87 protein-coding genes, 5 tRNA genes, 2 rRNA genes and 2 pseudogenes (2 of these 96 running past the window's edge) are annotated in these 115,343 nt (G+C 31.0%); 44 read left to right on the top strand and 52 right to left on the bottom strand.

Annotated features, from left to right (window positions below; translation table 11 throughout):
• Both pta and AC2GW8_RS07545 read left to right on the top strand, forming a co-directional pair.
• Positions 1-1,687 carry the 3' portion of a phosphate acetyltransferase gene (gene pta, locus AC2GW8_RS07550; RefSeq protein WP_440882145.1) on the top strand. The gene continues 407 nt to the left of window position 1, outside the view, so only the last 1,687 of its 2,094 coding nucleotides appear in the window; its start codon lies beyond the left edge, outside the window; its stop codon occupies positions 1,685-1,687.
• Positions 1,688-1,699: 12 nt separating this feature from the next.
• On the top strand, positions 1,700-2,884 hold the full coding sequence (locus AC2GW8_RS07545) for an acetate/propionate family kinase (protein WP_440882144.1): 1,185 nt from the start codon (positions 1,700-1,702) through the stop codon (positions 2,882-2,884).
• A 56-nt stretch (positions 2,885-2,940) separates the two neighbouring features.
• Here the strand turns inward: AC2GW8_RS07545 and galE are convergent, their stop codons facing one another.
• The 7 genes from galE to pelF form a co-directional block, all read right to left on the bottom strand.
• A complete protein-coding gene (gene galE, locus AC2GW8_RS07540) occupies positions 2,941-3,951 on the bottom strand; it encodes a UDP-glucose 4-epimerase GalE (RefSeq protein ID WP_440882143.1) in 1,011 nt (336 codons plus the stop codon).
• A gap of 79 nt (positions 3,952-4,030) precedes the next feature.
• Positions 4,031-5,161, bottom strand: coding sequence for a DegT/DnrJ/EryC1/StrS family aminotransferase (locus AC2GW8_RS07535; RefSeq protein WP_440882142.1), 1,131 nt, complete (start codon positions 5,159-5,161; stop codon positions 4,031-4,033).
• A gap of 66 nt (positions 5,162-5,227) precedes the next feature.
• Positions 5,228-8,962, bottom strand: coding sequence for a DUF2194 domain-containing protein (locus AC2GW8_RS07530; protein WP_440882141.1), 3,735 nt, complete (start codon positions 8,960-8,962; stop codon positions 5,228-5,230).
• A 110-nt stretch (positions 8,963-9,072) separates the two neighbouring features.
• A complete protein-coding gene (locus AC2GW8_RS07525; RefSeq protein ID WP_440882140.1) occupies positions 9,073-10,785 on the bottom strand; it encodes a hypothetical protein in 1,713 nt (570 codons plus the stop codon).
• 268 nt (positions 10,786-11,053) lie between these two features.
• Positions 11,054-11,743, bottom strand: a complete 690-nt coding sequence (locus AC2GW8_RS07520; RefSeq protein ID WP_440882139.1) for an endo alpha-1,4 polygalactosaminidase — start codon at positions 11,741-11,743, stop codon at positions 11,054-11,056.
• A 100-nt stretch (positions 11,744-11,843) separates the two neighbouring features.
• Positions 11,844-13,439, bottom strand: a complete 1,596-nt coding sequence (locus AC2GW8_RS07515; protein ID WP_440882138.1) for an MATE family efflux transporter — start codon at positions 13,437-13,439, stop codon at positions 11,844-11,846.
• Entirely contained in the window at positions 13,436-14,974 is a 1,539-nt protein-coding gene (gene pelF / locus AC2GW8_RS07510) for a GT4 family glycosyltransferase PelF (RefSeq protein ID WP_440882137.1), read from the bottom strand. The genes AC2GW8_RS07515 and pelF overlap by 4 nt, the downstream gene beginning before the upstream one ends.
• Before the next feature lie 210 nt (positions 14,975-15,184).
• Between pelF and AC2GW8_RS07505 the strand changes: the two genes are divergently transcribed.
• Positions 15,185-17,566, top strand: a complete 2,382-nt coding sequence (locus AC2GW8_RS07505; RefSeq protein ID WP_440882136.1) for a penicillin acylase family protein — start codon at positions 15,185-15,187, stop codon at positions 17,564-17,566.
• Positions 17,567-17,623: 57 nt separating this feature from the next.
• On the opposite strand, the gene AC2GW8_RS07500 is transcribed toward AC2GW8_RS07505, so the two are convergent.
• The 5 genes from AC2GW8_RS07500 to AC2GW8_RS07480 all read right to left on the bottom strand — a co-directional run bounded on the left by AC2GW8_RS07500 (position 17,624) and on the right by AC2GW8_RS07480 (position 22,224).
• Positions 17,624-18,994 carry an aldehyde dehydrogenase gene (locus tag AC2GW8_RS07500; RefSeq protein WP_440882135.1) on the bottom strand — a complete coding sequence of 457 codons (1,371 nt, stop codon included), beginning with the start codon at positions 18,992-18,994 and terminating at the stop codon, positions 17,624-17,626.
• On the bottom strand, positions 18,984-20,033 hold the full coding sequence (locus tag AC2GW8_RS07495) for an alkane 1-monooxygenase (protein WP_440882134.1): 1,050 nt from the start codon (positions 20,031-20,033) through the stop codon (positions 18,984-18,986). The genes AC2GW8_RS07500 and AC2GW8_RS07495 overlap by 11 nt, the downstream gene beginning before the upstream one ends.
• A gap of 27 nt (positions 20,034-20,060) precedes the next feature.
• Positions 20,061-20,747 carry an RluA family pseudouridine synthase gene (locus tag AC2GW8_RS07490; RefSeq protein ID WP_440882133.1) on the bottom strand — a complete coding sequence of 229 codons (687 nt, stop codon included), beginning with the start codon at positions 20,745-20,747 and terminating at the stop codon, positions 20,061-20,063.
• A gap of 5 nt (positions 20,748-20,752) precedes the next feature.
• A complete protein-coding gene (gene yihA / locus AC2GW8_RS07485) occupies positions 20,753-21,364 on the bottom strand; it encodes a ribosome biogenesis GTP-binding protein YihA/YsxC (protein ID WP_440882132.1) in 612 nt (203 codons plus the stop codon).
• Positions 21,365-21,459: 95 nt separating this feature from the next.
• Positions 21,460-22,224, bottom strand: coding sequence for an alpha/beta fold hydrolase (locus tag AC2GW8_RS07480; protein ID WP_440882131.1), 765 nt, complete (start codon positions 22,222-22,224; stop codon positions 21,460-21,462).
• 458 nt (positions 22,225-22,682) lie between these two features.
• On the opposite strand from AC2GW8_RS07480, the gene mraZ reads away from it, so the two are divergent.
• The 15 genes from mraZ (at position 22,683) to AC2GW8_RS07405 (ending at position 38,673) form a co-directional block, all read left to right on the top strand.
• Positions 22,683-23,150, top strand: a complete 468-nt coding sequence (gene mraZ, locus AC2GW8_RS07475; protein WP_440882130.1) for a division/cell wall cluster transcriptional repressor MraZ — start codon at positions 22,683-22,685, stop codon at positions 23,148-23,150.
• Positions 23,137-24,033 (top strand): 16S rRNA (cytosine(1402)-N(4))-methyltransferase RsmH, encoded by an 897-nt coding sequence (gene rsmH / locus AC2GW8_RS07470; RefSeq protein WP_440882129.1) that lies wholly within the window; start codon positions 23,137-23,139, stop codon positions 24,031-24,033. Before mraZ ends, rsmH begins: the two co-directional genes overlap by 14 nt.
• Position 24,034: 1 nt before the next feature.
• Positions 24,035-24,367: an FtsL-like putative cell division protein gene (locus tag AC2GW8_RS07465; RefSeq protein WP_440882128.1), complete on the top strand. Its 333-nt coding sequence runs from the start codon at positions 24,035-24,037 to the stop codon at positions 24,365-24,367.
• Positions 24,368-24,369: 2 nt separating this feature from the next.
• On the top strand, positions 24,370-26,379 hold the full coding sequence (locus AC2GW8_RS07460; protein WP_440882127.1) for a PASTA domain-containing penicillin-binding protein: 2,010 nt from the start codon (positions 24,370-24,372) through the stop codon (positions 26,377-26,379).
• Positions 26,379-27,842 carry a UDP-N-acetylmuramoyl-L-alanyl-D-glutamate--2,6-diaminopimelate ligase gene (locus AC2GW8_RS07455; RefSeq protein ID WP_440882126.1) on the top strand — a complete coding sequence of 488 codons (1,464 nt, stop codon included), beginning with the start codon at positions 26,379-26,381 and terminating at the stop codon, positions 27,840-27,842. Before AC2GW8_RS07460 ends, AC2GW8_RS07455 begins: the two co-directional genes overlap by 1 nt.
• A gap of 5 nt (positions 27,843-27,847) precedes the next feature.
• Positions 27,848-29,074, top strand: coding sequence for a phospho-N-acetylmuramoyl-pentapeptide-transferase (mraY, locus tag AC2GW8_RS07450; RefSeq protein ID WP_440882125.1), 1,227 nt, complete (start codon positions 27,848-27,850; stop codon positions 29,072-29,074).
• Between the two features lie 3 nt (positions 29,075-29,077).
• A complete protein-coding gene (murD, locus tag AC2GW8_RS07445; protein ID WP_440882124.1) occupies positions 29,078-30,415 on the top strand; it encodes a UDP-N-acetylmuramoyl-L-alanine--D-glutamate ligase in 1,338 nt (445 codons plus the stop codon).
• Between the two features lie 11 nt (positions 30,416-30,426).
• A complete protein-coding gene (locus AC2GW8_RS07440; RefSeq protein WP_440882123.1) occupies positions 30,427-31,614 on the top strand; it encodes an FtsW/RodA/SpoVE family cell cycle protein in 1,188 nt (395 codons plus the stop codon).
• A gap of 28 nt (positions 31,615-31,642) precedes the next feature.
• Positions 31,643-32,737, top strand: coding sequence for an undecaprenyldiphospho-muramoylpentapeptide beta-N-acetylglucosaminyltransferase (gene murG / locus AC2GW8_RS07435; protein WP_440882193.1), 1,095 nt, complete (start codon positions 31,643-31,645; stop codon positions 32,735-32,737).
• A gap of 7 nt (positions 32,738-32,744) precedes the next feature.
• The gene (gene murC / locus AC2GW8_RS07430) at positions 32,745-34,097 is read left to right on the top strand and encodes a UDP-N-acetylmuramate--L-alanine ligase (protein ID WP_440882122.1); all 1,353 of its coding nucleotides are present in this window, start codon (positions 32,745-32,747) and stop codon (positions 34,095-34,097) included.
• 89 nt (positions 34,098-34,186) lie between these two features.
• Positions 34,187-34,834 (top strand): cell division protein FtsQ/DivIB, encoded by a 648-nt coding sequence (locus AC2GW8_RS07425; protein ID WP_440882121.1) that lies wholly within the window; start codon positions 34,187-34,189, stop codon positions 34,832-34,834.
• A complete protein-coding gene (ftsA, locus tag AC2GW8_RS07420; protein ID WP_440882120.1) occupies positions 34,821-36,167 on the top strand; it encodes a cell division protein FtsA in 1,347 nt (448 codons plus the stop codon). Before AC2GW8_RS07425 ends, ftsA begins: the two co-directional genes overlap by 14 nt.
• A gap of 70 nt (positions 36,168-36,237) precedes the next feature.
• Positions 36,238-38,103, top strand: coding sequence for a cell division protein FtsZ (ftsZ, locus tag AC2GW8_RS07415; RefSeq protein ID WP_440882119.1), 1,866 nt, complete (start codon positions 36,238-36,240; stop codon positions 38,101-38,103).
• A 29-nt stretch (positions 38,104-38,132) separates the two neighbouring features.
• Positions 38,133-38,582 (top strand): GatB/YqeY domain-containing protein, encoded by a 450-nt coding sequence (locus AC2GW8_RS07410; protein ID WP_440882118.1) that lies wholly within the window; start codon positions 38,133-38,135, stop codon positions 38,580-38,582.
• A 19-nt stretch (positions 38,583-38,601) separates the two neighbouring features.
• Positions 38,602-38,673, top strand: a tRNA-Arg gene (locus AC2GW8_RS07405).
• Positions 38,674-38,896: 223 nt separating this feature from the next.
• Here AC2GW8_RS07405 and AC2GW8_RS07400 read toward each other — a convergent pair.
• The 12 genes from AC2GW8_RS07400 to AC2GW8_RS07345 all read right to left on the bottom strand — a co-directional run bounded on the left by AC2GW8_RS07400 (position 38,897) and on the right by AC2GW8_RS07345 (position 55,679).
• Positions 38,897-41,911 carry a non-ribosomal peptide synthetase gene (locus AC2GW8_RS07400; protein WP_440882117.1) on the bottom strand — a complete coding sequence of 1,005 codons (3,015 nt, stop codon included), beginning with the start codon at positions 41,909-41,911 and terminating at the stop codon, positions 38,897-38,899.
• A 12-nt stretch (positions 41,912-41,923) separates the two neighbouring features.
• Complete coding sequence (locus AC2GW8_RS07395) at positions 41,924-42,955, bottom strand: NAD-dependent epimerase/dehydratase family protein (protein ID WP_440882116.1); 1,032 nt, start codon at positions 42,953-42,955, stop codon at positions 41,924-41,926.
• Positions 42,956-42,991: 36 nt separating this feature from the next.
• Complete coding sequence (locus AC2GW8_RS07390; protein WP_440882115.1) at positions 42,992-44,938, bottom strand: fatty acid CoA ligase family protein; 1,947 nt, start codon at positions 44,936-44,938, stop codon at positions 42,992-42,994.
• A gap of 29 nt (positions 44,939-44,967) precedes the next feature.
• Complete coding sequence (locus AC2GW8_RS07385; protein WP_440882114.1) at positions 44,968-45,849, bottom strand: 3-oxoacyl-[acyl-carrier-protein] synthase III C-terminal domain-containing protein; 882 nt, start codon at positions 45,847-45,849, stop codon at positions 44,968-44,970.
• A 13-nt stretch (positions 45,850-45,862) separates the two neighbouring features.
• The gene (locus tag AC2GW8_RS07380) at positions 45,863-46,915 is read right to left on the bottom strand and encodes a 3-oxoacyl-ACP synthase III family protein (protein WP_440882113.1); all 1,053 of its coding nucleotides are present in this window, start codon (positions 46,913-46,915) and stop codon (positions 45,863-45,865) included.
• A gap of 77 nt (positions 46,916-46,992) precedes the next feature.
• The gene (locus tag AC2GW8_RS07375) at positions 46,993-47,619 is read right to left on the bottom strand and encodes a GNAT family N-acetyltransferase (protein ID WP_440882112.1); all 627 of its coding nucleotides are present in this window, start codon (positions 47,617-47,619) and stop codon (positions 46,993-46,995) included.
• Between the two features lie 1,395 nt (positions 47,620-49,014).
• The gene (locus AC2GW8_RS07370; protein ID WP_440882111.1) at positions 49,015-50,046 is read right to left on the bottom strand and encodes a methyltransferase; all 1,032 of its coding nucleotides are present in this window, start codon (positions 50,044-50,046) and stop codon (positions 49,015-49,017) included.
• Between the two features lie 244 nt (positions 50,047-50,290).
• Entirely contained in the window at positions 50,291-50,923 is a 633-nt protein-coding gene (locus tag AC2GW8_RS07365; protein ID WP_440882110.1) for a Crp/Fnr family transcriptional regulator, read from the bottom strand.
• A gap of 206 nt (positions 50,924-51,129) precedes the next feature.
• The gene (locus tag AC2GW8_RS07360) at positions 51,130-52,980 is read right to left on the bottom strand and encodes a GMC oxidoreductase (RefSeq protein ID WP_440882109.1); all 1,851 of its coding nucleotides are present in this window, start codon (positions 52,978-52,980) and stop codon (positions 51,130-51,132) included.
• A 314-nt stretch (positions 52,981-53,294) separates the two neighbouring features.
• A complete protein-coding gene (locus AC2GW8_RS07355) occupies positions 53,295-53,558 on the bottom strand; it encodes a beta/alpha barrel domain-containing protein (RefSeq protein WP_440882192.1) in 264 nt (87 codons plus the stop codon).
• A 389-nt stretch (positions 53,559-53,947) separates the two neighbouring features.
• Complete coding sequence (gene rpe, locus AC2GW8_RS07350) at positions 53,948-54,613, bottom strand: ribulose-phosphate 3-epimerase (protein WP_440882108.1); 666 nt, start codon at positions 54,611-54,613, stop codon at positions 53,948-53,950.
• 202 nt (positions 54,614-54,815) lie between these two features.
• On the bottom strand, positions 54,816-55,679 hold the full coding sequence (locus AC2GW8_RS07345) for a sigma-70 family RNA polymerase sigma factor (RefSeq protein WP_028891227.1): 864 nt from the start codon (positions 55,677-55,679) through the stop codon (positions 54,816-54,818).
• A 224-nt stretch (positions 55,680-55,903) separates the two neighbouring features.
• On the opposite strand from AC2GW8_RS07345, the gene AC2GW8_RS07340 reads away from it, so the two are divergent.
• From AC2GW8_RS07340 to AC2GW8_RS07330, 3 genes are read left to right on the top strand one after another with little or no spacing between them, the layout of a single operon-like run.
• Positions 55,904-56,476 carry an RNA polymerase sigma factor gene (locus AC2GW8_RS07340; protein ID WP_440882107.1) on the top strand — a complete coding sequence of 191 codons (573 nt, stop codon included), beginning with the start codon at positions 55,904-55,906 and terminating at the stop codon, positions 56,474-56,476.
• A 5-nt stretch (positions 56,477-56,481) separates the two neighbouring features.
• Entirely contained in the window at positions 56,482-56,694 is a 213-nt protein-coding gene (locus tag AC2GW8_RS07335; protein ID WP_440882106.1) for a hypothetical protein, read from the top strand.
• Between the two features lie 28 nt (positions 56,695-56,722).
• On the top strand, positions 56,723-57,541 hold the full coding sequence (locus tag AC2GW8_RS07330; protein ID WP_440882105.1) for a mechanosensitive ion channel family protein: 819 nt from the start codon (positions 56,723-56,725) through the stop codon (positions 57,539-57,541).
• A 366-nt stretch (positions 57,542-57,907) separates the two neighbouring features.
• Here the strand turns inward: AC2GW8_RS07330 and porT are convergent, their stop codons facing one another.
• From porT to AC2GW8_RS07305, 5 genes are all read right to left on the bottom strand, one after another.
• Complete coding sequence (porT, locus tag AC2GW8_RS07325) at positions 57,908-58,612, bottom strand: type IX secretion/gliding motility protein PorT/SprT (RefSeq protein WP_440882104.1); 705 nt, start codon at positions 58,610-58,612, stop codon at positions 57,908-57,910.
• Between the two features lie 2 nt (positions 58,613-58,614).
• On the bottom strand, positions 58,615-59,343 hold the full coding sequence (gene ubiE / locus AC2GW8_RS07320) for a bifunctional demethylmenaquinone methyltransferase/2-methoxy-6-polyprenyl-1,4-benzoquinol methylase UbiE (RefSeq protein ID WP_440882103.1): 729 nt from the start codon (positions 59,341-59,343) through the stop codon (positions 58,615-58,617).
• Between the two features lie 13 nt (positions 59,344-59,356).
• Positions 59,357-60,253: a NifU family protein gene (locus AC2GW8_RS07315; protein WP_440882102.1), complete on the bottom strand. Its 897-nt coding sequence runs from the start codon at positions 60,251-60,253 to the stop codon at positions 59,357-59,359.
• A gap of 101 nt (positions 60,254-60,354) precedes the next feature.
• Entirely contained in the window at positions 60,355-61,731 is a 1,377-nt protein-coding gene (locus tag AC2GW8_RS07310; protein WP_440882101.1) for an OmpP1/FadL family transporter, read from the bottom strand.
• A gap of 65 nt (positions 61,732-61,796) precedes the next feature.
• Positions 61,797-62,891: a hypothetical protein gene (locus tag AC2GW8_RS07305; RefSeq protein ID WP_440882100.1), complete on the bottom strand. Its 1,095-nt coding sequence runs from the start codon at positions 62,889-62,891 to the stop codon at positions 61,797-61,799.
• Positions 62,892-63,042: 151 nt separating this feature from the next.
• Between AC2GW8_RS07305 and proS the strand changes: the two genes are divergently transcribed.
• The 4 genes from proS to rpsT all read left to right on the top strand — a co-directional run bounded on the left by proS (position 63,043) and on the right by rpsT (position 65,088).
• On the top strand, positions 63,043-64,521 hold the full coding sequence (gene proS / locus AC2GW8_RS07300; RefSeq protein ID WP_440882099.1) for a proline--tRNA ligase: 1,479 nt from the start codon (positions 63,043-63,045) through the stop codon (positions 64,519-64,521).
• A gap of 77 nt (positions 64,522-64,598) precedes the next feature.
• Positions 64,599-64,670, top strand: a tRNA-Glu gene (locus tag AC2GW8_RS07295).
• 60 nt (positions 64,671-64,730) lie between these two features.
• Positions 64,731-64,802: transfer RNA gene (locus tag AC2GW8_RS07290), tRNA-Glu, on the top strand.
• 34 nt (positions 64,803-64,836) lie between these two features.
• Positions 64,837-65,088: a 30S ribosomal protein S20 gene (gene rpsT, locus AC2GW8_RS07285; protein WP_440882098.1), complete on the top strand. Its 252-nt coding sequence runs from the start codon at positions 64,837-64,839 to the stop codon at positions 65,086-65,088.
• 464 nt (positions 65,089-65,552) lie between these two features.
• Here rpsT and rodA read toward each other — a convergent pair whose 3' ends face one another.
• The 8 genes from rodA to AC2GW8_RS07245 all read right to left on the bottom strand — a co-directional run bounded on the left by rodA (position 65,553) and on the right by AC2GW8_RS07245 (position 73,487).
• Positions 65,553-66,830: a rod shape-determining protein RodA gene (gene rodA, locus AC2GW8_RS07280; RefSeq protein WP_440882097.1), complete on the bottom strand. Its 1,278-nt coding sequence runs from the start codon at positions 66,828-66,830 to the stop codon at positions 65,553-65,555.
• Positions 66,811-68,691: a penicillin-binding protein 2 gene (gene mrdA / locus AC2GW8_RS07275; RefSeq protein ID WP_440882096.1), complete on the bottom strand. Its 1,881-nt coding sequence runs from the start codon at positions 68,689-68,691 to the stop codon at positions 66,811-66,813. Before mrdA ends, rodA begins: the two co-directional genes overlap by 20 nt.
• On the bottom strand, positions 68,688-69,194 hold the full coding sequence (gene mreD / locus AC2GW8_RS07270) for a rod shape-determining protein MreD (protein WP_440882095.1): 507 nt from the start codon (positions 69,192-69,194) through the stop codon (positions 68,688-68,690). The genes mrdA and mreD overlap by 4 nt, the downstream gene beginning before the upstream one ends.
• Positions 69,187-70,014 carry a rod shape-determining protein MreC gene (gene mreC / locus AC2GW8_RS07265; RefSeq protein ID WP_440882094.1) on the bottom strand — a complete coding sequence of 276 codons (828 nt, stop codon included), beginning with the start codon at positions 70,012-70,014 and terminating at the stop codon, positions 69,187-69,189. The genes mreD and mreC overlap by 8 nt, the downstream gene beginning before the upstream one ends.
• A gap of 13 nt (positions 70,015-70,027) precedes the next feature.
• Positions 70,028-71,056 (bottom strand): rod shape-determining protein, encoded by a 1,029-nt coding sequence (locus tag AC2GW8_RS07260; RefSeq protein ID WP_440882093.1) that lies wholly within the window; start codon positions 71,054-71,056, stop codon positions 70,028-70,030.
• Positions 71,057-71,138: 82 nt separating this feature from the next.
• The gene (gene purH / locus AC2GW8_RS07255; RefSeq protein ID WP_440882092.1) at positions 71,139-72,665 is read right to left on the bottom strand and encodes a bifunctional phosphoribosylaminoimidazolecarboxamide formyltransferase/IMP cyclohydrolase; all 1,527 of its coding nucleotides are present in this window, start codon (positions 72,663-72,665) and stop codon (positions 71,139-71,141) included.
• A gap of 148 nt (positions 72,666-72,813) precedes the next feature.
• Positions 72,814-72,939: a hypothetical protein gene (locus AC2GW8_RS07250; RefSeq protein ID WP_440882091.1), complete on the bottom strand. Its 126-nt coding sequence runs from the start codon at positions 72,937-72,939 to the stop codon at positions 72,814-72,816.
• A gap of 92 nt (positions 72,940-73,031) precedes the next feature.
• Positions 73,032-73,487, bottom strand: coding sequence for an XrtF-associated fRMsr-like GAF protein (locus tag AC2GW8_RS07245; RefSeq protein WP_440882090.1), 456 nt, complete (start codon positions 73,485-73,487; stop codon positions 73,032-73,034).
• An 88-nt stretch (positions 73,488-73,575) separates the two neighbouring features.
• Here AC2GW8_RS07245 and AC2GW8_RS07240 point away from each other — a divergent pair, with 88 nt between their 5' ends.
• From AC2GW8_RS07240 to AC2GW8_RS07230, 3 genes are read left to right on the top strand one after another with little or no spacing between them, the layout of a single operon-like run.
• Positions 73,576-73,989 carry an HYC_CC_PP family protein gene (locus tag AC2GW8_RS07240; RefSeq protein ID WP_440882089.1) on the top strand — a complete coding sequence of 138 codons (414 nt, stop codon included), beginning with the start codon at positions 73,576-73,578 and terminating at the stop codon, positions 73,987-73,989.
• Positions 73,990-74,040: 51 nt separating this feature from the next.
• On the top strand, positions 74,041-76,281 hold the full coding sequence (locus AC2GW8_RS07235; protein WP_440882088.1) for a TonB-dependent receptor: 2,241 nt from the start codon (positions 74,041-74,043) through the stop codon (positions 76,279-76,281).
• A 2-nt stretch (positions 76,282-76,283) separates the two neighbouring features.
• The gene (locus AC2GW8_RS07230) at positions 76,284-76,655 is read left to right on the top strand and encodes a heavy-metal-associated domain-containing protein (RefSeq protein ID WP_440882087.1); all 372 of its coding nucleotides are present in this window, start codon (positions 76,284-76,286) and stop codon (positions 76,653-76,655) included.
• A 26-nt stretch (positions 76,656-76,681) separates the two neighbouring features.
• On the opposite strand, the gene AC2GW8_RS07225 is transcribed toward AC2GW8_RS07230, so the two are convergent.
• From AC2GW8_RS07225 to AC2GW8_RS07205, 5 genes are read right to left on the bottom strand one after another with little or no spacing between them, the layout of a single operon-like run.
• Positions 76,682-77,518 (bottom strand): pseudouridine synthase, encoded by an 837-nt coding sequence (locus AC2GW8_RS07225; RefSeq protein ID WP_440882086.1) that lies wholly within the window; start codon positions 77,516-77,518, stop codon positions 76,682-76,684.
• Between the two features lie 42 nt (positions 77,519-77,560).
• Positions 77,561-78,481, bottom strand: coding sequence for a geranylgeranylglycerol-phosphate geranylgeranyltransferase (locus AC2GW8_RS07220; RefSeq protein ID WP_440882085.1), 921 nt, complete (start codon positions 78,479-78,481; stop codon positions 77,561-77,563).
• Between the two features lie 15 nt (positions 78,482-78,496).
• Positions 78,497-79,423, bottom strand: coding sequence for a mevalonate kinase family protein (locus AC2GW8_RS07215; protein WP_440882084.1), 927 nt, complete (start codon positions 79,421-79,423; stop codon positions 78,497-78,499).
• A gap of 57 nt (positions 79,424-79,480) precedes the next feature.
• Positions 79,481-79,981: a toxin-antitoxin system YwqK family antitoxin gene (locus tag AC2GW8_RS07210; RefSeq protein ID WP_440882083.1), complete on the bottom strand. Its 501-nt coding sequence runs from the start codon at positions 79,979-79,981 to the stop codon at positions 79,481-79,483.
• A 14-nt stretch (positions 79,982-79,995) separates the two neighbouring features.
• A complete protein-coding gene (locus AC2GW8_RS07205) occupies positions 79,996-81,075 on the bottom strand; it encodes a diphosphomevalonate decarboxylase (RefSeq protein WP_440882082.1) in 1,080 nt (359 codons plus the stop codon).
• A gap of 756 nt (positions 81,076-81,831) precedes the next feature.
• On the opposite strand from AC2GW8_RS07205, the gene AC2GW8_RS07200 reads away from it, so the two are divergent.
• Positions 81,832-82,065, top strand: a complete 234-nt coding sequence (locus AC2GW8_RS07200; RefSeq protein WP_440882081.1) for a hypothetical protein — start codon at positions 81,832-81,834, stop codon at positions 82,063-82,065.
• Positions 82,066-82,160: 95 nt separating this feature from the next.
• On the opposite strand, the gene AC2GW8_RS07195 is transcribed toward AC2GW8_RS07200, so the two are convergent.
• Genes AC2GW8_RS07195 through AC2GW8_RS07185 form a run of 3 tightly spaced genes read right to left on the bottom strand, consistent with a single transcriptional unit; the run spans position 82,161 to position 85,599 of the window.
• A complete protein-coding gene (locus AC2GW8_RS07195; protein ID WP_440882080.1) occupies positions 82,161-83,381 on the bottom strand; it encodes a BaiN/RdsA family NAD(P)/FAD-dependent oxidoreductase in 1,221 nt (406 codons plus the stop codon).
• A 4-nt stretch (positions 83,382-83,385) separates the two neighbouring features.
• Complete coding sequence (locus AC2GW8_RS07190) at positions 83,386-84,321, bottom strand: GYDIA family GHMP kinase (protein ID WP_440882079.1); 936 nt, start codon at positions 84,319-84,321, stop codon at positions 83,386-83,388.
• Positions 84,322-85,599 carry a hydroxymethylglutaryl-CoA reductase gene (locus AC2GW8_RS07185; RefSeq protein ID WP_440882078.1) on the bottom strand — a complete coding sequence of 426 codons (1,278 nt, stop codon included), beginning with the start codon at positions 85,597-85,599 and terminating at the stop codon, positions 84,322-84,324.
• A gap of 141 nt (positions 85,600-85,740) precedes the next feature.
• Between AC2GW8_RS07185 and AC2GW8_RS07180 the strand changes: the two genes are divergently transcribed.
• The 4 genes from AC2GW8_RS07180 to AC2GW8_RS07165 all read left to right on the top strand — a co-directional run bounded on the left by AC2GW8_RS07180 (position 85,741) and on the right by AC2GW8_RS07165 (position 91,721).
• The gene (locus AC2GW8_RS07180; RefSeq protein WP_440882077.1) at positions 85,741-87,888 is read left to right on the top strand and encodes a S9 family peptidase; all 2,148 of its coding nucleotides are present in this window, start codon (positions 85,741-85,743) and stop codon (positions 87,886-87,888) included.
• 15 nt (positions 87,889-87,903) lie between these two features.
• The gene (locus AC2GW8_RS07175) at positions 87,904-89,286 is read left to right on the top strand and encodes a peptide MFS transporter (RefSeq protein ID WP_440882076.1); all 1,383 of its coding nucleotides are present in this window, start codon (positions 87,904-87,906) and stop codon (positions 89,284-89,286) included.
• Between the two features lie 74 nt (positions 89,287-89,360).
• Positions 89,361-91,109 (top strand): peptide MFS transporter, encoded by a 1,749-nt coding sequence (locus AC2GW8_RS07170; protein ID WP_440882075.1) that lies wholly within the window; start codon positions 89,361-89,363, stop codon positions 91,107-91,109.
• Between the two features lie 96 nt (positions 91,110-91,205).
• A complete protein-coding gene (locus AC2GW8_RS07165) occupies positions 91,206-91,721 on the top strand; it encodes a thioredoxin family protein (RefSeq protein WP_440882074.1) in 516 nt (171 codons plus the stop codon).
• Between the two features lie 8 nt (positions 91,722-91,729).
• Here AC2GW8_RS07165 and AC2GW8_RS07160 read toward each other — a convergent pair whose 3' ends face one another.
• Entirely contained in the window at positions 91,730-93,748 is a 2,019-nt protein-coding gene (locus AC2GW8_RS07160) for a ComEC/Rec2 family competence protein (protein WP_440882073.1), read from the bottom strand.
• A 204-nt stretch (positions 93,749-93,952) separates the two neighbouring features.
• Here AC2GW8_RS07160 and AC2GW8_RS07155 point away from each other — a divergent pair, with 204 nt between their 5' ends.
• The 6 genes and pseudogenes from AC2GW8_RS07155 (at position 93,953) to AC2GW8_RS07130 (ending at position 106,118) form a co-directional block, all read left to right on the top strand.
• Complete coding sequence (locus tag AC2GW8_RS07155; RefSeq protein WP_440882072.1) at positions 93,953-95,521, top strand: hypothetical protein; 1,569 nt, start codon at positions 93,953-93,955, stop codon at positions 95,519-95,521.
• Positions 95,522-96,056: 535 nt separating this feature from the next.
• Positions 96,057-97,649: a hypothetical protein gene (locus tag AC2GW8_RS07150; RefSeq protein ID WP_440882071.1), complete on the top strand. Its 1,593-nt coding sequence runs from the start codon at positions 96,057-96,059 to the stop codon at positions 97,647-97,649.
• Positions 97,650-98,964: 1,315 nt separating this feature from the next.
• Positions 98,965-100,554, top strand: coding sequence for a hypothetical protein (locus AC2GW8_RS07145; protein WP_440882070.1), 1,590 nt, complete (start codon positions 98,965-98,967; stop codon positions 100,552-100,554).
• A 145-nt stretch (positions 100,555-100,699) separates the two neighbouring features.
• A pseudogene (locus AC2GW8_RS07140) lies at positions 100,700-100,993 on the top strand (OsmC family protein); the annotation flags it as partial.
• Between the two features lie 495 nt (positions 100,994-101,488).
• Positions 101,489-103,072 carry a hypothetical protein gene (locus tag AC2GW8_RS07135; RefSeq protein WP_440882069.1) on the top strand — a complete coding sequence of 528 codons (1,584 nt, stop codon included), beginning with the start codon at positions 101,489-101,491 and terminating at the stop codon, positions 103,070-103,072.
• Between the two features lie 1,462 nt (positions 103,073-104,534).
• Positions 104,535-106,118 (top strand): hypothetical protein, encoded by a 1,584-nt coding sequence (locus AC2GW8_RS07130; protein ID WP_440882068.1) that lies wholly within the window; start codon positions 104,535-104,537, stop codon positions 106,116-106,118.
• 97 nt (positions 106,119-106,215) lie between these two features.
• Here the strand turns inward: AC2GW8_RS07130 and AC2GW8_RS07125 are convergent, their stop codons facing one another.
• A complete protein-coding gene (locus tag AC2GW8_RS07125; protein ID WP_440882067.1) occupies positions 106,216-106,695 on the bottom strand; it encodes an Lrp/AsnC family transcriptional regulator in 480 nt (159 codons plus the stop codon).
• A gap of 129 nt (positions 106,696-106,824) precedes the next feature.
• Here AC2GW8_RS07125 and AC2GW8_RS07120 point away from each other — a divergent pair.
• Positions 106,825-107,934: pseudogene (locus tag AC2GW8_RS07120) on the top strand (histidine decarboxylase); the annotation flags it as partial.
• 365 nt (positions 107,935-108,299) lie between these two features.
• Here the strand turns inward: AC2GW8_RS07120 and AC2GW8_RS07115 are convergent.
• The 5 genes from AC2GW8_RS07115 to thrS form a co-directional block, all read right to left on the bottom strand.
• Positions 108,300-108,884: a hypothetical protein gene (locus AC2GW8_RS07115; RefSeq protein WP_440882066.1), complete on the bottom strand. Its 585-nt coding sequence runs from the start codon at positions 108,882-108,884 to the stop codon at positions 108,300-108,302.
• Between the two features lie 87 nt (positions 108,885-108,971).
• Positions 108,972-109,316 (bottom strand): 50S ribosomal protein L20, encoded by a 345-nt coding sequence (gene rplT / locus AC2GW8_RS07110; protein ID WP_440882065.1) that lies wholly within the window; start codon positions 109,314-109,316, stop codon positions 108,972-108,974.
• Between the two features lie 104 nt (positions 109,317-109,420).
• A complete protein-coding gene (rpmI, locus tag AC2GW8_RS07105; protein WP_093668551.1) occupies positions 109,421-109,618 on the bottom strand; it encodes a 50S ribosomal protein L35 in 198 nt (65 codons plus the stop codon).
• Between the two features lie 39 nt (positions 109,619-109,657).
• Positions 109,658-110,176, bottom strand: a complete 519-nt coding sequence (gene infC, locus AC2GW8_RS07100) for a translation initiation factor IF-3 (RefSeq protein WP_440882191.1) — start codon at positions 110,174-110,176, stop codon at positions 109,658-109,660.
• Between the two features lie 72 nt (positions 110,177-110,248).
• On the bottom strand, positions 110,249-112,192 hold the full coding sequence (gene thrS / locus AC2GW8_RS07095) for a threonine--tRNA ligase (RefSeq protein ID WP_440882064.1): 1,944 nt from the start codon (positions 112,190-112,192) through the stop codon (positions 110,249-110,251).
• A gap of 835 nt (positions 112,193-113,027) precedes the next feature.
• Between thrS and AC2GW8_RS07090 the strand changes: the two genes are divergently transcribed.
• From AC2GW8_RS07090 to AC2GW8_RS07075, 4 genes are all read left to right on the top strand, one after another.
• A 16S ribosomal RNA gene (locus tag AC2GW8_RS07090) occupies positions 113,028-114,549 on the top strand.
• A 91-nt stretch (positions 114,550-114,640) separates the two neighbouring features.
• Positions 114,641-114,714, top strand: a tRNA-Ile gene (locus AC2GW8_RS07085).
• Positions 114,715-114,820: 106 nt separating this feature from the next.
• Positions 114,821-114,894: transfer RNA gene (locus AC2GW8_RS07080), tRNA-Ala, on the top strand.
• Between the two features lie 228 nt (positions 114,895-115,122).
• A 23S ribosomal RNA gene (locus AC2GW8_RS07075) occupies positions 115,123-115,343 on the top strand (it continues 2,648 nt past the right edge of the window).
• Together the 16S and 23S rRNA genes with 2 tRNA genes alongside form the textbook arrangement of a ribosomal RNA operon.

Below are 115,343 nucleotides of genomic sequence, written 5' to 3'. Positions count from 1 at the left end.
CGTAATTATTGTCTCAGGAGGGAATGGAAAAAGCTTATTAGATTTTATTCAGGGATTACGTTTAACGTACGATTCTTTTACGAATAAAGACGTAGAAGTTATAGCTGTTGTAGCTAATAAAGTACAAGAAAAAAATATACCTATTATTTTACAAAAAGTTGGAGCTAGTTTACCCAAGTCTGTATCAATAAATGCAATACCAGTAGACAACAAATTAAATAATCCATCAATAAAAGAGATTTTAAAGGGTATTGATGGTAACGTGTTATTTGGAGATAAATATCTTAATAATACTACTGGAGATATTAAAGTTGGAGCAATGCATTTATCTAAATTTTTAAATCATTTAACTGATGATTGCGTTGTTGTGACTCCTGCAGATAGATCAGATATTTTACTTGGAACATTACAAGCAAATATATCAAGTAACTACCCTTCTGTTTCTGCTATTATTTTAACAGGTGGTATTGATTTAAGTTCGTCGGTAATAAAGCTTATTAAAGGGCTAGAAAAAATTGTTCCTATATTGTGGGTACAAGAAGGTACATTTAGTGTTACAGCGAAGTTAGGTACTATTCGATCACATATTTACGCGGATAATCAAAGTAAAATAAAGATGTCGATAAACATGTTTGAAACATATGTAAATACGACAACATTAAAAGAGAAATTAGTTAGTTATAAAAAGTCAAATGTTGTAACACCTAGTATGTTTCAGTATAACCTTTTACAAATGGCTAAAAAGGAAAGAAAACATATTGTATTACCTGAGGGAGCCGATGACCGTATATTAATAGCAACATCTCAGCTTCAAAAAAATGATTTAATAGATCTCACAATTTTAGGTAATAAAATCAACATAGAAGCTTCTATTAAAAGGTTAAATATTTCATTTGACTTTAAAAAAACACGAATCATAAATCCAATAAATTCAGACTATTTTAAAGATTTTGCGCTTACACTTTATGAGCTAAGAAAACATAAAGGAATAAATTTAGCTATGGCAGAGGATTTGATGGCAGATGTTTCGTATTTTGGTACAATGATGGTATATAAAGGGTATGTAGATGGTATGGTGTCAGGGGCAGCCCATACAACCCAGCATACAATAAAACCTGCATTACAATTTGTGAAAACTAAACCAGGCTTTTCTGTAGTTTCTTCTATATTTTTTATGTGTTTGGAAGATAGAGTATCAATTTTTGGTGATTGCGCTATTAACCCTAATCCAACTGCAGATGAGTTAGCTGAAATTGCTATTTCAGCAGCAGATACGAGTATTGCATTTGGAATAGATCCTAAAATAGCTTTATTGTCATATTCATCAGGAGCTTCTGGAAAGGGAGAAGATGTTGATAAGGTAAGAGAAGCAATGCAGATTGTTTTAAAAAGAAGATCCGACCTAAAAGTTGAAGGCCCTATTCAGTATGATGCTGCTGTAGATCCATCAGTAGGGAAGAAAAAAATGCCTAACTCGGAGGTAGCTGGGCAGGCAAATGTGTTGATATTTCCAGATCTAAATACAGGAAACAATACCTATAAAGCCGTTCAGAGAGAAACTGGTGCATTAGCAATAGGTCCGATGTTACAAGGTTTGAATAAACCAGTTAATGATTTAAGTAGAGGGTGTACAGTTGATGATATTTTTAATACAGTTATACTAACGGCTATACAGGCACAAGGATAAAACGTTTAAAAAATGAAAATTTTAGTAATAAATTCAGGAAGCTCTTCAATTAAATATCAATTGTTTATGATGCCCGACCAGCAGGTCATATGTTCAGGGATAGTTGAAAGAATAGGGTTAGAGAACAGTAAGGTCCAATATGAAGTAGCAGATGAATATATAGAAGAAGTTACAAATATAGAGAATCATAAAAAAGGTCTTGAAAAGGTAGTAAAGATGTTGCTTGATAAGAAAAACGGAGTCATTAATTCTACTAGTGAAATTAAAGTTGTAGGTCACAGAGTGGTTCATGGAGGGGTTTCTTTCACAGAAACTAAAGAAGTAAATCAAGAAGTAAAAAATAAAATTAGAGAGTTATTCTATTTAGCACCACTACATAATCCAGCAAATTTAGAAGGCATTAATGTGGCTGAAGATCTTTTCAGAGAGGCACGTCAAATTGCCGTTTTTGACACCTCATTTCATCAAACAATTCCAGAAAAAGCCTATAAATATGCAATACCTAATCATTTTTTTGAGGATAATAATGTTCGTTTGTATGGGTTTCATGGAACTAGCCACAAATTTGTTTCCGAGCAAGCTATTGAATATTTGAATAAAAAAAAGTCAAAAATTATAACTATACATTTAGGAAATGGTTGTAGTGTGACAGCAATTAATGATGGAAGGAGTATTGATCATAGTCTTGGTTTTGGTCCTGCTACAGGTTTAATTATGGGAACTAGAAGTGGTGATATTGATCACAGCCTAATTTTTTATCTTATTGATTCGCTTGGCTATACTGCAGAAGAAGTTAATAATATACTTCAAAAAGAAAGTGGAATGCTAGGGTTAACAGGTTTCAGTGATTTAAGAGATATTGAGACAGAAGCTAATAATGGAGATAAGCGTTGTCTTTTAGCATTGGAAATGAACGCTTACAGAGTGAAGAAATATATTGGTTCTTATTTTGCTGCTTTAAATGGATTAGATGCTATTATTTTCACTGCAGGAGTAGGAGAAAATTCAGAGAAAATGAGAGCGTTAATATGTAAAGAGATGGAAGGCTTAGGAATCTTATTAGACGAGAAAATAAACGCCCAACGATTTAAAAAGCTTACAGAAATTAACACAGAAGAATCTCCAGTAAAAGTACTCGTTATTCCAACAAATGAGGAGTTGGAGATCGCTAATCAAGCATTTGAGTTACTTAAGTAGCAAAGTTAAAGAAATTATAAAAAAAGCTTCAAGTTATTTAAACTTGAAGCTTTTTTTTATGATTGATTTTGTTGCCATTTCCAAGCAGACTCTAAAGCATCGTCTAGAGTTTTTTCAGATTGCCAGTTAAGCTCTTTTTTTGCAAGTGTTGTATCTGCATAAGCAGCGGTAATATCACCATTTCTTCTGCCAACAATTTTATAGTTCAATTTTTTAGAAGATACTTTTTCAAAAGATTTAACAACATCTAAAACAGAACTACCTTTACCTGTACCCACATTGAAAAATTCAAAGTTAGTTTTGTTCTTTTTATTTAACAATCGTTTAAGTGCAGCAATATGGGCTTTTGCTAAATCAACGACATGAATATAGTCTCTTATGGCTGTTCCATCTTCAGTAGGATAATCATCACCAAAAATAGAAAGTTCCTTTCTTATTCCTACAGCAGTTTGGGTAACAAAAGGAATCAGGTTTTGAGGAACCCCTAATGGTAACTCCCCAATTTTTATGCTTTCATGTGCGCCAATTGGATTGAAATAACGTAATGCAATTGCATTAAAATTATAAGCAGCGCAAGATTCACGTATAATTTCTTCTCCAATTTGTTTAGTATTTCCATAAGGTGACTCTGCAACTTTTATTGGTGCTTTTTCTGTGATAGGTAATTCATCAGCCTGACCATAAACAGTACATGATGAGCTAAATATAAAATTATCTATATTTCGATCTCTAATTTCTTGCAAGATATAAACTAAACTGGATATATTATTTTCATAATAATCTAATGGCTTTTCAACACTTTCACCAACCGCTTTAAATGCAGCAAAGTGGATAATTCCGTCAATTTTAGTGGTTTCAAATAATTTCTTTACGTCAGATTTATTTTTTAGATCTAATTGATGAAAGTCTGGTTTTTTACCTGTAATTTGAGTGATATTATCTAGGACTTCTATTCTTGAGTTGGATAAATCATCTACAATGATAACATTAAAGCCAACGTTATGGAGCTCTACAACAGTATGTGAGCCGATAAAGCCTAATCCACCTGTTACTAGAATATTGTTCATATTTTTTAATTTTTAGAGGTTGAAGGAAAAAAAATAGGGTTTTAATTTTAATTAGGCATGTATGTTTTTAATTTATGTTTTATTTATTTAAAAAAGTTAAAACAGCTTGACTTATAAAATTTAACTGTTCAGCATCAAGCTCTGTATGCATAGGCAATGAAATAACTTCATTAACTAATTGATTTGTACCAGTGAAGTCCTTTTCATTATAACGACTATTCTTATAAGCTTTTTGGGCATGAAGTGGAACGGGATAATAAATAGCATTTGGAATATTTTTATCAATCAGGTACTTATGAAGTTCATCTCTTCTCTGGTTAGTAATTCTTAGTGTGTATTGATGAAAGACATGAGTTGAAAATTTACTGATTTTCGGAGTAATAATATTCGGATGATCTTTGAATGCGTTTGAATAAAATTCAGCAGCTTTTTTTCTAGTATTACAATAGCTATCTAGGTAAGGTAATTTTGCCTTTAAAACAGCAGCTTGCAAACTATCTAATCGAGAGTTTACGCCAACTACATCATGGTAATATCTTTTATACATTCCATGGTTTACGATTCCTCTTAGCTTATGTGCAAGATTATCATTATCAGTGAAAATAGCTCCTCCATCTCCATAACAACCTAAATTTTTTGAAGGAAAAAATGAAGTTGTTCCAACATGACCAATTGTTCCGGCTTTCTTTACCGTCCCATCACTAAAAGTATAGTTAGCACCTATTGCTTGAGCATTATCTTCGATAACAAATAAATCATGTTCTTTAGCAATTTCAAGTATTGCTTCCATATTTGCACATTGCCCGAACAAATGAACAGGTACTATAGCTTTAGTTTTAGGAGTAATTGATCTTTTTAAAGCTTCAATATTCATATTGAAAGTATCCACTTCTACATCCACCAAAACAGGAGTTAATCTTAATAGTCCAATGACTTCAACAGAAGCTGCAAAAGTAAAATCAACAGTAATAACTTCATCACCTGGCTTTAAACCAAGAGCCATCATTGCAATTTGTAATGCATCTGTGCCATTTGCGCAAGGAATAGCATGTTTAACATTTAAATATTTTTCCAAGTCAGATTGAAATTCTTTGACATATGGACCATTTATATATGCTGAAGAGTTTAATATCTCCTCAAATGATGTATTAACAACGTCTTTGATCTTTTGATATTGACCTTGTAAGTCAACCATTTGTATTTTTTTCATTATATGCGTTTTATCATATCAAAAATACAACTATAATCTGTCTTTATATGAATTCAATTAAGTTGTTTAGTGTATATAATATGATAATCCAATATTAAGTGTATTTGAGTAGTATAAATCGTGATTATATAGTTCCCCATTAAAGTTTACAGTAAAATATTTTTGTAAATGAAAATTAATCTTTGCTCGATATCTAGAAAAGTAAGATGAGTAACTATCATAGAAATACATACCATCAATAAGTATGAATGTTTTGTCAATATCAGAATTTAACTGGTATTGTAGCCCTCCTCCTGAAAAATGTCTATTAATTGTCATCCAATAAGGAATTCCTTCCGAATTGGTTGATCCGAATGAATGTGAGCTTTCAAGAACTGTTCTGAAAGTATTACCTCCATAATTGATGATGGGGTAGTTTACAGATAAAGATATGGTTGTGTCAAAATTGTCGTCGGTGTAATAATTCCCTTCAAGAAATGATGATGCATTGATTTTATTTTCAAAGTTTTTTTCATAATATATATTCAGGGTGTTAGCATACATATAATTTTCAAGACCAATATTATTTCTGAGAGGAGTAGCTGTATATTCAGCTGATAAAAAACTATTAGCTACATTATAATTAATTTGAGTATTAAAATTATAAAAATACTTGTTTCTATCGGTTTCAAAACCAAATGAACCTGAATATTGAAATTGTTGATTAAATAATCTTGAACTTTCAAACTTATAATTAAACCCATATAGTGAAATATTTTCCTCTTTATTATTCATAATATCATTCACAGATGATTGTGTAAAAGAAAAGTTATGTGCATTTTGTTTCCTGTTAACAAAACTATAAGTGATTTTTTTATCAAAGTTGTTTATATCGTTTCTATTGGTAGTCAAAGAAGATTCAAAATTATAGAGGTTATTTTCTTCTAACATAACTATTCGATGAATGCTATCTCTTATTTTTTTATATAAAAATGAGTCATCGTTTACTAGTTTTTTGTGAATATTTCTATCTTGGTAAAGATAAAATACATTCATTTTTTTTTGGATAGATTTGTATTCATGATGAGAATTGGGAATTTTAGTGGCAATTTCCCAAGCTTTCATAAACATATCCCTAGCAAGATAAAGGTCAATCATTGTTTTGTCTGCGATTAACTTTTCATCTTCAGACTTATATTTGTATGTTAAATAAAAAGAGTTTAATTGCTTGTATTTTTTTGCTTCAAATAACCAGTGCATTTGCGTGTCAATTGTTATTTTATTTGAAATCGATGCCCATTCTAAAGCTTTTAATAAATAACCTTGCTCATAAAAGTACCAAGCTAGTTCACTAGCAAAATATTTGTATTTAGTGCTTAATGGTATTTTCAGAAGGACTGCTAATTTATCACTACTGTTATTCCATAAATAGGAAGAAATAAAGGCAATTCTATTTTCAATACTTGGATTTAACTCTGCAATCAATTTTAATTTTTTTTGAATTGATTCTATATTATTTTTAGTATTATTATTTTTAATATAATCTTTCAATAGCTTAATTTTTAATTGAAGACTGTCAGCTGTTATTATTTTTCGTTGTAACCAGTTTGTTCTAATTTTTTCCGAAGGATACCAAATAATTTTAGCCATAGCTTCAGATAAGGAAGAGGCTTCATAATTTTGGTGCTTGTAATAGTAGCTTTCTAAATCATTCCAAAAAATAAGCTCTTCTTTTGTCCATGAAGAATATTTTGCGTATTCCTTCCAAGTATCGATTGATAATTTAGTCTGTTGAAATATTTTTTTTCTTAATGATTCTATTTTCTTTTTTAATAAGTCTCTTGAAGTTTCTTTATGATTGAGGTAATTACGATATTCAGATAAATAATATTCTTTGTCAAAATTATTATACCTTCTATTCAGTATAGGAATGCTAATTTTTCCATTCGATGTTTTTATATTTACAATAAAACCCTCGAATAAAGTGGTTTTAGAAAATATATAATTATTGTTTTTTAAGTATTGAAATAGTTGGTTTGATTTGCTTTTCGAAGTATAAACAAACCAATTGTGCTCTTTTTCTGAGGAAGTTAAATTTTGAACAGAATAGAATTCATCAATTATTTTATGTTTGAAATCATCAGCTCTTAAATCAGCGACTAACTTTCCTCCATTTTTCACATCGGGAAATTTAGTTAATGGATAATTTTCACAATGTTTTTTTATCAACTCCTCAAAGGCAGTTAGCATTCCAGGTTGATTTTGGTTATTTATTTTTCTCCAATTTAGCCCTAATTCATTTCTAAAACTAAATTTCCCTTTTGTTTTTAAATTTCCCATTGCAGGAATTTGATAAATATCATCAGAATGCACGAAGTGAGACCAAATTCCAGTATATAGAAACATAGATTCTTTTAAATATTTTTTAAAATTATTCATATAAAATCCAGAGGTATTTCTTGGGAAATCAAACATTTCATGTGTGTAAGGCTCAGGATTGAATTCTCTATCACCTCCTTTCTTTAAATGCCCAGTATATAGGCTACACATATATTTTAGCGAAGGTAAACCCTCATGTAAAGCAATAACACCTTTTTTATCAATATAGTTGGATGGGGGGATGTAAGATATTGGATGATGACCATATCCACTAATATCCCACATTTTTTTTACAGTATTCATTGCAATTATAATGTTTTCATAGTTCCAACTTTTTTCTAATAGCGATACATGATTGTATCCGTGAATTCCGAGTTCATGGTTTTCCTTCAATACACTTTGAGTAATTTTGTGAGGTATGGGAATAAAATTTTCTCTGGCTAAATTCCATTGTTTGTATGAAAAAGGAGGTTCTACATTTTCATCGTAGTCAAAAATAATGGTTGTAGTATATTTGATATTATATTTTTTTGCTAGAGCTAGCATATCTGGCCACCAAATATCCCTAACAAATTTTTGATTAGAAATATTATATTCACTTAGAATAGGTTCTTTTATAAAAGGATATACAGGACTTGGAAAATCATCCAAAAAAATAGCATTAACATTTGCAATGGGGTATGGAATACCCTCAAGAGATGATAGAATACAAGGGAAAATCAAACCTCTTTCGTATTTTGAAATTTCGAAAGTAGTATTAAAAAGAATTACTTTCCCTAGTCCAATTTTATTTTCAAGAATAACGGGATAATTCTTATCGTTTACAGAGGTTAATACCGTTTTTACATTCTCATTAAAACTACTTTTGTTTAGGCCATAGTGAATTATATCTTCGAAAATAGCAACATTATTTAGGTTTGGAGTGAAGTTATTATTGAATAATATTCCTTTAGCTGAAGTATTATAATTATGTAATGATTTTTTTTCAGATAAACCAATTAAATAGTTTAAACGTTGATCCTCTGGTGTATTAGTAACTATTATAGTTCCCCCTTTTGCGGTGAAACAGACTAATTTTTCTATTATTTTTTGTGGGAAATTATCTGTTTTATTTAGAAAAATAATTTTTAAGCTATTGGGAATGTAAAAATCTTTTGATATCGTAGCTTTTTTAATGGGGATGTAGGAAAAGGGAATTTTTGTATAATCGCATAATTGTTTGATATGAGAAAGAACGTTGTCATTACTCTCTAAATCACCTATGAAGCTAATTATTGGAGCTTCTTTATTGATAAAAAAGTTACTTTTTGAAAATTTTTTTTCTATTGAAATAGTATTTGCTTTAGAGAAGATTTTTTCTTTAAAATAGACTCCATAGACAGAGAAAATAAAAAGAAACGTAGCGAGAATTAATTTTATGGATTGACCAGCTATTTTTTTCACATTTAATATTTTTAGTGCTTGTTTTTAGTTATGGAATTTCTAATCTCTCTTAAAATAATTTTTGCGAAGTCTTAGAATTCTTGGTGTTATTTTTTCTATTTAATATATAATTATCCTTCAAATCGATTATCGTAAAATAACATCTTATCTATATCACTACTGTTTTTTTTATTTGTTATTTTATATACTCTTACCCGATTAGTATTCATAAAGAGTAAAATATCCCTTCCTCGTGATTTTAAAACATTAATTATACGGTCGTTTTCTTTAAACTGATTTTCGGGAGTTAAAAAGCCAGTGCGGCTGATATTTTTATCTAAATCAAGAATTTCAAATATGAAAACACTGTTAGGGATAGTTGCTTCAGGATGTTTTTTAAGAAAGTCATTCTTTTTTCTATTTGTATGAAAAATAGAATCTTTATCAATATAAGTTTTATTCAGTTCATGATAATTTATAAAGAAATGATTGGATTCACTAAAAGGCATTGCTTTTTGTAGATTTGAGACCGCATAGCTATAGGGAAGATGGCTAGTTATTATTTTATCATAAACAGATAATAGTTGTCGATTTGTCTCATTTGACTCTTTAAGGTGCTTTAAACTAGTTTTTTGGTAATGATTTCCAATAAAAAATAGAATAAGTAAGATCAATAAGGCAGAACTTTCAGTATACTTTGAAGTGTTCCACTTGAAGTTGTTTAATAATATTTCAAAAACAGCTATTATAGCACAAACCGGTGTGAGAATACTTATGATTGGTAGAAGTAAATTTTTATCAATTAAAAAGTGATTAGTACGGTATAGGTTTACATACAGTAAGTATAAAATACATAATATTAAAGGAAAAAAATTTACACGATTATTAAAAATGTTGATTAATATTGTTATTATCGAAGAAAAAGATACTAAAAGAGTAATAGTATTAAAGTCAAACCTTGGATTTCCCATTTTTGTATAGTTTGAAACTTCGATAAAACTATTTTTTAGGAAAAAAAAGGTGTTGAATTCTCCAAATTCAAAAAGAAAAATAAAGCTACCAAGAATCAAAGTACCAATGATAATAGGTGAGAATAATAAGGTTATTTTTTGTTTTATTGGTTTATTGTTATCAAAAATAAAGAGTATTGAAACAAATGGTATTATTATTATTACAATTGAAGCAAAGTGAGTTAGTGCTATCGAAATAAATGAAAGACAAAGTAAAATAAAGTTTGTTCGAAATTTATAAAAATGTTGTTTTTTAGATATCTTAATAAAGATTGGTAATAAAATAATTAATACTGTAAATATTTTCCTATGTTGAAATATTAGGGTAATATCATTAGGTAAAATGTCAAAGTGCCCAGAGAGGAATAGCGATGTAAGAAATGGGAAAAAAACACTATTTGTTTTACTAATATTTTTTATTATGAAGTAAATAAGAATTGAAAGAATTATAATTTGTAATAAACCGAACATTTGTAAGCTCATACCTAGGCTAAGCTTAAAGAATTTACTTATTAAGCTAATAAGAGCATATTCTCCCATTTCTTGGTATTCGGTATTGAACCATTGTTGCTGTTCTATTAATGAGAGTTTATCAAAATCAGAGAACCAGTTTTCAGAGAATAGGAATAAGTCATTCTTGTAGAAATACATTCTCGAGACGTAGGTAATAATAATAATTAATAGGACAGAAACGAGATCATAAATTTCGTTGTTATCTAATTTTTTAGGACTGATATATCTTTTAAAATGTTTTTTCTTATTTGAAGATTCAATTAAACTAATGAATTCAGAGGTAGCTTTTTCAAACCCATCTTTCAATGTAGTAAGAATCATTTTGGGGGAATTAAAGTTATTTAAGTCAAAAACAAGAAAAATTAGAATACATATTAAATAATTGAATAAGTTAAAGGCTTGAACTGAAGTTAATATAAATACTAAAATAACACTAATCGACGTATATTTACTAATATTGAAAATTATGAAATAAGAAAATAAATCACTTCTTTTCTTTTTTACAGACTTTCTAATGAAATAGAAAATTAAGAAGGCAAAAATAAGTCTTATAAGCGCATAAAGAAAACTGTTTACATACATACCCATATTATTTAAACACTGGTTTAGTTTGTAAATCAATTTGTCCAATAAAGATGTCCCATTTAAATTTTTTCATTTTTCTGAGTATTTTATTTTTACCTTTTTTACTGTCCATATATTCAATTATGATAAAAGGTATATTGTATTCTTTTTCTATTTTTTTTATTAATGAAATTTTTGTTTTTAATTCGTTTTTAGCTCTAAATAGATATTTCTTTTGCTCAAAATCATATGCTGTTATAATAGATTCTATACCAATTGAGTTAATTAAACCATGTGTTTCATTTACTAGGTCAAGACCTGCATTTTGCATCAAAAAAATATTCGGATACACTTGCCTCAAGTTTTTTAAAAAAGAAATTAAGTAAGTTCGTAAATGTTTTTGTTTCCCATAATTTCCATAATTATCCACATTATCTAAAAATAGCCCATCAAACCCTTTGGTATTGATTTTATTGTTAATGTCTTCTAAAATTATTTTTTGAAGAGGTTTCTGCTTTATGTCAAGATAATAGCTATTCCAAATATTATTTTTTCCTGGAATAGTATAGGCTTTTCCTTTTTTGTAGAAAGAAGTGTATTTATTTATTTCGCCAATTGATATATAGGATAATACATATTGATTATGTTGCTTTAAAATAGCTACTTCTGCACTATTGTAATAGCTTGCTTCTATAATAACATACGTGTAGTTCATTATTTCATGAACAGGAACTTTTCCATAACATAAAAATACGTTATTACGATTTGCATAGGATTTTAGGAAGAAAAAATAACTAAAAAATAAAATCAAGTATTTATTGTGTAGCATAGTAGTCAATGTTTTTATAAACTTTTATATTTTCTTTAAAACTTACAATAGTTAAAAATACAGAGGCAATAAGCATTCCAAATACACTATCTTCATAAGATAATAATCGACTAAATAAGAGTCCAAAGGCTAAATTTATTGCACAAGACAATGAAAGAATTTGTAAAACTTCTTTCTGTCTTTTCATTGATAATAAGTATGAACAATTGAGCATACCACAACATAAGAATAAATAACCTAGAACTCCAATATTAGCAACTTTTATGTTTATTGTTTTTAAAGATTCGGTGAAAAAATAATTATACCCCCAGTTACCATAAAAAATATATAAAATAATTAGGTAGACAGGAACGGATGAGATAAATATAGTTGAAAGATTCTTAAGATATAATAAGCGAACTTTTTTCTTATATTTTTTTAGGTTATTGAAATTAGTTTTATTTTTTTGATTATTAAGAAGATTAAATATAGAGGTGTTTCCATATTCGAGTATTCCTGCAAGGAAAAGGAAGAAAATAATTGAAATATCCATACCAATTTCATAATCTTTTTCGTAATAAATTGGCATAAAAAAATTCCCAACTTTAGTGCTAGACCAAGCCACAATCCTATCTATGAAAAAAAATAAATTAATTAAAATACCATATTGAAAAGAATGAATATTATTATAAAATATAGCTCCTTTTTGGAATTTAATTTTGCTAGGTTGGCTATGCTTTATTTTTATTTTAAAGTATATTACAAGAAATAACATTACCGTTGATATAGCGATGATAAGACCAATAAAATGTAGTTGATATAAGTTTAGAAATGGGTTATTGATTAAAGGTAAACATATCCCAGTAGCAAGTATTGTTGCTAGCAATATTATTTTACGGTTTTTTACCACATGTAGGGGAGCAAAAACTAAGAAGAGCAAACCAACCCAAAAAGCATAAGCTCCAATAAGAAGTGCTGTTTTAATTGGATAGAAAGGTATAATTAGATTAATACAAAATAATATAAAAATACTTGAAATTATGAAAACACTCCCTTTTTTAAGCAATGAGAATGTCATTTTTTGAACTAATTGATAATCTTTGAGGTAAAAATGCCCGGACACTTGATTACCAATAACTTGTATAAATCCACCACTGATTATCATACCTATTATAATCCCTAAAACAACAACAGTTGATTGAACATGATTGAAGCCAGTGTATATATAAATAGAGAATCCGTAAGTAATAATTGATGTTAGTTGTATGGCAAAAGCAAGGAGGTATGACGTACTCAGAAAATATTGTTTAAAAAACAAATAGGCGCTAAGCGATATTCTTCTGTTTTTTTTTGTAGCTTCATTTTCATCTTCTAATTGTTTCTCATTTTTAATGTCAGTTTCAACATTCAATGTTAGTTCCTGATAAATATATTTTGAGAGTTCCCAAGAGTCATCATACCCAAAATCATTTTGAATATTCTTACTTTTTATTCCTAATGATTCTAGCGTAGCTACAACTACGTCAATAGATACTGGAGATCCGATTTTATTTTTAATTTTTTGCAGTAGTAGACGTTTACTTTCTTCAATATCTTCTATCATTTTTTAATATAAGAGGTTAGCTTTTTTGTAAGTGTTTTTGGTTGGGTTAAACTTTCGTAAGTATCTTCATAAGTTTGAATGATTTTATGAAGTGTAAAGTTTTCTAAAACTCTTTTTCGGGATTCAATCCCCATTTTTTTTCGTATTTCAGGATTGGAGAGCAAATAAAAAACTCGTTCACCTATGTTTTTATAATCTTTAGGATTACAAACAAACCCCGTTTTTTCCGTAATAGCTTCAGCAACTCCCCCAACGTCTGTCCCTACTACAGGAACCCCACAACTCATGGATTCTATTACAGTATATGGAAAGCCTTCTGAAATAGATGTCAAAATAGAAATGTCGCCTTCTAAAAAAGCTTTATTTGGTTGATTATGATGTCCAGCGAGTATGAAGTTTTCTTTTAATTTTAGCTCTTGTATTAAATCCTCACATTCTTGCACATACTCTAAGTCAGCTTTTTTGTCGCCGTATACAATGAATTGTACGTTGGGAATTTTATTTCTTACATAGTCACAGGTTTTAATCATTGTAATTATATCTTTCAATGCAAATATTCTTGCGATAGCAACAACTGTTGGAATATTTTTTAAATGATCAGGTTTTTCTCCTATTGTAAATCTATTTTCATCAACCCCGTTATAAATTACTTTGGATCGATCCTCACTTAAACCGTATCTAAACTCCCATTTTGTGTTGAATTTGTTCACGGAAGTAACAAGATCTGATCTTGTATAGGCGAGCTTACAAATAGATTCGGAGCATTTTATAATTAAGTTTTTCACGAAAAAAGAGAATGATGAACTGCTAATGTTAATCATATTTTCTCTAATAAACACGCCGTGTTCAGTAGACAAAATTTGAGCTTTGTATAGCTTTTTTGCAATTAATGCAGGTAAAATTGGGAGTCCAGCTAATGTAATGTGAACAATATCTACTTTTGGAATAGGAATCGTGAGGGGAAGTAATAGTTTGTTAATATATTGAAATGAAAACGATATATCACTTAAGATTAAGTTAGAAGATTTAAAATTAGATTTTATTATGACTTTTTTAAATTCTTCCCAAACTAATATATTTTTTACAGTAAGTTCATAATCGAATTTTTCAAAATATTCCCATAGTTCATAGATACTTTCTTCAAGTTTTTTTATGTCTCCGTTTTTATCAATTAAATTCGAAATAAAAGTTCTATAAGACTTGAGAAAGTTATATTTTATAATAGACCTATTCGTATTTCTTTTTTTTGAAACTATTTTTTTATACGAAATACCATAGTCTACTATATCATATAAATCGTAGGTAGCCCAAAGTGGTACTTGTATTATTTTTTTTACATTATCATGTATTTCATATTTTGGTTTTTCTTCATAGTGAGCATTCAAAGAATAGATAAGATAATCAACATTTTTTGTTAGATTACATAATGTGTGCGACCAGCTTGAGACCCCGCCATAGTTATATGGATACGTTCCTTCAGTGACAAGAAGGACCCTTTTTTTTTCAATCGGCTCTCTTACTTTTTTTAAATTCATTTTTTTATAATTTAAAATTCAAGAATAAGAGTCGGGGGGTGGCCAAATTTATATAAAAGCTTTTAGTTAGGGATTAAGGGTTTTTACTATATTTTCTTAAGTGTTTTTACTATTTTGTTGTTGTTGTGATTTTTTAGAATTTCGAGAATAAAATGAGTTTAAAAAAAGTGAAAAAGATATTTATATTTAGGAAAAGAAATTTTTTTATAAATGATTTTTAGTCGAAAAGTTCTTGGTCTTGTAGCATCCTTTCTAATAATAATGATGATTGGAAGCTTTTTTTTCTATAAAAAATTAAAGCCAATCTATAATGGTAAATTGAATTTAACGGGGATTTCAGATCTTGTGAAGGTTTATTTTGATGATATAGGTGTGCCTCATATCAATGCGAGTAATAGTATTGATGCCTACATTGCTTTAGGTTATGTTCATGCTCAGGATAGGTTATGGCAAATGGAGTTAACTAGAAGGGTTGCTGCAGGTAGATTAGCTGAAATTTTTGGAAAAGATTTTGTTTCAGTTGATAAATTTTTTTTAGGAATTGGAATTGAAGAAAGAATTGCACAAAATATTGAAAGGGTTAATCAAAATAGTTTATCTTTTAAAATGGCGATGGCTTATTTGAACGGGGTGAATCAATTTATAGAAAAAGGTCCTAAGCCTATAGAGTTTTATATGTTGGGCATTGATAAGGAAAAATATACACTTAAGGATATTTACAATGTTTTCGCATACATGGCATTTAGCTTTGCCTTGGCTCATAAAACAGATCCTATGCTAACGGCAATTAAAGAGAAGCTTGGGAAAAACTATTTGAAAGAATTGGTAGAAGCAGATTATTCTAACTTAACCTCCATAGAAAATTACAGTTGTGCCGAATCAAGTATTAAAATATCAAAAGCAATAAATACAATAATAGACAGATTACCAGTAGCTTCATTTATAGGGAGTAATTCATGGGTTATAGGTAAAGAAAAAACTAAATCAGGAAAAGTTCTTTTTGCGAACGATCCACATATCGCATATTCTCAACCTTCAGTTTGGTACCAATCCCATATAAAAACTCCAGATTATGAAATGTATGGGTATAATCTCGCGCTAACTCCTTTTCCGCTTCTCGGACATAATAGAAATTACGCTTATGGTGTAACTATGTTTCAAAATGATGACATTGACTTTTATGTTGAGGAAAATATAGAAAATGATGATATGTGTTATAAAACAAAGAACGGGATAGAAAAATATAAATTAATTAATAAGAGTATAAAAGTTAAAGGAGGTCAAACCATAAATTATCAAGTAAAATTTAGTCAACATGGTCCAATTATAAATAATCTTATAGATCATATTAAAGGTCCTCGTCCTATTTCTATGCAATGGATATACACAAAATTAGATAATGATTTACTTGAAGCAGCTTATCAGTTATCACATTCTAATTCAATTTCCCAATTTAAAAAAGGGGCAGCATTGTTACATTCGCCAGGATTGAATCTTATGTATGGTGATGTAAAGGATAATATAGCTTGGTTTGGAGCAGGAAAGCTTTATAAATATAGAGAGGGGCTTTATAGAAAAGTATTTTTAAACGGATTATCTGGGAAAGATGAAATTATAGAATTTTTAGAGTTCGATAAGAATCCACAAGCAATTAACCCTGAATGGGGATATGTTTATTCTGCAAATAATCAGCCAGATTCTATAGCAGGTATTTTATATCCAGGGTATTACTTGCCAGAAGATAGAGCCAAAAGAATAGTAGATTTATTGAAAGATAAAAGTGGTTTTACCAAAGAAGATATGATCAAGATGATCTGTGATATTAGATCCGTTACGGCGCCTGATATTATTGATAAAATGTTTAGTTGTATTAGTAGCCAAGATTTATCGGAGAAAGAGCTAAAAGTGTTACATTTACTAAAAGCATGGAATGGGGATTTTGGAAAAAATAATATTGAGCCTGTTATTTACAATAGAGTTAGGTATGAGTTTATGAAAAATACATTTAAAGATGAGATGAAGGATGTTTTTTATCAATTTATGAATACACCATTTGAGGAGAAGGTTTTAGCTAATCAAGTTAAAAAAGAGGAGTCTATTTGGTGGGATGATCTAAATACTAAAAATAAAAAAGAGACTAAAAAAGATATTGTCTTGATATCTTTTAAAAAAGGGGTTGAGTTTCTTGAAAATCAATTGGGAAAGAATATTGAAGAATGGAAATGGAAAAGAGTAGCTTCGGTTGAACATGAACATGTAATAGGAAAACTAGGAGGTATTTTTAGGAAGATATTTAATGTAGGGCCCTACCAGCCAAATGGAGGTGATCAAGTCATAAATAATAAAATATACAATATAGATAGTACAGGATATTATAAGGTTTATGCAGGTCCATCAACAAGAAGGATAATTGATTTTTCGAATATAGAAAATAGTATATCAATAATCCCTACCGGGCAATCAGGGAATATATTTAGTCCTTATTATAGAGATCAAAAAGAAAAATACCACAATGGATTATTTGTAAAAATGAAATTGAATCAAACAGAAATTGAAAATTCGAAAAATATTCTTGTTTTTCTGCCTGACTAAGCCTAAAATATAAAATTGATTGTGTCTACAATATTTTCGTTTTTGTATCAGAGATATTTATCCAAATTTCATTAAGGTTTTTAGTTGCTTTAATTTACCTTTGTATGGAGCATATCTAGTTTGTATATCTAGCCAGTTAGCTCTAAATACTATGCCTTTTTGGTGTGTAAATGTATTGAAAGATCTTTTTCCGTGGTAGCTTCCCATTCCACTTTTACCAACTCCACCAAAAGGAAGTCTGTGATTTACAAAATGAACTGTAGTGTCGTTAATTGTTCCTCCGCCAAAAGAGTATTTAGATATCATTTGATTTACAAAACTTTTCTTTTTGGAAAATACATAAAAAGCAAGTGGTTTATCATTTTGCGATACGATTTTGTCAATTTTACTGATGCTAGAATAGGAGATTATTGGAAGGATTGGTCCGAAAATTTCTTCTTGCATAACCTTACTATTTAATTCAGGTTCATCAATAAGGGTTGGTGATATATAAAGATCTTTCTCATTAATTTGACCTCCTAAGATAATTTTATGCTCCATCATCTTGCGTAACCTGTTAAAATTAAAAGAGTTAATAATTCTAGGAAAATCTTGAGAAAGTTCTGGATTTTCTCCGTAGGCTTCCCGTAACTCTTGTTGAAAATAAGTAATAAATTTTTCTTTAACAGAAGTATGGATTAATATATAATCCGGAGATATACAGGTTTGACCACAATTTATAAACTTACCCCACAAAATTCTTTTAGCTGCGAGTTTTAAATTTGCTGACTCATCAATTATACAAGGGCTCTTACCACCAAGTTCTAAAGTTATGGGAGTAAGGTGTTCTGCTGCAGCTTTTGCTACTATCTTACCGATTGAAGTGCTTCCTGTAAAAAAAATATAGTCCCAGCGAATTTTTAATAATTTTTCTGATACAGAGGCATCTCCTTCAATAACACTAACATGTTCTGGAGAGAATACATTTTCAATAATTTTTCGAATAATACTACTCGTATTAGAAGTATGTTCTGAAGGTTTAAGAAGTACTGTGTTTCCGGCAGCAATAGCTCCAATAAGAGGTGCGAAGGCCAATTGAAAAGGATAGTTCCAAGGAGATATTATAAGTGTGTTTCCATAGGGTTCTTTATAAATTTTAGCAATGGATGGAAAGTTTAAAAGAGAGGGAAGTGTTTTTTGAGGCTTACTCCATTTTTTTATATTTCGAAGTGTTAGATTTAGTTCTGCAATGATGACTGATGTTTCTGTCATAACAGTTTCGTATTCTGACTTCCCAAAGTCACTATTGATGGCATTAATTATTTCTTTTTCTTTTTCTTTAATTTCATGAAGGAGCTTTTTTAGTGAATTTTTTCTGAAAGAGACATCTTTCGTTTTGTGTGATAGAAAAAAGCTTTTTTGTTTTTGTACTATTTTATTAATATTCATTATTTTTTTGTAGTGCTTGAAGTTTTTTATTCATTAGTTTAAACCATAGAGGAGGAAATAGAGCTAGAATCATCATTCCAGGATAACCTGTTGGCATTTGTGGACTCTCAACTAATGATTTAAGTAGTTGATAATGTTTGCTTCCATTGTAGTGATGATCTGAATGTCTAGACAGGTTAAATAAAATGTATTTACTTATTACATGATCAGAGTTCCATGAATGGATTCTTTTTACTCGTTCATATCGCCCACTTTTGTTTTGTTTTCTTAATAACCCGTAATGTTCTATATAATTAACAGTTTCTAATAGTAAAATGCCAATGATTGCAGCTAAGATAAAAGCAAATAATGATTTAATACTCAAAAAGTAAAAAATTTGAAAAATTAGTGCTAGTGAAGCAATGGTGTATATCACCATTCTGTTCTGATAGTGATACCAAGGTTTGTTATTTAGGAGAAGTTTCTTGTTTTCTAATATCCACGCTTGATAATAACTTTGGAAATGGGAACGTATCCAGAATATGTAAACATTCTCATTTCGTCTGGCGGTTGCTGCATCTTTCTTAGTAGCAACATTAAAATGATGTCCTGCGTTGTGATAAGGTAGAAAATGCATGTTGAGGGAGCTAAGTAATAGAACTTCTCCAATCAATATATCCATTCTATTATTTCTGTGCCCCAGTTCGTGCCCGACATTAATACCAATAACGCCACACATCATTCCCATGGAGGTTATTTTACCAATAAAATCTATTAGCGGTATGTTTTGATGATGTACAAAAATTAAAAACCATAAAAGGAAAAATAGGTGTAGTGTAGCAGCTAAGTAAAGAATGTGAGTATAAAATTTATTGTTTTTTTCAACTTCTTCTTCTTCCTCATTAAAATTGTTGTTTTTTGGTTTAAAAAATAGTTCTAGTAACGGAACTATAATGAAAAATGTGATCACTGGTAAGAATGTCAACCATCCATTTTGAATGAAAGAAATTGACACGGTTATAGGCAGTGTTAAGAAAAGAAGATATTTAATAGCACGCATCCATAATATTTTCTTAAATATACGAAATTACGGATATTCTTCCCAAATAGTTTCCTTAGGAGTAGGAGCTACTATTTTTATAAGTTCTTTACTTACAGGGTGTGTGAACTCTATTTTCCGAGCATGTAAAGAAATGCCACCATTCTTATTACTCCGTTTATCACCATATTTTAAATCTCCTTTAATAGGGTGTTTTATATTAGATAATTGAACTCTTATTTGATGATGTCTGCCTGTCTCTAGATTGACTTCAAGTAAAGAATAATTCTGTAGTTTTTTTAATAGCTTATAGTGTAATATTGCCTGTTTACTACCGTTTATTTCTTTTTCGTACACAAAAGATTTGTTGAGTTGTGGTTTTTTTTTGATGAAATTGGTTAATGAGTTCTTGTGTTTTTTTGGATGTCCTTTTACAATGGCCCAGTAGGTTTTTATTATTTTCTTATCCCTGAACATTTTATTAATACGTTCAAGAGCCTTTGATGTTTTTGCATAAATGACAATACCTGAAGTGGGTCTGTCTAAACGATGAGCAGTTCCTAAAAAGACATTGCCAGGTTTATTGTATTTTTCTTTCAGAAATTGTTTAACAATTTCATTAAGCGGAGTGTCTCCTGTTTTGTCGCCCTGGGTAATGTCTCCACAACGCTTATTGATGATTATGATATGGTTGTCTTCAAATAAAATTTGAAGTGAATCTTTTGTGGTTCGCATTTTCATTATTTGAAATTAGGACCAACATCTTCGTTAACTTTTTCTATGAATTTCAAAAATTCTTCCTTGCCTTGTTTGTTAGTTGATGATGTGACGAAAGACATTGGTAATTCCTCCCAATATTTTAATAGTTCTTTTTTGTAAGAGGTTATTTGTTTTCCTAATTTGGAACTACTTAATTTATCTGCTTTGGTAAAAATAATGCAGAATGGAATTTGATTTTCTCCCAAGAATTGCATAAAATCGATATCAATTTTCTGAGGATTATGTCTGGAGTCTACAAGAATAAAAGCGCAAACTAATTGTTCTCTTTCTTTAAAATAATATTCAATAAACCCTTGAAATTTGGCTCTTTTCTTTTTAGATACTTGTGCATAACCATATCCAGGAAGATCTACTAAAAACCATTCATTGTTTATTTTAAAATGGTTTATTAGCTGTGTTTTACCTGGTTTACCTGATGTTTTGGCTAAATCTTTCCGTTCCATAAGCATATTGATTAACGAAGATTTTCCAACATTTGAGCGCCCTATGAAAGCATATTCAGGAATTCTCTCTTTTGGACAGTTAATCACATTAGTATTGCTTACTACAAACTCTGCAGATTTTATTTTCATTAAGGTAAATTTAAGTTTAATATTTATTTTATCTAAATACCAAATATTTATTTTTCTTGATGCATAACATTTTTATTTGATCCAAAGAGAGTTATTTAAATGTTACGTTTTGAAAGCCATTCCTCAAGTATGGTATTGAATTTTTCGGGTATTTCCATCATTGCGGCATGACCACATTTATCAATCCAGTATAAGTCAGAGTTTGGTAATAATTTGTGAAAATCTTCAGCAACTTCAGGTGGGGTTACTGTATCTTGTCGACCCCAAATAAGGCAAGTTGGATGATTCATCTTTGGTAAATCTTTTGCCATATTATGTCTTACAGCACTTTTTGCAATTGCAAGAGTTCGTATTAAAGAATTTCGATTATTAATAACATCATAAACTTGGTCAACCAATTCATCCGTAGCAATTTCAGGATTGTAAAAAACAGCACGTGTTTTAGTTCTTACAAATTCTTTATCACCTCTTCGTGGGTAATTGCTTCCCATTGAGTTTTCGTATAGTCCTGAGCTTCCTGTCAAAACTAGAGCTGAAACATTCCGTGGGTGAAGTTTTGTATAGTATAAAGCAACATGACCACCTAAAGAATTACCAAGTAAGATAAAGTCTTTTAGTTCTTTGAAATTAATGAATTCATGTAAATATTTAGCTAAATTCTTTACATTGGTTTTAATCAGAGGCAGTGTGTATAATGGGAGTTCTAGGATGAAAACTTGATATCCTTTTTCTGAGAAATATTTAAAAGTTGTGTCAAAATTACTCAATGCCCCCATGAGTCCATGTAGAACGATAATAGGTTTTCCTTCTCCTGCTTCTGCGAAAGTAAATTTATCTTCCTTCTTTAAAAATTCAGTCATAAAAAGTTTGATTTGACTTATCGACAAATGTAGTTTTTTTTTGGCAATTTTTCACTTTTATTATTGATAGTAATGCGTTGTTTCACTTTTTTTAGAAGAGTTTTTTTTGTTTTTTGTCTGTAAAAACTAAAATATTTCCTAAAAATGGATATGTTTTTAATAAAGATTTAGTTTCCTGATTGGTTGTTAATTTGTTTTATTTTCCTTTTGATGGAATTTTAAATTATGTTTTATTAAGTTAATATGAATAAGTGATTTTTGTTAACGAACTATTAGTAGTTTGTGCTTATGTAAGAGACTGGTGTGTTGACTTGTTTCGTTTTGGGTGTTTTAAAAAGTATTTATTCTTTGCTAGTCAGTGTTTTAAGTAGAGTGTTGAAACTTATCAACAAAGTGGTTTAAAGTGGGGTAAAGTGGTATTTTTTTTATATTTTTGATCCAAACTATTGGTTTGTTAAATGGAAAGTCTGGTCGGAACATATGAGTGTAAGATGGATGCAAAAGGTAGGTTGGTGATGCCTACGGCTTTGAAAAAGCAATTGTCTTCGGTGTTGCAAGATGGATTTGTTGTGAAGCGATCTGTTTTTCAGTCCTGTTTAGAGGTTTACCCTATGCGTGAGTGGGATCTGATGATGACAAAAATAAATAAATTGAATCGTTTTGTTAAGAAAAACAACGACTTTATTCGTCGTTTTACAGCTGGGGTTAAAGTTGTAGAAATGGATGGGGTTGGTAGGTTTTTGATCGCTAAAGATTTGTGTCGTTTTGCAGGTTTGAAAAAGGAATTGGTGTTGTCTTCAGCTGTCAACATAATAGAAATTTGGGATAAAGAGAAGTACGAAAAAATAATAGATGATTCTGTTGTGGATTTTGCTGATTTAGCAGAAGAAGTGATGGGTAATATAGATTTAGATGAATTATCATAATTCAGTGTTATTGAAAGAAAGTGTAGACGCTCTGGATGTAAAACCAGAGGGTGTTTATGTTGATGTGACTTTTGGTGGAGGAGGGCATTCTCGTGAAATTTTGAGTCGTTTGGGTGAAAAAGGGAGATTGTTTGCTTTTGATCAAGATCCTGATGCTCATAGGAATCTGATAGATGATAGTCGATTTGTTCTGATTGGAGAAAATTTTAAGTTTATTACAAGGTTTCTGCGTTTTTACGGTGTTGGTAAAGTTGATGGTGTTTTAGCGGATTTGGGGGTTTCTTCCCATCAATTTGATGCTGCAGATAGAGGGTTTTCAACCCGTTTTGATGCAGATTTAGATATGAGAATGGATCAGAAGTCTGAGCTTTCTGCAAAAAAAATAATAAATAGGTACGAGGAAAAAGATTTGGCTGATGTTTTATTTATGTACGGGGAGCTTCGAAATGCAAGAGCCTTGGCTAAACGAATTGTGCAGGAAAGGGCTGAAGGTGAAATTAAAACAAGTTTTCAATTAAAACAAGTTTTGAGAAGTTTTTTACCTAAGGCAAAGGAGTATAAAATACTTGCTCAGGTTTTTCAGGCTATAAGAATTGAGGTTAATCAAGAGCTAGAGGTGTTAAAGGATTTTTTAAGTCAGGTTCCAGGTTTGCTTAATGAAAACGGGCGATTGAGTGTGATTTCATACCATTCGCTTGAAGATCGATTAGTTAAACGATTTATAAGGACAGGAATGTTTAATGGGGAATTGGAAAAGGATGTTTTTGGGAATACGAATGAGCCTTTAAAAAGGGTAGGAAAATTAATTATTCCCTCTAAAGAAGAGGTCAAAGAAAATAATAGAGCAAGAAGTGCAAAGTTAAGGATAGCAGAGCTGAAATAAATTGAATTTAATAGTGAGAGCAAATATTTATGATGTTTTAAGAGGAGGTTTTCTGACTGATGATAGTTCTGTGCGAAACTGGAAGATGTTATTTTTTATAGTTGGATTGCTTTTAGTAATGATTTCAGTAGCTCATAGCGCAGATGCTAAGGTGGTGGAGATCTCAGAACTAAATAAAGAAAAAAGAAGGTTGAGAGCAGAGTATGTTGATACAAGTGCCATATTAATGCGGATGAAGTTAGAAAGTAGTATAAGAACCAAGTTGAAAGGGAAGGGTTTAGCACCAGCTAAAAAGCCTCCTAAAAAGATTAAAGTAACAATTAAACAACAATAAGGATGGTGATAAAAAAAGGCATATTAAATAAACTTTATGTAATTGTTATTTTGATGGCTCTTTTTTTTGTAGTTGTTGTTTTTAGGATTTTTGAGTTACAATTCTTGGATGGAGATAAGTACCGGAAATTATCGCTAGCTAAAACACATAGAAACGATACTATTTTTGCTAACAGAGGGAATGTTTATGCGTCTGATGGGAATTTATTGGCTACTTCAATGTCAAAATTTACTATTAGAATGGATGTTATGTCTGTTAAATCAAGAGTGTTTGAGAAAAATATAAAGTCACTGTCAGATTCATTATCTAGTTTAATGGGTAAAAGACCAAGTTTTTATCAGAAAAAATTGCGAGATGCTAGAAAGCGTAAAAATCGCTATTTGCTTATAGCTAGAAGTATAGGTTATAATGACTATGCTAGGATGAAACAGTTCCCAATATTTGAACTAGGTGTTTATAGGGGAGGTTTTATTGCTGAGCAACAGACAGTTAGGGTGCGTCCAATTGGGAAGATTGCAGAGAGAACAATCGGTTATGATGATTACAGAGGAGGAGCAGGGATTGAAGGGGCATTTGCGGATTATATGAAAGGTGAAAATGGGTGGAGATTAAAACAGAAAATAGCAAAAGGACAATGGAAACCCATCAATGATGTTAATGAAAAAGAGCCAATTGATGGGCATGATGTCATTACAACAATCGATGTCAATATCCAAGATATAGTTCATCATGCTTTGTTAAGGCAGATGCAAGATTTTGAGGCTGAACATGGATGTGCAGTGGTAATGGAGGTGAGTACAGGAAAGATAAAAGCAATTGCAAATTTGGGTAGAACATCTAAAGGTAAGTATTATGAAAAAAGGAATTATGCTGTTTGGGAAAGTCATGAGCCTGGTTCTACATTTAAGTTGGCTAGTTTAATGGCAGTACTTGAAGATAAACTAATTGATACTTCTGCTGTTGTTGATTGTGGTAAAGGTAAAATATTTATCAATGACAGAAAAGTAGAAGATAGCAAGGTGGGAGGATATGGTAGGATTTCTTTGTCAAGAGTTTTTGAAGTGTCATCAAATGTAGGTATTGTTAAAACGATTCAAAAGTATTACGATAGGAAACCTGAGAAATTTGTGAATAGAATTAAATCCTTCGGCTTGGATAAGCAAACTGGAATAAAAATAAAAGGCGAAGGAAAACCTTTTATCAGAACTCCGGATAAAAATTGGAGACCGATCACTCTTGAATGGATGGCTTGGGGTTATGGGGTTTCATTAACCCCTCTCCAAATACTTAGCTTTTATAATGCTGTTGCAAACAATGGAAAGTTAGTGAAACCTTATTTTGTTAAAGAGTTAAGAGTAGCAAATAGAATAGATAAGCGTTTTGGAACAGAGGTGGTTAAGGATAAAATAGCTTCTCAAGAAACATTAGATAAAGTTCGAAAAATTATGGAGAATACTGTGAAAAAAGGAACAGCAAGTAATATTTATTCTTCTAATTTTTCAATGGCAGGAAAAACAGGTACTGCAAAAAAGTTTATTCCTAGGCATAAAGATTCAAATGGGAAAATCACTGGAGGGTATTATTCTAGTTCGAAGTATGTTGCTTCGTTTGCAGGTTTTTTTCCAGCAGATAACCCAAAATATTCATGTATAGTGGTAATTCACGAGCCAAAAAAAGAAAAAGGATATTATGGAGCCAAGGTTGCGGCACCAGTTTTCAAAGAAATAGCTCAGAAAATATATACAACAACTCCTATTCAAAATCAGTCAGTAACAGATGTTATTTCTTATGCAAAAGTTGATAAGGATTATGAAGCGTATTATACCAAACTCAAGAAGTACAAAACTATAATGCCTCGGGTTCTGGGGATGAGTGGTATGGATGCGATTTCTTTACTTGAGAATATGGGATTAAAGGTTAAATTCACAGGAATTGGGAAGGTGTTATATCAGTCAATTGAACATGGGAAAAAAGTATTAAAAGGTTCAACGGTTTATCTAAGATTATCGTAGTGAAAAAATTAGAAAGTATATTAAATAAAGTTTCGATTAAAACCATCTATGGCTCTGTTGATGTTATGATTAATGGTATTTATTTCGATAGTCGAAATGTTAAGGAGGGGAGCTTATTTTTAGCTCAGAAAGGAGTGAACGTAGATGGTCATCATTTTATAGATAAAGCATTAATAAAAGGAGCATCAGTTATTGTTTGTGAAATTTTACCCGAGATCTTTAAAGAAAAAGTTGTTTATGTTGAGGTAGAAGATTCAAGTAGTGCTTTAGCTACTATTTCGGCAAACTTTTTTGATAATCCTTCTGAGAAACTAAAATTAATAGGAGTTACAGGAACTAATGGGAAAACAACAATAACTACTTTATTATATCAATTATTGAAAAGCTCAGGAGCTAAAGTAGGTTTACTTTCCACAGTAAAAATATTAGTTGATGATAAAGAATACAAAGCTACTCATACAACACCAGATTCTGTTTCTATTAATAAGTATTTGTCAGAAATGGTAGCTTGCGGAGTAAAATATTGTTTTATGGAGGTAAGCTCTCACGGAATTCATCAGAAAAGAGCAGAATCCCTACACTTTGAAGGGGGTGTTTTTACGAACCTTACACATGATCATTTGGATTATCATGAAAATTTTGCAGCGTATAGAGATGTTAAGAAATCTTTTTTTGATAATCTACCTAATACATCATTTGCACTAACTAATCTTGATGATAAAAATGGTCAAATAATGCTACAAAATACAAAAGCTAAGAAGTTTGGGTATACACTTAAAACTGTAGGGCATTTTAAAGGGAAAATCATAGAGAAAAGCTTTGCTGGTAGTTTGCTGGTTTTTAATGGGGTCCAGGTGTGGACTAAATTGATAGGTGAGTTTAATGCATATAATCTACTCGCAATATATGGCGTTGCTGAGTTATTAGGTTTAGAAAAGTTAGAATCATTACGTCTACTAAGTCAACTAGAAAGTGTCGATGGACGTTTTCAATATGTAGTTTCTGAAGATAAGGTTACAGCAGTTGTAGATTATGCCCACACACCTGACGCTTTGAAGAATGTACTTCAAACAATCAACGATCTCAGGATGAATAAAGAAAGTATTATTACGGTGGTTGGTTGCGGTGGAGATAGGGATAAGAGTAAGAGGTCTCAAATGGCAAGTATCGCCTCTTATTTAAGTTCACAGGTAATTTTGACTTCTGACAATCCACGTACAGAAGATCCACAGAGTATTATTAACGATATGGAAGAGGGAGTTGCTCCAGAAAACCAAATAAAAATATTGTCTATTCTAGATAGAAAGCAGGCAATAAAAACGGCCTGTAAACTATCTGCTTCAGGAGATGTTATTCTGATTGCAGGAAAAGGACACGAAAAATATCAAGAAGTAAAAGGAAAGAAAATTCCTTTTAATGATTTAGAAGAAGTAGTAAACTGCTTTAACCAGCAAAAAACATAAAAAAGATGCTGTATTATATTTTTGAATATCTAGAGAGTGAGTTTAATTTGACCGGAGCGAGTGTGTTTCAGTTTATAACTTTTAGGTCTGCTTCAGCATTTATACTATCTCTGCTTATAACCATGATTTTTGGGAAAAAAATAATCAATTATTTAAGAAAACAACAGGTTGGTGAAACTGTAAGAGATTTAGGTTTAGAAGGACAGACTCAAAAATCTGGTACTCCAACTATGGGGGGGGTTATAATAATTTTAGGTACTTTGATTCCGGTGTTACTGCTTACAAAGCTGGATAATATTTATATTATAATCTTATTAATTACAACTTTATGGATGGGAGCTATTGGTTTTACGGATGATTATATTAAAGTTTTTAAAAAAGATAAACAAGGCTTAAAAGGTAAATTTAAGGTTTTAGGTCAGGTTGGTTTAGGTCTGATTGTTGGCTCAATGCTTTATTTTCATCCTGATGTCACAATAAAAGAACAGTTGTCTACCGATTCCCAAGTTGTTGATAAAAATGGAAAAAAGATTGTTTTTGGAGAAGCACATAAATCTACTAAGACAACAGTCCCCTTTTTGAAACAAAATGAACTCGATTATGCCAAAGTTTTATTTTTTTTAGGAAAAGACTATAGAAGTTATGGTTGGATCATTTTTATTTTTGTTACTGTCTTCTTGGTTACTGCAATTTCAAATGGAGCTAACCTAACTGATGGTATTGATGGATTGGCAGCTGGTTCCTCAGCAATTATGGTTGTCGCTTTAGCAATTTTCGCTTGGGTGTCGGGGAATATTATTTTTGCTGATTATTTAGATGTAATGTACATACCAAAATCTGGTGAAATTACTGTGTTTATTTTTGCTTTTGCAGGTGCTTTAATTGGCTTCTTATGGTATAATACCTTTCCTGCTCAGGTATTCATGGGAGATACAGGTAGCTTGACAATAGGAGGAATTATTGCAGTTATCGCGATAGCAATTCGAAAAGAATTATTATTACCAATACTTGCAGGGATTTTTGTTATTGAAAATTTATCTGTTATGATTCAGGTTTCTTATTTTAAGTATACTAAGAAGAAGTTTGGAGAAGGACGAAGAGTTTTTAAAATGTCTCCATTGCATCATCACTATCAAAAATTAGGGTATCACGAAAGTAAAATTGTCACTAGATTCTGGATTGTAGGTATCTTATTGGCTGTATTAACCATTGTTACTTTAAAATTGAGATAGCAAATGAAGAAGAGACTAGTGATACTTGGCGCAGGAGAGAGTGGTGTAGGAACGGCTATTTTAGGAAAAAGTAAAAATTATGATGTTTTTGTATCTGAAAAAGGTTTAGTTAAAGAGCATTATAAAAATATTTTAATACAAAATAATATAGCCTTTGAAGAGGGGAAACATAGTGAAGAGCTTATTTTCAAAGCGGATATAGTGATGAAAAGTCCAGGTATTCCAGAACAAGTAGCTTTGGTTGAGCGGTTAGTTAAAAAAGGTGTGCCAATAGTTTCAGAAATAGAGTTCGCTGCAAAGTATACTACTTCAAAAGTTATTGGTGTTACAGGATCAAATGGTAAAACAACAACGACGATGTTAATATATCATTTATTAAAAAAGATGGGGCTTAATGTTGGTGTTGCAGGAAATATTGGAGATAGTTTCGCAAAGCAAATAGCCGAAAAATCTCATGACATTTACGTATTGGAATTAAGTAGTTTTCAGTTAGATGGTATACATGATTTTAGTTCAGATATTGCTGTTTTGACCAATATAACACCTGATCATTTGGATAGGTACAACCATAGTTTTGACAATTATATAGAGTCTAAATTTAGAATAACTAAAAATCAAAAAGAAAATGATTTTTTAATTTATAATAAAGATGATAAAGTAATTGTTGAGTGGTTGAATAAAAATAAAACTAAAGCAAAATTAGTACCCTTCTCAATAAAAGAGGAGTTAGCATATGGTGCTTTTTTAAGAGATCAAAATATTATAATAAAATTTAATTCGGAAGAAGTATTAATGAATGTTTCAAATTTAAAATTACAGGGAAAACATAACACAAAGAACGCTATGGCTTCAGCAATGGCAGCTCGCCTATTAAAAGCAAGAAAATCAATAATAGCTGAAAGCTTATGTGATTTTGAGGGGGTTGAACATCGTTTGGAAAATGTGCTTAAAATAAATGGAGTACAATATGTAAATGATAGTAAGGCGACTAATGTAAATGCTGCATACTACGCATTAGAGTGTATGGATACTCCTACGGTCTGGATTGTAGGAGGTGTTGATAAAGGAAATGATTACACAGATTTATTGCCTTTAGTTAGAGAAAAAGTGAAGGCAATTATTTGTTTAGGGCTGGATAACTCAAAAATAGTTGAAATATTTCAAAATGTAGTTGATATAATGGTTGAAACTGCGGGTGCTGAAGAGGCTGTAAAGGTTGCTCATAAGATTGCTGAAAAAGGAGATACAGTACTTTTGTCGCCAGCATGTGCGAGTTTTGATTTATTTAGTAGCTATGAAGATCGTGGAGATAAATTTAAGGAAGCTGTTGCAGGATTGTAAAAAGTAAAGATATGAAACCCTTATTTCGACATATTCAAGGAGATAGATCCATCTGGGCTATTGTACTTGTTTTGGCCGTATTTTCATTTATGCCGGTATATAGCGCTAGTACAAATTTAGTTTATGTTGTAGGTAATGGGTCTACTTTAGGACATTTAATAAAGCATATCGTTTTGTTAATTTCTGGATTTGCTATTATTTATGGGGTTCATAAAATACCCTATAGGTATTTTAGCGGAGGGTCGGTTCTTATGTTGCCTATTGTTGTTTTACTCTTAATTTTTACAATGTCACAAGGTACGGTTATAGGAGGGGCAAATGCAAGTCGTTGGATTCGAATACCTTTTGTTGGAATTGGCTTTCAAACTTCTACTCTTGCTGGCTTGGTTATAATGGTATATGTAGCAAGGTACTTGGCAAAAAATAAAGAGAAGCCTATTGAGTTTAAAGAAAGTTTGTTGCAAATGTGGTTCCCAGTTGGGTTGGTTTTGATTTTAGTATTACCAGCTAACTTTTCAACAACGGCGATTTTCTTTACAATGATACTTTTATTGTCTTTTGTTGGAGGCTATCCTTTGAAGTATATAGGTTATATACTTGGAATTGGTTTGTTCTCGTTATTGTTTTTTATTTTAGTAGCTAAAGCGTTTCCAGATGCAATGCCTAATCGTATTCATACTTGGCAAAGTAGATTAGAAAGTTTTTCGAGTTCAGACGGGGCAGAGAACTATCAAGTTGAAAAGGCAAAAATAGCTATTGCAACAGGCGGGACTTTTGGAAAGGGACCAGGCAAAAGTGTTCAGAAGAATTTTTTACCTCAATCATCCTCAGATTTTATCTATGCAATCATTATTGAGGAGTATGGTTTGATAGGAGCTTTACTAGCGATATTTATTTATTTTTTATTGCTTTTTAGAATATTAATTACTGCAAAAAAAGCGAATACAATTTTTGGAACATTACTTGTAATTGGTGTTGGTATACCAATTGTTTTTCAGGCACTGATTAACATGGCGGTAGCAGTAAATATTTTGCCTGTAACGGGGCAAACCTTGCCATTAATTAGTAGTGGGGGAACATCTATTTGGATGACATGTTTCGGTTTGGGCATGATTTTGAGTGTAAGCGCGTCTAAAAACGAAACAGAAGAAACTATTTTAGATGATAATCCTTTAGATATTTTACATGAAACTATTTAAAGGTAAAATAAAGCCAATTAGATTTGACATGAAGAAATCACTAAATATATTAATCAGTGGAGGAGGCACAGGAGGCCATATTTACCCTGCTATTGCTATCGCAAATGAAATAAGGCTACGCTATCCAGAAGCAAATATTTTATTTGTTGGAGCAGAAAACAAGATGGAGATGATCAAAGTACCACAGGCAGGCTATAAAATCAAGGGATTGTGGATTTCAGGAATTCAACGAAGGCTATCGTTGGCTAACTTAACGTTTCCATTTAAATTATTAAGGAGTCTTTGGGATGCAAACAAAATAATTAACCGATTTAAACCTGATATAGCAGTAGGTACGGGAGGCTTTGCAAGTGGTCCGGCTTTGATTATGGCTAATAAAAAAGGCATCCCTATCTTAGTACAGGAACAAAATTCTTATCCAGGTATTACGAATAAGTTACTAGCGAAGAAAGCAGAAAAAATATGTGTGGCGTATGATAATTTAGAACGGTTTTTTCCAATTGAAAACATTGTTAAAACTGGAAATCCAGTCAGACAAGATTTACTTTTTATTCATGTTAAAACTGAGGAGGGAAAGAAGTTTTTTAGTATTGATTCTAAAAAGAAAACAATACTTGTTTTAGGTGGGAGCTTAGGTGCGTTGAAAATGAATCAATTGGTTGAAAGCCATCTCGATTTTTTTAAAAGTCATAATGTACAGCTTATATGGCAGTGTGGAAAATTATATTTTGATGATTTTAAAAAATATAATGATAAAGAAAATGTTCAAGTATTTCAATTTCTAGATAGGATGGATTTGGCATACGCAGCAACCGATTTTATTATTTCCAGAGCAGGGGCTAGCTCTGTTTCTGAGTTATGTATTGTAGGAAAGCCTGTTATTTTTATTCCTTCTCCAAATGTTGCTGAGGATCATCAAACTAAAAATGCAAAGGCTATTTCTGATAAACATGGAGCTATATTGTTGAGGGAAAATGACCTTAAAACATTTCCAATAATTTTAGAAACTTTACTTAAAGATGTAGGTAAACAAGAGAGTTTAAGTGATAATATAAAAACGCTAGCACTCCCAAATGCTACTAATGATATCGTTAATGAAATAGAAAAAATTATTCAAAATTAAGGAGTATATGGAGTTAAAGCAGGTAGATAATATATACTTTATTGGGATTGGAGGGATTGGAATGAGTGCTATTGCCCGTTATTTTTTTGTTATGGGTAAAAATGTTGCAGGATATGATAGGTCGAGTTCTCCAATTACCGATTCCTTGAAGGAGCTTGGAGTAAGTATTCATTATGAGGATGAAGTAAAAAACATAGATCTACACTTTTTAAATAAAAAGGAAACTATGGTTGTTTATACACCAGCAATTTCCTCAGATCATCAACAACTAACTTATTTTAGAGCTAATAATTATATTGTTTTAAAAAGATCCGAAATTCTTGGAGAAATTACAAAAAATACATTTTGTTTTGGGGTTGCAGGAACACATGGAAAAACCACTACATCTGCAATTTTAGGGCACATAATGCAGCCCTTAAAGGCAACTTCTTTTTTAGGGGGTATTTTAGAGAACTACGATTCGAATTTGATTTTAGGGGAAGACTTGATTTCTGTAGTAGAGGCAGACGAATTTGATCGTTCATTTCTAGAGCTTCGCCCCAATATCGCTTGTATTACTTCAATGGATTTAGATCATTTAGATATATACGATAAGCCTGGCGCTTTGCATGAGTCCTTTAGAGAATTTGCAGGAAAAGTCTCGGATGCTTTAATTGTGGCTGAAGATTTACCAATTAAAGGTTTAACTTATGGTTTTGGAAATTCTGTGGCTTATCAAGCTTTAAATATAAAAGTAAGTGAAGGTGGTTACTTATTTGATATAAAAACACCTGGTACGATAGTTAAAGATATAAAGTTTCATTCAGCAGGAAGACACAATTTGATGAATGCATTGGCTGCTTTTACGATGGCAGATGTTTATGGTGTATCTTTTGAGATGATTAAAGATCAGTTGTTTAGTTTTAGGGGAGTTAAAAGAAGATTTTCATATAAAATTAAATCGGAAAAAGTAGTTTTAATTGATGATTATGCACACCATCCAACAGAGATAAAAGCAGTAGAGACTGCTATAAGAGAAATGTACCCTAGAAAAAAAGTGTTGGCTGTATTTCAACCGCATTTATATACAAGGACAAGAGATTTTGGGAATGAATTTGCCGATTCACTTTCAAAGTTTGATGAGGTCTTAATGCTTGATATATACCCAGCAAGAGAACAATCAATAAAAGAGATAACATCAGATTGGTTAATGCAAAAAATGACAATAAATGAAAAAAAAATAACCTCAAAGAATAAACTTATTGAGAATGTTTTAAAATCAAATGCGGATGTTATCGTAATGATTGGTGCTGGAGATATTTCTTTGTTAGTAGATAGAGTAAAATTAGGTTTAGAAAAAAAATACAGTTTATTAATTTGAGAAAGATTTCGTCCTACATAACGTTTATTGCATTAATTGCTTTTTTATTTTTTTTATATGGGTTTTCTATCGATAGAAATAGAGATAAGATGGTGGAAAAAATAGACGTTGAATTTGAAGAAGGAGATAATAACTTCCTGACGCATAGTATGGTTGATAAAATGTTAATACAAAATCGAAAATTTGTTAAAAATCAACCGAAAAGAGTAGTAGATTTACACTCTCTAGAGACTAGAGTTTCGATGAATCCGTATGTTGAAAAAGCTTCTGTTTTTTTAACAATAGATGGAATACTGAAAACCCTAATAAAACAACGTAAGCCTTTGGCTCGTCTTGTAAATGGCGATACGTTTTTTTATATTGATAGATTTGGAGTTAAAATTCCAATGTCAAGTAATTTTTCATCGAGAGTTCCGTTAGTCTCGGGAGTAGAGGATGCTACAGAAATCAAAGAACTTATAAAATTACTACAAACCATCGCAAGCGATGATTTTTTTAAAAAAGAGATCATTGCAGTCGAAAGAGAGTCGAACGGTGAGTATGTTTTTAATGTTCGTTCTGGAGATTATAGGGTAGTATTTGGAGGTAGCGAGTTTGCCTCACTCAAATTAAAAAAGTTAAAGGCCTTTTATAATAAGGCACTTATAGACGAAACCATTACGCGGTATAAATTAATTAACGTAAAGTATCACAACCAGGTTGTATGCACAAAACATAGTCATAATGGAAAACAATAGAATAGCAGTTGGTTTAGATATTGGTACAACCAAAATTGTTGCCATGATAGGTCGTAAAAACGAGTATGGAAAGCTTGAAGTTCTCGGTATTGGTAAAGCGAAAAGCCTAGGTGTGAAACGTGGCGTTGTTAATAATATTACGCAAACAATAAAGTCAATACAACAAGCGGTTGATGAAGCTCAAAGCGTTTCTGGATATCAAATAGAAAATGTTGTTGTGGGGATTGCTGGGCAGCATATTAGAAGTTTACATCACAGTGACTACATAACACGAGAAAAATCAGATGAAGTTATAGATAACTCTGATATAGAAAATTTAGTTGAACAGGTTCATAAGTTAGTGATGCTTCCTGGTGAAGAAATTATCCATGTTCTTCCACAAGAATTTAAAGTGGATAGCCAACCAGAGATTAAGGAACCAATAGGAATGTATGGCGGGCGACTTGAGGCTAATTTTCATGTTGTTGTTGGGCAGGTGTCTTCAATTAGAAATATTGGACGTTGTGTTAAAAGTGCAGGGCTTAGTCTTTCGGACATAACATTGGAACCACTCGCTTCAGCCTCGGCAGTACTTAGCCAAGAAGAAAAGGAAGCAGGGGTAGCCCTAATCGATATAGGTGGCGGTACAACCGATTTAGCTATTTTCAAAGACGGTATTATAAGGCATACTGCAGTAATACCTTTCGGAGGAAATGTAATTACTGAAGATATTAAAGAAGGTTGTTCGATAATTGAAAAACAAGCAGAGTTATTAAAGATAAAGTTTGGGTCAGCTTGGCCAGGTGAAAATAAAGAAACGGAAATAGTATCGATACCCGGTTTAAGAGGGAGAGAGCCTAAAGAGATAACACTAAAAAATTTATCTAAAATCATACACGCAAGGGTTCAAGAAATCATAGAACATGTTTATCTAGAGATCAAAAATTATGGACATGAAACACAGAAAGGAAAGTTAATAGCTGGAATTGTTTTGACAGGAGGAGGCTCTCAATTAAAACACCTAAGACAGCTTGTAGAATACATTACAGGGATGGACGTTCGTATTGGATACCCAAATGAGCATTTAGCAGGGGATTCTGATGATGTTTTATCCAGTCCAGCATATGCAACTGCTGTTGGTTTATTAATTGAAGGATTGGAAAAAGAAGAAGAAACAATTGTAGAAATGAAAAAAGAAGAAGAACATATCGTTTTTGAAAGAAAAGAAGAGGAAATAAAAACAGAAGATGAAAAAGAAGTCTATAAAACGGAGGAAATACAGAAAAAAAAATCAAAATCATTCTTTGAAAAGTTCACTGAAAGGTTTAAGGAATTTTTAGATAACGCAGAATAAATAGAATAAAACTCTAAACTTGTCCCCTGTAGAGTTAAATTAAATTAAAATCATTAAAAGAAAAGTTATTATGAGCGCAGAATTTGATAACATTTCATTCGACATGCCTAAAACACAATCTAATGCTATAAAAGTTATTGGAGTAGGTGGGGGAGGAAGCAATGCCGTAAATCACATGTACAATAAACAAATTCACGGAGTAGATTTCGTAATTTGTAATACTGATGCCCAGGCTTTGGAAAATAGTCCAATCCCAAATAAAGTTCAATTAGGTGCGCATTTGACATCTGGTTTAGGAGCTGGAGCAAATCCAGAAGTTGGTGCTCAAGCAGCAGCAGAAAGTATTCAAGAAATACAGCAGATGTTAAATGCACATACTAAAATGGTGTTCATTACTGCTGGAATGGGAGGTGGAACAGGTACAGGTGCTGCTCCAATTATTGCTAAAATAGCAAAAGATATGGATATTTTAACGGTTGGAATCGTTACGATGCCATTTCAATTTGAAGGAAGAATGCGCTCAAAACAAGCTCAGAAAGGTATTGATGAGTTACGAAAACATGTTGATTCACTTATTGTAATTAATAATAATAAATTACGAGAAGTATATGGTAACCTTGGTTTTAAAGCAGGGTTTTCAAAGGCAGATGAAGTTTTAGCAACTGCGGCTAAAGGAATTGCTGAAGTAATAACACATCACTATAAACAAAATATAGATTTACATGACGCGAGAACAGTATTATCAAATAGTGGAACAGCGATTATGGGATCAGCAAAGGAGGCTGGAGCTAACAGAGCTAAAAATGCTATTATTAAAGCTCTTGACTCACCATTGTTAAATGATAATAAAATTACAGGAGCTAAAAATGTACTCTTATTAATTGTTTCAGGAGCGAATGAGGTGACTTTGGACGAAATTGGTGAGATTAATGATTATATCCAAGAAGAAGCTGGTTATGATGCCAATATAATCATGGGAATAGGTGAAGATGATGCATTAGAAGATGGAATTTCCTTGACGGTTGTAGCAACAGGTTTCACATTAGATCAGCAAGGAGATATATCAAGTACTGAAATAAAAAAAATTGTTCATACACTAGAAGATGAGCAAAAGGCAACGTATAATTTCGAAGAGAAAAAAGTAGAGAAAGCCCCTACAATTGACGAACCTTTAACACAAAAGATTGATCAGAGGGTGGTACATGTTTTAAAAGAAGAGAAAAATGAAGAAAACCCTGATCTAGTTTTTACAACTGAGTCTATCAAGAACATTGATGTAGTTTATGATGAAGTTACTTTTAATTCTGTTTCTGAGGAAGATTTTATCATTACTAACGCTTCAAATACGAACAAAGAGGAAAATATTAAGGAAGAGAGTATTCAGCAAGATTTACTGTTTGATTTACCTTTAAACTCATTTGAGGAAATTAAGCCAAAAGTTGAAGAATCTACAATAGTAAAAACAACAGAGCAAATTAAAAATTTAGAAGTTGAGGCAGATGTTGTAGATTCGAAAAAAATACATAAACGATATATTTTAGAAGATTTTAAAGCTGAACCAACAATAGGAAAGAGCTCTATTCCAAAAATAGCTAAAGAAGAAGACGAGTCATTGAGGTTTGAGGTAAAAACAAGTTCCAAGGAGGATGAATTGAATTCAGAGTTAAATGAAGAAGGATCTCCTATGAGTTTAACTATTTTAGAATTACAAAGAAGGGCTCAAGAGAGGCGAGATAAAATGAAAGGATTTAATTATCGCTTTGCTGACAAAGTAAGTAAAAATATAGATGAAATTGAACGTCAGCCAGCATATAAAAGATTAGGAGTTGATATAGATGCTAATCAAGATATTAGTAAAATAGACAAGGCCTTAAAAAATGATAAGGATGACTTATTAAATTCAAACAATTCATTTTTACATGATAATGTAGATTAAATTTATCATTTTTCTAAACAAAACTTAGAATGAAAATACAGAAACAATTAACAGAAAAAATAAAAGAGGCCATGAAGTCAAAAGACGTATTGGCTTTAAAAGCATTAAGAGCTTTAAAATCTGCTTTTATGTTAGTAAATACAGAAAGAGGTGATGCAGAATTATCTGATGAGGAAGAATTAAAAATTGTTCAGAAACAAGTAAAGCAAAGAAAAGATAGTGCTCTTATTTTTAGTGATCAAGGTAGAGATGATCTGGCAGAGCCTGAACTCGCAGAAGCCTCTGTTCTTGAACAGTTTTTGCCAAAAGCTCTTAGCAAGGAAGAAATAGAAGAAGTTGTAAATGATATTATTCGAGATATAAAAGCAGAAGGAATAAAGGATATGGGAAAGGTGATGGGAGTTGCTTCAAAAAAATTAGTAGGAAAAGCTGATGGTAAAATAATTTCTACAATTGTAAAGAGTAAGCTTGTAAAATAGTATTTTTGCAAACAAAGAAGACCCAATAGTTTAATGGATAGAATATCAGATTTCGGCTCTGATGGTGAGGGTTCGAGTCCTTCTTGGGTCACGAAAACACTGGTTTAGTCCAGTGTTTTTTTATTTAGTAATTATAAAACTTTTTGTTTCACCATTTTTCTTAATTATAAAATAGATATAAGCTGATCTTGATTTACAACTAGTTTGTTTAACTGTTAGTTAGGTTAGCGTATAAGTAAATAACACAGTTTTATTTTTTTGAAAAAGAAAGTAATATTTTGAAGATATTCAATACTTAAATTATTACAAGAAAACTATATTTGATTTAACAGTTTACCTATTTTTTTTATGGTAGGAGTTTGAATAACTAAAGAAATTTTTTCCTTCCATTTTTTTATGTTTTTAGTATCAATTAGTTCTTTTTCTATACGATCTAAAAGAAAAAGCATACCAAGTGAGTCTCCCCCCAAGTCGTTAAATGAATCTTCTCTATCGATCTCATTTTTATCAATTTTCAAGATTTCAGAAAATATAACTAATAAATTCAACTCTTTTGAGTTTAATACAGAAGGAATCGGAACCTTTGTTTCTTTTACTATTTTTTTTGAGATCTTCAATAATTGTTTTCGATCAACTTTTCCATTTTTAGTATAAGGTATTTTATCTAATCCAATAAATTTAGATGGAATCATATATTTTGGTAATTGAGATGCTATTTGTTTTTTAATATCCCCTACATTTATATTTTTAGGAGTAAAAAAAGCTATAATTATTTTTTTAGTATTCTCGTTATCTTGCCGTGTCTCTTCTGTTATGAGCGATACATCTTCTAATCTAGGAGTATTTAAGATGGCATGTTGGATTTCTGGAAGTTCAATTCGTACTCCATTAATCTTTATTTGATGATCATTTCTACCTCTATAGTGTATTAAATCATTATCATCCAAAATAGCTAAATCTCCTGTTTTATAAAGTATTTCATCTGGGTAACTGGGATTTTTTATGAATGATTTTCTAGTTAATAAGAGATTTTCTAAATAACCAAATGATACTCCAGCACCACTAATGTATATTTCTCCTATCTTATTCCTTGGAACGATCTGTAAATTTTTATCCAAAATATAAATCTTTGTGTTATCAATTGGAGTACCTATAGAAACTGATTTTTTCGATAAATTAGTAGTATAATCTATTTTTAGGTAAGAAGAACTAATGGTCGTTTCTGTAGGACCATATAAGTTATAAATCGTAATATGGTTTCCGAAATTTTTGAAAGTATTTTGAACTATTGATCTGGTTAATTCTTCACCTCCAACATAAATACTTTGAATAGAGTGTGTAGCACGAATATGAATTAGAGAAATCAATTTTAAGTAAGCAGGAGTAAGTTTTACTGCGTTGATATTTGGATTATGAATAATTCTCGATAAGAGGTCCAAATCAAAAGGTTCTGGATATAAAGTAATACTTCCTCCTGAAAAAAGAGGAAAAATATTATCTAATGTACCATCGAAAGAAATGGAACTAAATAGCGCTAAATTTGCTGTTTGGTCTTTCGAAAGATAATTAATGGACCAATTAAGATAATTAAGCAAACTCTCAGTTCTTACACAAACTCCCTTTGGCTTACCAGTGGAACCAGAGGTATACAATACATAAGCTAATTCATTATTTCGAGTTGGTATTTCGTTTTTCTCATTGCGAAAGTTATCATATTTAAAATCATTAATTTTTATCTTTTGAACCCCTTCTGGGTAGGTCATCAATTGATCAGTAATGACAAGAGTAACTTTTGCATCATTCAGCATATATGTTACTCTATCTTTTGGGTAACTATCATCAATTAATAGAAACGCAGCACCAGTTTTTATTACGGCAAAAATACTTTTTATTAGATAGCTAGAACGTTTAGAGTGAATTGCTATGATAGTTCCTTTAGGTTGATAATTAGTAGCTAAAGCATTAGCAATTGCGGATAAATCACTGTAAAATTTCTCGTATGTTGTATTGCTATTACCTTCGCGTAAAGCTATTTTTTTAGGGTGCTTTTTTACTTCTTCAAAAAGCCATTTGTCTATGCTTTGATATGGGAAATCGTTTTTTTTATTTCCTTCTATGACTGAAGGTTTTGTGTTTTTAATGCGATCTTGTGAAAGTTGTAATTTAAAGTTTTTTAGTGATAAAGATAAGTCTTTTGAATCTGCTAGTTTACTTGGGACACTAATGCCGAGGTATGTTTGGTGATTGTTTTCTGAAATAACAAAAGAACTTGCTATATTAGGAAGGTGCATTGGATAAAAAAACACACCTTTAGGATTAAAGTTATCAAAGCTAAAGTTTTGTAATTCTATTTTACCCATATGTGAGATAATACCACTTAGCATGAAGCTACTATTATTAATTTGCTTTTTCTGTAGTTTTTTTTGTATGTAGTTTAAAAATACCACCGGTAGATAATGAAATATAGTATCATATTGACCTGTTTGTAATTCTTTTTTTTCGGCTAACTGTTCAATTAAGTCTACATAAATATCTTTCCATTCAAGATCTTTGGAATCATCAGTTTCAAAAAAAATAGGATTACTAAAATTACTTCCAGTTTGAATATTTGTTACATGCTTCCTTAGATCAACAGGAATCATGAAACGATTTATTTTTCCTTTTTTTAAAAAATAATGAATTAATCTGGCAACTATTGCTGTGTGTTTACCAGGTAGTTTGATAACTGTTTGTGTGGCTATATCATCAGTTTTATACCTTGTCTCTTTTTTTATAGCTGGAGTGGCATTTAGAGGATAATTTTTACGAAATGAATTTTTAGGACTGGTAGTTTTTAAAAATCCTTCGTCTGTTAAGGTACTTGTTGCGCCTATTATAGTCTCTTTTTTTAACGCTCGAAAAACGTCATTAACCCAAGATATAGCCCCTTTACCATCCATTGTCCCATGAAATACTTTAAAAATAATAAAAAACGAGGTAGCATTTTGTATTTGATATACGGAGCTTGTTGGACCTTTTTTGTAATCTATAGGCGCGTCAATAGCGGAATTCATTTTAGAAGAGAATTCTTTTTCTGATGATTTAGGTAAAGAAATTACAGGAGGATCAATACCAGAATCTTTCCAAAAAGAATGCATTCCTTTTTTTACAAGAATCAATCTACTATTTGGATGTCTTTTAGAGGCTATAGACACAGCTTTTTGTAATTGTTTTATAGCTATTGAATGATCACTTTCAATAACCATTCGAATACAAAAGGGAGGATATAATTGAGCTCCGGTCAAATATAGTCTCTCAGAGGCTGAAATTTTTCTTATGAATTCTTTCATAATTATTTATGATTAAACATGTTTTGTAAAAGCAGAAACACCCCCAATTTGATTGATCCAACTTAATAAGTTTTGAATACCTTGACGTTCATTTATAATAGGTTGATAGGCAAAATCTTCTTTAGCTTTACTAATGTTATAGGTGCTTTGTCGAGTTAATAAGCCCAATGAATATTTTGAAAGAGGCATAGATTTATGATGTTTCAAATACGGTATTTTCCATAAAATTTCAAATATTGAAGCTGCTAGTATTGGTATTTTTGAAGGAATTGTTTTGTTAATTTCAGGAAGCTCTAAAAGTATTGCTAGGTGATTAAGAAATGTCCAGACTTCAATAGTAGAATCATCTGTTATGAAATAGATATTACCACCAACTTTATCTGATTTACTTGCTAGTAAGCAAGCATGTGAAACATTGTATACATGACATAAGTCAGTTAAAACAGGTCTTCCTCCAGAGAGGTTTTTTAATTTGCCAGTTGCTATTCTTTTCATGAGTTTGGGAAGAAAACCAGTCTTATCACGAGGTCCCCATATGCCTCTTGGTCTGATGCTAGTTGTATAAATACCATAGCCATTTTGACTCAAAACATATTGCTCAGCTTTAGCTTTTGAATCACAATAATAGTTCATTGCTTTTCTAGGATATGGATATTGCTCATTAATATTAATTTGATCTTTAAATTCGGCTAATACACTTGGACTGCTAATAAATAAGAATTTCTGAACTCCATTTTTTTTAGCAGCAGTCAGTAAATTTTTAGTTGCTTCTATATTTGTTTTTTCAAAAGTTTTATAGTTGCCATAGTCCATTGCTCTTGCAGCTGAGTGTATTACAATATCAATGTCTTGAGTTGCTGAATGGCAACTTATTGGGTTTTCAATATCTCCATATACATAATCAATATTTTTTCCGTAAGTGGACAGATGTGTAATATCACTTGTTTTTCTTATTAGTACTTTTACCTGATGTAAATCTTTTACAAAGGCATCAACTAAATGTCCTCCCAAAAAACCTGAAGCTCCAGTAATTAGAATACGCATGATTTTATAAATATTTAATAGTTTATTTAATAGGGGTTACTTTGAAATTGTTTTCCACCAAGTGGCTCCAAAAATAAAAGTATAAATTCCAGATGCCCATTTAGAATATCCTTTATTAAAACCCTTAGAAATACCAATAGGAATTTGTAAGGAATGAACGACGACACTCAAAAAGAGGTCAATTGACCATATAATTATTAATAATGTACTTATAAATGGCTTAAAAATCCCCCAAAATATAAAGGCCCAACCTAAAATAGGAATAATCATTAGGTAGTGAAATTTTAGAAAATGAATGGGTTTGTCAATATCGCCTTCTGGTTTTTGGTCATAACGATATTGATATTTTTCTGTAAGTTCAATCCGTTTAATTTTAGAATTGTGCCTAATATCCACAGGTAATGAGCTGTCAAATATGACTTCATTTATATGCTCACTCTTTTCAATTTTGCTTAGCATTTTTAAAATTTCACTTTTAATTATTACTTGTGATTTTTTCTTAGTGCTATTATTTGTTAATTCAATACAGATGATTGTTTTTATGCTTTTTGATTTAGTTTTGATACCAATTAAAGCACTTCGGTATACTTCTGGGTGTTGGTTTACAATACCTTCTATTTGCACTGGATATAAAGTTTTAATCGGGGCTGTAGATTTTACAACATGTGATTTTCGTCCACAGAACCAGACTTTTTCTTCTTTGTCTATCCAGCCTAGATCACCTGTTCTATGCCAGAAAGAACCGTTATCATAAATTTTATGTAATGCAGTAGCTTCAGGATTATCAAAATAAGAAGGGCTAATATTTTTTCCTTGTACAATTAATTCGCCAATAGTATTTTTTCCTAATTCTTGAGTTTGATCCAAATTTGTTATCACCTCATCAGTTATAGGAATTACTTTGACTTTAACACCTTCAACTGCTTTACCTATACAGCTACCATAACCTTTATGTGTTTTGTCAAGGGTTTGATTCAGAATTTTTTTACCCGTAATTGTAGTGAGTGGCAATCCTTCAGTAGCGCCCCATGTAACATTTAATTTTTCTGAATTTGTAAGTAATTTAGTCACATTTTTTAATGTTTCTGTAGTGATAGGAGCTCCCCCCGAAATTACCGATTTCAAGGAGTAAAGTTTTATGTTATTTTCAACTCCAAACTTAGAAACTTGATGTAATAATGCTGGAGAGGCAAACATTGAGGTTACGTGGAATTTTAAAATCGGTTTTATTATATTTCTAGGATTAACTTTAGCCGGCTTAGTAGGGTCCATATAAGGTAAAATACTTGTACATCCCATAAGTATATTAAGTACGCCAAATAAAGGTACAGTAACTAAATTGATACTTTTACTGGAGTTTTTAAATACACAATAATTCATGGAAGCCATTGCCTCGATCATACCATAGGAAAAAAAGACACCTTTTGCAGGTCCAGTGGTTCCCGTGGTAAAATTAATAATAGCTAATGCTTTTTTATTTGTTTTGGCTATTGCTACTTCTGAAGCATGGGTATTCTTTTTATGAGGTTTTGAAAGTTTCGAAATTAAAGTATTTCCTTTCACAAGAATACTAATCGTAATTGTTTTAAATGTTTTTGGTGAAAATTTTTTAATGATATGAGGAATTCTTGTCCCTATAAAGGCTGTTGGTTTTATTGTTTTATAGCAATGTAACAGCCTTTTAATTCCCATTCCAGGATCAACAATTACCGGAACTGCCCCCACTTTAAATAAAGCAAAAACTAAGGCAAATAATTCTATAGATGGCTTTATCATTATAATTGTTTTATCACCTTGTCTAAGCCCTGAATCAAATAAATGTTCAGCAAAACTTGTAACCATTATTTCTATTTCTTTGTACGAATAAGATTTATAGATGACTGTTTCATGATTTTTAACTCCTAACTCAAAAGCTGTTTTTTGAGGATAAGATGTACTATGCTGATAAAATATATTTGCTGGATTATATTCAAGTTGTTTCATTGTGTGTAATAAAATGGGGGTTGTTAACATTATAATTTATACCATGCAATTGAGCAAGATAAACCTCCAGTTCCTCCAACAAACAAGACATTTTGATTCTTTTTAGCGAGTTCTTGTTCGAGTAAATGCTCAAACCCGATAGCAAAGCAAGAGGTATGGGGATTTCCAAATTTCTTCAAAGAAATAACTTGGTCTTCTGGTATTCCAGCTATTTGAGCTACTTGGAAAGAAAAATCAGAAGACTGTTGCGTTGTTATGAGTAGTGTATTAGAAACGTTAAGTTGATTTTTTTTCATATACGCTAAAACCTCATTTCCTAAAAAGATACCTAACTTTTGAATGTAATTAGCGTGTTGAACAATCGTGATATTAGTTCTACTTGATGTGGTGTATTCGTCTAGATCGATATAGCCTTCGAAACCAATTTCCAAATCTTTTGTATTTGTAAAGTAAAAATTTTGAAAGCCTTTATTGGTGTCTTTTGATTTTTCAAGTAAGAATGCCCCACCATACTTTGTTATAGGGAAGTTTTTGTCTGATTGACCTCCCGGGTGGTTATCTGACGAAACAACAAGACAGTAATTTTTATCTTTTGTTTTCATGAAATTAGAAGCTACATGAAAAGCATTGATAGCTCCAGAAGCTCCGTTCATTAAATCAAAACTAAAAGTAGTTACAGGGGTATTAAATTTAATAAAGTCAAGATTGATTTCTGATTTTTTTTGGATGAGTGCAGCCATAGAAGGCTCTACCATATTTTCATCTCTATAGATTCCAACATTAATTAGATAATCAATTTCTTGATGATTGATATTTGTTTTTTTTAAGCAAGATGCAATAGCTTCTGTTGCCAATTGTATAGAACTATTACTAGCCGTACTAGTACCAACAGCTGTTATTTTTAAGTTCATAAAAATGTGTTTTTTATTTTTTTAAATTAGTTATTTTAACAGATAAACAACCTGTAATAATTCCTGATGCAGCTGGTATAGCTAGTACTTTTGAACCAGGTTTTAATTTGCCATTACTTAAGTTATGATATAACGAAATAAAGTGTGAGGTAGTGGCAGTATTACCGTATTTTTCTACGCAATTCAGGGGTTCTGCAAGTTTAAAGCTAGAAGATTCTTCAATATATTTAGTGAAATTTTTAATCGCTTTTAATCCTACTTGATGGTGGATAATCCAATCAAAATTTTCACTTTCCATAGATCTTCCTGTTTCCTTGTAATATTTTTCAATAAAATGTGCAAATAATTCAATTCGATCTTTTTTATGCATTTCATTATTATCTGTGTATAAAGCAAAGCCCGCATTTAAATCGCTTGGTTTTCCAATACATAATTCGGCATGTTCCGCAGCAGTTAATAATTCAATATAATCGATATAATCATGTTCGTCTTCTGCTTCATCAATTATTACAGCAGCTCCAGAATCACCAACAGTTAAAGAACCAAATTGAGAGTCCCATGGATCATTAATTTCCTTCTTTGCTGTTTCTGCTATACAAGTAATATTTTCTCCACTCACTACTAAACCCGTTTTTATGGCTCCAGACTTGATCATTGAATTTATAATATAGATACCAGTCATCATACCAGCACATGCATTTGATATATCAAAATAAATGGCATTTTCCATCCCTAAAGTTGTTTTGATGTAAAGACTCAAAGGAGGTTCGAAAAGCTGCTTATTACTGCCATTATGAAATCTTGAGATGGAAGGAACAATTATTAAATCTATATCTTTAGCTTCATATTTAGATTTGCTTAGGCAGTCTTTAACAGCTTGTAGCGCAATTTTATAACACGATTCGTTTTTAGAATATACCCTTCTTTCCTCTATTCCTGTAATTTTTTTAAGGTCAAAAGGTTGTTTGTTTTTCATTTCTGAAACAGTTTCTTCTATTGTCTCTATTTTTTCTGGGAAATAGATTCCAAGACTTTCAATTCTGTTTTTTTTATCAATTTTTTCCATTTTTTAATAAATATAGATGTTCAAAAAAGTTAAATATTTGTTGTTTAATTTTATGTTTCTAAAAGTTTTGTAACAAGCTAAAAAATGTATTCCATTCTTCTAGTTCCTGTGAATTTTTTATCCTTTCTTATATAGTCTCGATTTTCAGTTATTTTAAATCCTAATTTTTTATAAACATTAAGAGCATTTTCATTGTCGTAAGAAACATCCAATTCAATTTGTGCTAAAGGTTCTGATTTGATAGTATCAGTTAATGTGTTAAAGTAGTATTTAAAGATTCCGGTTCCACGAAAATTAATGTCAGTGCATATGTTAGCTAGGTATATACTTTCTTTTTGAGGTTCAATAAATAAGTGTGAAATTCGTAAGCTTCGGATTAATATTTTTGTGGCATTTATCCACCCATGATATTTATAGGATAGTTGAATTGTTTGTATGGCAAGACGTCTAAATTCAGTTCCTTTATAAGAAGTTGCTGTAAATACTATTTTCTCATTAAGTATACAAACTGTTTGTTTTTTGTATCCAAAAAATCCCTTTCCACTCTTGAAACAATACTTAATAAACTCCAGTGGAGTAGCATCTTTTAAAGTATAGTTGAAATCAAAAGATGGTTTCGAAGCTTCATAGATAAGTAGACAAACAATATCAGAATCTTGGGGGCTAGCTTTTCTAAAGAAAAGCTTTTTATTATTAGGGGTCATGACTTTTTTATTTTTGAAAAAAACTAAATATTAATATTGTTTTTTGTTTTGTAATTAGTGTTTTAAATATTCTTTAATAAAAAAATAAATAATTATTGTTCATATAACTTGTATGAGGTTATTGTTAAAAAAGTATTATAAACCAAAGACTTTCATCTTCATTTATCAAAAAAATTACAATGTTCAATTTGAGTCTGTTTTTATTTAAAGTGTTCTTTTACAGACTTTAAAGCATGTAGTTTTTATGGTTTGTTAATGATTTTGAAAATTTATTTTCTACGGACTAATGATAGTATAGAAGATAAATTTCGGGGTTACCATTCTTGTTACTAAATCTTCTTTGAAAAATTAATGGTTGTAGTACTTTTTATCGGATCGTATTGAAGTTGTTTTTTCTTTTTAAGAAAGATGTTTATTATTGTTCGGGGGCGTAGCATATTGTATTATTTAGAGGGGTGTAATTTATTACAAAATTATAATGGTTAATTTTTTGAGTTGTATACTAATTACTTTTTTTATTATACTTTTTACTGATTTTCTTTTTAAACTAAGAATTCGTTAATATTAAATACCCTTCCATCAAAAAAGCATATTCAATCGTAAATATTGAAAATAGAAGGTTCTAATGATATTTAAAGTTTATAGTATGATCGATTTCCAATTTAATCAATAATGTTAAAAAAAATGCATACTTATTCATGGATAAATTCAGTTTCACAAAGAAAAATTAAAAACTTTTCCAATATAAGTATGACTCATTGAAGAAGTGACATTTTATTCTTCTAATACTTGTTTTTCTATAAAAATGCTGAAGAGGCATTATTACAGATTATTGAACTGTATTATTTAAAGTAGTTGATAGTTCTGTTGTATTTATTTTATTAACGATTTGTAGTTTTCGAGGAATAAATATTTTTTTAATATTTATTATATTTTAATATGAGCTTCCCTATTGATTCATAAAATTTTCTTTAAATTTTATTTTGTTAAATAGAGTTTTTTCGAGAAGGTACTATTACAACGTCATCTATAGACAATAGCATTATTTCAATAAAGTTAGTATTGTTTTATAGTTAACCCTTAAGTAGGGTTGAAATAGAATACAATTATATATATTATTAAAAATAAATTAGTCATTTAAGTTGCTTCATGTTTATTGTAAACATATTTTAAAAGAATAATTCATTATGATCTAGCCTTTTTTGTATCAAGTGGCAACTAATTCCTACGTTACAAGTATATTTCTTTGAGTGAAAAGCCTTTTTACTTGACTTGTTTGTTGGTCACTAATATTTTCCATTATTGTTAGTTTTTCACATTAATTTATTATACTAAAAACGATCCTCTTTTTTTGTTAAAGAGAATCGTTTTTGCAATACAAGCTTATAAACTAATTTATTTGATTGCTATTATGGCACTAGAAGGTCCAGTTAAAGGCATTTTAGATGTTTCTCTGAAGCCACATTCTTTCGCCCAAACATCGAAGTCAGCAGATGAAAAGTCAAATCCTTCAAGTGTTTCTAAATTCATGTGTAATGACATCAGTAAACCAAAGGCGTTTTCGTTTCTATTATCATCAATGATATTTTCAATAACCACCAATGCTCCTCCAGAAGGTAGGGCATCATAGGCCTTTTTTATCAGCATTTTTTTATCTTTAATTCCCCAATCATGAAGAATATTTCCCATTGTAATAACATCAGCTTTTGGAAGCTTATCTTTAAAGAAATCACCAGACAATGCTGAAACTTTTTCATTTAAGTTCATGCTATTAATATTTTCTGATGCAACAGCTGTTACTTTAGGTAAATCAAAAGAGGTACAATGCATGTGCTCATTATTCAATGCTACCTGAGTAGAGAGTTCCCCTCCAGCACCTCCAACATCACAAAGAGTTTTATATGATGAAAAATCAAAAGTTTTTGAAAACATCATAAAATTTCCCATTTGAATACCAGCCATGGCTTTTAAAAATTCTTTCAATTTTTTTTCTTCAGAATATAACATTTCAAATATTGGAATCCCACCATTTTTCGTTTCATTTTGGGGTTTTCCTGTTTTTAATCCTTCTTCTAGGTTACCCCAAATTTGGTATATTCTATTATTGGTCATTTCAAGCATTCCTCCAACGTACGATGGCTTCTTTTTATCGAGAAACAGATTAGATTCTTCAGAGTTACTGTAAATAGATGATTCTTTTAAGCCTTTTCTGTTCAAAAAACCTAGTGCAACTAAAGTATCTAAAAAATCATAAAGCCCTCTTCCATTCAGCGCTAGTTTTGATTTAATGGCCTCTCCAGATAGCTCTTCTTTGGCTAAGTGAGTGAACAATTCCATGTTAACAGCTGTTAAAAGGGTTTTTGAAGCCCAAAATCCCATCCCGATTTCCATGATTCGAGAGGGGGTAATTTGTGTTTTAATATCCATTTTTATATTTGTTATTTATTCACACTAACGATTTGTGATGAATACTTATTTTTTAAGATCTAAATCTATGCAAAAAATACTTTAACTCGTAATTAAATTCTTTTTAAGTAATTAGGTTTTTTTTATTGAAAAAAACAAGGTTATTAGATAGGTTCTTTGTCATGTTAAATAATAAAGAATACGGTCGCATTATCTACAACTTTAGATTAGGAAGAGGCCTTTATAAAAGCGAAAGAATTATAAATTAGATCTCTAATATTTTCACTAAATTTCTTTGCAATTTAATTTTACCTTGTCTTTCAAGTGATTTTAGAAGTCGAGAAACAACTACCCTTGAAGTATGTAAGTCATTTGCAATTTCTTGATGGGTCACATTAATTGAATCATTATGGTTGACCAGAGCTTTGTCTCTTAGGTATTTAAATAGTCGTTGGTCCATATTTAGAAAAGCAATGGTGTCTACAGCCTCTACAAATTCTTGAAGTCTATTATGATAGCTTTGCAGAATGAATTCTTGCCATGTTTTGTATTTGCTTAGCCATTCACTCATTTTTTCTTTGGGTATCATTAACAATTTGATATCAGTTTCAGCAACAGCTCTAATTTTACTTTTGGTTTGCCCAACACAGCAAGATAATGTTACAGCGCAAGTATCTCCTTTTTCAAGATAATATAACACAAGTTCGTCCCCATTTACATCTTCTCTTAAAATTTTTATGGCTCCTTCAAGTAATAAAGGGATTGAAATAATAGAGCTATTTGTATTAATAATAGTTGTCTGAGATTTAAATTCCTTATAAATACCGATTGAGTGTATTTCATTAATTAATTCTTCTTCGAACAAATAGCCATAATTAAGCCTTAATTCTTTTATCAATGGTAATGTTTTTGTATATTCTTGAATGGTTTGGTCAATAAAGGTACTTAATATTATTTTAAAATATCACTATCTATGAGAAATAAACTCAGTTTTCTTGAGAAAAGAGTGCGAAAATTGTTGTAGTTTTAAAATGACAGATGATTATTAGTTATATTTTATAAAAAGTATCGAGTACTAGTATTTTTATCTACTTTTATAATTTTCTACTCTTTTTTTAGCATCCTACGGGTTAATTCTTGATTTTCTTTATTAAATATTTTAAGAATGTATATGTCACTTTTTAAGTTGCTTAGGTTTGGTAATTTGAAGCAATCTTTACCTTTTTCTAAAGTAACATTAACGTCTATTTTTTTGTTTCCAAAGCTATCGAACAATTGAATTTTATATTCATTACATACGCCTGAAACCCAGCGGATATTTAAATGGTTTCGGAAAGGAACAGGATAAATATCAATTTTTTTTTCTTTTTTTTCGAAAGTATTTTGATTACCTGGAAAATCGTATTTAATTACATGCTCAATACAATATTCAGCAATAGCTGTAATCGATATATACGGATTAACACCCAATGATCCAGGTATAAGTGATCCGTCTGTAATGTAGATACCAGAAGTCCCTTTTAACCGACCATATTCATCAGTTGCTTTTCCTAGCACACAGCCACCAAGTGGATGGTAGCAGATATATTCACCAACGCCTTTATCAAACAATAATGAAGCTATTGTTCCGCCATTAGCATTATTCATGTTATAAATAAATTGTTTCACGTTTTTAACCATATGGTTGGTATGTGTTTTTCCCCATTTTAGAATTAACATTTTTCTTTTATTATCATATAGTATTTCACCGTGTTTCTTTAGTTTGTTAATAACTAGAAATAAAGATGTCCATGTTTCCATTCCAATAGGTAGGGGGGCAATTTCAGCTAAAATAGCATCATCATTATCGGTCCATCCATCTATGGCAGCAACAGGAATTGTGGATTGACTTGCTCCTGTACCCCCTTTGACAAAATTTCTTCCAGTCATTACATTACCATTATTACCCCAAAGTTTACCAAGAAAATTATTATTACAATTTAAGGTATTCATTGCCTTAGATTTTAGTAATAGCTCTGTAGTACCAATACTTCCTGCACCAAGAAATAGCTTGTTTGTTAAAAAATGGATAGTTTCAATGGTTGTGCCTATTGTATTTATTTTGTTTACTTTAATTTTATATTGTCCATTACTTAGTTGAATAATTTGTTCTGCCTTATGCAAAGCTAAAATGGTTACATTTCCTGTTTCTAATGCTTTTTTTAAATAATTCTTCGTTAAATCTTTTTTACCATAATTATTACCGTAAATAACTTCATTATCAAGGGCAGACTTAGGAACTTCGTTTTTTTCTTCCATTTGTATGTAGTTAAAATCATAACTACTTGGGATTTTAACAGTTTTGTAGCCAGCTTTTCTAGCTTGCCGTTCGCCTGTTCTTGAAAATTTGTAATAGCTAGAGGAATTATAATATTGTTCAGGTATTATAGTTGTATCTAATTCGGAATGAGCAAGAGGAAAATACTTATTAAAAAATAGGGCTGAGTCTAGATTAGGAAATATCTCTTCAAAATATTCTTTTTTAGGGGTTACAGCCATTCCTCCATTTACTAATGAGCCACCACCGACTCCTCTTCCTAGATAAATCCTAATGTTCTCAAAGTCCATTCTGTCTAGTATTCCTGTAAATTTCTGAAAAGTTCTAAAATTTCCGAAAGGGGCTATTGTTGTATTTTTTAACCAGGTAGAATGTTTTGTAGCCCAGCTCATTTTACTAAAAGGAATTCCAGATGATTTCCAGTCTAATCCCATTTCAAGCATGAGACATTTTATGCCTGCTTGAGATAGTCTGAGTGCTGTTACAGAGGCGCCATATCCTGTTCCAATAATGATGGCTTCAAAGACATTTCCATCCTTTAATTCATTTTTCTTATATGCTTTGCCAAAAATAGTATTGCAAAATAATAATCCTGTAGCTCCGAGGGCTGTAGTTCTTATAAAATCATTTCTATTCATAATATCTTTAATATGAATATAAAAAATACATTATTTTAGTTCTTTAGTTAGTTGTTTTTTTGATTTTTTTAGCAACTATAAATGTAGAAAGATGTATTTATTTCGGTGATTACTCTTAATATATAGAGGGCGTTAGTGTTTAATGTTTTGATAGGGTGTTGATTGAGTGGCTGAGAGTAGTTTTTAATGAATTGGCTTTAATGATTGTAGATGGATTATTAATCTGTTATAGATAACTATTGTTTTCCTTTTGAAATTGAAGCTTCGATCAACTAAAACACTTTCTAGTCTAGTTCTCAAATCATCAATAGCTTCTATTGGTTTTCACTTTTGAAAACATAGATTCTACTAACTATAACGTTTGCTTTGCTATCAACTATTTTAATTGCATTAAAACCGTCTATTCCCCCATTTATTTGAATTAATGCTGAAGTTTTATTAAAATATTTTCCATGCTTAATTAAATATTTCAATTGGTCTAGTTTTTTGCATGTGTTTTCAATGAATGATTTTCCTTCAAACCCTGAATTAGTACTCATAATACAAATTAGGTCAAACTTATGAAGAGTATTTTCTATAACGGAGACAGGAGGCGTTCATAGCAACTCCAGTTTTTATAGCATTTGCTTTTATAGATTAAATGGTTCTATGCAATGATTACAAATATCATAGTGAACATTTTGTGTATTATCACTTAAATCAATAAATATTTTAATATATTTATCTTACTCAGCAGCCACTAGCTGTAAGTTAATGGTTCTTTGCAAGCATTGAAATAGATTTAAGAACAGGAATTTCAAAAGATTTTTGAGGAACGAAACAGCATTCGTAATACCTATATCTATATGAATCTAATTAGCTTTACTCTTGCTAACTATCTCAATGTTTTTGCATGTCTCCAGGTCATTTGCAAAAGTTGAAACAGTAATAATTTACATGAAATTTTGAGTTTAGTAAAAAAAATTATTTAAATTGTTCGGTTAACCATTGTTTTTAAATTCTGAATAGTTTCCATTGGCTCTTTACTTTTGAAAACAAAGCTTCCAGCAACTAAAACATCTGCGCCAGCATCAATTAGTTTATTTGCATTTTTATCGGTTACACCGCCATCTATTTCGATCAACGTCGTAGCTTTACTAAATTCTATTAAGTTTTTTAATTGACCTATTTTTTTATACGTATTTTCAATGAACGACTGTCCTCCAAATCCCGGATTAACACTCATAACACAAACTAGGTCGAGATCAGTAATAATATCTTCAAGGACTGCGATAGGGGTATGCGGATTTAAAGCTACTCCAGCCTTCATGCCATTTGCCTTTATCGATTGAATAGTTCTATGTAAATGAGTACAAGCTTCATAATGAACAGTCAGTATATTAGCGCCTAAATCAGCAAATGTTTTAATGTATCTATCTGGTTCAACAATCATTAAATGCACATCAATAGTTTTCTTTGCGTGCTTTGAGATAGACTTAAGAACAGGCATTCCAAAAGATATATTAGGAACGAAAACCCCGTCCATTATGTCTATATGAAACCAATCCGCTTCACTTTTGTTAACTAATTCGATGTCTTTTTGTAGGTTGGCAAAATCAGCAGCTAAAATTGAAGGGGCAATAAGTTTTTCCATTTATTTAATAGTTATTGTGTTGTATTGTTTGTTTTGAATTACAAAAATACATGAAATTTTTAATTTGAAAATTTCTCCGAGACTAAAGAAATATAACAATTAACTTTTTGATAGTGTAGTTTTTAATAGAGGGGCTTTTTCTAAAAAAAGCGAATAGTTATTGTAACTATTCGCTTTAATTTAAATATTTTTATTATTGAAGTTAACCAAGATAAGTCATTAAAATTTTACTACGAGATGTATGTTTTAATCTTCGTATGGCCTTTTCTTTAATCTGACGCACACGCTCCCTGGTTAAATCAAAGGTCTCGCCGATTTCTTCTAGAGTCATTGGTTGATGCTCTCCTAATCCAAAATATAATTTTACGACATCTGCTTCACGTGGAGTTAATGTTTCTAATGCACGATTAATCTCTATGCGTAACGATTCATGTAATAATGTTTTATCTGGATTTGGTGATTCACCAGAGTTTAATACATCATATAAATTTGAATCCTCTCCTTCAATTAAAGGAGCGTCCATAGATACATGACGACCAGAATTTTTCATTGACTCTTTAACATCATTAACAGTCATATCTAATTTTTTAGCAATTTCCTCAGCACTTGGTGGGCGCTCATTTTCTTGCTCTAAAAAAGCATACATTTTATTGATTTTATTGATAGAGCCAATTTTATTTAGTGGTAAGCGTACAATTCGAGATTGTTCAGCTAAAGCTTGAAGTATTGATTGACGTATCCACCAAACTGCATATGATATAAATTTAAAACCACGAGTTTCATCAAAACGTTTTGCAGCTTTTATCAAACCTAAATTACCTTCATTAATTAAATCAGGTAGTGTTAGGCCTTGATTTTGATACTGTTTAGCAACAGAAACTACAAAACGAAGGTTCGCTTTAGTTAATTTTTCTAAAGCTCTTTGGTCACCTGCCTTTATCCGTTGTGCTAGTTCTACCTCTTCATCTGCGGTGATCAAATCTACTTTACCAATTTCTTGTAAGTATTTGTCTAATGAAGCTGTTTCCCTGTTAGTAACTTGTTTTGTAATTTTAAGCTGTCTCATGTAATTAGGCTCGTATTTATTGTTAATTAAATAATGCTCTCTATTAACTAATACGTAGCAATGAAAATAAATGTTACAAAAGTTTTTGATTTTTTTAAAAAAAATCTATTTGTGGTTAAATATTTGTTAATTTTGTGGGGTTATAGAGTGAAAATGTGACTGTTTTGAGAAGTAAGTGTCTTAAATATAAAAAGTCTAAACAAAAAATTAACTGAACTTAGCCGTTGAAGAGTACTAATCTTACAAAAATAAGTGACGAAGAGTTGGTTATAAAAATAGTAGAAAAAAATGATACTCATTTGTTTGCTGTTTTATATGATCGCTATGCAGGTCTTGTTTATAACAAGTGCTATGGCTTTTCCAATAGTAAAGAGGAAGCGCAAGATCTAACACATGACCTTTTCATTCGTTTATTTGTTAAATTGCGTACTTTTAAAGGTAAATCAAAATTTTCTACTTGGTTATATTCTTTTACCTACAATTTTTGTGTAAATTATGTTCAACGTAATAGTGCAAAGAGAAAAGAAAGAGTAACAATTGTTACTGATCAAATCAAGGAGGAAGATAATGGTTTAGATGAAATAGATGATGCAGCTCTATTTGAGCTAAAGTCGGATAAATTAGCAAAGGCACTCGAACTAATTTCTCCTGCTGAGAAAATGATTTTATTAATGAAATATCAAGACGATATGAGTATAAAAGAAATAGCAGGCGTGTTAGAGTTAGGAGAAAGTGCTGTTAAGATGCGCTTAAAACGAGCAAAAGCGAAGGTTGTAGAAACGTATAACGAGTTGTAATTATTATGGATAATCCATTTAAAAAAATATTACATAACGAAGAATTGCCAAAAGTACTAAAAGAAAAGGTGCTTAATGATGTGGCAATGATAAAGCTTTCTATAGATGTAGCGGATTTGTTTGTTGTCAAATATCCCAATACAATTGTTGATTTACTCAGTGGAGGAGGGGCACCACCTCCAGACAACGAAGATAACACAGAAGAAATTACGGATTAATATCATAAACTACTAAACTAATACTATTATGATCTCTTTACAATTAGACATTTTGAAACCATTTAAAAATACATTTGAGGGAATAATTGAATCACTACCCAAAGTTGTTGGTTTTATCTCATTTGTTATTTTCTCTTGGTTAATCATAAAGCTTTTTTTATATATTGTGAGGAAGGCTTTAGCAAAAACTAAGATAGATGAATGGTCAAAAAAATTAAGTAACACGAAAATTTTTGGAGATACTACCATTAATATCGTACTTACCAACATAATATTAGCTGTTTTAAAATGGTTTTTAATTTTCATATTTGTAATGGTTGGCGCGGAAATGTTTGGTCTAGATGGAGTTTCTAACGGGATCAAAAGCTTTTTTGCCTATTTGCCAAAATTACTAACTGCTATAGGTATTTTTCTTGCTGGTGCTTACTTAGGAACTGTTGTAAAAAAGGCAATTCAATCTATGTTTAAATCTCTAGAGATAACAGGAGGTAATTTAGTTGGTAATATCGCTTTTTATTTAATTGTAGTTTTTTTATCAATAACGGCACTAGATCAGGCAGGAGTTGATACATCAATTATAAAGAGTAACTTAACTCTATTGATAGGCTCAATATTATTAGCTTTTACAATTGCATTCGGACTAGGAGCAAGAGATGCTGTTGGTAGATTATTGTTTGGATATTATTCAAGAAAAAATATAGGCATAGGTGAGCACATTAGAGTTGATGAAATTGAGGGAGTTGTGGTAGCTATTGACAATATATGTATTACTTTAAAAACCAATAAAGGAAAGGTTATTTTGCCCATTAAAGATGTAGTTGATAGCAAAATAATTTTTGAAAAATAAAAAATGTATATTTGCATATCTATCAGTTTGAAATTTATGAAATTGAAACTGAGAGAAATAACGATAGATTTCGGGGGACTTCTATCTAATAGTAAAGTTTTTTAGCTTTACATATTTACATGAAAAGGCTGTCTTTTAAAAGACAACCTTTTCTTTTTTAGTAGGTGCTTTATATTATATTTTTTCTTTGAAAGTGACTTCATATGAAATAATGTGTCCTAATCTTATAAGATAGATTTCGGGGGAAACTCTATCTAAATAAGGTAAAAAAGGTTTGTGTCCTTTTTTTAGAAGAATGGCTCTCAATAATATTGAGAGCCATTCGTAATTTTTTGTAATAGATGTATAATATTATTTAGAAATCTTTTATTCGAATGCTAAATTTAAGAATACTCCTCTTGTACCGAGAAAATCAATTGGATCTGTCCATGGACTATTAGGACTATTATCATAAATTATTTCATTAGAAATAGCAAAAACACCTCGTATGGAAGGAGAAAATTTAAAGTAATTCAGGTACAAGTCTATACCAATGCCCAATTCATAGGTGATATTGCTCGTTTTTGTTCTAAAATTTCCAGCAAAATTATCATCGCTGTTGTTTTGGTTACTTGAGAAGTTATAATCGTAAGCAATACCGCCTAAAACATAAGGTCTAATGTTGTTAATTCTATTGGTACTTGCCTTTAAAATTAGAGGTAAATGAAGGAATGTAGTTCCTACTTCTCTTGTTCTCCGGTTTTCATTAACTTCAGGCATATGTTTGAAAATAAGCGTTTTTGTATTGGACATTAATCCAGGTTCAAATCTTAGATTTAAATTATTATGAAGTCTTAAATCACCAATCAAACCTACATTGAAACCAACGGATGGCTGTACCTCTACCTGAGGATTGTCTACAAAGCTAGGTTTGTAGGATACCTTATAGCCATTTGTATTCATTCCTAAGTAAAAACCATAATGGAATAAAGGTTTATCAAAACTTGGAAGGTTTAGAACTTTCTCTCTTTGACCAAGCGTTTTATAAGTTGAACTACAAAGTATTATAAAAACTATAAATTTTCTTAACATAATTATTTAAAAGCTGTATATATTGATGCAACTCCAAAAGTTACGGGTAAATTCTTTGCCTCTTTAAACCCATTTTTTTGCAAAATATTGTTGAAGGCCTGTCCAAAAGGAAAAGAATTTGCACTTTTTGATAAATATGAATAAGCAACCCTATCTTTTGAAAACAATTTTCCTATGGTAGGTAAAATATAATTAGTGTATAAACGATAACCTTGTTTAAATGGAAATTTGGTAGGATTAGAAGTTTCTAAAACAACAAACTGCCCTCCTGGTTTTAATACTCTCAAGATTTCCTGAAGCCCCTTGTTGAGGTTTTCAAAATTTCTCACGCCAAATGAGACTGTTATGGCATCAAATGTATCATCTTCAAAAGGTATATTTTCACTATCACCTACAACCATTTTAATTTTATGGTCTAAGTTTGCTTTTTTGATTTTAGATTTGCCTACTTCCAGCATTCCTTGGGAAATATCTAATCCTATAATACGATCGGGATTTAAGTTCGTCATCATAAGAGCTAAATCACCTGTGCCAGTGGCGATATCTAAGATCTGCTTTGGAGATTTTTTTCCAACAATTTTAACAACTTTCTTTCTCCAACTAATATCAATACCCATTGATATTACTCGGTTTAGACCATCGTATTCTTTGGATATATTGTCAAACATCTGAGCAACTTGCTCTTTTTTTCCTAAATTAGAATTTTTGTAAGGTTTAATTTGCTTAGACATAATTTTTTTTGAATTATCCATTAATGGCAACAACTTCATTTACTTGATTGGGCAACATTTCTTTTAGCATTGTTTCTATGCCATTTTTCAAAGTAATGGTAGAAGAAGGGCAACCACTACATGCTCCTTGTAAGATAACATTCACTTGTTTTTGTTCTCGATCGTAAGATTTAAATGCAATATTTCCACCATCTGAAGCAACGGCGGGTTTTATATATTCATCCAAAATAGCAACTATTTTTGTTTCAATATCAGAGAGATTAGTTTTTTCTTCAGTCTTTTGAGTTGTTTCTTTTTTAATTTCAGGGAGCTTGGAAATAATAGTCTTTCCTTCTAAGAGATAATTTCTTATAAAAGCTCTTATATCATGGTATACTTCATTCCATTCGACCATATCATACTTCATAATTGAAATATAATTTTCAGAAATAAAAATTTCTTTCACAAATGGGAAACTGAAAAGCTCTTGCGCTAAAGGGGAGGATTTACTAGCCTCATCAATATTTTTTAATTCCACATCTGTTTGTGTAAGCGCTTTGTTGGTTCCAAACTTCATTACACTAGGGTTTGGAGTTACTTCAGCATAAACTTCAATAGGCTCTTTCTTTTCAGTATTTTCTTTGACAACAGGGTTGCCTTTTTTTATGTAGGCCTCAATTTGTTCCTTTACTTCTTCAGCAACATCATCCCATTGCACTATGTCATAACGTTGAATAGCAATAAAATTTGCCGTTACAAATACTTTTTTAACAAAAGGTAAATAAAATAGTTGCTGAGCCAAAGAAGAGTTCTTAGCCTCATCAATATTATTGTATTCATAACTTCCACCATTTATTAAAATACTGCTACTAACAAATTTAATAATGGTTTCGTTACTAGTTTCTTGAATGTTTATTTTAACTGAGTCCATATCTTTCTGAATGAAATGCAAAATTACGGTAAAAAACTGAGAAATAATAACAAGAAGAGACCCGTAATAGAGGGTCTCTTTTATAATTATTTGTGTTTTGATTACAAGTTTATGGTAAGTGTTCCTGAGATTCTTGAAGTATCGTTGTCAAGAATAATGTCTCCAGGATTATATATTGATTCAAATTCTTGGTTTTCAAATTTACTGTAAGATAGGTCAATTTTCATATTTCCAAAATTATAACCTAACCCTGTTGAAAAACCTCTGATATTATCATCATTTGTATTTCCACCAATTGCTACCAAAAGGTTAGGATTTTTAGAATAATGATAACCACCTCTAATACTTAGCCTGTCAAAACGCCATTCTGTACCTAAATTAAAAGAGTGGGTTGCTCTGTAGTTTGAGTTAAAATTTTGATTTGCATCAATGAAAGTAGAAGAATTTTCTCTATACTTTATGTTTGGATAATCTTTGTATGTATAATCAAAACTTATTAAACCTTGCTTTCCAATAATATAAGCGCCGCTAGCTGTGATTCTACTATTAGTTCTAAACCTGTAAATAGCTCCTTCTTCTATCGGTACAGCACGAGTTTTAAAAAAATCTAAATCTTTTACTTCTTCATGTATTAGGTCTTCAGCATAATCTTCTTGTATTTCATTAAACCAGGTTGGAGTTTCGTAAGCGAGCCCAAATCTTAAATTATGATTGAATTTATAAATAAAACCTAAGCCTAAAGAAAAACCATTTCCTTGTATATATGAATCAATTAAATTATCGGCGATTAATATGTTTCCATTTCTATCATCATTCTTTTCTATTAAATGAGATATCCTGTTTAAGTTTAAATCATGAAAATTAAGAGAAACACCAACAAAAAGCTTATTATCATGTACTGCTGAAAGTCCAAAATTAATAACACTTGATTTTCCTCTTTTTTCAACTGAAAAATCTTGCTCCAACGATCTATCAAATTGATTTTTATTTATTTCTAAATCATCTAGGTGTTCGCTATTGTATAAAAATTGACTGTTTCCTGCGACTCTATAGAAAGAATTAAAATTACTTTTGACATTATAGTTAACAGTAAAAGCGACTCTTTTCCATTCTGTTGAATTGGTGCTAAAAGTGAATATGGCGCCAGCTTGTGATAGATTAAAAGAATCATTGAATGAATTTGAAGAATTCCCATAGTATATAGAAGCATAGTCCGAATTTAAATGACTTAAGGAAACCGATGCTGTACTTGATAAAGAAACAGCACTACCTGCTGGGTTGATTCTAAATGCAGAAAGATCACCTCCAAGAGCCCCAAAAGCACCACTCATAGCTTCAAATCTAGCAGTCCCGTAATTATCATCTTGTGAAAATAGTAAACCAAGTTGGTTGTAGTTTAATCTTTGAAATTCAAAATCTTGTGAAAAACTACTTAGCGAGGAACTAAGTAAAATTCCTAATAATACTAATTTTTTCATTACTGTAATTTTTAAAATATAAACTGTAATTATATTGCGTAGTTAGTTTAAATTATTTAAAGTTTTTAGTTTCTCCTACTTCTAGATCGAGAACTAGACCTTCCTGAAGAGTAACTTCTTGAGGAACTACCCCTTCTTGATGGTGAGTAGTTTGAAGATCTCCTTGATCTTGAAGGAGAGTAGTTTCTTGAGGAATTGTTATTCTTTGATCTGGAAGGTGTATACGTTCTAGAGCGGGTTCTTCTTTTTGAAGGAGTATAGTTACGATTAGAATTACTTCTTGATCTTGAAAAATTTCTGTTTGATGATCTACCTGTTGAATTTCTATAGGTTCTTGAAGATCTTCGGTTAATACTGCCGTGTCTTCTTGAGGATCTTATATTTCGACTATTTCTATATACATTTGAAGAACGTCTAGAGGTTATAGCTCGTCTTGTATAATGACCTCTGTAGTTATTATAGCCTCTCCTTGCTCCCATTCGATAGTAGTTAGCATTTCTTCTATTACCATAAAAATATCTACGATTTGCATATCCATATGGAGGGCAATAATTATTCCATCCCCATCTATTTCCATATATATAACGCCCTCTCCACCAGCGATTATTCCAGCCCCAATTATTCCAACCCCAATCATTCCAACCATATCCCCAGTTATTCCAGCCCCAGTTATTCCAGCCCCAATTATTCCAACCCCAATCATTCCAACCATATCCCCAGTTATTCCAGCCCCAATTCGGATTGGTATTAACATTGATAACAACATCATTGTCATCTGAATGATAACCCCAAGGAGCATATGAGTTATAACTTCTATTGATTTCTTCGGTTTCAGTATCAAAGTTGTTTTCTAGTTCGAAATCATCATCAGTATCAGACTTATAATTATCAATGTCTGTAAAAATATCTGTTCCGTTCAGTAGTCCAATTCTTTCTAATTCTTTAGAAAAATAATTATCTTCATTTTTTTGAAACTCATTATCACTGGGTGTTATTATACTATTCCTTTGTGATTCATGTTGAGCCAGAGGTTCATCGTTATAAATACCATCGTTGTTAGAAACGGTTTGCATCGTACCACAAGAAGCTAATAAAATCGATATAATGAATAAAATGAATTTTGGGTAAAAAAATCTGGATTTGGTGTATTTTGGTATCATGTTAGGACTTTTTTATAGTTGAACGAATTACTTTTCTTTTACATTGCGTTGCAAAAAAATATTTTTTGTTGGGCTTATTACCTTTTTAACGTAGTTTTGCACCTACAATTTACGCATAAAAATTTACAAATTTTATGCCAAACTTTCTTATATGAGTAAACATTTAACAAAAAGAGCAGAAGATTATTCTAAATGGTATAACGAATTGATTGTTAAAGCAGATTTAGCTGAGACGTCGGCAGTTAGAGGATGTATGGTAATTAAACCATATGGTTTTGCAATTTGGGAAAAAATGCAAGCAGAGTTAGATAGGATGTTTAAAGAGACAGGACATCAAAATGCCTATTTTCCACTTTTTGTACCTAAAAGTTTATTCGAAGCTGAAGAGAAAAATGCAGAAGGTTTTGCAAAAGAATGTGCTGTAGTTACGCATTATCGATTACAGAGTGACCCAGATAGAGAAGGTAAATTAAGAGTTGACCCAGAAGCGAAGTTGGAGGAAGAGTTGGTAGTACGACCTACTTCAGAGGCTGTTATATGGAACACCTATAAAGGTTGGATACAATCTCATAGAGATTTACCTTTATTAATTAATCAATGGGCAAATGTTGTTCGCTGGGAAATGCGTACTCGTTTGTTTCTTCGTACGGCAGAGTTTCTTTGGCAAGAAGGTCATACGGCGCATGCTACAAAAGAGGAAGCACTGTTTGAGACAAAACAGATGCAAGATATCTATGCCGTGTTTGCAGAGGAATATATGGCAATGCCAGTTGTAAAAGGAGAAAAAACCGAAAGTGAACGTTTTGCGGGAGCAGATGCGACGTATACGATTGAAGCTTTAATGCAGGACGGAAAGGCTTTGCAAGCAGGAACGTCACATTTTTTAGGTCAAAATTTTGCAAAAGCGTTTGATGTTAAATATACATCTAGAGAAGGAAAACAAGAATATGTTTGGGCGTCTTCTTGGGGGGTATCTACCCGTTTAATAGGAGGATTGATAATGACACATTCAGATGATTCAGGTCTGGTACTACCACCAAAATTAGCTCCAATTCAAGTAGTAATAGTGCCGATTTACAAGGGAGAGGATCAGTTAAATATCATCTTTGATAAAATGTCTGAACTTATATCAAGTCTTAGGGCTAAGGGGATTACTGTTAAGTTTGATGACAGAGATACAATGAGGCCTGGAGCAAAGTTTGCAGAATACGAGCTTAAAGGGGTGCCTGTACGTGTTGCTGTAGGAAATCGTGATATTGAAAATGGTACAGTTGAGGTAGCTCGAAGAGACACCTTTGAAAAAGAAATAATTGAGCAAAATGAGTTAGTAAATCATATTACGAACCTTTTAAATGATATTCAAGAAAACTTATTTAAAAAGGCATTAGATTACAGAACAAATCACACCACAAAGGTGGAAACTTTTGAAGAGTTTAAAGAAGTGATAGAGAAGAAAGGCGGGTTCGTTTCAGCGCATTGGGACGGAACTAATGAAACTGAAGAAAAAATAAAAGAGTTAACTAAAGCTACCATTCGATGCATTCCTAATGATTATGCTAAAGAGCAAGGTATGTGTGTGTTAACAGGAAAGCCATCAGTACGAAGAGTTTTATTTGCAAAAGCCTATTGAAAATTTTAAAAAAAGATTTGGTGTAATTTAAAATAGTTTATATATTTGCACCCGCAATCACAGATATGTATTGTGATGGTCCGTTCGTCTAGGGGTTAGGACGCCAGGTTTTCATCCTGGTAACACGGGTTCGATTCCCGTACGGACTACAAATAATTTTATATTCGTTAGCAGTATGAAATTATATTAATATAATACACTAAAACAATGGTCCGTTCGTCTAGGGGTTAGGACGCCAGGTTTTCATCCTGGTAACACGGGTTCGATTCCCGTACGGACTACAAAGTTTTTATAAACATTTAACGCTTTATTAAAATGGCAAATCATAAGTCAGCATTAAAAAGAATAAGAAGTAACGAAGCAAAACGCTTAAGAAATAAATATCAGCACAAAACAACACGTAATGCTGTGAAAAAATTAAGAGCTTCAACAGATAAAAAAGAAGCTGAAGGTATGTTTTCTTCAGTAATTTCAATGCTTGACAAGCTGGCAAAAAATAATATTATACATAAAAATAAAGCTGCTAACTTAAAGTCTAAATTGGCTAAACATGTAGCTGCTTTATAAAGTTTTAAGGTTAGTTAATAGTTAAAAGGGCACCCTTGATTGGGCGCCCTTTTCTTTTATCAAAAAAATAATATTTAAAAACATACCATACCCTATGGATTACTAATGGATATTGTATTCCCGTAGCTTTTATGTTAGTGTTTAAATGGTTTTTCGAAGCATTTGATTTGTATTTCTATGTATAAAATAAGTGCATAAAGATAGAATAGATTGATAATCTATAGATATTGGGATTGACTGCCAACCATCAAAAACTTTAAAATCTGAATTTTCTACTTCTTTAAATTAACATGAAACTTTTAGAATAATATTTAATTAAATTTACTTTTTAAGAACCATCTTTTTTGTTAAAGTAGTAAAAATAGATTGTTATAGATCTTTAAGAAAGAAATAATTAGGGATTTAAATAGTTAGAATAAGTTGTTAGGACATTAAAGAAGTTTAAAAAAGGGGCGGAGAAACGTTTATAGATCATATGCTTTATAAGCATCTAATCGTATGAAAATAAATAGAAGGAGGGTAAAACCCCATAGAGAAGAACCACCATAACTAAAAAAAGGGAGCGGTATTCCGATTGTAGGTAAAATACCTATTACCATACCAATATTTACTATAACATGAAAAAAGAATATAGAAACGACGCCATAACCGTAAATCCTTCCGAATTTATTTGTTTGCTTTTCTGCTAGATATATAATTCTGAATAGAAAAAGTGAAAATATAATTATTACAGCAGAACTTCCCAAGAACCCCCATTCTTCACAAACTGTGCTGAATATATAGTCTGTATCTTGTTCAGGTACAAAATTACCCTGTGTTCTATCCCCTTTTAGAAATCCTTTTCCACTAAAGCCACCAGAGCTTATGGTTAGTTCTGCCTGGTAGGTGTTATAACCAATACCTGTATTATCTTTAATTTTGCCTAGTAAAATATCAAAACGGTCTTTTTGATGTTGTTCTATTACGTTGTCATATATATATCCTATTCCAATAATGAAGATACTTGTAACTGCATAAGTACCGATCACCTTAAAAATATTAAACCGAATAAATCTTTTGTTCTTATAAATAGCGTATAGTATATAAGTTGAAATAAGGGTCAATGAAATTGTTAATACTGTTGCGACTCCAAAGGAAATAGTTAATAAAAACAGCAAAATTGAGAATGTTCCTAAAATAATATATGTTAGTGTTAAACCCTCTCTATTTAATACAAAAAAGAAAGAGAAATAAATAAGAACGGACCCCATATCCGGTTGTAATGCTATAAAAAAAGCTGGCAAAAAAATGATAACAAATGCTTTTACTTGATTTTTTAAGAGACCTAAGTTGTATTGCCTATCACTCATTAACTTTGCTAGTGCGAGTGCTGTAAAAGCTTTCATGAACTCGGAAGGTTGGAGGCCTACCCCTCCAAAGCTATACCAGGAAGTTGCACCATTAATTTTCTTTCCAAAAACCAGAACTCCAATCAGAAATAAAATAGAAATAACATATAATATGCTTGAAAAAGTTTCATAGAATTTGGAGTTGAAGAATAGTACGAATATTATAATAGGTATGCTAAGAGCTATCCAGATTAATTGTTTTCCATATCTTGTTGAAAAGTTAAAAATTTGGTTATCAATTTCATTGGAGGAGGCCGCATAAATATTAACCCATCCAAAAATGATAAGAATAATATAAAGAATTACGGTAACCCAGTCGATTCCGACAAATATGTTATTTCTCTCTTGGCGCAATACTATCTATTTTAGGAATTAATTTATCATATTCTGATTTTAAACTTAAATCAATCATTTTCTCTTCAATATATCTTCTTTCGACATGACCTTTTAAATACTTTTCAATGATAAGACTGGTTATTGGTGCTGCAATTGTTGATCCATATCCACCATTTTCAATATAGACAGCGAGGGCTATTTTGGGATTATTTTTTGGAGCGAAAGCCACTAAAATAGAATGATCTTTAAGTTGTATACGTTCACCATTTATTCTAGTGAAGTTTTCAACTGTCCCTGTTTTTCCGCAAATTTCTATATCCTTTACTTTACTCCCTCTTGCAGTTCCTCTTGTAAAAACTTCATGCATAGCTTCGATAGCAATTTCAAAGTGCTTTGGAGCTATAGTTGTTTTTATTTTTTCAGTATAAGTCTTATCTTTTATAAGTTTATTATTAATTTTTTTGACAATGTGTGGGCGATAATAATGCCCTTTGTTAGCAATTGCAACAGTCATATTAGCTAGTTGCATTGGGGTGGTTTCAACTTCTCCTTGACCAATTGCATTAGAAATGGTGTGAGTGGCACCCCATCTAAAATTGTACCAACTATTGTAATAAGTAGAGTCAGGAATTCTACCTTTTTGTCCTGTTGGTAAGTCGTAGCCTAAATAATTACCAAGACCAAAACTTTTTGCATGTTTACTCCAAATCTCAAGTCCTGTTTTTGAATCTTTAGCATTATCTATTATTCTTCTGTATGTTGTAGCAAAATAACTATTGCAAGACTTAGCGATGGCGGTTTTTAAATGTATAGGATTTCCAATTATTCCACAATGGCACCTCATAAACTCTTTTTTTTGTCGGCCGTATCTATAACCACCAAAACAACGTACCGAAAAATTATTATTTATAACTCCTTCCTGAAGACCAATCAATCCATTAATAATTTTAAAAGGTGATCCAGGAGCATACATTGCTTGCAGTCCTCTATCGAATGTTGGCTTATTGATCGAATCGTAAAATAATTTTGTAGAGTTTTTAGAACGTTTCCTCCCAACTAATAGATTAGGATCATATGAAGGTGCGGTAATTAGAGCTAAAATTTCACCTGTTTTAGGCTCAATAGCTACAATACCACCTCTTTTTCCTTTCATTAATTTTTCACCATATTGCTGTAAATCACTGTCGATTGTTAATGTTAAGTCTTTACCAGGTATAGAAAGGGTGTCTAGTTTTCCTTCATTATAAGGTCCAGTTATTTCATTTAGGTTATTTCTTTTGAAATATCTTTTACCTTTTATTCCCCTAAGATCTTTTTCGTATTGTTTTTCTATACCTAGTTTTCCAATTAGCTCACCTTGTTCATAGTAAGTACTTAACTTTGCTTTTTGCTCGTTAACCTCACCAATAAAGCCCAGTACATTTGCAGCAGAGTTTATCGGATAATTTCGTATAATCCGCTTTTGAACGTAAAAGCCTTTATATTTGGATAATTTTTCTTGTAAAAAAGCGAAATGGTCTTTCGATAATTGTTTTAAAAAAACAGAAGGGAGCCACCTAGCGTATTGTTCAGCTTTTTTAAAACGGTTTAAAAAATTTTCTTTTGTTATTTTTAAAAGAGAGCAAAATTCTAAGGTGTCAAGTGGTTTTACTTCCTTCGGAATAACCATAACATCATATGATAATTGGTTTGCAACTAATAATTTCCCTTTACGATCATACACATATCCCCTTTCAGGATAATCATATTCAACTTTAACTGTTGAGGTAAAAGCAGGGTTTTGTTTTTCGCTCTTAAGAATTTGTAACTGAAAAAGTCTTCCAATATAAATAAGCGAAACTAGGAAAATAAGAAAAATTAATAAAAAGCTTCTTCTCATGATAACTTTTTTCTAAAAATAAAACTTCCTAAAAAGTACAGTATTAGGGTAAATAACGTTGATAGTAGGGTGTTAATTATAATATTTGAAAAATTACTAAAGCTGAAGTTGGTAAAGCTAAATAATATAAAATGATGTATAATTGTTAAAATTGTAACATAGTTAAACACTTTACCAAATGTTTCCAGTTTTAAGTCAAATAATAAATAATCAGATTCTGTTTTTTTAAAAATAGTTTTCACTAAAAATAATCTAATATAAGCTATAAATAAGGTCGCGAAGGCATGAATTCCTCCAGAATTGGAAAATAAGTCAATTAGCAAGCCAAGTATGAAACTAAGAGAAAGAAAAAGGAAACGTTTTTGATTAAGAGGGAAAATAAATATATAAGAAATGTATAGGTAAGGATTGATATACCCGAATAGTAAAACATTATTAAGCACAATTACTTGTAAAAGCACAAAAAACAAGAATAATAAAATTAAATGTATCGTTCTATTCATTTTTTTTGTTTAGCTCATTAATCTCACTTTTGTGAAAATTTATAACGATGTTAATATTACCAATATTTGTCATATCGTTAAAAAGTTTAACATCTATTGTATTGATAGCAGAAGCTTTTTCAGGAATACTGGCTATAGTTCCAATATTTAGTCCTTCAGGAAATATAGAAGACTTGCCTCCAGTGATTACTGTGTCTCCAACTTTTAAAACTGCTTGTCTAGGAATATCCGATAATTGAACAATGTTTACATTATTTCCATTCCATTCTAACGTTCCGAAATGATGACTATTCTTGAGTCTTGCGTTTATTTTACTATTCTTATTTAAAATTGACTGCACTCTAGAATATCTACTGGTAACATCTTCCGTGATTCCGATAATTCCTTTACTATTTATCACAGCCATTTCATTAGAAATATTATCATTTTTACCCTTGTCAATAGTCATAAAATTATAAGAAAAATTATAGTTATTACTAATTATTTTTCCAGCTTTATATATATACTTTTGATTGTACTTTAGGCTATCAACGACGACAGTAATTTTGTTACTATCAATTATTTTAGAAAGTTGTTCAATTTTATTTTTAAGTATAATATTTTCTTTTGCAAGTAATGTATTTTCAGTGTTTAAATGGAAGTACTTGTTTATGTTGTTTACTTTATTCAGTATTCCACCAGAAATGAGATTAGCAGAACTTATCACTTTACTTTTGTGAAAAGAATAATTGTTAATTATCAGTACAACAGCTGTAATTTCTAAAAAAAGAAAATACAAAAAATACTTATACTTCTGTAAGAAATAAACAAGCTGCTGCATGAATTAACATTATTTATTTGATCAATACTGATTTGTATTTTTCTAGATTTTTAAGAGCAATACCAGTCCCACGAACTACAGCTCTAAGTGGATCTTCTGCTACATAAACAGGTAAGTCAGTCTTGCGAGATAAGCGTTTATCTAAGCCTCTTAGCATAGAGCCTCCTCCTGCTAAGTATATACCAGTATTATATATGTCAGCAGCTAATTCTGGAGGAGTTTTAGATAAAGTTTCCATTACAGAGTCTTCAATTCTTAATATTGATTTATCAAGCGCTTTGGCAATTTCTCTATATGAAACTTGAACTTGTTTAGGTTTGCCACTGAGTAAGTCTCTACCTTGAACCATCATATCATCTGGAGGTGTATCAAGATCTTCTGTGGCTGAACCAATTTGAATTTTTATTTTTTCCGCAGTAGTTTCGCCAACGTATAAATTGTGCTGTGTTCGCATATAATACATTATATCGTTCGTGAATAAATCTCCAGCAACTTTCACAGACTGATCGCATACAATACCCGCAAGAGCAATTACAGCAATTTCAGTTGTTCCACCACCTATATCAATAATCATGTTACCTTTCGGTTCCATAATATCTATTCCAACACCTATCGCTGCTGCCATAGGTTCATATATAAGATATATTTCTTTGGCATTCATATGGCGTCCAGAGTCGATAACAGCACGTTTCTCAACTTCTGTAATACCAGAAGGAATACAAATAACCATTCTTAAAGAAGGAGGAAAAAGCTTCTTTTTAATGGCAGGAATTTTTTTTACAAATTCCTTAATCATTTCTTCAGAGGCCTGAAAATCAGCGATTACTCCATCTTTAAGTGGGCGTATTGTTTTTATGTTTTCATGTGTTTTTCCTTGCATTCTATTGGCCTCATGACCCGTAGCAATAATTTTACCAGAAAGTCTATTTCTTGCAACAATAGAAGGGCTGTCAATAACTACTTTTCCATTATGGATTATTAGCGTGTTTGCAGTTCCTAAATCAACAGCAATATCTTCGGTCATAAAGTCGAAAAACCCCATAAAATGTTTGTCTTTTATCTAAATAATTGATGCGTACACACAAATCTATAAAAAATATAGATAGCTTTTACATCAAAAATAATTAATGTTTAAAATGTCTTGTTCCTGTGAAAATCATTGCTAATTGATTTTTATCACAGTAGTCAATACTCAGTTGATCTTTAATAGATCCTCCCGGTTGAATTACATTTTTCACGCCTGCCTTATGTGCAATTTCAACACAATCAGGAAAAGGGAAAAACGCATCACTAGCCATTGCTGAGTCGGATAAATCAAAATCAAAACTTTTAGCTTTTTCAATAGCTTGTTTTAACGCATCTACTCTGCTTGTTTGGCCGGTTCCACTTGCTAGTAGTTGTTTGTTTTTGACCAAAACAATCGTATTTGATTTTGTATGCTTACAAATTTTTGAAGCAAATAATAAATCATCTAACTCTTTTCCAGACGGTTTATTGTTTGTTGCATAAATTATATCTTCTAATAGATCTGTCTTATTGTCTTTATCTTGAACAAGAAATCCATTCAAGGCTGTTCTTACAGTCTGTTGAGATAGCTTTGTTGTTTTTTGAATTAAAATTATTCTGTTTTTTTTCCCTTTCAAAATTTCTAAAGCGTCATCATCGTATGATGGGGCTATTACTACCTCGCAAAATAATTTATGTATCTTTTGTGCCGTAGCTAGATCAATAGTATCGTTAGCTATTAAAATTCCACCAAAAGCAGACACAGGATCTCCTGCTAGTGCATCAAGGTAAGCATCATGAATCGTTGACCGTTGTGCGAGGCCACAGGCATTGTTATGTTTTAATATGGCAAAAGTAGGAGGCTCCTTGGTAAATTCATTCATCAAATTTACAGCAGCATCAATGTCTAGTAGGTTGTTGTAACTGAGTTCTTTACCGTTTAGCTTGTCAAACATATTCTCTAGATCTCCAAAGAAATAGCCTTTCTGATGAGGATTTTCCCCATAGCGTAAGATTTTAGATCTAGTTTCACTAGCTTTATAAACAATTTCTTCTTCATTGAAGTAATTAAAAATGGCCGTATCATAGTGAGAGGAAATATTAAAAGCTTTTGACGCAAACCTTTTTCGTTCAGCAATTGTTGTTTTCCCCCCTGATTGACTTATTATTGACAGAAAATCGTTGTATTGCTCCATTGAAGAAACAATGACAGTGTCTTTATAATTTTTGGCGGCTGCTCTAATAAGTGAAATTCCTCCAATATCAATTTTTTCAATAATTTCTTGCTCGGAAGCATTTGAGGCAACTGTTTTTTCGAAAGGGTATAAGTCAACAATAACTAAATCAAGCTGAGGGATGTCAAAGTCTTTCATCTCTGCGATATCACTTTCGTGATCTTGCCTATTTAAAATACCTCCGAAAACTTTAGGGTGTAATGTCTTTACTCTTCCACCTAATATAGAAGGATAAGCTGTTACATCTTCTACAGGTAAAACATTAATACCTAAATTTTTTATGAATTTTTCGGTACCTCCAGTAGAATAAATAGTAACGTCTAACGCATTGAGATTTTTGACAATTGGCTCTAATCCGTCTTTATTAAATACAGAAATTAGTGCTGATTTTATGGTTTTTGTATTGTCCATTTTTGTTGTGTTGTTAAGAGACCAAAAATACTAAAACCTAGAGGGTTTTACAATAAAGTGTTTAGTTTTTTGAATAAAAAAATACTGCCAAAATTCTGCTAATTTGACAGTGTTTTTTAAAATTAACTATAAATCGAAATTTTAATTCTCACTCTGCGTTTTCAAGAAAATTTCTAAACCATGAAGTGAATTTCTCTATTAAAGTTTGTTGATTTTTCTTTTGAGCGTTTCTGTCGCCCAAAGCAGCGTAAGTGGGGAATTCATTACTACTCATAATATAAGGGAATTAAATGTTAATAAAGTTGTTAATAAATATCTTTCAAATTAAATAAAAAAACTTTAATTATCAAATATTTTAGTTAGTTTTTAAATGAAAAAACTAACTTTTTTGCAAATAAATTCTAGAAGTTCCTCGTCTTTCGAAGAAAAAGGGTTTATTGAATGAGAATCAATGTCAATTTGACCTATATTTTGTCCGTCGATAAATATTGGTACAACAATTTCTGATTTAACTTTCCAACCACATGAAATATAATTATCCTGTTCACTTACGTCTTGAACCACAAAATTTTTATTGCTAAGAGCAACTTGACCACAAATGCCTTTACCAAAAGGAATTATTGTATGTTCAGTGGGCTCTCCAAAAAATTGAGCAAGTTTTAATTCCTTCTTATCCCCATTTTTGAAATAGAAGCCAACCCAATCGTAATAAGAAATTTCAGATGCTAAATAATCACATATTTGTTGAAGTTTTTCTTCCTTGGGTTTTTGAGAGCTACAAATTCTTTCAATTTGCTTCTTTATCTCTATTATATTATCCATAAATTTTATTTCAAATAAATATTAAACAAAGTAGCAAAAGTACTTTGAAGATATCTATTGCAAAAATATTTTTCGTAATTTTACCAATGTGATAAAAGTATTCTCAAAAATAACATCAATTTTATTAGCGATTCTGCTAGTTTTGTCAACAACTTCTTTTACAATTGAAAAATATTTTTGTGGAGGGAAATTAGTTGGTGTTTCTTTTTTTGGAGAGAAACATTCATGTAAAAAGGAGTCATCTTGTAAGTCATTTAGTATTGCTGTTTCCGAAAAAAAATCATGTTGTAAAAACGAACGTATTTTTTTGTCTGGAGAAAAAAATATCTTCGAAAGTACCATTGAGTTGAAACAGAATATAGAAAAGTATACGATATTATTTTTTAAACCAAATACCATATCGGACGCTGAATTTGTTTTTAAAGTCTATGATCTCAAAAAATACTATTCACTTCAAATAGTATATAACATTCGTTTATTGTATCAGGTATTTATTTTATGATTTGTGTTTTGATTTATAGTTGATTAAAAAACAAACACAATAACTTACAATATGAAAAATATAGTCGGTATTACGATACTGCTTATAAATTCGATTTGCTATTCGCAAGTTACGTTTAAAGGAAAAGTTTTATATACAAATGAAAAAGGAAATGAAGAGGCGGTTTCAGGGGTATCAGTATTTTGGATGAACACTCAAATAGGAACGATAACCAATGATGATGGTATGTTTACAATACCAAATAATCAAGCTGATAATTATCTGATTATTAGTCATGTTGGTTTTAAAACAGATACATTATTAATTCAAAATAAATCTTATTTAAGATACGTTTTGAAAGAAAAAGAAATACTTGAGGAAGTTGAAATTATAGTTTCTAAAGAACCAACTCAACGGTCTTTTTTAGATGCGCAAAATATAATGAATATAGGGAGTGCTGAATTATTGAAAGCAGCCTGTTGTAATTTATCAGAGAGTTTTGAAACAAATCCATCAATTGATGTAAATTTTTCAGATGCCTTAACAGGGACTAAACAAATTCAAATGTTAGGTTTAAAAAGCCCATACCTTTTAATTACTCAGGAAAATATACCTTCGGTACGAGGAGCTTCTCAAGTATTTGGCTTAACTTTTATTCCAGGATCATGGGTTGAGAGCATACAGATAACGAAAGGAGCTGGGAGTATTACTAACGGTTATGAAAGTATTTCTGGGCAGATTAACGCGGAGTTGGTAAAACCTTTTAGCGACAGTAAATTTTTTACAAATTTTTATGGAGAGCTTGGTGGTAGATTAGAATTAAATACTCATTTCAATCAAAAGCTTTCAGATAAATGGTACACAGGTTTTTATTTGCATGGTAGCAATCGAAGTCTAAAATTTGATAGAAACAACGACGGCTTTTTAGATAATCCTTTAACAAATCAAGTTAATATAATGAATCGGTGGCAATATATTGATTCTGAAAAAGGATGGATTGGTTTTGTTAATTTGAGGTATTTGAATGATACTAAGCAAACAGGTCAAATTTATTATGATTTTAAAAAACAATATAAAAATCCCCAGTTTTGGGGAAGTGAGATAAATACATCAAAAGCTGCTATATCCACTAAGTTAGGTTATGTTTTTCCAGACTTACCTTTTCAGAAGTTTAGCTTTCAAATGTCTTACAATGACCATCAGCAAAAATCTTATTTTGGATTAAAAGACTACGATATTTATCATAAAAGTTTTTATGTAAATGGCCTATTTAGTTCAATAATTGGAGATACTCGACATCAATTTAAAGTCGGAGCAAGTTTTTTGCAAGATGACTATTTTGAATTAGTTATAGACAAGAATTTTAAGAGAAAAGAACATGATCTTGGCATTTTTTTTGAATATACGTATGATGATAATGAGTTTTTTAGCTTAACAGCTGGTATTCGATTAGATTTTCATAATTTATTAGGTGTCTTTTTAACTCCAAGAATACATGCCCGTTATGCTGCATGGAATAAAGGGGTTTTTAAGGCCTCAATAGGTAGAGGAGTAAGAAGTGCCAATATTTTCGCTGAAAATTTACAGTTATTTGCCTCTTCACGGAGTGTTAATATTCAAAGTAACAAAGGGAGAATTTATGGGTTAAACCCAGAGATTGCCTGGAATTCAGGGGTGTCTTTTTCTCAAAGATTCAGGTTGTTTGACCGGAAAGGATCAATTAGTATCGATTATTATAGAACAGTTTTTCAAAATAAAGTGGTAGTTGACTGGGAAAATCTAAATGCTATTTCGTTTTATGATTTAAAAGGTGATAGTAAAGCCGAAAGCTTTCAGACCGAAATTACTCAAAACGTATTACCGTATTTTAATATTCGCTTGGCATACAGACTTAATAATGTAAAAACTGATTATGAAAGCGGTAGATTTGAAAAACCTCTTTTAGCGAGAAATAGATTTTTTGTAAATACATCCTATGAGACAATTTCGAAGAACAATGGAGAAAAATGGAAGTTTGATTTTACATATAATTGGTTAGGAAATCAAAGAATACCGGGGGGAGATGAGGGTCTTAAAAGTAGAGGGCTAGCTAGTTACTCAAAACCTTATAGTACAATAAATGCTCAATTAACAAAGGTTTTTTCTAAGACTTTTGAATTATATTTAGGAGCTGAAAATATAACAAATGTTAGGCAAGATAGTCCCATTCGGGGTAGTGAGAATCCATTTGGAGCTTATTTTGATACTACTATTGTTTACGCACCAATTTTTGGTAGCAATTATTACACAGGTTTAAGAATTAAATTAGATTAAAAATGAGAAAAAAAGTTTTATTTGTTTTTTTAATGTTAGGAATAACATCTTCTATGTTATCTCAAAACAAGAAGAAAAATGCGAAAGTTATAATTAATGTTGATGGAGTGTGTATGATGTGTAAGAAAAGAATTGAGAAGGCAGCCTTATCAATGAAAGGAGTGAAATATGCTAATTGGAATGTTGAAACACATGATTTAAGTTTGATTTTTGACGAAAGAAAAACGGAATTAAATTTGATTAAGCAAAAGGTAGCAAAGGTAGGTCATGATACAAAAGAAGTTAAGGCCTCTCAGATAGATTATGATAATTTACATCCTTGCTGTAAGTACAGAGATGAAGATGTAAAAAATGATCATAAAAAAAAGGCTTAAAAAAACCGTGCTTAGCACGGTTTTTTTTATAACATATGTAAATTATTTAGTTCTTGATTTGTGAGTTCTCTCCAGCGACCGCGTGGTAAATTCTTTTTTGTTAGTCCAGCAAATATTACACGATCTAGTTTTGTTACATTATATCCGAAGTGTTCAAAAATTTTACGAACAATTCTATTTCTTCCTGAATGAATTTCAATTCCAACTTCGTTCTTTTTTTCACCTTCTACATAGGAAACGGCATCAATGAAAACTCTTTTCCCTTCTATAGTAACATCACCTCTTAATTTTTCTAAGTCGGACAATGTTAGCTTTCTGTCTAAAGTAGCATGATAGAGTTTTCTCACATTATGTTTTGGGTGGGTCAATTTTTTTGCTAATTCTCCGTCATTTGTAAATAAAAGTAAACCAGTAGTATTTCGGTCTAACCTTCCTACGGGATAAATACGTTCAGATGTTGCATTTCCAACCAGTTCCATTACTGTTTTTCTACCACGATCATCTTCCATTGTTGTGATGTAGTTTTTTGGTTTATTTAGTAAAACATATCGTTTCTTTTCCATTGATATGAGTGTACCATCAAAACGGACTTCATCATCTGGTTGGACTTTATAGCCCATTTCTGTAACCAGTTTACCATTAATTGTAACGCTTCCATGCTCAATGAAAGTGTCAGCCTCTCTTCTTGAGCAAATTCCTGAATTGGCAATGTATTTATTTAGCCTGATGCCTTCTTTTGTCTCTTTTTGAGAAGCGTTTTTTTGAGGTTTGTTCTTTTTGAAGTTCTTTGTAAATTGAGATTTATTACGAGGATTGCTGATTTTACCAGCTTGTCGTCCTCTCGACGAGTCTTTTGAATTCATAATTAAAAAATGTGTGCAAATTTACAATTAAATATTTTAAAACTAATCTAAAACTCGAATCACTTTATCTAATATTAATGTTTTGTCAATAAAGATTAGGCTAAAAACACCTGCTAATAATAATAGCTTTAGTATGTTGTGAAGCAGTCTGTATTGATTTTTTGTGGTTACCTTATTTATATAAATCCCAATAAATAATAAAATACTAGCAGCAAAATAAAAGTAATATTTCATATGATTTATTCCTGGGTAATTAAATAATATTATTATCGGTAGTAGAGTGAGTATGAGTAGTATTATAACAAGTTGTTTTGCTTTATTTTCTCCGTATTTTACTGAGAATGTGTTGTAATTATTTATTATAGCTCCCTTTATATTTTCTAAATCTTTTATAATTTCTCTTACCATTATAACTAAAAACAAAAAACAAGCATGTACAAAAATAACTTTTGAAAAATTTTTAAAATGCACCAGTATAACGAAAAAGGGAAGTATAGTAAGTGTAGTTGCTGAGACAAGCCCAATGACAGGATATCTTTTTAATTTATGAGAGTATAACCAAATACTAAAAATATAAAAAGTAAAGAAAATAGCTGCTCTCCAAGATACTAGCCATCCAGATAAAGAACCAAAAAAGTTTAAAATAAAATATAAAGATAATTTAGTTTCTTGTTTAACAATTGAGTCCAAGCCAGATTTTATAGGGCGGTTAATTCTGTCGGCTTTTACATCGTAAAAGTTATTTATAATGTATCCTGCAGCAATTACACATGTGGTTGCGAGTACTAACAGAAATAAATGAGAGTCAAAAAGAACGTTTTTTAGAGCTTTGTTCTCTGAAAAAATAAAAATAGCAGCTAAATATTGCGCTGCTATTAATATTAATATGTTGTGTCCTCTAACTACTGATAATAGGCTAAATACTTTATAAAAGAGTATAGTTACTTTTGATGTATTACCCATAGTGACAAAGGTTAGTTAGAAACGATATACCAATTCTAGTTTATAGTCTTTTAAGCTAATTTTTGCTTTTTCATAATCTTCAGTAAAGCCCAAAATATAACCACCGCCACCAGATCCACAGAGTTTTAAATAGTAATCATTTGTTCTTATCCCTTTTTCCCAAACCTTGTGAAAAGCCGAAGGTATCATTGGCTTAAAGTTTTTAAAAACCACTTTTGATAGTTTTTTCACATTACCGAATAGCGATTTTATATTGCCTTGTAAGAAATCTTCGATACACGCATCAGTATGGATAGAAAATTCATCACTTAACATTTTTCTAAAGCCTTTATTTTTCATTTTATTCATGAAAATATTGACCATAGGTTCTGTTTCTCCAATTTGTTCGGAATCTAGTAAGAAAACAGCGGCTCTTCCGTCTTTTTGAGAGGGTATACCAGTTGCTTCGATATTCTCTTTAGAATTTATAAGAATAGGAAGACTTAAGTAAGAGTTCAGAGGGTCTAGTCCAGAGCTCTTACCGTGGAAATATGATTCCATTATGGAAAAGGTTTCCTTAAGAGTCAATAGCTTATTTCTTGTTAAATTTTCAAGAACTGTAATCTTTTTGGAAGCATATTTGTCATAAATTGAGGCAACAAGAGCGCCAGAACTACCAACTCCATATCCCTGAGGAATTGAGGAATCAAAATACATTCCATTATTAATATCACATTTGAAACTTTCAAGGTCTAATTGGATAAGCTCACTACCATGCTCTTTTAGATATTGATGAAATCCTAAAAGGTTTTCATTAGACTTTTTTGCTTCACCATTCAGTGTATTCACTGTTTTTAAAGCTCCTTTATATGAATTAAATGGAATAGCCAGTCCTTTAGACTCTTTGATTATACCATATTCCCCAAAGAGCAAAATTTTTGCATAGAATAAAGGTCCTTTCATAGGTGTTGTAAATGTTTCAGTAATACAAAAATACAAGTAATACCTCTAGATTCCAATTTATTGTTTTGTATTTTTATGAAAAGTTTTCCAAATTCCGGACTTTTCATTGTCTTTGTATTTACCTTTTTCTTTTATTTTTCCATTTTTGTAAAAGGTTTTCCAAATTCCAGAGCGCTTCCCTTCGACATATCTTCCCTGTTCCTTGAGTTCTCCAGTTTCGTAATAAACTTTTCGAATTCCATGCAATTGTCCATTTTTATAATTTGCTTTATGAAAAGGCGTCCCATTTTCATGATAATAAAGTACCAAGCCTTCAAACTCTTCTTTGCCTGGAGTTAATATACTACTGTATCCTTCCATTTGAACTTGTCCATTCATGTAATAATCTACTATCCAGTAGCCTTGGTCAATTTTTTTAGGATAGGGTCGATAGTATTTTCCTTGAGATTCTGTAGTGGGTTGCCAATTCGAATTGAACCAAATAGTTTCTTGACCAAAACCATTTAGTGAGAATATTATTAGTGTAATGACAGAAAGAAGAGAAGTAGTGTTTTTCATGATTAGGGTAGTGGTTATGAATTAATTTTTTTAGATCCGGATCCTGTATAATCACAAATATAATGATTTTTTTGGCAAAACTTTAACAGTTCTGATTTTATGAAAAAATCTACTTCTTTTTTCTCTGAGAGAGGGTATAATAGATGAACATTAGCACCAGCGTCAAGAGTAAAGCAAATATTACTATCATTTTCTCGTCTGTAATTCCATATCTTATTAATTATTTCAAGGGTTTTAGGTTTCATAAGAACAAAGTAAGGATTACTTGTTAGCATCATTGCATGTAAACTTAAGGCTTCACTTTCTACGAGACTTATGAATTCTTTCAGATTACCGTTTTGGAGAATATCTGAGATTTTTTTTAAATTATCGTTGGCTTGTTTAAATCTTTGCTCAGCAAATGGATGGTTATGCATTAAATTATGCCCCAGAGTACTGGAAACATCTTTTTCCCCTTTATCTACTATCAAAATACAATCCTGATAGTTGTCAAAGACGGGGTGAGTTTTATAGGGGAACTTAATGGCATAATTATCAGAGCTTCCAGCTATGTCAAGGTGTTTCCCCCAAACAACTAATGGACCTTCGATACTTCTACTGGCACTACCTGAACCCAATCTAGCCAGGAAAGAAGCTTTTTGCTTTAGGTAGCTATCTTTCATATTTGGATTCAAATCCTTTTCAAGATTCATAATACACATAGCAATAGCAGACATCCCACTTGCTGAGGAAGCGATCCCACTACTATGCGGGAAAGAGTTTTCTGAATATATTACCATTCGATAGTCATAAATATAAGGGCAGTATTTTTTAATTCTATCAAAAAAATCGGCAATTTTTGGTTTAAACTCTTCTTTAATTTTTCCTTCAAAAAAGATTTCAAATTCAATACTATTGTTATTTTGTTTTTTATTGAAGTCTATTCTAGTTCTTGTATTGCAGTTGTTTAAAGTAAAACTTATAGAAGCATTTTTGGGTAGTTGCGGATGTGTTTTTCCCCAGTATTTTACAAGTGCAATATTACTTGGAGTTTGCCATTTATGACTAGTTTTTTTAATATCATTGCAGGCTCCTTGAAAAATAAATTCTAACATTCTTAAACTTATAGTTTTTACAAAAGTACATGTTATTTTCTAATAAAGACAATGCTTACGATTCTGAAAAATATTGAAAAGAGAACGTTGTCTTTATTCTTTTACTCAATCAGGTTTTTTAGTTACTATTAAAAGAGAATGTTATTGACTTTCGTAGAATTATTTAATTTGTTGCTATAGTCTTAAAATAGCATTTAATTCTTTTTAAAAGAATTTTGGTAATTTTTAGGTTAATATCTTTAGTTGTTTTATTAGTTAGTTTTACTAGTGCTAACGCCTAGTTTGTTAGGGTTTTTGAGTATTTATAAATAGGGTTTTCAGGTGTGCTTAAGTGCCTTTTTTTAACATAATGAATACTGTTTTTTTTATATTTTTGCGTCAGTTCTAAGAGACGTCTTAGAATTTTTCTTTTTCATAGCAATTTTCCCGCTCTAATTTTGGAGCGGGTTTTTTTGTATCGTAAAATAAATAAAATTTGATTTTATGATTTTAAAAAGATTGAACTTAGTTTAATATTTTTCATTTGTATCGGTTTGTTTCTAAGCTTTAATGTTAAAAAAAAGTTAGTAGATACTTAACTTACGTTTTTTTCGTTATTAGAGTAATAATAATTTTATAAATAGTTAAAAACTCAAATAAATTGTCCCCCACAGCAAAATTTTAAAAAAACGAGTCTTGTTCTCATTTTGAATTTATTTAATAATTAATACCTATTTCTCTTGGAATAGGTATTTTTGTGAAAAAAATATAAGGTTGATGCATAAAATTAAATTAGTTTGGGACTTCAGAGGAGAGGATAGTTTTGAAATAGCAAAACATCATTGTTTGCATTTAAAAGAGTTTGTGGACCAAAACGACCTACCTTTTTTTGATATCAATCTCGAAGAAATTAACAAGTTTCATGTACTGGCTTTTATAATTGTCGACGAGGCAAATATGAAGATATTCAGAGATGCGTTGAAACCTCATAGGGGTTTGAAAGTAGTCTAAAATAACTGTTTGAAGCTATTTTGTCAAACTTTTTTATTAGCAATATTTGATTGAAAAAAGAATTAGTTGTTTTTTTAAATTGTAGATAAATTTGGTTACAAAATAGAATTTTCAGCAATGCTTTTAGCACAGATATATCCGCTTGTCCAAGCGTTTTGAAAATTGAATCCACCTGTAACAGCATCTATATTTAAGGCTTCGCCAACGATAAATAGATTTTTATGTATTTTACTTTCGAATCGCTTAAAGTCAATTTCTTTTAGGTCAATTCCACCAGCGGTGACGAATTCGTCTTTAAAAGTAGTTCGACCATTTGCGTTAAATAGTCCTTGCGTTAATTGAATCGACAAGCTGTTTAGCTGCTTGTTACTTAAATCAGCCCAATTTGCGTTAGTTGAAATCTTGGTTGCATTTAGTAGACGTTCCCATAATCTTTTAGGAAGATTTGAAAAAGGAGATCTTAAATAAATATGTTTTTTGGAAAGCTTTTTTTTAAAATTATTTAACATTTCAAGAACTTCATCACTATCCATACCAAGCCAATTGACGATAACATTGTATTGATAGTTTTTTTCTGATAATATCCTTGCTCCATGAGCAGAAAGCTTTAAAACAGCAGGACCACTTAATCCCCAATGGGTAATTAGTAAAGGACCTGAATTTTCTAGCTTTGTTTTAGCAATTTTTACAATAGCATTGGGAACCGATACTCCTCCTAAGTCAAAAATCCGAGGGTCTTTAATATTGAAGGTGAATAATGAAGGGACGGGTGTGATGATTTTATGATTTAGCTTTTTTGCTAAATCCCATATTTTCTTGCCACTACCTGAGGCAATAACTAGAAAATCACATTGGTGATTTTTATTTTTAGTGATAACCTTCCATGAGTGATTTTGATGTTCAATATCAATTACGTTTTGATTCGTAGTAACTTTTATATTTAGTTTATTAGTTAATTCTGTAAAACAACTAATAATTGCCTGAGAAGTGTTTGCTTCTGGAAATACTCGGTTATCATTTTCAACCTTTAAAGGTACGCCACGATTATCAAACCATTCAAAAGTATCGCCAGTCATAAATTGATGGAAAGGTCCCAATAATTCCTTTTTTCCTCTTGGATAGTTTTTAATTAGTTCTTTAGGTTCAAAGCAAGCATGTGTAACGTTACAACGTCCACCACCTGATATTTTAACTTTTTGCAAAACATCTTTTCCTTTTTCAAGAATTGTAACGTCTAATTCTGGATTTAATTCTTTGACATTTATTGCTGTAAAGAAACCAGCAGCACCTCCTCCAATAATAATTACTTTTTTCACAGCTTTACAAAATCATTTGATTATAACTTAAAATAGTTTTAAAACCTTTATTTTTAAAATATTCGGGGGTATCATTGTTTCCAGTCGCTAATATAAAATCACCGCCCCAAGCTCCTAGGCTCTTAATTTCTCCAAAATAATCTGAAAATAATTTTTTCTTAACAGGTTTTTCTTTTATGATCCCACTTATTATTTGTTCGTGCTCCTTAATAATAGAACCAAAATCATTAATAGATTTACATATCAATAATCTATGGGTGATGTCGTTTATTGATGATATGTGTTGCTTAACTTTGTCTTTTACTTTTTTATACTGGGCAATTCCCTCTCTACTATTTTTCTTCTGATTTAAGTGAACAAAAAATAGTTGATCTTTAAAATTTGGATTAAAATTAACTTTTTTTATGATAGGTTTTTTTTCTTCAATTTGATAAAGTATTGGAGTGTTGTTTTTGGCGCAAGCAATATCGTAACCACTTCCTGAAAAAGAGTTTTCTAATAACGTAAAAGGATCTATTTGAGCCCATTCTGCTATATTATTGATCAAGGTTGAAGAACTTCCTAACCCCCAATTTCTTGAAAAAGTTAATTTTGTTTTAGCAATAAAACCACTCGAAGTATTAAGGAAATTAGGGTTTAATTTTCTAGCTTGTTGTAATATTTTTTGGAGGGTTTCTGCAATAAATTCTGAACTTCCCTCAATATTAGAATTAAAAGTAGCTGATGTTAATCTTAATTTTGGAAGGCTAAAACTAGCCTCAAACCAGCAATTTCCTGATTGGGTGAAGCTGGCCCAAATTAATTCAGGATCATTTATACTTTGCACAGTTAAATCTTGACCAAACTTAGATGGAACAGCTAAAGCTTCTGCTCCATCGAGTACCAAGTATTCTCCTGTAAGAAGTAGTTTTCCGTTACTATAATATCTTACTGAATCCATCTAAGAGTTTTTTCTCAAATTTTTAAGTTTTTGTACTACTGCACTATGTGAAACAGTACTGTTTTCAAATTCTTTAGAGATTATGTTTTTTTCTTCATTTGAGGCTCCCATTTGATTTAAAATATTCATTAAATGCATTTTCATATGGCCATGTTGAATTCCTTTTGTTGTCAAGGCTCGTAATGCGGCAAAGTTCTGAGCTAAGCCTGCTGTAGCAATAATTTCCATTAACTTTGGAGCGGAGGGTCTTCCCATCATATCCAATGAGAGTTTGGCCATTGGATGCAAGGCTGTTAATCCCCCAACAGTTCCTATTGCTAAGGGAAGTTCGATCCAAAATTTAAAGATTCCATTTTCAATTTCGCAATGAGATAAACTTTTATATGTACCCTCTTTGGACGCATAAGCATGAACTCCTGCTTCAATGGCTCTAAAGTCGTTTCCAGTCGCTAAAACAACGGCATCTATACCGTTCATAATACCTTTATTATGTGTTACAGCTCTGTAAGGTTCTATTTCAGCAATTTTAACTGCTTGTTGGAATTTTCTTGCAAACTTTTCAGGATTTTCACCTCCTAAATCTTGAACTTTACAAGATACTTCAGATCTTACCAAACATTCGGGGACATAGTTTGAAAGAATACTCATAATAATATCAATATCATTTCTTCTAAATTCATTTGCAATAGCCTCCAAGCAAGAATTTATAAAATTAGCGCCCATTGAGTCTTTTGTTTCAAAGCAAACATGAAGTTGATAGTAATCAGTAAGACTTTTGGTCTTGTCAATAAGGTTAATGTCTAAAATCCCACCACCTCTTTTTCTCATATTCTTTGTAATGGAAAGGGTTGCTTTGAGTAAATTATTTTTTTGTGTTTCGAAATAGGTTTCTAAATCTTCTTTGTTACCAGAATACATAAAGTGGATATGTCCTACTTTTGTAGTAGAAATAACCTTTGTTTTGAAACCTCCTCTTGTACTCCAAAATTTAGCAACTAATGAGGCAGCTGCAACAACAGAGCTTTCTTCAACTACCATAGGAATTACATGCTCTTTATCGTTTATAACAAAATTAGGAGCGATACCATACGGCATATAAAAATTGGTGATCGTGTTTTCTATAAAATCATCATGAAGCCTTTGCAATGCTTCATCAGCATTCCAGTACTGTTTTATCGTTTCAATAATTTCATTCTGATTATTAAAAAAGTTAGTTGCTAACCAGTCAATTTTTTCTTTTTTCGATAGCTTTGAAAATCCTGAAATAACTTTCGCCATTCTTCATTAAGTTTTAGGAGGTCAAAGATAAATGAATCCAATTAATTTAGTATTATCTGAACATATTTATGATCATTTTGATCTAAAAATTAATGAATTTTCCGTAAACTTGGCAAACTTTTGACACAGACAATACTAAATATGAACAAATTATTAATCTTTGTTCTTGGATTATCTACTTTACTTCAAGCGCAAAAAAAGAACATTTCTCTAGAAGACATATGGAAAAACAATACTTTTAGATCTGATTATATGAACTCCCTAAATTCCATGAATGGTGATTTTTATTCACTCATTGACTTTGATGGATTTAGTTCTTCGGTCAATAAATACAGTTATGAGACTTTAGAAAAAATAGAAACAATAGTTGACAGTAAAGATTTAGCAAATATTGATTATTTTAATTCCTATGAGTTTAATAATGATGAAACAAAATTAATTTTAGGAACTAATTTTAAACAGATATTTCGTCATTCGTTTCTTGGTACATTTTATGTTTATGACATAAAAACAAAAAAGATTTCTTTAATAGGGGAAGATATACAGGAACCCACTTTTTCGCCAGATAGTAAAAAAGTTGCATTTGCAAAAGAAAATAATTTATTCATAAAGAGTTTCGATAAAGAAGAGGTTGTTTATAAAATTACATCTAGTGGTGAAGAGAACAAAATAATAAATGGTATTACTGATTGGGTTTATGAAGAAGAATTTGGTTTTGTTAAAGCTTTCGAATGGAGTGGAGATAGTAATCATCTTGCTTTTTTAAGATTTGATGAAAGTAAGGTTAAAACGTTTTCAATGGATGTTTTTGGTAATGGGAAGTATCCAGTTCAGCATGTATTTAAATATCCCAAAGCTGGAGAGGATAATGCTAAGGTTTCACTGCATATTTTTTCTTTAAAAACTAATAAAACAGCAGAAATCACTGTAGGTGAATATGAATACATTCCAAGGATAAACTGGACTAAAGATGATAAAGTTTTGGCTGTTAGAACACTTAATCGTCATCAAAATGACTTAAATCTGTATTTTGTTAATGTTGATACTTATCGTAGTCAGCTAATATTAAATGAGAAAGACAAAGCCTATGTGGATGTTAATGATGATTTAACTTTTTTAGACGATAACAGTTTTATTTGGACAAGCGAAAAAAATGGTTTTAATCATATTTATCACTACAATAAAGCAGGGAAACTGATTAATCAAATAACAAAAGGAGAATGGGAGGTAACTTCTTATTATGGATTTAATAAAACAAACAATACAATTTGTTATCAATCAGTCGAAAATGGATCGATAAATAGAGGTGTTTATAGTATCTCTTTAGAAGGAAAAAATAAAAAGCTACTAAGTGAGCAAACTGGAACAAATATAGCAGCTTTTAGTAAAAATTTAAACTATTTCATTAATACCTATTCAGATGCAAGTACACCAAGTATTTATTCATTGAGAAATGCAAAAGGAGAAGTTTTGAAAATTATAAAAGACAACGCTGCTCTAAAGTCGAAATTAGCAGAGTATAATATTGCTAGTAAAGAATTTTCTACTATTTCTGTAAATGGAGAGGAGTTGAATATGTATATGATCAAACCAACTAATTTTGATCCTTCAAAAAAATACCCTCTTTTAATGTATCAATATTCTGGTCCAGGTTCACAACAGGTAGCGAATAGATGGGGTGGGTCAAATGAGTACTGGTATCAAATGTTAGCTCAGCAAGGTTATATAATAGCATGTGTTGATGGAAGAGGTACAGGATTTAAAGGACGAGACTTTAAAAAAATTACCTACAAAAATCTTGGAAAATATGAAATGGAAGATCAGATTGAAGCTGCCAAAAAAATAGGAGAACTTTCTTACATTGATGCAAAAAGAATTGGTATTTGGGGATGGTCTTACGGTGGCTATATGAGTACCAATTGCATACTTAAAGGAAATGAAGTTTTTGCTGCAGCAATAGCTGTTGCGCCTGTTACCACATGGCGTTTTTATGATACAATATATACAGAGCGTTACATGAGAACTCCAGAAGAGAATGCTTCAGGTTATGACGAGAACTCTCCGCTAAGCTACCCAGAATTATTGAAAGGAAAGTACCTGTTAATTCATGGTACAGGTGATGATAATGTACATGTTCAGAATACATATAGAATGGTAGAGGCATTAGTTCAAGCTAATAAAGATTTTGAATGGGCTATATACCCAGATAAAAATCATGGTATTTATGGAGGTAATACACGTTTACATCTTTATACTAAAATGACTAACTTTATCAAAAATAACTTATAAACTAAACAAATAAATATGGCTAAAAATATAGTAGCAGAGAAAGAAATCTTTGGACATCCTGCTGGGCTTTATGTTCTATTCTTTGTAGAAATGTGGGAACGTTTTTCTTATTACGGAATGCGTGCTATTTTAACACTTTTTCTTGCAGCTCCTGTTATTCTAGGGGATCCGCAGTCGGGATATGGATGGACAAATGCAGAGACATTGTCTTTTTATGGAACCTATACAATGTTCGTGTATTTAACATCTATACCAGGAGGTTGGATTGCCGATAAGTTTATAGGTCAAAAAAAGGCTGTGATGTTAGGAGGTTTGTTGTTATGTGCGGGCCATGGAATATTGGCGATTAATGCACAGTGGGCTTTTTTCGCAGGATTGATTTTAATTGTAATTGGTGTTGGTTTTTTGAAGCCAAATATTTCGACCATGGTTGGTGGTTTATACAATCAAGGAGATGACAGAAGAGACAAAGGATTTTATATATTTTACATAGGTATTAATTTAGGAGCATTTTTGGGAGCTCTTATTGTTGGAGCCGTTGCCGCCAAGTATGGTTGGCATTATGGTTTCGGTTTAGCTGGAATTGGAATGGCATTGGGGCAGTTAGTTTATATGTTCGGATTAAAGTATTTAGATGGAGTGGGTGAATTCCTTGGAAAGAAAGATTCTCCAGACAAGGAATTAATGAAGAAACCTTTAACTCAGGTCGAGAAAGATAGAATGTTAGTAATGTTCTTGTCATTCCTAATCATTATTGTTTTTTGGGGTGCTTTTGAGCAAGCTGGAGGTTTAATGAGTCTATACACTGAGCAAAAAACAAATAGAATTCTTTCTTTTTCTTTACCGCTTATAGGGAATGAAATTCCTGCTGCGGTTTTTCAATCGATTAATGCATTTTTCATTATTGTACTAGGTACTGCTGTTGGTGGGTTCTGGTATAACTGGGGTAAAAAAGGAAAAGAATCTTCTTCATTATTCAAAATGGCTGTGGGAGTTATTATCATGGCATTTGGATTCTTCTTTATGAGCAAAGCAAGTACAGAGGTTGTAATGAATGGGGAGGAAGTTGTTGAAAAATCAGCCATGATATGGTTAGTTTTAGCTTACTTATTCCACACTATCGGTGAATTATGTGCTTCGCCAGTAGCCTTATCTTTCATCACAAAATTAGCTCCAGTAAAGTATGCGTCTTTTATGATGGGAGCTTATTTTGCTGCTACAGGATTAGGAAACAAAGTAGCTGGATTCGTTGGAGAATTGTCTGAGGGAGCTGGAGAATTTCAAGTATTTACAGGAATTGCTATATTTTGTACAATATTTGGGGTATTAATCATAACGTTGCTAAAGCCATTAAAAAGATTAACTCATGGTGCTGAAAATATAGAAAATAATAATTAATTATTTTATGCGATAAACCTCACAAGAAAAACTTGGGAGGTTTGTTGCGTTTACAAACTAAATATTAGAAATATATGAAGACAGATATCGAGAATTTATTTAAAGATAAAGTACTGGGGCATCCGGCGGGACTATTTGTTCTATTCTTTACAGAAATGTGGGAGCGTTTTTCTTATTATGGAATGCGTGCTATTCTGGTTATTTTTTTAACAGGAGCAGTTTTAGGAGATAATCCAGGATGGGGTTGGAGTACTTCCGCTGCCTTATCGTTACTAGGTACTTACGCCCTTTTTGTATACCTTACACCTTTGCTTGGGGGATGGTTAGCTGATAATAAAATTGGATACAGAATGGCTGTTGTAATTGGAGCACTTCTAATGACTTTGGGGCATGCTTCAATGGCTTTTGAAACACCAACATCTTTGTATATTGGAATAGCTTTATTGATTATAGGAAACGGTTTTTTTAAACCCAATATGACCTCAATCATTTCAAAGATGTATGCAGGAAAAGATGATAAAAAAGATGGAGCATATAATATTTTTTACATGGGGGTAAATGCAGGTGCGTTCATAGGTATTATGTTATGTGGATGGGTTGGAGAAAAAATAGGATGGAGTTATGGGTTTGGATTAGCAGGTGTTTTTATGTTGTTAGGAATGTTGCAGTTCTATTATGCACAACCGATTTTTGGAACACTTGGAGACAAGCCTTTGAAAACAAATAAAGAAAAAATAGAGGTAGAAGAGGAAGTAGGAGTAAGAAATCCTTTTTCTATTATTGATTATATATTAATAGGGCTTTTTACTATTTCTGCTTTAATTTTTATCATTAATGACCCTTTAAGTAAGATTGGAAATATTAATATTTTGAATTTTAGTGTTGCTGGGTTGTCTGATTCATTGTTTTTTGCGCTATTAGCGGCAATTTCATTTATTGTACTATTATTGGTAAGAATACCAAGATATACAAGAATTGAAAGAGACAGAATGATTGCATTTGCCATCTTTAGTTTATTCACAATTTTCTTCTGGGCTGCTTTTGAACAAGCAGCAGGATCTTTGCCTATTTATACAAGAGATTTTACAGATAGAATTTTAGAAGGTACTTCAGGAACTATATTTAAAGTAATTGATCTATTGGTAACTGTTGTTCCATTAGGTATTATAACGTATGTTTTAATAAGTCTATTTAGAAAGACCTATACCAAAATCGGATTGTCAAACATTATACTAGGATCTAGTTTCGTTATTGTCTGGATCATTGTTTTATATAAAATTTACACAGAGTTTAGTAGTTCTGAAACTGAAGTTCCGGTTACTTGGTTTGCTATTTTAAACTCTTTGTTTATTATCATATTTGCTCCGTTATTTACAAAGTGGTGGGACAGCGATTATAACCCACCTGCGTCAGTTAAGTATTTTCTTGGTCTGGCTTTGTTAGCTTTAGGTTTTGGATTTTTAGCTTTTGGTGCAAGAAATGTTTCTGCAGGTGCAGAAGGTGCTAGTTTAAGTATGATTTGGTTGGTTTTGGCCTATTTATTTCACACGCTTGGAGAACTATGTTTGTCACCGATGGGGCTTTCCTATTTGAGCAAGTTAATTCCAACAAGAATGATTGCGTTTATGTTTGGAGTTTATTATCTGGCAATTGCAATAGGAAATAAGCTAGCACATTACATTGGTGGAGATATTGAAAAAATTACACAGGAATATAGTTTATCAGGTTTTTTCTTAATTTTTACATTAATACCTCTCGGATTAGGGATCATATCTTTAGTATTACATCCTGTTTTAAAGAGACTTATGCATGGAGTTAAATAATAGCTTATATAGTTAAACAATATTAAACCTGTTAAATCGTTGAGAATTAATAGGTTTTTTTTGTAATTTTGGAATAGTTATTGAAATTAAGAAGATATGAAGAATTTTATTTTTATAATACTAGCTTTAATTTCTTTGGGTATAAATGCTCAAGATAAAATAGATTGGTTGTCTTTTGAGGAAGCTATGGAAAAAAACGAAAAAGAACCGAAACCTATATTAATTGATATTTATACGGACTGGTGTGGTTGGTGCAAGAGAATGGATAATACAACCTATAAAAATGAGGTAATTATAAAATACATAAATGAAAATTATTATCCAGTAAAATTAAATGGGGAAGACCGAAATGATATTAGTTTTGAAGGAAAAACTTTTGCCTACAAATCTCAAGGAAGAAGAGGATATCACGAATTAGCAGCAGCGTTAATGAAGGGTAGATTGAGCTATCCATCTACAGCATTTTTAAATAAAGACAAACAGTTGCTACAAAATGTTCCAGGATATATGGCTGAAAAGAAATTTGAAATAGTGTTGGCTTTTTTCAATGACGATAACTACAAAAAAACGAAATGGAAAGACTTTGAGAAAAATTTTAAAAGTTCTATCTAGCTTTTGTTTCAATTAAAAATATATGCACCGTTTTGTTCAGTGGAATAAAACGGTGTTTTATGTTTTAGACATGTTTTTTTCCATATAGTTATAAAGCTTTTATAGTTACTTCCATCAGCAATTATCAGTTTAGGATTGTTTTTTTTCAAAATACGTTCAAGGTTTATTTTGGGAGAGTTACAAAGTAAAATAGTTGTCTTCTTATCTATTCCTTTTAAACCCTGTAAGTAAGTATCTTTTAAAACTAAAAGAGTATTATTTTTGTGCTGTATAATATTTGGGGTTTTATTACTTAAATTGATATTTACGTTTGTTTTCTGTTTAATTGGATCAGTAAAATAACCGAGGCTTTTATGCTCTTTAGAATGATAAATCATTAAATCTTTCCCCTTTTGCTTGCCGATAATAGTATTTCTGTTATCATGGAAAACGGTTAAGGTGTTTTTTAAATAAATTACTCTTTTTTCATAAATATTTACTAGTTGAAATGTTAAAAAACAATAAAGAATCAGAAAAAAGCGGGTTTTAGTAAAGTGATAAAGTATATTGATGCTTCCAAAAATGATCAAATAACAAAGAAGTATTTCAAACTTATTAAGGATAAGGTTCTTGAAAATGAAATAATCGAAAGAGGAAATCCATTCAATAAAATTATTCATTTGAGAAATGATATAGTTGTATAGAAAAGCAATAGGATAGGGTAAAATATTAATAACTGCCATAGAGATAATTATAATTCCTAATATCAAAACAAAGCTTAAAAAATAAATAATGACTAAGTTCGAAATTAGGAACAGGCCTGAAAAGCTATTAAAATAATAGATGCTTAGAGGAAGTATTGCGATTTGTGCAGATAGAGAAATAATTAATATTTCCCATATTTTAGAAAAAAAAGCATTACTAAAGTGTATTTGTTTCTGTAGTACTGGGTATATCCAAACAATCCCGAAGGTAGCAAGATAGCTTAGCTGGAAACCAATGTGAAACAAAAACATAGGCTTTATTAAAAGTAGAAATAGCATGGAACTTATAATAGAATATTCCGTAAAAGTATTTTTATTCAATAACTTTCCTATGATAACGAAAGAAAACATAGTCGCAGAACGCGTTATGGATGCCGAAAGGCCTGAAATAAATGCGAAACCCCATAAAATAACTAAAATAATTAAAAATTTAACCTGACTACCATATTTAAATTGAGTAAGGAAAGCCAATATACTGTTTAAAAAGTAGAGTAAAATACCAAGATGTAGTCCAGATATAGCAAGAATATGAATGACGCCAGCTTTTGAATAAGCAGTTCTTATTTTATTAGACAAATCTTTACGTTGTCCAATAAGAAGTGCTTTTATAACAGCAAGCACTTCTTTTGAGAAAGGTTGTTTATCTAAAGATATTTCTATTCTTGCCCTCAATATTTCTGCAATTCTAATTATAGAATTATTTTTTGTTTCTAGTATTTGAAATTCATTATTATCCAAATAGATTTGTTCGAACACATATTTTTTTGATAAATAGCTTTTGTAGTCAAAATGACTTGACGTTAATGGAGGTTTTATTGAACTAAAGTTAGCATTAGAATATATTAGTTGACCTATTTCTAATGATTTAGAGCCTTTATTTTTAATATTAACAAGTACATTGCCTCTAGTTTTTATATTATTTACAGAGACAACTGCTCCTATATATCGTTGATAATACGAATTGTATTTTAGTTTTTCCTTTATGTGAAGAGTTAAAATTTTATTTTCTGACGGTATTTTTTTGTAATAATTAGAATAGTTTATAGGGTTATTAAAAAAAGAAGTTAGAAAGCCAACACTGATGAATAATAATATTACTATCAACATAAATAGTAAATGACCGATTTTATTCATTATGAAGTATAGAAAAATAATTATTATAATAATGTATAGATAACTTTTTTGTAAGCTTAGCTCTTGTATATCCATATTATTTTCTATACAAATTCCTACACATATAGACAGCATAAGATAGAAAGGAAGGTACTCTATTATTTTTTTCATAGCCTTTTAAATTCTTATAAATATAGCATAAAATCATAAGAGTTTTCCGTTAGCTTCTACCCATACTTCTTTAAGTCTATTTATTGAAAATTAATTCTTTTTAATTAAAAGTTGCGAAATAAGTAATAAGTATTTTAAAAACGAGGATTCGATTAATTTTTTAACAACCCTTTCACTATAATTTTGCCAAAAAAACATAAAATAATGAATATTAAAAAAACAATTTCCTTACGCTTATTAGCATTAGCTATTGCAGGGACTACAGTATTAAGCTCGTGTGATAGTAACGAGCAAAATTTTTCTGAAGAACTAGAAGTTGCGAACTCTAGTCAATTTAGCAGTTTAAAGTCTTTATTGCCTCCAGGTACCTCTTCTAAAGTTCTTAATAGTAAATCAGATATTACGGGGTCAGGCCCAATTTATTTGATCCAAGACAAAGGCGCTGAAACGGCTAGTTTAGCAGAGCTTTGTCAAGAACAAGGTGTTGATTATTTGGTTAAAGCTTCAAATAAAGTTGAAAAAGAAGCTTTGAAAAGTACTATGGTAGCTTATGCGGGAAGCAACAAGAATAATTCAAATTTATATGTTCTTTCTTATGAAGAGCCAGTCCAAGGTCGAAAAAGTATCTTTTATGAAGAAGGTGACGATAAGTCAGTATCTTCAAAAGGTATGGACGAGGAAAGTGTAAGTATTTCATCTTTCACTGTAAATGAGATTAGTAATGAGATTAGTAAAGAATTATCAAAATTATCAGGAAAAAATGCTCTCAACGCTACTAGAAATAAAAGCACAGCTTTTGATAAGTATCAACATGAAGCTAGTTATTTTATAGATACTAAATCTTTGAAGTATATTGTTGTTGTTAAAATAGCTAAAGGAATAACAAATGATACAAAAGATAGTGGATATGGTATTCATGTGGAATATTTACCTCAGTCTGGTGTTGTACACAAGCGAGCAAGATTTGGAGACTTATGGAAAAATCCAGATTATAGTATATGGTACCCAAGTTATGGAATGAAATATTATCAAGAGCTAACAGATTTAATTACTGCAGTTACTTTTGTAACAGAATTGACAGGTCCAAGTCAAGCTATTATAAAAGATCATTCTCCAGTTGCTAAAATTAGTGGATCCGTATCAAGAACACGTCAAAATCCAAGTTATTCGTTTACAATCGGGGGAGGTTTGGACGCATCGGTTAGTGCAGATGGTCCTAGTTTAGGGGCAAATTTAAATGGATCTTATACTTATAATAGTGGAAGTCTTTCAAGTACGATTACTTCAGAAGATGTTAAACATTTAGTCAATCAAGAGCCAAATGGATTGAAACATGGCGTTCAATACCTACAAGACTATGTGGCAGGACAACGTTATCTTAAAGAGCATCCAAGGACTCCATTAGGATCGTATGACTTAAGAGATAATACTATTATATTAGGAGGGTTAAATAAGCCATTAGGTATGTTTGCGTCAGAAACACATGATGAACTCTTTATTGCGGATATGCAAAGTTTACCAGGTATGTCAAGATCTAATACGAATCCAAACGCAATGGTGAATTACTTTATAGCAGATCATAATGTTCCTAGCAATGGGGTAGTTAAAGTAAAAGCCAAGATTTATTTAGATTATATGGATGCTAAAGCTGGTCAAACTCCATATGAGTACTGGAATGTTGATCACCCTAGATATTCGATTGAAGCAACATTCTGGAAACATTCAGCTCCTGCACATGATTTTGAAATAAATCTAAAAAAATTAGGAAACTAAATAATGATAGCATAACATAATAGTCTACTACTCTAAATTGATATTATGTATGTATTAAAAAGTCGAGGTAATAAATAATTACCTCGATTTTTTACATTTAAAAGTAAATTATAGAGATTTTTAAGATCGTTAAAGCTATTTTCTTACTCATTATTTTGATCATCTATCAATATTTATTTTTTAAATTGCTGTATTACAGGTTTTTGTGTTCCTTTGTGAATCGAAGCGATTATAATACTTCATTATTACTACAATTGATATTTTCTATACAAATTTTTGCACATATAGACAGCATAAGATAGAAAGGAAAGTACTCTATTATTTTTTTCATAGCCTTTTAAATTCTTATAAATATAGGATAAAATCATAAGAGTTTTCCGTTAGCTTCTACCCATACTTTTTTAAGTCTATTTATTGAAAATTAATTCTTTTTAATTAAAAATTGCGAAATAAGCAATAAGTGTTCTAAAAAGAGCAGTTTGTTTAATTTCTTAACAACTCTTTCACTATAATTTTGCCAAAAAAATATAAAATAATGAATATTAAAAAAACAATTTCTTTACGCTTATTAGCATTAGCTATTGCAGGGACTACAGTATTAAGCTCGTGTGATAGTAACGAGCAAAATTTTTCTGAAGAACTAGAAGTTGCGAACTCTAGTCAATCTAGCAGTTTAGAGTCTTTATTGCCTCCAGGTACCTCTTCTAAAGTTCTTAATAGTAAATCAGATATTACGGGGTCAGGCCCAATTTATCTGATCCAAGGCAAAGGCGCTGAAACGGCTAGTTTAGTAGAGCTTTGTCAAGAACAAGGTGTTGATTATTTGGTTAAAGCTTCAAATAAAGTTGAAAAAGAAGCTTTGAAAAATAGTATGGTAGCATTTTTAGCAGATGTTAATAATTCATCAGATCTATATGTTTTGACATCTAAAGACTCAGAAGAAGGTTATCAAACTTTTATTTATCAAGAAGGAAAATCTAGTTTTTCTAATTCTGATGAATCATATTCTGTTACTTTAGGTGATATCACAGATCAATTACAACAGGACATGTCAAAACTTCAAATGAAGAAAAAACTTAGAACTTCTGATAAAACAAATAAAGACGAGAATAAAGGGGGGCTTTCTGATTATCAATTTCAAGTTACCTCTTATCTTCAGGACATTAATTTTAAGTATGCGGTTGTGTTTAAAGTAGCCAAAGGAAGGACAAGTGATACAGAGGAAGTTGGGTATGGAATTCATCTAGATTATTTCCCAATTGATGGTATTACCCACCCTGAAGCCAAATTTGGAAGTAAAACCTATAATTCACAATATAATTTCTTGTATCCAAGTAGAGGACATAAATATTTTCAAAAACTATCAAACCTTATAACTGGGCTAACTTTTAATACAAAATTAATAGGGGCAACAAATACTGCAGCAAAAGATTATTATCCGGACGCTAAGATAGGTACAACTGTAACGCTAACAAGATCTGAGCCTAACTATTCGTTTACAATCGGAGGAGGTTTGGATGCATCGGTTGGTGCAGATGGTCCTAGTTTAGGGGCAAATTTAAATGGATCTTATACTTATAGTAGCGGATCTCAATCAGCAGCGTGGACTCAATCAGATGTTAATAACAGAGTAATAAATGAAGAAAATAGAATAGGTACTAGAGAAGTAGGATTGCAATATATTCAAGCGCTAATAGCAGGAAAAGAATATTTGTACAAACACCCAAGACAGCCAGATTTAAAAAAGGTTGTAAGGATAGAAGATCCTTCAATTGAGACGCTTATACAAGGAGGGCTCAATAAAACACTTTCACCAGCTACTCCAATTACAGATGATAATTTCTACCATGTAACACCAACGACTATGCCTACCTTGTCAAGATCTCATACAAAACCGAAAGCAATGGTAAACTTTTTTATACCTGAAAACGGAGTTCCTGAAAATGGTGAAGTACAAGTTAGGCATTCAATTGTACTTGATATTTTAGATGTTTTTGCCTGGCAAACTCCTTATGAAGTTTTTAGAGCAGGTTCATCTAAAATAGTCGCAGGAGATTTTAATTCCCAATATGATTCAAAAACTGTTACTATAAATCTTAACAAACTCAAAAACAAGAAAGTTAACTAGGTTCGCACGTAGTTTTAGCAACAAAGTTTTTTAGATGCAAATACCCTTTTAAGGGTTCAAACAAAAAAAGTCGAGATAATTTAATATTTCGACTTTTTTATATTAAATAGTAAGTCATAGAGACCTTTAAGGTCGTCAAAGTTATAAATCTAAAAACACTAGGAAACTAAATAATGATAGCATAATATAAGAGTCTACTACTTTAAATTGATATTATGTATGTATTAAAAAGTCGAGGTAATGAATAATTACCTCGATTTTTTATATTTAAAAGTAAATTATAGAGATTTTTAAGATCGTTAAAGCTATTTTCTTACTCATTATTTTGATCATCTATCAATATTTGTTTTTTTATAATTTTACGCTTTTAAATTGTTGTATTATAGTTTTTTGTGTTCCTTTGTGAATCGAAGCAATTATAATACTTCATTATTACTACAATTGATATTTTCTTTTTTTTATCCACTAATTTTAACCCTGAAGACAAAATAAATTTATTACCAGTTTTTATGGATATAAAATTATTGCAGCAATTTTAAAAACTAATAAAAATTTTAGACAACATGATTTTTATAGCTTACTTGAAGAATATTTGGTTATACTAAAATTTAACAAAAGTAAGTTTTGGAAAATAATACTAAAAAATAAAGAAGGTCTCGTGTATAGATTAAAACAAAATATTCTAAGAGAAACTAGTTGTAGAATTACCTTAAAAAACGTCGCTTTGCCTCGACAATGTAAAGCAAAGAACAAAATATGGATGTTTTTATTTTTATAATTTTAACACCTTATTGTTGTGAATAATGTTTTTTAATTCGTTTTTTTTGTTATTAATAGGGTATTTGAAGTTTTTTTTTGTCTTTATGTTATTGTAAGGCAATGTGTTGGCTTCGGTGTTTGTTAATCAATTTAAGTTAAAAAGATAAATATAATTTAGGATGTTAGCTTTCCACTAGTGTAAAAAGAGTAGTCTATTACATTCCCTTTACAAGATATATCTAGAAAAAATATAAGTTTAAACTTTATAAGTTCGTTTTAACCCTTTTAAAAATCCTTATTATGAGTGAAAAAACTTTTTGGTTAGTTTAATTAAAACTAACAAATACCTCATTGTTATTAGATAAAATGATGTAGATCCTATTCATAGAAATAGAGCGGTTAGTAGCGTTCTAATTTTAAGAATCAAATGATTTTAATATTCATGATTAGTTCAAAGTAATAGACACTTTGAGTAGGGCTTTTTTTGTCTAAAATTAAAAGATAAGTCCTATAAAAACACCCCAAAATAAAAAAAAATAAAAAAAAATAAAATAATATGAACAATTTATTAAACACAAAGTTTTTCAAAATAGTCCAATTATCTGCTGTGGTAATGGTTTTATTTTCAGCATGTAATAGCGATACTCAAGACCTTTCGATAGAAAAAGAATTGACAACTGCGAATCAGTTTGACGGGTTAGAAAATTTATTGCCCCCGGGAAAATCATTTAAGGTACTTAATAAAGTTTCCGATATATCAAATAAAGATCAAATCTATTTGATTGATAGAAAAGGAGCTGAAACGTCTAGTTTAGTTGAACTTTGTAATGATAAACACCTAGAGTACCTAGTGAGGGTATCTAATAAAGTAGAAAAAGATGCGCTAAAAAGTACTATGGTAGCTTATGCGGGAAGTAATAATAATAATTCAAATTTATATGTTCTTTCTTATGAAGATCCAGTCCAAGGTCGAAAAAGTATATTTTATGAAGAAGGTGATGACAAGTCATTATCTTCAAATGGTATGGATAAGGAAGTGGCAACTATTTCATCTTTTACTGTAAATGAGATTAGTAATGAAATTAGTAAAGAATTATTAAAATTATCAGGAAAAAATGCTCTTAACGCTACCAGAAATAAAAGCAAAGTTTTTGATAAGTATCAACATGAAGCTAGTTATTTTGTATCTAATAACTCTTTGAAGTATAATGTTGTTGTTAAAATAGCTAAAGGAACAACAAATGATACAAATCAAATAGGTTATGGTATTCACGTGGAATATTTACCTCAGTCTGGCGTTGTGCACAAACGAGCAAGATTTGGAACTGTAAAGAGAAATCCAAATTATAGTATATGGTATCCAAGTTATGGTATGAAATATTATCAAGAGCTAACAGATTTAATTACGGCAGTTACTTTTGTTACAGAATTGACAGGTACAAGTAGAACTATTATAAAAGATTATTCTCCAGTAGCTAAAATTAGTGGAACCGTAAGAAGAACGCGTCAAAGTCCAAGTTATTCGTTTACAATTGGAGGAGGGTTGACTGGTACAGTTGATAAAAAAGGTCCCTCTCTGGGAGCAAATTTGAATGGATCTTATACTTATAATAGTGAAACTCTTTCAAGTACGATTACTTCAGAAGATGTTAAACATATAATCGAAGAAGGGAATGGAGGAAGAAAACTAGGTGTTCAATATCTACAAGACTATGTAGCAGGACAACCATACTATTCAGAGCATCCAAGGACTCCATTAGGAATTTATAATGTTAGAAATAATACAGCAGATGATGGTTATACTCTTATATTAGGAGGGTTAAATAAGACATTAGGTTCGTTGGCTTCATCAACACATGACCATTTCTTCCATGCGGATACTCAAAGTTTACCAGGTATGTCAAGGTCTAATACGAATCCAAACGCAATGGTGAATTATTTTATACCAGAGAATAGTATTCCTAGAAACGGCGAAGTTAAAGTAAAAGCCAAAATTTATTTAGATTATGCAGATATTAAAGTTGGTCAAACTCCATATGAGTACTGGAATGCTACTCATCCTAGAAATTCGATTGAAGGAGTACTAAAGGCTCGTTTAGGTCAAGCACCTGATTTTCGTTTAAATCTAAAAAAATTAGGAAACTAAATAATAATAGTATAATGTAAGGGTCTATTACTTTAAACTGATATCACGTATGTATTAAAAAGTCGAGGTAATTATTTATTGCCTCGATTTTTTATATTTAAAAGTAAATTATAGAGATTTTTAAGATCGTCAAAGCTATTTTCTTGCTGGGTTATCGTTTTGTATGACGATAATATTTATCGCAATAGCATCATCTAAAGGTATAAAAATAGATAATCTTACTCTTGATATTAAAACAGAACTTGATTTACGTGGTTTTCTTGGTATTGATGAAAAAATACCTGCTGGATTTGACTCAGCTGAATACCTATTTACTGTAAAAGGTGATGGAAGTTCTGAAGAATTAAAAGAGATCGCTGATCAAGTCATTAGACTTTTTCCTAATTATTATTCAATAACAAACAAGATTAAAATGACAGCTAAACTGGATATAATTTAAAAAATAGATTAATTGATTTTAATATGAAGTAGTTATACTTCAATATCAAGGGAAAACCTAAAAAGTTTTTCCTTCATTTCTTTATAATATTTTCCTTTTTCAAGAAAAAAACATTGATTCTTTTTAAAATTAAACCTGAATGACTTTTATAATTTATAAGCACATTACTTTAAGTTACCTTTTTACCATTCATAGCACTTAAATTACCATTTTAACAAGGTATTCACCTGTAAATTTGCACCAGTAATAATTAGAAAAAATAAAAAATAAAAAATCAATCCTCGCATTTGTATTCACGTTTTTATTGACAAATACATTCGCACAAACAACTTTAAAAGTAAACACAGGTAACAAGTAAAAAAGAGTACTCCTTGTTATGTTTTCTTTTGACGATACATGATTAGTTCAAAGTAGTAGACACTTTGGGTGGGACTTTTTTTGCCTAAAACTAAAGATTAGTCCTATAAAAAACACCTCAAAATAAAATAAAATAAAATGAATAATTTATTAAATACAAAATTTTTAAAAATAGTCCAATTATCTGCTGTGGTAATGGTTTTATTTTCAGCATGTAATAGCGATACTCAAGACCTTTCGATAGAAAAAGAATTGACAACTGCTCAGTTTGATGGGTTAGAAAAATTACTGCCCCCAGGAAAATCATTTAAAATACTTAATAAAGCTTCCGATATATCAAATAAAGATCAGATCTATTTAATTGATAGAAAAGGAGCTGAAACGTCTAGTTTAGTTGAACTTTGTAATGATAAACACCTAGAGTACCTAGTGAGGGTATCTAATAAAGTAGAAAAAGATGCGCTAAAAAATACTATGGTAGCTTATGCGGGAAGCAATAAGAATAATTCAAATTTATATGTTCTTTCTTATGAAGATCCAGTCCAAGGTCGAAAAAGTATATTTTATGAAGAAGGTGATGACAAGCCATTATCTTCAAATGGTATAGACAAGGAAAGTGTAAGTATTTCATCTTTCACTGTAAATGAGATTAGTAATGAAATTAGTAAAGAATTATTAAAATTATCAGGAAAAAATGCTCTTAATTCTACTAGAAATAAAAGCAAAGTTTTTGATAACTATCAACATGAAGCTAGTTATTTTATATCTACTACATCTTTGAAGTATAATGTTGTTGTAAAAATAGCTAAAGGAAAAACAAATGATACAAATAAGAATGGATATGGTATTCATGTGGAATATTTACCGCAGTCTGGTGTTGTACATAAACGAGCAAGAATTGGAAACAAAAAGAGAAATCCAGATTATAGTATATGGTACCCAAGTTATGGAATGAAATATTATCAAGAGCTAACAGATTTAATTACGGCAGTTACTTTTGTAACAGAATTGACAGGTCCAAGTAGAGCTATTATAAAGGATTATTCTCCAGTTGCTAAAATTAGTGGAACTGTAAGAAGAACACGTCAAAGTCCAAGTTATTCGTTTACAATTGGGGGAGGGTTGACTGGTACAGCTGCTACAACAGGTCCCTCTCTGGGAGCAAATTTGACTGGAGGTTACACTTATAATAGTGAAACTCTTTCAAGTACGATTACTTCAGAAGATGTTAAACATATAATCGAAGAAGGGAACGGTGGAAGGATATTAGGCGTTCAATACCTACAAGACTTTGTGGCAGACATACGCTATTTTGAAGAGCATCCAAGGAGTCCATTAGGATCGTATAACTTTAAAAACAATGTAGATGATGGTTATACTCTTATAAATGGAGGACTAAATAAGATATTAGGTGATTTGGCTACATCAACACATGACCATTTCTTTAATGTGGATACCCAAACTTTACCAGGTATGTCAAGGTCTAATACGAATCCAAACGCAATGGTAAATTACTTTATACCAGAGAATAGTATTCCTAATAATGGGGAAGTTAAAGTAAAAGCCAAGATTTATTTAGATTATTTAGATGTTAAAGTTGGTCAAACTCCAGATGAGTTACTTAATGTTGATCATGATCTGAATTCGCTTGAAGCAAAATTAACTTCTCATTTAGGTCAAGCACCTGATTTTCGTTTAAATCTAAAAAAATTAGGAAACTAAATAATAATAGCATAATATAAGAGTCTACTACTTTAAATTGATATTATGTATGTATTAAAAAGTTGAGGCAATTATTTATTGCCTCGATTTTTTTGTACTAATATTTTAAATAAATAATACGGTTGGGTATATTTTGAATTAATTCTTTTTTTTAATGGAATTCTTAAATATTTAACTTTAAGATCCTGTTGTTTATGAGTTTAAAAGGACGGTGTTGATCAGGTGTTTTTAATGGAGACTATTCTCTTAATTTTTCCTAAAACTTAAGACAATGTAAGAGGGTAAAATATAGCGTATATTATTTGTTTTTTTAATTATTTTTTTATCGGTTATTTCTAGTTTTTATATGGAGTTTTAACATTTTTTTAATATTTAAAGAGTGTACAAAATGCTCTTTTGTCTCCTTGTTTAGGTGTAGAGAAAAGTTAGCTAAATTTTATCTAAAAGGATAAAAAAAAAGTTCTAGATTTAAAAATGATCATTAGATTACAATACTTTTTTTAAAAATACTACATAGATAAAACCTAATATATGAAAAGCTTATTCGAAAAAAAATATAGTCTGTTAGAACAGAGCTAAACCTTATTTTCGAGTATAGGTTATAAGAGTATTTACCATAGAAATAGCTTTAAAAAACATTTTAAATTATGAGATTTCAGTACGTTTTTTAAAATCTTTAATTATCACAATTCTTTATTTCGATAAATTTATGTTTGATGCTATTAAGTAGCATGATGCCCTTAGATACCCTCTAGTTATTTAGAAAAAATAAAAACATAAGCTTTAATTTTTTTAGTGATTTAAAACAAATTAAAGTAAGAGGAATTGAACGTTTTTTTGAAAAGGTTTTCTCTTCCTTAATAAAGTGTTAGACCAAAATTATTTCTTTAGTTAAAGAAAAGCTTGTGATTTTTTACTTACGAATCTTAAATTATATAAATTAAAATCAACGTCAATAGATTTTTATAGATCGTCCACCACTTTATGAAACTTTAAATATACAGCTCATTGCGTATTGTAATGATAACGCTGTGCATTTTTATTAACCTTTAATTACATATTTATGTAATAAATAAATTGAAAAACATAAACATTATGCTTGCCCTAATTGCAATCTGTTATTAAGGTCTTTAAAGAGTTTAAATAAGTATGTTTAGTTAAGCTTTGGTCAGATTTGCATAAAAAAAGACCAATCTACAAATTACATGAATTAAGAGGAACTATAAACAGATAATTGTGTAATAATGAAAATTGAGGTGTTAATTACCTCTATCTTTTATCAATGATTGTCTTTAAATTATTTTTAATCAGGGTTTAAGAAAATAAAAGGAAAAGGGGGGGGCAAAGTGTAATTTTTTATTAATTTAAGTACATTTTTTATCAAAAAATGCACTTGAAAATGTAATTTGTATAATATTTCTAACCTTTTATTAAATATTTTTTTTAAAAAAACTAGTATAAAATGACAAACTTGACTTATAAAATTAATTTGAGACTGATAATATTGGCTTTTCTAACTATAATCTTATTTATTCATTGTAGTAATAAAGATGATCAGAATTTAAAATTAAAAAATAAACAAGATGCTACAATTGAGTTTATGCATTTAAAAAACTTACTTCCACCGGGTATGTCTTATAAGGTCCTTCGTAAGGAAGAGGATATACTTGATGAAAATAAAATTTATTTAATTGATCAGAAAAAAGAAGAAACATCATATCTTTTAGAGTTATGTAATCAAAAGGGGATCGCTTATCTTGTCAGAGCCTCTTGTAAAGAAGAAAAAGAAGCCTTAAGAAATAGTGTTGTTGCGTTTTCTGGGGACATTTTAGATAATGTAACCCTTTATATGCTATCCTATATAGATCCTAAAGCAGGCCGTAAAAGTATATTTTATAGAGAAGGTAATAAATGTGAAACTTTTTTAACTTCAAGTGAAAATCTTGATGAAAAGGCATTTTTTTCTATTTTTAACTTTAATGAAATTAAGAAAAAAATAAAAGAAGAGCTATTAAGTACAACCGCCATAAATAGTTTTTCTACAGATGTTAATAGAAAAAAAAATATTTTTACTAAATATCAAAATGAAGTTAACTATTTTATTGAACATGAGTCTTTAAAGTATGATGTTCGATTAAAGGTAGCTAAAGGTAAAACAGAAGACAACGGTGAAGAGGGGTATGGAATTCATATTGAATACGTACCAGAAAGCGGCGTTACTCATACACGGGCCAGTTTTGGTCGAAGATATAAAAATCCAAGGTATGATGTATTGCGTCCTAGTAGAGGAATGAAATACTATCAAGAATTAAAAAACTTAATAACCTCAGTAACTTTTGTAACAGAATTGCAAGGAAATAGTTTTGATAGAGCTATTATAAAAGATTACTCACCTATCGCTAAAATAGGGAACCAACCAGTAACAAGAACACGCAGTAACCCAAGTTATTCTTTTATAGTTGGGGGCTCTTTAACAGCTGGAGGAAATACTAATAATCCCAGTTTAGCTGGAGGTGCTGAGTTTAGTTATATCTACAATAGTGAAACTATTTCAACCTCTATTACACAGGAAGATGTTAATTTCTTAATAGATCAAACTCATAGAGGAAAAAAGATTGGTATTCAATATGTTCAGGATTTAGTTGGAGGCAGACCATACCTAGCAAAGCATCATAGAACTCCATTGGGAAATTATATTTGGGATAGTAATGACATCCTTATGGGAAGAATTAATAAAATACTACCTGCATTAAGCGTTTCAGCAGATAGACATCTTTTTTATGTTGATAGTCAGAGCTTACCAGCCTTCTCTAGATCGAATACGAATCCTAATGCGATGATTAATTATTTTATACCAAAAGGTTCTATAAAAAGTAGTAATGTATATGTAAAAGCAATTATTTATCTAGATTATGTAGATGTTAAGGCTGGGCAAACTCCAGATGAGGTACTTAACTTTGGAGCGAAGTCTTCTATAAATATATTTCCACATACTATAAAAGTATACGGAACTTTTTGTTTGAATTTAAAAAAATTAGGAACATGATAGTTGTTTTATAAGTTACCAGATACCTACCTGGAGAACAATAAATATGTAATCTAGGTGTTGATTTAACTTAATTTTTAAAATAAACCTTATGGTATTATTCAATACTGATAAGAGTGTTGTTTTTTATTTGTTTAATGACAAACGAACTCTGAATATTTGAAATAATTTCTAATTGCGACATTTCCTTTAAAACAAAATTCTGATACTCATTCATATCTTTTAAGATGATTTTTAAAAGAATATCAAAACTACCAGCGATATAGGACACTTCTGCTATTTTAGAAACAGAGTTTACGTAGTCTTCAAATTTTTTAAACGCGTTTTCTTCATGCTGGATTAAGGTAACTTGACAATAAACAATTAACTTTTTACCTAGCATCTCTGGTTTTATAATAGCAACATATTTATCAATCACTCCAGACGATTCAATCTTTTTTATTCTCTCATGAGTAGGAGTAATTGATAGGTTTATTTTTTGTGATATCTGTTTAATTGATTGTTTGCTATCTGTTTGTAGCTCTTCTATAATTTTCAAATCAATAGCATCTAATAGGTGAGCAGTATTTTTTTTCATAAAATATAAGTTTTAGATAATAATTAGTTTTTTTATTTTGTTTATTAGGTTTTATGTAGGAAATTTTACTAATATAATATTTTTTTTAGGAATTATATTCTTTATTTGTAATTTTGTTTAAAAAATAGTGATATGCAGACATTTAATAACGTTTATAGAAGAATAAAAAGAAAATCTGATAGTTTTCTAGGATATCCATTAGCGAAAGATTTTAGTTTTAGTGATTTTGCTCCATTTTTAGATTTATGTGTTAATAATGTTGGAGATCCTGAGTCTAATTCTACACTGGCTATAGATACTAAAGAAATTGAGAGAAATTGTATTTCTTTTTTTGCTGATATTTTAAATACTTCTATGAACGACGTATGGGGGTATGTTACTAATGGGGGGACAGAAGGAAACCTTTATGGACTTTATTTATCAAGAGAATGTTTCCCTGATGCTATAGTATACTATAGCGAGGCAACTCATTATAGTGTTAAGAAAAATCTTCATTTGTTGAATATGAGAAATGTAGTTGTTAGAAGTCAAGATAATGGTGAAATTGATTACGAAGATTTAGAACAAGTTATAACCATTCACAGGGATAAACCAGCTGTTTTCTTTTTAAATATTGGAACAACAATGACAGAGGCTGTTGATGATTTGGAGAAGATTAAAAAGATTATTAAAAAGTATGCTATAAAAAATTATTATATCCATTGTGATGCCGCCTTTTTAGGTACTATTGCTCCTTTTGTTGAGCCTAAATTAAAGTTTGATTTTGCAGAAGGTGTTGACAGTATTTCAATTTCAGGTCATAAGTTTATTGGAGGCCCCATACCCTGTGGTATTGTAATGTGTAAAAGAGCACATAGAAATAGAGTAGCAAATTCAATATCGTATGTAGGGACGTTGGATACAACTATTACTGGATCAAGAAATGGAATAACACCATTATTTCTTTGGTCAGTTATTGATAAAATAGGAAAAAATGGCTTAAAAGCTAGAGTAAAAAAGGCTCAAGATTTAGCAAGATATACCGAAAAAGAATTGTGTAGATTAGGGATGAATGCTTGGAGGAATAATGAAGCACTTACCGTTGTGTTCGATAAACCATCTGATGATTTATGTAAAAAATATCAAATAGCATCAGAGGGAAGTATAGCTCATATTATTTGTATTCCTGGATTGAACAAGGACTTAATTGATGAATTTATAGAAGCTTTAGTAAGTGAGCGAGAGACAATTGCTAGTTAAATAAAGTAAGCGTTGTAGAAAAATAGATGGTTATTAAAAATATACCTTTAACGAGTAATTCATTTATAGAGACATTTGATTTTTAATTTCTAGAGTAGTATACTATTTAACCAAAAAATTGGTTAGGATTAGAAATAATTATAAATATGTAAAAGTATTGTAATTTTCATTACTTAGAATTTTATTATTATTACTACAAAGGATAGAATGTGAAATTGATCAATTTATTATTTTACATTTTGGATTAGTAGTTGATAAATAAAAGGGAGAAATAAGATCTTTATTATGTACTTAGAAAAAGTATTTGTTCAGATAATATGGTACAATAAGTCTTTGATATAATTCAAAGACTTATTCTGAATTTTTTAAACACCTCTTTGTTTGTTTATTTCGTCTTGAAGTTTTCTTCTTAATTGTTGCTCTTTTTCAATAGATTTTTTCTTATGGAGCTCAAATTCTTGCTCTATTTCATCAAATGTGATTTGAGTTCTCTTTGTTGTACTATTACTGTCTTTGTATTTATAAATGAAAAACATAAGAGATGCAATCAAAATAGAAATAATACTCCAAACTATGATGTTATAGTTTATTTTATTTAAATCAATCCCTAGAAAAGAAATTTTATTTTCTTGAGCAATAGAGGTATCTAATTTTTCTTTTAAGTTTTTAATTTCATTATTTAACTTTGTGGATTCATCATTAAGTTTGGTGACGTCTTTTTTTTCATTGTCAATAGTATTCTCAAGTTTTTTAAGTGAAATTAGTACATATTGTTTAAGTTCTGAGTAAGCAATTTTATCTATAACTTTATATTTCTGGTAAGAACTAGATTTCTTATATAGTTCATCGAATTTCATTTCTATAGAACTACTCTCCATTTCGTTTTTCTTGTCTTGAGCAAAAACAATGTTAGTAATTAGTACTAATGATAAGATTTTTAAGAATTTCATGAAATATTATTTAAGTATAACAATAGTCTTTAGTAAAAAACCCAAACGTTATAGTTTGGGTTTTTATTATAAGCAAGTTTATGAAACTTATTTTATTTTATCTACAATGGCCTTAAAAGCTTCTGGGTTGTTTACAGCTAAATCGGCTAAAACTTTACGGTTTAACTCAATTTCATTTGCTTTAACTTTCCCCATAAACTGAGAATAGGATAATCCATACTGACGAGCTGCAGCATTAATACGCTGAATCCATAATGAACGGAAATTCCTCTTATTGTTTTTACGGTCTCTGTAAGCGTATAATAACCCTTTTTCAACCGCATTTTTTGCTACTGTGTACACGTTTTTTCTACGTCCAAAGTAACCTTTTGCTTGCTTCAAAATTTTCTTTCTTCTATTTCTTGAAGCTACTGAATTTACTGATCTTGGCATAATTCAAATTGTTTTTTTGTAGTAGGCGATCACATTATTTCTGCTGTAATACTTTATGAGCCTGACTCCATGGTTTATAATTAATTTACTACCTTAACTAACAATTATTTTAATACTAATTGTTGCTTAATACTGGCCTCATCAGACTTGTGAACTAATGTGGCATGTGTTAATGCAAGCTTACGTTTTTTAGACTTCTTTGTTAAAATATGACTTTTAAACGCGTGCTTTCTTTTGATTTTTCCAGAGCCAGTTAGTTTAAAACGTTTTTTGGCACTAGATTTTGTTTTGATTTTAGGCATTTTTGCTTATCGTTTTATCTTGCTTATATTTTAAATTTCTTATTTAACTTTCTTAGGGGCGATGAACATAGTCATACGTTTTCCTTCTAATTTTGGCATTTGTTCTACCTTTCCATAATCTTCTAACTCTTGGGCTAACTTTAATAATAAAATTTGTCCTTGTTCTTTGAAAACAATAGAGCGTCCTTTAAAAAAGACAAAAGCTTTTAGTTTAGCCCCGTCTTTTAAAAATTTTATAGCATGCTTCTTCTTAAATTCATAATCATGCTCATCTGTTTGCGGACCAAAACGAATTTCTTTTACAACTACTTTTGTAGCTTTAGCCTTAAGAGCTTTTTCTCTCTTTTTTTGCTCATATAAGAACTTTTTGTAATCAATAATCTTGCAAACAGGAGGAACTGCTTTTGGTGAGATTTCAACTAAATCCAAACCTAATTCTCTGGCAGTTTCTTTTGCTTTGAACAAAGAATATACACCAGTTTCGACATTATCGCCTACAAGACGTACCTCATCAACATATTTAATTTTTTCGTTAATTCTATGTTGATCTTCTTTAATTACTCTGGTGTTTCTGACACCTCTTCTTCTTTTGATTGCTATGGCTTATATATTTAAAATTATTAACTTTACTTATTTAAAAGGAACTAATGTTTTGTTCACCTCTTCTGATATCAAAGATACGAATTCTTCAATAGATAGAGTTCCAACATCTCCTTCACCGTGTTTTCTTACAGAAACAGTGTTGTCGTCCTGCTCTTTTTCGCCCACAATTACCATAAAAGGTATTTTGTTAACTTCTGCATCTCTGATCTTACGACCTGTTTTTTCATTTCGATCATCGATTTGGGCGCGAATTTCGGAATTTTCTAACAAATGTAAAACTTTTTCTGCATATTTTTGGTATTTCTCACTGATTGGCAATATGATAACTTGTTCAGGTGTTAACCACAACGGAAATTTTCCCCCGGTATGTTCAAGTAATACAGCAATAAACCGTTCCATAGATCCAAAAGGAGCTCTATGTATCATAACAGGTCGGTGTAGTTGATTGTCCGAGCCTTTGTAGGTCAATTCAAACCTTTTAGGTAAGTTATAATCAACTTGTATGGTACCTAATTGCCAACTTCTTCCTAAAGCATCTTTCACCATAAAATCTAGTTTAGGACCATAAAATGCTGCCTCCCCTTCTTCAATAATAAAGTCCAATCCTTTATCTTTTGCTGCATTTATAATTGCATTTTCAGCAATTTCCCAAGTTTCCTTATCACCAATATATTTGTTGAGGTTTTCCATATCTCTAACAGAAACTTGAGCAGTGAAATCTTTGAATCCTAGAGAACCAAATACATAAAGGACGAGGTCAATCACGTTTTTAAATTCTGAATCAAGTTGTTCTGGCGTACAAAAAATATGGGCATCATCTTGAGTAAAACCTCTCACTCTTGTCAATCCATGTAACTCGCCACTTTGTTCATATCTGTAAACAGTTCCAAATTCTGCATAACGAATAGGTAGGTCTTTATAAGAATATGGCTTATGAGCATAAATTTCACAATGATGAGGGCAATTCATAGGTTTTAAAAGAAACTCTTCATCCATTTTAGGTGTAGTTATTGGTTGAAAGCTATCTTCACCATATTTTGCATAATGACCAGAGGTTACATACAAATCTTTTTGACCAATATGGGGGGTCATCACCATTTCGTAACCTGCTTTCTTTTGAGCTTTCTTAAGGAAGTCTTCTAATCTGCTTCTTAATGCAGCACCCTTTGGTAACCATAGAGGAAGTCCTTGACCAACTTTTTGCGAAAAGGTGAAAAGTTCTAATTCTTTTCCTAGCTTTCTGTGATCACGTTTCTTTGCTTCCTCTAATAATTCTAAATATTCCTTAAGCTGCTTCTGTTTAGGAAAAGAGATGCCATAAATACGTGTTAGTTGATTATTCTTTTCATTCCCTCTCCAATAAGCTCCTGCTACGTTCATTATTTTAATAGCCTTTATTAAACCTGTATTTGGGATATGGCCTCCTCTACATAAATCTGTAAAATTACTGTGATCACAGAAAGTAATGTCTCCATCTTGAAGACCTTCAATAAGCTCTACCTTGTACTCATTGTTTTTACTTTCATAATAGGCTATGGCATCAGTTTTAGAAACTTCACGCATTTTAAATTCTGCTTTTTCTCTAGCTAACTCCAAGAATTTTTTCTCTATTTCTGGAAATTTTTTTTCAGAGATTATATCTTCTCCTAAATCAAGATCATAGTAAAAGCCATTATCGATAGCTGGCCCAATTGTCAGCTTTGCATTTGGATAAAATTCCAATATAGTCTGAGCTAGTACATGAGCAGAAGAATGCCAAAAGGCTTTTTTACCTTCTTTATCGTTAAATGTATATAAAACTAAAGACCCATCGGTTGTTAAAGGTGTGGTTGTTTCAATAGTTGATCCATTAAAACTAGCAGAGATAACATTTCTTGCAAGTCCTTCACTAATGCTTTTGGCTACGTCAATAGCAGTGCTGTCCACTTCAAACTCTTTAACGCTTCCGTCTGGTAATGTAATTTTAATCATTGTGTTTTATATAAAATTATAATTGATTTCCCTACAAGTGGAAATTTTCGAAGGGCAAAGATATTGCAAATGCATTTTGTGTACAATAATATAAGTATATAATTAATGCAACTCTAATGCAGGATATGTGATATGTGTTTTTTATGGAATGATACAGAAATAGAATAGGTCATGGGATAATTAAGCTTAAAGTACTTGTATAATAAATTGATGGGGGGGATAGAGGGGCGAAGTGATTTTTAAAAACCTGGTAGTTGAATTACGTATTATTTAAAATATAAGTAATTGGTGTTAAGCTGTTTTTTTGTTTGGTTTAAAAAAAGGTTAAAAAAAGTCTTGTTAGAATAAAAAATGGTTGTATGTTTGCAACCGCTAACGCGAAAAACGCATAGTAAAAGAGTTAGCAAGTTCATTGATTTAGCGTGTTGTTTTAGAGTTATAAAGGGGGGTAAGATAATTAGTAATTATTTACTTTTTTTTAGTTTGTTTGAGGTTTTAATTTGACTTCGGCTGTTCTGAAAAAAAATAAAAAAACTTTCAAAAATGTTTGTTATTTTTAAAAAAGTTTTTAGTTTTGCATCCGCTTACGGAGAGCGACACGATCACAGAAATTTTGGAATGATAATTAGTTTATCAGTTAGTTCGATTCTAGCATTTCTACAAGAGTTTAATTTGAGATATTGATTGAGATTATATTAATTATTTTGGGTTAACAAGTTCATTGAAAATATTGAAATTGACAGCGTAATTAGAGTAGAATTACCACGGTAAGCTTTAGGGTTTACCACTTGAAAATTCTTTTGAAGACTTGACATTAAATAATATTAAAGATTATACAATGAAGAGTTTGATCCTGGCTCAGGATGAACGCTAGCGGCAGGCTTAACACATGCAAGTCGAGGGGTAACAGGAGTAGCTTGCTACTTGCTGACGACCGGCGCACGGGTGCGTAACGCGTATAGAATCTGCCTTGTACAGGAGGATAGCCTTTAGAAATGAAGATTAATACTCCATAATATATATGATTGGCATCGGTTGTATATTAAAGATTTATTGGTACAAGATGACTATGCGTCCTATTAGCTAGATGGTGAGGTAACGGCTTACCATGGCAACGATAGGTAGGGGGTCTGAGAGGATTATCCCCCACACTGGTACTGAGACACGGACCAGACTCCTACGGGAGGCAGCAGTGAGGAATATTGGTCAATGGGCGCAAGCCTGAACCAGCCATGCCGCGTGCAGGAAGACTGCCCTATGGGTTGTAAACTGCTTTTATACGGGAAGAAACAGTCGTACGTGTACGACCTTGACGGTACCGTAAGAATAAGCACCGGCTAACTCCGTGCCAGCAGCCGCGGTAATACGGAGGGTGCAAGCGTTATCCGGAATCATTGGGTTTAAAGGGTCCGCAGGCGGTCAATTAAGTCAGAGGTGAAATCCTACAGCTTAACTGTAGAACTGCCTTTGATACTGGTTGACTTGAGTTATACGGAAGTAGATAGAATGTGTAGTGTAGCGGTGAAATGCATAGATATTACACAGAATACCGATTGCGAAGGCAGTCTACTACGTATATACTGACGCTCATGGACGAAAGCGTGGGGAGCGAACAGGATTAGATACCCTGGTAGTCCACGCCGTAAACGATGGACACTAGTTGTTGGATTTAGATTCAGTGACTAAGCGAAAGTGATAAGTGTCCCACCTGGGGAGTACGATCGCAAGATTGAAACTCAAAGGAATTGACGGGGGCCCGCACAAGCGGTGGAGCATGTGGTTTAATTCGATGATACGCGAGGAACCTTACCAGGGCTTAAATGTGGAATGACAGGGCTAGAGATAGCTTTTTCTTCGGACATTTCACAAGGTGCTGCATGGTTGTCGTCAGCTCGTGCCGTGAGGTGTCAGGTTAAGTCCTATAACGAGCGCAACCCCTATCGTTAGTTGCTAGCAGGTAAAGCTGAGGACTCTAGCGAGACTGCCGGTGCAAACCGTGAGGAAGGTGGGGATGACGTCAAATCATCACGGCCCTTACGTCCTGGGCCACACACGTGCTACAATGGTATGGACAATGAGCAGCCACTATGCGAATAGGAGCGAATCTATAAACCATATCACAGTTCGGATCGGAGTCTGCAACTCGACTCCGTGAAGCTGGAATCGCTAGTAATCGGATATCAGCCATGATCCGGTGAATACGTTCCCGGGCCTTGTACACACCGCCCGTCAAGCCATGGAAGCTGGGGGTGCCTGAAGTCGGTTACCGCAAGGAGCTGCCTAGGGTAAAACTAGTAACTAGGGCTAAGTCGTAACAAGGTAGCCGTACCGGAAGGTGCGGCTGGAACACCTCCTTTCTAGAGAAGATGGTGTTAAGTTACAGAAGGAAGTGTAATTTTACTCTGCTGTTAATTTTAAAATAAAAAAGACTAAGATCAGATCTTAAATAGTCTTGTAGCTCAGCTGGTTAGAGCGCTACACTGATAATGTAGAGGTCGGCAGTTCGAGCCTGCCCAAGACTACTTTTTTTTGTTTGGTATTTAGTTAAAGGAAATTCTAGAAGCGGGTTATGTTGAGAATGTTTAACGACTCATAACTCAATAGTTAAGCCTCATACTAGAAGTACATGGGGGATTAGCTCAGCTGGCTAGAGCGCTTGCCTTGCACGCAAGAGGTCATCGGTTCGACTCCGATATTCTCCACTAGATAATACCTATAGATAATTATTATCACAAGGTATTATACCAGGTTGGTAACTGAAATATTTATCAGTTCTGACTCGGCACAAGTTCATTGACATATTGGTAAAATGATATCGTAAAGAATCAAGATAGAGCGTTAGATTTAAGTATCTAACGATATATTTTTATAAAAATATAATTAAGAATTATAAAGAGCTCGTTTCCGATTAATATCGGAAGCAAAAAGTACAATAAGCTAAATAAGGGCGTATGGAGGATGCCTAGGCTTTCAGAGGCGAAGAAGGACGCGATAAGCTGCGATAAGTTACGGGGAGTGGCACATACATTATGATCCGTAAATTTCCGAATGGGGCAACCCGGTATATTGAAGATATATCACACCGCAAGGTGAGCAAACCCGGAGAACTGAAACATCTAAGTACCCGGAGGAGAAGAAAACAAAAGTGATT

It is taken from the genome of Tenacibaculum profundi, assembly GCF_057162725.1.
Note: the sequence above shows the minus strand (reverse complement) of the source record. Positions and strands in the feature narration are given on the sequence as shown.

What these genes read in the sequence shown, in the direction of transcription:
- AC2GW8_RS07250 (WP_440882091.1), bottom strand. Translation starts at nt 72,939, where the DNA reads ATGAGTAGTAATGAATTCCCCACTTACGCTGCTTTGGGCGACAGAAAC.
- mrdA (WP_440882096.1), bottom strand. Translation starts at nt 68,691, where the DNA reads ATGAGAAGAAGCTTTTTATTAATTTTTCTTATTTTCCTAGTTTCGCTT.
- AC2GW8_RS07115 (WP_440882066.1), bottom strand. Translation starts at nt 108,884, where the DNA reads ATGAAATTCTTAAAAATCTTATCATTAGTACTAATTACTAACATTGTT.
- AC2GW8_RS07180 (WP_440882077.1), top strand. Translation starts at nt 85,741, where the DNA reads ATGAACAAATTATTAATCTTTGTTCTTGGATTATCTACTTTACTTCAA.
- AC2GW8_RS07225 (WP_440882086.1), bottom strand. Translation starts at nt 77,518, where the DNA reads ATGAATTCAAAAGACTCGTCGAGAGGACGACAAGCTGGTAAAATCAGC.
- rpe (WP_440882108.1), bottom strand. Translation starts at nt 54,613, where the DNA reads ATGGAAAAACTTATTGCCCCTTCAATTTTAGCTGCTGATTTTGCCAAC.
- AC2GW8_RS07535 (WP_440882142.1), bottom strand. Translation starts at nt 5,161, where the DNA reads ATGAAAAAAATACAAATGGTTGACTTACAAGGTCAATATCAAAAGATC.
- yihA (WP_440882132.1), bottom strand. Translation starts at nt 21,364, where the DNA reads ATGAAAATAAAATCTGCAGAGTTTGTAGTAAGCAATACTAATGTGATT.
- pelF (WP_440882137.1), bottom strand. Translation starts at nt 14,974, where the DNA reads ATGAATTTAAAAAAAGTAAGAGAGCCGATTGAAAAAAAAAGGGTCCTT.
- thrS (WP_440882064.1), bottom strand. Translation starts at nt 112,192, where the DNA reads ATGATTAAAATTACATTACCAGACGGAAGCGTTAAAGAGTTTGAAGTG.
- AC2GW8_RS07500 (WP_440882135.1), bottom strand. Translation starts at nt 18,994, where the DNA reads ATGAATATTAATAAAATAGTACAAAAACAAAAAAGCTTTTTTCTATCA.
- AC2GW8_RS07190 (WP_440882079.1), bottom strand. Translation starts at nt 84,321, where the DNA reads ATGGATTCAGTAAGATATTATAGTAACGGAAAACTACTTCTTACAGGA.
- mraZ (WP_440882130.1), top strand. Translation starts at nt 22,683, where the DNA reads ATGGAAAGTCTGGTCGGAACATATGAGTGTAAGATGGATGCAAAAGGT.
- AC2GW8_RS07390 (WP_440882115.1), bottom strand. Translation starts at nt 44,938, where the DNA reads ATGAAACAACTTGAATATAATCCAGCAAATATATTTTATCAGCATAGT.
- AC2GW8_RS07505 (WP_440882136.1), top strand. Translation starts at nt 15,185, where the DNA reads ATGATTTTTAGTCGAAAAGTTCTTGGTCTTGTAGCATCCTTTCTAATA.
- AC2GW8_RS07520 (WP_440882139.1), bottom strand. Translation starts at nt 11,743, where the DNA reads ATGAACTACACGTATGTTATTATAGAAGCAAGCTATTACAATAGTGCA.
- AC2GW8_RS07425 (WP_440882121.1), top strand. Translation starts at nt 34,187, where the DNA reads ATGGTGGAAAAAATAGACGTTGAATTTGAAGAAGGAGATAATAACTTC.
- AC2GW8_RS07175 (WP_440882076.1), top strand. Translation starts at nt 87,904, where the DNA reads ATGGCTAAAAATATAGTAGCAGAGAAAGAAATCTTTGGACATCCTGCT.
- AC2GW8_RS07480 (WP_440882131.1), bottom strand. Translation starts at nt 22,224, where the DNA reads ATGACTGAATTTTTAAAGAAGGAAGATAAATTTACTTTCGCAGAAGCA.
- rpmI (WP_093668551.1), bottom strand. Translation starts at nt 109,618, where the DNA reads ATGCCTAAAATCAAAACAAAATCTAGTGCCAAAAAACGTTTTAAACTA.
- ftsA (WP_440882120.1), top strand. Translation starts at nt 34,821, where the DNA reads ATGGAAAACAATAGAATAGCAGTTGGTTTAGATATTGGTACAACCAAA.
- rpsT (WP_440882098.1), top strand. Translation starts at nt 64,837, where the DNA reads ATGGCAAATCATAAGTCAGCATTAAAAAGAATAAGAAGTAACGAAGCA.
- AC2GW8_RS07495 (WP_440882134.1), bottom strand. Translation starts at nt 20,033, where the DNA reads ATGCGTGCTATTAAATATCTTCTTTTCTTAACACTGCCTATAACCGTG.
- AC2GW8_RS07135 (WP_440882069.1), top strand. Translation starts at nt 101,489, where the DNA reads ATGAATAATTTATTAAATACAAAATTTTTAAAAATAGTCCAATTATCT.
- AC2GW8_RS07395 (WP_440882116.1), bottom strand. Translation starts at nt 42,955, where the DNA reads ATGCGTATTCTAATTACTGGAGCTTCAGGTTTTTTGGGAGGACATTTA.
- AC2GW8_RS07230 (WP_440882087.1), top strand. Translation starts at nt 76,284, where the DNA reads ATGAGAAAAAAAGTTTTATTTGTTTTTTTAATGTTAGGAATAACATCT.
- rsmH (WP_440882129.1), top strand. Translation starts at nt 23,137, where the DNA reads ATGAATTATCATAATTCAGTGTTATTGAAAGAAAGTGTAGACGCTCTG.
- AC2GW8_RS07310 (WP_440882101.1), bottom strand. Translation starts at nt 61,731, where the DNA reads ATGAAAAAATTAGTATTATTAGGAATTTTACTTAGTTCCTCGCTAAGT.
- mreD (WP_440882095.1), bottom strand. Translation starts at nt 69,194, where the DNA reads ATGAATAGAACGATACATTTAATTTTATTATTCTTGTTTTTTGTGCTT.
- AC2GW8_RS07380 (WP_440882113.1), bottom strand. Translation starts at nt 46,915, where the DNA reads ATGGAAAAAATTGATAAAAAAAACAGAATTGAAAGTCTTGGAATCTAT.
- AC2GW8_RS07460 (WP_440882127.1), top strand. Translation starts at nt 24,370, where the DNA reads ATGGTGATAAAAAAAGGCATATTAAATAAACTTTATGTAATTGTTATT.
- AC2GW8_RS07235 (WP_440882088.1), top strand. Translation starts at nt 74,041, where the DNA reads ATGAAAAATATAGTCGGTATTACGATACTGCTTATAAATTCGATTTGC.
- mraY (WP_440882125.1), top strand. Translation starts at nt 27,848, where the DNA reads ATGCTGTATTATATTTTTGAATATCTAGAGAGTGAGTTTAATTTGACC.
- galE (WP_440882143.1), bottom strand. Translation starts at nt 3,951, where the DNA reads ATGAACAATATTCTAGTAACAGGTGGATTAGGCTTTATCGGCTCACAT.
- AC2GW8_RS07305 (WP_440882100.1), bottom strand. Translation starts at nt 62,891, where the DNA reads ATGATACCAAAATACACCAAATCCAGATTTTTTTACCCAAAATTCATT.
- AC2GW8_RS07185 (WP_440882078.1), bottom strand. Translation starts at nt 85,599, where the DNA reads ATGGCGAAAGTTATTTCAGGATTTTCAAAGCTATCGAAAAAAGAAAAA.
- AC2GW8_RS07260 (WP_440882093.1), bottom strand. Translation starts at nt 71,056, where the DNA reads ATGGGGTTTTTCGACTTTATGACCGAAGATATTGCTGTTGATTTAGGA.
- ftsZ (WP_440882119.1), top strand. Translation starts at nt 36,238, where the DNA reads ATGAGCGCAGAATTTGATAACATTTCATTCGACATGCCTAAAACACAA.
- AC2GW8_RS07490 (WP_440882133.1), bottom strand. Translation starts at nt 20,747, where the DNA reads ATGCGAACCACAAAAGATTCACTTCAAATTTTATTTGAAGACAACCAT.
- AC2GW8_RS07220 (WP_440882085.1), bottom strand. Translation starts at nt 78,481, where the DNA reads ATGGGTAATACATCAAAAGTAACTATACTCTTTTATAAAGTATTTAGC.
- porT (WP_440882104.1), bottom strand. Translation starts at nt 58,612, where the DNA reads ATGTTAAGAAAATTTATAGTTTTTATAATACTTTGTAGTTCAACTTAT.
- murG (WP_440882193.1), top strand. Translation starts at nt 31,643, where the DNA reads ATGAAGAAATCACTAAATATATTAATCAGTGGAGGAGGCACAGGAGGC.
- AC2GW8_RS07160 (WP_440882073.1), bottom strand. Translation starts at nt 93,748, where the DNA reads ATGAAAAAAATAATAGAGTACCTTCCTTTCTATCTTATGCTGTCTATA.
- AC2GW8_RS07170 (WP_440882075.1), top strand. Translation starts at nt 89,361, where the DNA reads ATGAAGACAGATATCGAGAATTTATTTAAAGATAAAGTACTGGGGCAT.
- AC2GW8_RS07515 (WP_440882138.1), bottom strand. Translation starts at nt 13,439, where the DNA reads ATGATAGAAGATATTGAAGAAAGTAAACGTCTACTACTGCAAAAAATT.
- AC2GW8_RS07130 (WP_440882068.1), top strand. Translation starts at nt 104,535, where the DNA reads ATGACAAACTTGACTTATAAAATTAATTTGAGACTGATAATATTGGCT.
- AC2GW8_RS07335 (WP_440882106.1), top strand. Translation starts at nt 56,482, where the DNA reads ATGGATAATCCATTTAAAAAAATATTACATAACGAAGAATTGCCAAAA.
- AC2GW8_RS07245 (WP_440882090.1), bottom strand. Translation starts at nt 73,487, where the DNA reads ATGGATAATATAATAGAGATAAAGAAGCAAATTGAAAGAATTTGTAGC.
- AC2GW8_RS07200 (WP_440882081.1), top strand. Translation starts at nt 81,832, where the DNA reads ATGCATAAAATTAAATTAGTTTGGGACTTCAGAGGAGAGGATAGTTTT.
- AC2GW8_RS07315 (WP_440882102.1), bottom strand. Translation starts at nt 60,253, where the DNA reads ATGGACTCAGTTAAAATAAACATTCAAGAAACTAGTAACGAAACCATT.
- AC2GW8_RS07385 (WP_440882114.1), bottom strand. Translation starts at nt 45,849, where the DNA reads ATGAACTTAAAAATAACAGCTGTTGGTACTAGTACGGCTAGTAATAGT.
- AC2GW8_RS07360 (WP_440882109.1), bottom strand. Translation starts at nt 52,980, where the DNA reads ATGAATAGAAATGATTTTATAAGAACTACAGCCCTCGGAGCTACAGGA.
- AC2GW8_RS07125 (WP_440882067.1), bottom strand. Translation starts at nt 106,695, where the DNA reads ATGAAAAAAAATACTGCTCACCTATTAGATGCTATTGATTTGAAAATT.
- AC2GW8_RS07155 (WP_440882072.1), top strand. Translation starts at nt 93,953, where the DNA reads ATGAATATTAAAAAAACAATTTCCTTACGCTTATTAGCATTAGCTATT.
- AC2GW8_RS07370 (WP_440882111.1), bottom strand. Translation starts at nt 50,046, where the DNA reads ATGGATATTAAAACACAAATTACCCCCTCTCGAATCATGGAAATCGGG.
- AC2GW8_RS07205 (WP_440882082.1), bottom strand. Translation starts at nt 81,075, where the DNA reads ATGTTAGAATTTATTTTTCAAGGAGCCTGCAATGATATTAAAAAAACT.
- AC2GW8_RS07145 (WP_440882070.1), top strand. Translation starts at nt 98,965, where the DNA reads ATGAACAATTTATTAAACACAAAGTTTTTCAAAATAGTCCAATTATCT.
- AC2GW8_RS07165 (WP_440882074.1), top strand. Translation starts at nt 91,206, where the DNA reads ATGAAGAATTTTATTTTTATAATACTAGCTTTAATTTCTTTGGGTATA.
- proS (WP_440882099.1), top strand. Translation starts at nt 63,043, where the DNA reads ATGAGTAAACATTTAACAAAAAGAGCAGAAGATTATTCTAAATGGTAT.
- mreC (WP_440882094.1), bottom strand. Translation starts at nt 70,014, where the DNA reads ATGCAGCAGCTTGTTTATTTCTTACAGAAGTATAAGTATTTTTTGTAT.
- AC2GW8_RS07545 (WP_440882144.1), top strand. Translation starts at nt 1,700, where the DNA reads ATGAAAATTTTAGTAATAAATTCAGGAAGCTCTTCAATTAAATATCAA.
- murC (WP_440882122.1), top strand. Translation starts at nt 32,745, where the DNA reads ATGGAGTTAAAGCAGGTAGATAATATATACTTTATTGGGATTGGAGGG.
- AC2GW8_RS07440 (WP_440882123.1), top strand. Translation starts at nt 30,427, where the DNA reads ATGAAACCCTTATTTCGACATATTCAAGGAGATAGATCCATCTGGGCT.
- AC2GW8_RS07410 (WP_440882118.1), top strand. Translation starts at nt 38,133, where the DNA reads ATGAAAATACAGAAACAATTAACAGAAAAAATAAAAGAGGCCATGAAG.
- AC2GW8_RS07345 (WP_028891227.1), bottom strand. Translation starts at nt 55,679, where the DNA reads ATGAGACAGCTTAAAATTACAAAACAAGTTACTAACAGGGAAACAGCT.
- AC2GW8_RS07150 (WP_440882071.1), top strand. Translation starts at nt 96,057, where the DNA reads ATGAATATTAAAAAAACAATTTCTTTACGCTTATTAGCATTAGCTATT.
- murD (WP_440882124.1), top strand. Translation starts at nt 29,078, where the DNA reads ATGAAGAAGAGACTAGTGATACTTGGCGCAGGAGAGAGTGGTGTAGGA.
- rplT (WP_440882065.1), bottom strand. Translation starts at nt 109,316, where the DNA reads ATGCCAAGATCAGTAAATTCAGTAGCTTCAAGAAATAGAAGAAAGAAA.
- AC2GW8_RS07210 (WP_440882083.1), bottom strand. Translation starts at nt 79,981, where the DNA reads ATGAAAAACACTACTTCTCTTCTTTCTGTCATTACACTAATAATATTC.
- AC2GW8_RS07375 (WP_440882112.1), bottom strand. Translation starts at nt 47,619, where the DNA reads ATGACCCCTAATAATAAAAAGCTTTTCTTTAGAAAAGCTAGCCCCCAA.
- AC2GW8_RS07400 (WP_440882117.1), bottom strand. Translation starts at nt 41,911, where the DNA reads ATGAAAGAATTCATAAGAAAAATTTCAGCCTCTGAGAGACTATATTTG.
- purH (WP_440882092.1), bottom strand. Translation starts at nt 72,665, where the DNA reads ATGGACAATACAAAAACCATAAAATCAGCACTAATTTCTGTATTTAAT.
- AC2GW8_RS07330 (WP_440882105.1), top strand. Translation starts at nt 56,723, where the DNA reads ATGATCTCTTTACAATTAGACATTTTGAAACCATTTAAAAATACATTT.
- ubiE (WP_440882103.1), bottom strand. Translation starts at nt 59,343, where the DNA reads ATGTCTAAGCAAATTAAACCTTACAAAAATTCTAATTTAGGAAAAAAA.
- AC2GW8_RS07525 (WP_440882140.1), bottom strand. Translation starts at nt 10,785, where the DNA reads ATGATTCTTACTACATTGAAAGATGGGTTTGAAAAAGCTACCTCTGAA.
- AC2GW8_RS07215 (WP_440882084.1), bottom strand. Translation starts at nt 79,423, where the DNA reads ATGAAAGGACCTTTATTCTATGCAAAAATTTTGCTCTTTGGGGAATAT.